This window comes from Pseudooceanicola aestuarii (assembly GCF_010614805.1).
GTDB classification, from domain to species: domain Bacteria; phylum Pseudomonadota; class Alphaproteobacteria; order Rhodobacterales; family Rhodobacteraceae; genus Pseudooceanicola; species Pseudooceanicola aestuarii.
Genome location: NZ_JAAFZC010000001.1, coordinates 397795 through 509057, shown reverse-complemented (window position 1 = coordinate 509057; position 111263 = coordinate 397795). Strand labels below are relative to the sequence as shown.

Here is a 111263-nt window from a genome sequence, read left to right as displayed (position 1 = left end):
CCCGGCCAGCCCGGCCCCGGTGACCGCGCGCCAGGGCGGGCGGGGGCGGGGCAGGAACCGGCGCGCCGCAGCGGCCAGCGCGCGCGCCGCGGAGCGGTCAGCCGCCATCGGCACTCGCGTTCAGGCGCACCCGCAGCCGCTTGATCCGGCGGGGATCGGCCTCCACCACCTCGAACTCGTGGCCGGCGGGATGGGCCACGACCTCCCCCCGCGCGGGGACACGGCCCGACAGCATGAAGACCAGGCCACCCAGCGTGTCGATCTCTTCCTCGTCGACGCTGTCGTCCTCGGTCAGGGAGGCGTGGATCTCCGCTTCGAAATCCTCAAGCGGGGTCTTGGCGGAGGCCAGATAGCTGCCCGCCGGTTCCTTCTGCCACAGGGCGTCCTCTTCGACGTCGTGTTCGTCCTCGATCTCGCCCACGACCTGTTCGATCAGATCCTCGATCGTGACCAGACCGTCGACGCCGCCGTATTCGTCGATCACCAGCGCCATGTGCCGACGTTCGGTCTGCATCTTCTGCAACAACACGCCGATGGGCATCGACGGTGGCACATACAGCAGCGGCCGCAGCAGGGGCTTCATCTCGAACCGCGCGGAGGCGGAGCCGTTGAAGCCGTGGTTCAGCGCGAAATCCTTGAGATGGATCATGCCGACGGGTGTATCCAGCGTCTCCTTGTAGACGGGCACGCGGGTCATGCCGCTGTCGCGGAAGACCTGCACCAGCTCCGGCTTGGTGATGGTTTCGGGGACCGAGACGATATCGGCCTTGGGGATGGCGACGTCCTCCACCCGCATATGCCGCAGGTTGAGCAGGCTGTGCGTGCGCGCCGGTTGGTCGCTGCCGCGTGCCTCCCCTCCCTGGGGTGCGGTGGACGGGTCCGTACCGTCCATTCGGGTGGAAGTGTCGCCGCCGACCAGACGCCGGAAGAACGAGGAAAATCCGCCCTCCGTGCCGTCGCTGTCCACGGTATCCATGTGATCTGCCGTCAGCGCGCGCTGCGCCGCGTTAGAAGACCCGTCAGTGCTGTCGCCCATCATACCTTTCCGAGAAACGCCGGCTCAACGACCGGCATTCGGAGTATATGGGTCAGGGATGCCGAGTTTGCAAAGAATCTCCACCTCCGTCTGCTCCATTATTGTCGCATCGGCGTCCGCGACATGGTCGTAGCCCAGCAGATGCAGGGTGCCATGCACCAGAAGGTGCAGCACATGATGGTCCAGCGGGATGCCGCCGGCCGTGGCCTCGCGGGTGCAGGTCTCCAGCGCGATGGCGATATCGCCCAGCGCCGGGTCGCCGAACATGTCGTCGGGTTCGGGCGGCGCGGGGCGGGTGCCGGGTATTCCGGGGGCCAGATCCTCGGCCGGCCAGGACAGGACGTTGGTCGGCGCCGGCTTGTCGCGGAACTCGGCGTTCAGGGTGGCGATGCGGTCATCGTCGCAGCCCAGCACGGAGATTTCCCAATCCGCTGGATCCAGGCCCAGATGCGTCAGCGTGGCGCGGGCGGCGCGCTCGGCCAGCGCGGGCAGATCGTGGACCTGCCAGTCCGGGGCTTCGATCAGAACGTCGGTGAGGCGTGTCATGGCAGGCTCGCGCGGGTTGGCCGCCCCTGCACCGCCCCGCGCGTATATCGGGAAAGACGAGGGGCGGAGCGGGGTGGGGACAGGGCCGGTCAGGCGGGTTGGTCGGCCTCGTACGCCTCGATGATGGCGGCGACAAGGGGGTGGCGAACGACGTCGCGGGCGGTGAAGTAATTGAACCCGACGCGGGGGATCTGCTTCAGCAGCCGCTCCGCATCGGCCAGGCCGGAAGGCACACCGCGTGGCAGGTCGACCTGGGTGCGGTCGCCGGTGATCACCATGCGGGAATTCTCCCCCAGGCGGGTCAGGAACATCTTCATCTGCATGGCGGTGGCGTTCTGCGCCTCGTCCAGCACGACATAGGCATTGGCCAGGGTCCGCCCGCGCATGAAGGCCAGCGGCGCGATCTCCACCTTCTTTTCCTCCACCAGCTTGCCGAGCTGCTTGGCGGGCAGGAAGTCGTTCAGCGCGTCGTAAAGCGGCTGCATGTAGGGATCGACCTTTTCCTTCATGTCACCGGGGAGATATCCCAGCTTTTCCCCCGCTTCGACGGCGGGGCGGGACAGGATGATGCGATCCACGCGACCCTCGATGAACATCGACACGCCAACGGCCACGGCCAGGTAGGTCTTGCCGGTGCCCGCCGGTCCGATGCCGAAGGCCAGGTCATTGGCGAACAGCGACCGGACATAGGCCTTCTGCGCGTCGGTGCGCGGTTCGATCAGCTTCTTGCGGGTCTTGATCTCGACCGGGCCGCCCGGGAACATGTCGTATTGATCGCCGTCGCGGCTGTCCTTGGCCGGGGCGGGATCGTTGCCCATGCGCAATTCGCGGTCGATCTCGGCGATGCCGACCTCCCGCCCGGCTTCGAGCCGGTCATAAAGGGCGCGCAGGGCCTCTATCGTGCGGGTCGCGGCCTCCGGGTCGCCGATGGCGACCAGGCGATTGCCCCGGCGCAGGATCTGCGTGCCCAGCTTGAGCTCCAGGTGGGCCAGATTGCGGTCATGTTCGCCGCACAGGTCGATCAGCAGGAAGTTGTCGGGAAATTCGACGGCGGCTTCGGTGGTTGCGCCGTCGTTCTGAGGCGGCAGAAGGCTGGTGGCCAAAAACTACTCCTTAACCTTAGACCCGGCGCGGGGTGCGACCGGAGCGTTATACAAGCGTGGCAGGCCGCGCGGGCGGTGGCAAGTCACTGTTGCATGACGCCGCCGACCCGCAGGGGCTGTCCGCCGGTCCGTGGACGAAAAATGCCGCAAGCGAAGGCTTGCGGCATTTCATGTGGCGATATCGCGCGCGCGATCAAGGTCAGCTGGCCGGCGTGCGCGGAGAATTGGGGTCATAGACTGGCGATCCGCGCTTGAAACCGCCGGTGGCGATATTGGGCGCGGCGGTGCCGGAACAGACCGGTTTACCGTATTTGTCCAGACGTTGGGACAGGTAGCCCTCCAGCCCGTCGTCGATGATCCAGTGGTCGCAGCCGTTGGGATCGACCCAGATGCCGGCCTTCATCGTCGACAGATGGTGGCTGTTGATGCCGTAATCCATCGACTTGTCGCCGGGGACACGCCCCGGATGGCCGCCCGCGCAGGCTGCCAGAGAGCCGAGCAGCGCAAGCCCGAGGGCGATTTTCATCGGTTTCATGTCAGGGTCCCCCTCAGCGGATGCAGATGATTTCGACGCGACGGTTCTGCGCCATGCCGGCGGCGGTGCCGTTCGGCGCCGCAGGCATCCGTTCGCCATAGCCGCGCACGTCAGCAATACGCGCCCCGACCGAAGCGGCGACCTGCGCCACCGCATTGGCGCGGTTGTAGCTGAGCTTCATGTTGTAATTGTCGGAGGCCCGGCTGTCGGTATGTCCCACGATGATGTAGGAGGTCGCGCCGGTCGACTGGAAGAATCCGGCCAGGCGGCCCTTGTTCGCCTGGCTGATCCGGTAGCTGTCGGTGGCAAAGAACTGGTCCGTGGGCATCACGCCGCAGACATTGCCCCGGCGGCAGACCGGGATGCCCTGGCGGTTGACATGTGGCGTCATGTAGCCTTCGGCGCCGTCATCCATGGCCCAGTGCTCGCAGCCGTCCGGGTCGACCCAGATTGTCGGCACATAGGGTTCGTTCCACCCCTTGCCCTGAGCCATTGCCGGCGCGGCTGACAGGGTGGTGAGAAAAAGCGCAGACAGAGCGGCGGCAGCAAGGCCGCTCAGCCTGACGCGAAACGCAGTAATCGGGTTCGACAGCACGGCCAAAGTCCTTTCATTCCCCCAGCAAGGTCCGTCTCGAAAATTGCATTTGTGTCGGATGGACCCTTGTTATGGCAATTATCCTGCCGCACTTGGTGCATGTTGTGAAGGAGATTCAGGCACATGCACCGGGTTCTTTGCCGGGCGTGGTTTTGATGCGGCAGTGCGGGCAGGCGCAGGCCGCGCGGCGCGGCCGGGATCTCGCGCCGCGGCAAGCGCGATCAGCCGCGGTGACGATAGGCGGTTGAGCTGTGGTAGATCCGCAGCATTTCGTGTTTCAGCCCCTCGGGATTGAACACCAGCGCCTCGTCGCGGCAGATCCGCTGGGAAATCGCCTGGGCGGTGGGCCAGTCGTAGCCAAGGGCCACAAGGCTGTCGATGAAGACGGCGTTGGGACGGTCCCAGATCACGTCCCGCCAGGGCCCCCGGTAGCAGCTGACATGAATGACGTGGCTTGGCGTGAAGCGGAAGGAATAGCCGCCCTGGCCGGCCTGGACGGACAGGGCCGGAAGCCCGAGCGCGGCGGCAAGGGTGACGCGGGTCAGAAGACGGGAAAGCAGGGATGACATCTGTAGTTGTCCTGACCGGTCCGACTGCGGGAAACGGGCGCTGCGCCCCGGACGGGCCACCGGCCACGGGACCGGACGCGGGGTGGCGGCGTCAGGGGCAGCCTAGCGCCGGCCCGAGCCGCGCCCAAGGATTTCCCGCCACGGGTGGATATGCGGAAACTATCGCACCCAGATGACGGGATTGTTTCCACTCCGAGGGGCAGACACGGGCCGCCTAGATCAGCGTGCCGGACAGGGAATTGGAGCCGGAGGCGATGATTCTCACCTGGCGCAGGTCGCCAGGGGCGATATCCGTCGCCTCGACATGGACGGCGTGCAGGTGATCGGACTTGCCCACCATCTGGCCCGGCTGGCGGCCGGGTTTCTCGAACAGGACGCCGACGGTCTGGCCGACCATGGCATCCTGCAGCGCGCGCTGCTGCGTGGTGATCAGCCCCTGCAATTCGGCCAGGCGCGCGGTCTTTACATCCTCGGCCACCTGGGGACGTTCGGCTGCGGGTGTGCCGGGGCGGGTCGAATACTTGAACGAAAACGCCTGCCCGTACTGCACCTCTTCGATCAGGCGCATCGTGTCGCGGAAATCCTGGTCCGTCTCCTCGGGGAAGCCGACGATGAAATCGCCCGACATCAGGATATCGGGCCGCGCGGTGCGGATCCGGTCGATCAACCGCAGGTAGCTGTCGCGATCATGCGACCGGTTCATCCGTTTCAGAATCCTGTCCGACCCGCTTTGCACCGGCAGGTGCAGATAGGGCATCAGCTTGGCGCAATCGCCATGGGCGGCGATCAGATCGTCATCCATGTCGTTGGGATGGGAGGTGGTAAAGCGCAAACGCGCCAACCCGTCGATCTCGGCCAGCTCGCGGATCAGGCGCGCCAGGGTCCAGTCGCGGCCATCGGGCCCCTCGCCATGATAGGCGTTGACGTTCTGGCCCAGCAGCGTGATTTCCCGCACGCCACGTTCCACCAGATCGCGGGCCTCTGCCCGGATGCGATCGACGGGGCGAGAGACTTCGGCGCCTCGGGTATATGGGACGACGCAGAAGGCGCAGAACTTGTCACAGCCTTCCTGCACGGTCAGAAAGGCGGTCGGCCCGCGCCGGGCCTTGGGGCGGGATTTCAGCGCCTCGAACTTGTCTTCCTCGGGGAAATCGGTGTCCAGAACCTTTTCGCCGCTGCGGGCACGGGCCTCCATCGCGGGCAGGCGATGATAGCTTTGCGGGCCGACGACCAGATCCACCAGCGGCTGGCGGGTCATGATCTCTTCCCCCTCAGCCTGGGCGACGCAACCGGCCACGCCGATCTTCAGGTCCGGCTTCGCGGCCTTCAGCCCCTTGAGGCGACCAAGCTCCGAATAGACCTTCTCCGCCGCTTTTTCCCGGATGTGGCAGGTGTTCAGCAGGATCATGTCCGCCTCTTCGGGCGACGACACCTCCGTATAGCCCGAGGGGCCAAGCGCCTCGGCCATCCGCTCACTGTCGTAGACGTTCATCTGACAGCCGTAGGTCTTGATGAAAAGCTTCTTCGGGGCGGTCATGGCGGCGCTCCTGCGGGCAGGTGGATCAAGGCGTCTCCCTACACCAGGTGCGCGGGGCCTTGCAATGCGGGGCGAAGGCTGGTTCTTTGCACGCCACGACCGGGCAGAGGCGGAACAGGTGCGGTTCAATTCACTGGACGATTTCATCCGGGAGGGCAGCACGGCCCTGGCCAAGGGCCCAGTTGCCCTGATTCTGGCCGAGGACGACACCGAACTGGCCGGCACCATTCGCCACGCCCGCACCGCCGGGTTCGCCACGATCATCCTGTTTGCCCCTGACGTCTTTGACCTGCCCGACGATATCGCCGCGCTGGTGGTGCGCGTCACCTATTCCCTGGTGGAGGACGGCGCCGGGCTGCGCGCGGTCAACGCGGTGAATGATGCCGCACCAGCAGGCACCTGGCTGCATTACTGCTTCAACGCCGAATACCTGTTCTTCCCCTTCTGCGAGACGCGCACCGTGGGGGAAATGCTGGCCTTCCACGCCGAAGAACGGCGGGCCGCGATGCTGACCTACGTGATCGACATCTACGCCCCGGACCTGGATCGCAACCCCGACGCCGTTTCGGTGGCGGAGGCACATCTGGACCGGGCGGGCTATTACGCCCTGGCCCGCCCGGATCCGGAAAACCAGGGCCATCCCCGCGAACGGCAGCTGGATTTCTTCGGTGGGCTGCGATGGCGGTTCGAGGAACACGTGCCTGAGAAACGCCGCAAGATCGACCGGATCTCCCTGTTCCGCAGCCGTCCGGGCCTGCGGCTGCGCGACAATTTCACCTTCTCCGACGAAGAACTGAACACCTATGCCTGCCCCTGGCACAACAACCTGACGGCCTGTGTCTGTTCATTCCGCACCGCCAAGGCGTTAAAGCGCAACCCCGGTTCCCGCTACGACATTCCGACCTTCCGCTGGCACAATTCGGTGCCCTTCGACTGGCATTCCCGGCAATTGCTGGACCTGGGGCTGATGGAGCCGGGCCAATGGTTCTGACCGCGCCCGGCCGAGAACGAGGTTGATGACCCTGATGATCCCGCTCCCCCTTACGTCCCCAGGATCGAAACCTTGACCGGCGCCTACGCGGCCGGGTTCGGGCTGGGCCTGTCGCTGATCCTGGCGATCGGGGCGCAGAATGCCTTTGTGCTGCGGCAGGGGCTGCGGCGCGAACACGTGCTGGCCGTGGTGCTGGCCTGCGCGCTGTCCGATGCGGTGCTGATCGCCGCCGGGGTCGCGGGATTCGGCGCGGTGGCCGAGGCGCGGCCCTGGCTGACCGACATCATGCGCTACGGCGGTGCGGCCTTCCTGCTGGCCTATGGCGGCCTGGCCTTTCGCCGGGCCTGGCGCGGCGGGGAGGCGCTGGAAGCCGCCGACCGCGCCCCCGCCTCCCTGGCGCGGGTGCTGGGGGTCTGCCTGCTGCTGACCTGGGCCAATCCGCATGTCTACCTGGACACGCTGGTGCTGATGGGTGCGGTCTCGGCGAAATTCCCGGACAAGACCGGCTTTGCCCTGGGGGGTGTCACCGCGTCCTTCGTGTTCTTCTTCTCGCTGGGCTTCGGCGCCCGCCTGCTGGAGCCGCTGTTTCGCCGCCCCCTGGCCTGGCGGTTGCTGGACGCGGGCGTCGGGCTGATCATGTGGACAATCGCACTGGCGCTTTTGCGCGGCTAGCGTCGGGTCCGGGCCGCTGCCGCCCTTGTGCGCCCGAAGTGAAGAGCGTAGCGGTTGCGCATGACAACATCATCGACCTCGCGCCCGACGGTGGGCATCCTGTGGATGCTGCTTGCCGGAGCGCTGTTCGTCGGGGTCAACGCCCTGGTCAAGCTGCTGGGGGAAGGGATGCCCGCGACCCAGGCGGCCTTCCTGCGCTATGCTCTGGGGCTGGTCTTTCTTCTGCCCGTTCTGCCCCGGCTGGTGCGCAGCCGCATCACCCCCCGGCACTGGCGGCTGTTCCTGTTGCGCGGCGGATTCCACGGGGCCGGCGTGGCGCTGTGGTTCTACGCGATGACGCGGATCCCCCTGGCTGACGTGACGGCGATGAACTACATGTCACCGATCTACGTCACCCTGGGCGCCGCGCTGTTCATGGGCGAGAAACTCGCCCTGCGTCGCATCCTGGCCATCGTCGTGGCGCTGATCGGGGCGCTGATCATCCTGAGGCCGGGAATGCGCGAAATCACCTCTGGCCATTATGCGATGCTGGGCACGGCGGTGATCTTTGCCGGCAGTTACATGGTGGCCAAGCAATTGGCGGACGAGGTCGGTGCGCTGCTGATCGTGGCGATGCTGTCGGTCGTGGTCACGCTGATGCTGCTGCCGCTGGCGATCCCGGTCTGGGTGCGGCCGGAATGGTGGCAGATCGGGGTGCTGTTCGGGGTCGCCGCCCTTGCCACCACCGGGCATTACGTCATGACCCTGGCCTTTGCCGCCGCGCCGATGACGGTGACGCAGCCGGTGACCTTCCTGCAACTGGTCTGGGCCGTGGCCTTGGGCGCGCTGGCCTTTGGTGAGGCGATAGACCCCTTCGTGATGCTGGGCGGCGGGCTGATCATCGCCTCCGTCTGTTTCATCACCTGGCGGGAGGCGATGGTGAAACGGCGCAGCATCACCCCGGCGCCGAATGCCACACGGGTATAGCCACTGGACCCGGCAGGGTGCCGGGCTAGTGTCCCCGGCATGACCGATCCGCATGATCCCCTGTCCCTTGGGGCCCGCACCGGGCTGCCCGACCACCTGCGTGTCCTGGCGGAGAAATATCCCCGCACGGAATGGACGGGGCATCCCAATTTCAACGAGTTGACGGCGTTCTGGCTGGAGCGCCATCTGATGTTCCGGCAGCTGATCGATACCTTGATTGACGGCGCGCAGCGTCAGCTGGACGGGAACAACGCGCGGTTCGGGCCGGAAATGTCGCGCTATACAGGCTTCTTCCTGAACCAGTTGCAACATCATCACCAGATCGAGGATCAGCATTACTTTCCCCGGTTCATCCCGTTGGACAACCGGCTGGCGCAGGCGTTCGACATCCTGGACCATGACCATCACGCACTGGACCATCATATCCACGCGTTGGCGGAGAATTCGAACCTGGTGCTGACCCGGTTGGGGGAGAAACGCGATGCCAGCGCCGCGACGGGCCGCCTGTTGTCGGCGCAGACGGCGTTTCGCGGCTTCCTGGACCGGCATCTGGCCGACGAGGAAGAGATCATCGTGCCGGTAATCCTGGAATACGGTGCAGAACTGGAGTGATCAGCCCACGTCGTAGGGCAGCACGTCGCGTGAATTGGGATCGATGGACAATTTCCGCTCCAGCGGCGGGACGGAGCGTTGGTGGCAATCCACCCGCTCGCAGATCCGGCAGGAAATGCCGATCGGTTCGAACGCGCGCGGGTTGCCCAGGTCCAGCCCGTCGGCATAGACCAGCGCGTCGGCATGGGCGACCTCGCAGCCCAGGGCGATGGCATAGCGTCGCACCGGGGCACCGAAATGTCCCCCTGCCTTACTGACATCCCGCGCCAGAGAGACATAGCGCACCCCGTCCGGGGTCTCTGCCAGCTGGCGCAGGAACCGGCCCGGCGTCTCGAAGGCGCGGTGGACGTTCCACAGCGGACAGGCGCCGCCGTAGCGGGCGAATTGCAGCCGCGTGGCGGAATGGCGTTTGGTGATCGTGCCGGCCTGATCCACCCGGACAAAGAAGAACGGAATTCCCTTGGCTCCCGGTCGTTGCAGGGTGGAGAGCCGATGCGCCACCTGCTCGATCGAGGCGCCGAACCGGGTGGCCAGCCGCTCCAGGTCGTGGCGGGTTTCGCGGGCGGCGGCCAGAAAGGGGCCATACGGCAGCAACGCCGCCCCGGCGAAGTAATTGGCCAGCCCGATCTTGGCGATGGCCCGCGCCGCGTCGGACTGGAACCGGGCCAGGTCCAGCGTCGCTTCGAGCAGCTTGTCCTGGTCCAGCAGCGCGACCTGCAACAGCAGCTGAAAGGTCTGGGTGGCGGGCGCGGCACGGGCCGACAGGGTCAGGCGCCGGGTCTCGGGATCGAAATGGCGCAGGCGGTCGATATCCTCGGCCGCGACGGTGATGCCGGTGGCGGCCAGGGCCCGCACCGCACGCTGGTGGATCGCCGCGTCGCCTCCGGCCGGTCCCGCCGCCATCGCGGGGGCGGCGAAACGCTCGGCGGCCCGATCCACCGCGTCGATGTAATTGTCACAATAGTGGAAGAAATCGCGCACCTCGTCCCAGGGTGAGGGGGAGGTGCGGCTGTCCTCGCGGCCCAGGGCCTCGTCCAGAGAGGCCAGGCGCTCGTGGGTCTGGCGATAGGCGCGGTGCAGGTGCAGGAAGGCCCGTGCCAGCGCCGGCGCATTGGACGCGGTCAGCCGCAGGTCCGCCAGCGGCGGTGTGACATCCGCCAGCACCGGATCGGCCAGCGCCTCGCGCATGTCCGACACCATCCGTTCGCTGTCCCCGGTGGACAGCTCGGTCACGTCAAAGCCGAATTCCTGCGCCAGCGACAACACCACCGAGGTCGAGACGGGGCGGTTGTTGTTCTCCATCTGGTTGAGATAGGGCAGGGAAACCCCCAGCTTGGCCGCGAAATCCTTCTGGGTCAGCCCCAGCCGCTGCCGCGTTTCCCGCAGCTTGGCCCCGGCATAGAGTTTCTGTGCGGCCATGCGTCGATGCTCCCGATCACATTTGCAAGTTTGCGTTCCGTGAAGGGTAGCTTTGCAAAGTCGGGTTCACAAGGTTGCGGATATCGGGCCGGGCGCGAGCGCGTCCGCCATCCCGTGCGGCTCAGGGCATTCCGCCCCGGCGGATCAGTTGGCGTTCGCGCAGCACCACGGCAAAGATCGCCACCAGACCGGCCACGGCGGTGACGAACATCAGCCAGACCAGCGGTCGTTCCGTGGGGCTGTCCTGCAACAGGATGCCCGCCAACACCGACAGTGCCGCGCCGCCGCCGATCTGGATCGTGCCGCCCAACCCCGAGGCAGTGCCCGCCAGTCGCGGCCGCACCGACAGCATGCCCGCGCTGGCCGAGGGGATCACCATTCCGTTGCCCAGCCCGACAAAGCCCATGCAGCCGAAGAACACCACCGGCGCGCCCATCCCGGCGTAAGACAGGCCGAGGGAAATCGCCATGCCGATCAGGACCAGCGTGCTGCCCGCCATCACCATCCGGTTCACACCCAGCCGCGCGGCCACCAGCCCGGTGACGAAATTGCCGGCAAAATAGCCCACCCCCGGCATTGCCGACCACAGGCCAAAGGCCGCCGGGTCCAGCCCGTAGACCGTGCTGGCCACGTAGGGCCCGCCGCCGAGAAAGGCGAAGAACGCGCCCGAGGACAGCGCCGAGGCCAGGCAATAACCCCAGAACCGCGGCGAGTTCAGCAGCTCGGGATATTCGCGGAACTGCCCCAGCAGCGTGTTGTTCGACGGAGGGGCGGTCTCGCCCAGGTCGAACCAGGCCAGCCCAAAGACGATGGTCCCGCAGACCAGCAGCAGCCAGAAGGTACTTTCCCAGCCGAACAGCGCATCCATCACCCCGCCAAGTGCCGGCGCGATCATCGGCACCAGCGACATGCCCATGGTGACGAACCCCATCATCGAGGCGGCCTTGTCGGCGGTGTTCATGTCGCGCACCACGGCGCGGGACAGGGCAAAGCCGACGGCGACGGTGGCCTGCATCATGCGGAATACGAGGAAGGTATAGATGTCGCGCGCCAGCAGGCAGCCCAGCGTCGCCAGCACGAAGATCCCCAGTCCGACCAGCAGCACACGGCGGCGCCCGAACTTGTCCGACAGCGGTCCCAGGAAGATCTGCAAGACCCCGTTTGTCGCCAGGAATCCCGCCACCGCCAATTGTACCAGCGCGTAGGGCGCATCGAATGTCTCGGCAATGCGGGGCAGCGAGGGCAGGAAGATGTTCATCGCCATCGCGCCAAGGCCGGTCACGAAGATCAGCGTGGTCAGATGCGGCGGCGATGTCCGGTCTAGGTATCTGGGCGGGTTCAGCGTCATCAAACGGGGCTACGCCGCGTCCAGGCGGAAGTCCATGCTGATGACATGTAATTTGCTGTTTTGCAATTTGCATGCTCGGTGCTGCCAATGATTTGCAAATTTGCGATGTTCCGCTTTTTTCCGGCCCTGTATTTGCCTATGGTCCGACCATCCTTGCATTTGCCCGGGCAAATGCGGCCATGGCGCAGGCCAACGCGCGGATCAGGGCGCGAACCAATGCGCAGACAGACAGAGGGAGACGGCCGGATGAAGGACATTCTTCAGGAATTGCAGGATCGCCGCGATGCCGCGAAACTGGGCGGCGGCGAGAAACGCATCGCATCCCAGCACGCCAAGGGCAAGCTGACCGCGCGTGAGCGCATCGACCTGCTGCTGGACGCCGACAGCTTCGAGGAATTCGACATGTTTGTCGCCCATCGCTGCACCGATTTCGGGATGGAGCAGCAGCGCCCTTATGGCGATGGCGTCGTGACCGGCTGGGGCACGATCAATGGCCGCATGGTCTATGTCTTCAGTCAGGATTTCACCGTCTTCGGCGGGTCGCTGTCGGAAACCCATGCGCAGAAGATCTGCAAGATCATGGATATGGCGATGCAGAACGGCGCTCCGGTGATCGGGATCAATGATTCCGGCGGGGCCCGCATCCAGGAGGGTGTCGCCTCCCTTGCCGGCTATGCGGAGGTGTTCCAGCGCAACGTGATGGCCTCGGGCGTGGTGCCTCAGATCTCCTTGGTGATGGGGCCCTGCGCGGGTGGCGCGGTCTACAGCCCGGCGATGACCGACTTCATCTTCATGGTCAAGGAAAGCTCCTACATGTTCGTGACCGGCCCCGACGTGGTCAAGACCGTCACGAACGAGGTCGTGACCGCCGAGGAGCTGGGCGGGGCGTCGACCCATACGAAGAAGTCCTCGGTCGCGGATGGCGCCTTTGACAACGATGTGGAGGCGCTGGCAGAAGTCCGCCGTCTGGTCGATTTCCTGCCGCTGAACAACCGCGACAAGGCCCCCGTGCGCCCGTTCTTCGACGCGCCCGACCGGATCGAGCCCAGCCTGGACACCCTGATCCCGGACAATCCCAACACGCCCTACGACATGAAGGAATTGATCCTCAAGACGGCGGACGAGGGCGATTTCTACGAAATTCAGGAAGACTACGCCAAGAACATCATCACCGGCTTCATCCGGCTGGAAGGGCAGACGGTGGGCGTGGTGGCCAACCAGCCGATGGTGCTGGCTGGTTGTCTGGACATCGACAGCTCCCGCAAGGCGGCGCGGTTCGTGCGGTTCTGCGATGCCTTCGAAATTCCGATCCTGACCTTTGTCGATGTGCCCGGCTTCCTGCCCGGCACCGGTCAGGAATTCGGTGGGGTGATCAAGCATGGCGCCAAGCTGCTGTTCGCCTATGGCGAGGCGACGGTGCCCAAGGTCACGGTGATCACCCGCAAGGCCTATGGCGGCGCCTATGATGTGATGTCCTCCAAACATCTGCGCGGCGATTTCAACTATGCCTGGCCCACGGCGGAAATCGCGGTGATGGGCGCCAAGGGCGCGACAGAGATCATCCATCGTGGCGACCTGGGCGACGCGGAGAAGATCGCAGCCCATACCAAGGATTACGAGGATCGGTTCGCCAATCCCTTTGTCGCCGCCGAACGCGGCTTCATCGACGAGGTGATTCAGCCCCGGTCGACGCGGCGGCGGGTGTCGCGGGCCTTTGCCAGCCTGCGCAACAAGAAGTTGCAGAACCCGTGGAAGAAGCACGACAATATTCCGCTGTAAGAGGAGGCGCGCGCGTGGCACGCAACGGCTGGCATATCCTGCGCGACGGGGCGGGTGTGACATTGGCGCGGCACCTGCCGCCCCGGTTCGACCTGGAGGTCCGCGCCCGCATCGACACCGCGCGCGATGTCTCGCGGTTGGCGGTGGCGCGGCAGTTGCGGCAGGACATGTGGCGCCTGCTGCGCGACTTGCGCGGATTTTCCCCGGTGGTGGAGGTCACGTCCGACGATGCCGGGCTGGCCTTGCGGGCCGGGGGTCGGATCATCCGGCGCGATCCGGCGGCGGCGGCGCGACTGGCGGCGCTGATGTCCAGCCCCGCCCATCACGCGCGCTGGCTGGCCCATGCGGGACGGCAGCGCCATGTCTGATCGCGGCGCCTTGTTCTTCGTCATGATCCCGGTGGCGCTGATGGCGCTGCTCTCTGGCGGGCTGGCCACTCCGCTGGTTGCCGCGGACCCTGCGGGGCCGGTGGTCGATGTCCCTTCGGGGCTGGAACTCTACCTGCACGAGGTGCGGGTGGAGGAACAGCCGGGCGGCGCGGTCTGGTTGCGCTATCGCTATGTCGCGGAGGGGCTGCGCGACGCCGGGTTCGACGCCGTGGCGCTGGACTTTCAGGCGCTGTGCGACACGCAGGTTCTGCCCGACGCCCGGGCGGCCACGGCCGAACAGGCGGTGATCTCGCTGGCGGGGCAGGCACTGGACTTCGGCGTGTCCGACCCTGACGTCACGCAATATTTCGAGGCCTTCCGCCTGGAAGACGGGGCCTGCATCTGGGAGGGGTACTGATGATCCCACAACATCTTGCGAACACCGCCGTGCCGACCGCGCGGTTTGATGCTTTCCCGCCACAAACGGCCCGTGCGATACGGCATGGATATGCCAGCGCCGGCATTTGCGCTATGGTCTGGCAAGGTTGCACCCAAGCGGCCTTTACCTCGCCCGCCCTTGCCGGTGGGCCAATAACGCCGAACCGGCGAGGCAGTTCTTACAGGAGTAGAAGATGTCAACGAGCATCAAGTTTGTCATGGCCCTTGGCGTTGTCGCGTCCCTGGCCGCCTGCGCCAAGCAGCAGCAGGAAGAATATGTCGTGGTCGAGCCCGAGCCCATTTCGGTCGAGCCCGTCTATACCGGCAAGTACAAGTAAGCGCGCCGGCGCAACGGGATCGGCTCGCGGGCCGGTCCCCACCCGCCCCCTCACCTTGGAGGGGAGCACATGCTGAAACATCGCGGCTTTCCCGGCCGGATGCCGGGCACGGATTTCCAGTTCACCATCCGCCGCGCCAATCCGCGCGGCATCACCCCCCTGACCGAGCGGGAGCGCTACCGCGACCGCCGGCCGGCGGACAAGCGCGCGGACGAAGCCTTTCTCGCCGCATTGTGGCAGCATTTCGGCTCAGATCCCTTTGAGCGCGGCAACCTGGATGCCGGGCGGCTGAGCTGGCTGTTCGGCCGCGAGGTCCTGCCCGCCGAAGACCCGTTTGATCCCGCCAGTTACGACGCGCTGCTGCGCATTGACGAGGCGGCGGCGCGGCAGTCCTTTCCTGATGCAATGGCAGGCAAGTTTTGGGCGTGATCTTGCCGAGCTTTCTGACGCTTGGGCGGGTTTCGGCCCAAAGCCGCGTGGTCTCTCGCGGGGGCTATGCGCAGCGCCGTGCCGGTCTCAGGGTCGCTGAAGGGGGGCATTTCCCCGCCGTTTGCGGCGAAACGGCCTCCCTGCACCGTTACCCTTCCCCTTACGGGCGGCCCGGGGTCCCCAATCACCGGCCGCCCGCCTTTTTCCGCCTCTCCGCCGGGGTGGTCGGCGTGCACGCGTCCGGCTTGCGGTCTCGCGGTTTTCACGGCAGGTTTTCCGTGCTTTTTCCGGAACAATGCTGCGTTACCGGGGTTGAGCGGAATAGGCGAATTCAATCACGAGGATCGAACACATGTTCAAGAAAAGCTGGATTCTGGCAGCGGCGCTCTTTACCGGGCTGGCCGCCTGCGGTGACACCCTGGGCGAACAGGCCCTTTATGGCGGCGCGGCCGGTGTGGGCGGCGCGGCTGTCACCGGCGGGAATGTCGGCACGGGCGCCCTTATCGGCGCGGGCGCAAACGTCGCCTATTGCCAGACCAACCCCGGCAAGTGCTGATCCGGCCCAACTGATCCTCGCCCGCGTTTGCGGGCGGGACCAACATGAATGCGACCCTCGCGGTGCCTTTGGCGCGGCGGGGGTTTTTCTTTGTCACAGGCTGGCCTTGCGGGGCCGGTCCACCAACCGGGAAGAGACCTGATGTTCAACAAGATCCTGATCGCCAACCGGGGCGAAATCGCCTGCCGTGTCATCAAGACGGCGCGCAAGATGGGCATCGCCACCGTCGCGATCTATTCCGACGCCGACCGAAACGCCCTGCATGTGGAAATGGCGGACGAGGCGATCCACATCGGCCCGCCCCCGGCCAACCAATCCTACATCGTCATCGACAAGGTGATGGAGGCGATCCGCGCCTCCGGGGCGCAGGCGGTCCATCCCGGCTATGGTTTCCTGTCGGAGAACGCGAAATTCGCCCAGGCGCTGGATGCCGAGGGCGTGGCCTTCGTCGGCCCGCCGGTCAAGGCGATCGAGGCGATGGGCGACAAGATCACCTCCAAGAAGATCGCGCAGGAAGCCGGGGTCTCTACCGTGCCGGGCTACATGGGCCTGATCGAGGACGCGGAGGAGGCGGTGAAGATCTCGGGAGAGATCGGCTATCCGGTGATGATCAAGGCCTCCGCCGGTGGCGGTGGCAAGGGGATGCGCATCGCCTGGAACGACGAGGAGGCCCGCGAAGGGTTCCAGTCCTCCAGGAACGAGGCGGCGAATTCCTTTGGCGATGACCGGATCTTCATCGAGAAATTCGTCACCCAGCCGCGCCATATCGAGATCCAGGTGCTGTGCGACGCCCATGGCAATGGCATCTATCTGGGGGAGCGGGAATGTTCGATCCAGCGCCGCAACCAGAAGGTGGTGGAGGAGGCGCCCAGCCCCTTCCTGGACGAAGAGACGCGCCGCGCCATGGGCGATCAGGCCGTCGCCCTGGCGCAGGCGGTGGGCTACACCAGCGCCGGCACGGTGGAGTTCATCGTCGATGGCGAGAAGAATTTCTATTTCCTGGAAATGAACACCCGCCTCCAGGTGGAGCACCCGGTGACAGAGTTGATCACCGGCGTGGATCTGGTGGAACAGATGATCCGCGTGGCCAATGGCGAGGCGCTGAGCATCACCCAGGACGATGTGCAACTGACGGGCTGGGCGATCGAGAACCGGCTTTATGCCGAAGATCCCTATCGCAACTTCCTGCCCTCCATCGGGCGGCTGACCCGCTATCGCCCGCCGCAGGAAGTCGCGGCCGGGCCGTTGCAGGCCAATGACAAGTGGCAGGGGCAGGCCCCCGTGGACGTGACCGCCGTGCGCAACGATACCGGTGTCTTCGAGGGCGGCGAGATCTCGATGTATTATGACCCGATGATTGCCAAGCTGTGCACCTGGGCCCCCACCCGCGCCGAGGCGATCGAGGCGATGCGCGTGGCGCTGGACAAGTTCGAGGTGGAGGGGATCGGCCACAACCTGCCTTTCCTTGCCGCCGTGATGGATCACCCGAAATTCGTCTCGGGGGAGATGACCACCGCCTTTATCGGCGAGGAATATCCCGACGGGTTCGACGGCGTCTCCCTGCCCGAAGACACGCTGCGCCGTATCGCCGCCGCCTGTGCCGCCATGAACCGGGTCAGCGAAATCCGCCGCACCCGCGTCTCGGGCCGGATGGACAATCACGAACGCAAGGTCGGCAAGGATTGGGTGGTCACCTTGCAGGGCGCGCGGTTCGACCTGAAGGTCGACGCCGACCGCGAGGGGGCCACGATGCGGTTCTCCGACGGGATGACCCGCCGGGTGGAAGGCAGCTGGACCCCCGGCGATCAACTGGCGGAAATGCAGATCGACGGTGCCGCGCTGGTGCTGAAGGTCGGCAAGGTGTCCGGCGGGTTCCGTATCCGTCACCGGGGCGCCGATCTGAAGGTTCATGTGCGCAACCCACGTCAGGCCGAACTGGCCGCGCTGATGCCCGAACGCCTGCCGCCCGATACGTCCAAGATGCTGCTGTGCCCGATGCCGGGGCTGGTGGTGAAGGTCGATGTAGAGGTCGGCCAGGAGGTCCAGGAGGGTCAGGCCCTGTGCACGATCGAGGCGATGAAGATGGAGAACATCCTGCGCGCCGAGAAGAAGGCCGTGGTCACGAAGATCAACGCGGGCGCGGGCGACAGCCTGGCCGTGGACGACGTGATCATGGAATTCGAATAAGGCGCTGATGGGCGCGGTGCCACATATCGGGCTTTGGGCGGTCGCGGCGGTCGCGGCCGCCGTTCTGGTCGTGGCCTTCGTCCTCAGCCGGGAGGCGGCGGTGGTGCGCCGCGTCTTTTTCCGGTTTTTCATCCTGATCGCCGTGCCGATGGCGGTTTTCCTGGGCGGCGCGCTCTGGCTTGCCTCGCAGGTGGTGACGGTGGAGGAACGGATCTGGCAGGCGGTAATCGCGGGGTTGTTCATTGCCTCCGGCTGGCTGACCACCGCGATCTTCGGCGAACTGGCCCGCAGCCGCGACAAGGCAGAGCGTCTGCGCGACACGCACAAGGCGCTCTATGCGGAGATCGGCAACACTCTGGAAACCCTGTGGCAGGGCGATGGCGATGGCGATGCGGTGCTGGCCCGGATGCGCGGCGATGCGGATTTCGTGCCTTTCGTCCCGGCCGAGCGGCACGACCATATCTACGACGCCGTGACCACCCGGCTGGAGGTCCTGCCGCGCCAGACCATCGACCCGATCGTGGGCTATTACAGCCAGATCAAATCGGTGCAGGCCATGGCCGAGGACATGCGCGGAGAGCGCTATCTGGCCCTGCCGCAGGATCGCCGTGTCCCGATGTACGAAGATTACTTGCGGATGCGCCTACAGGCGTTCGAATTCGGCAAACTGGCCCTGACCCTGATCAAGGCCTATTCCGAGGGCGGCGCAAGTGCCGCCGAACGCAAGCTGGTCAATATCCAGGCCGCGGCCCGGTCCGACCGGTCACGGGGATCGGCGTGAACGGGATGTCGTCGTCTTTTTCCATAACATCCTCCGTAAATCTGATCGGTCAGGGCCGGAATATGGCCGCTGCTTTCCCCTATTATATAGGGCTTCGCGCCGTATTCTGCAAGCGAGGGCGCCGCGCGGAGGCGGGATCTGTGGCCGTTTGGCAGGGCGGGCACAAGGATCTTGACGTCTTTCTCACGTGTCGGGGGGATAAAGCAGACGCTGGCATATCCTCTTTCCCCGCTGCCCGCCCGGCGCGAACCGGTGCGGCACAGAAAAGCGCGGCCCGGGATGGACATGATCCCGCATATCGGGCCGCTGCGCCCCTTTACCAACCGCCAGCGCGCCACCCTGCGCGAGGCCTATCAGGACGATCTGTTCTGGCTGACCGCCGGGGCGGACGGGTTGGCCGATCTGGCCCCGAACCCTGGCTCCCGAACCCTGGCCCCCGAACCCTGGGCCGCGACAACGGCCCGCGACTTTGTCACGAAGCCGGCACAGACGGGGACAACCCCGCCGCCGCTTCATCCGAGAAGAGGACACCACCATGGCACCGACGAAAAAAGACTGGGCCGAACGCGCCGAAAAGGAACTGCGCGGACGGTCTCTCGACGACCTGACCTGGACCACGCTTGAGGGAATCGACGTCCAGCCGCTGTATACGGCCGAGGACACCGCCGATCTGCCGCATATGGACAGCCTGCCGGGGTTCGAACCCTTCACGCGCGGGCCGAAGGCGACGATGTACGCGGGCCGTCCCTGGACGATCCGGCAATATGCCGGTTTCTCCACCGCCGAGGAATCGAACGCCTTCTACCGCCGCAACCTGGCCGCCGGGCAACAGGGCGTCTCCGTCGCATTCGACCTTGCGACGCACCGCGGCTATGACAGCGATCACCCGCGCGTGGTGGGCGATGTCGGCAAGGCCGGCGTGGCCATCGACAGCGTGGAGGACATGAAGGTCCTGTTCGACGGCATCCCGCTGGACCAGGTGTCGGTGTCGATGACGATGAACGGCGCGGTGATCCCGATCCTGGCGTCCTTCATCGTCGCGGGGGAGGAGCAGGGCCATGACAAATCGGTCCTGTCCGGCACGATCCAGAACGACATCCTCAAGGAATTCATGGTGCGGAACACCTATATCTATCCGCCCGAACCCTCCATGCGGCTGATTTCGGACATCATCGAATATACCTCGAACGAGATGCCGAAATTCAACTCCATCTCGATCTCCGGCTACCACATGCAGGAGGCGGGCGCGAACCTCGTGCAGGAACTGGCCTTCACCCTGGCGGACGGCCGCGAATACGTGAAAGCCGCGATCGAGGCAGGGATGGACGTGGACAAGTTCGCCGGGCGGTTGTCGTTCTTCTTTGCCATCGGGATGAATTTCTTCATGGAAATCGCCAAGCTGCGCGCCGCGCGCACGCTGTGGCACCGCATCATGACGGAATTCGGTGCGCAGAACGAACGCTCCAAGATGTTGCGCACCCATTGCCAGACCTCCGGTGTCTCCTTGCAGGAGCAGGATCCCTACAACAACGTCATCCGCACGGCTTACGAGGCGATGTCCGCGGTACTGGGCGGCACGCAGTCGCTGCACACCAACGCGCTGGACGAGGCGATCGCCCTGCCCACCGATTTCTCGGCCCGGATCGCGCGCAACACACAGCTGATCCTTCAGGAGGAAACGCAGGTGACGCGCGTCGTCGATCCGCTGGCGGGGTCGTACTACATCGAAAGCCTGACCAACGACCTGATCGAAAAGGCCTGGGCGCTGATGCAGGAAGTGGAGGAGATGGGCGGCATGACCAAGGCCGTGGCCTCGGGGATGCCGAAACTGCGGATCGAGGAAAGCGCCGCCCGCCGCCAGGCCATGATCGACCGGGGGGAGGAAGTGATCGTCGGCGTCAACAAGTACCGCAAGGACAAGGAAGACCCGATCGACATCCTGGATGTGGACAACGTGAAGGTGCGCGACAGCCAGATCCGCGCGCTGGAACGCATCCGCGCCGAACGCGACGAAGCGGCCTGTACCGCCGCCCTGGAGGAAATGACGCGCCGCGCGCGCGACGGGGGAAATCTGCTGGAAGCCGCGGTCGAGGCCGCGCGCGCCCGGGCCAGCGTGGGAGAGATCAGCATGGCGATGGAAAAGGAATTCGGCCGCCACCAGGCCGAGGTGAAGACCCTGGCGGGTGTCTATGGTGCGGCCTACGAAGGGGATGAGGGCTTTGCCGCCATCCAGAAAAGCATCGAGGCCTTCGCCGAGGAAGAGGGCCGGCGCCCGCGCCTGCTGGTGGTGAAGATGGGCCAGGACGGCCATGATCGCGGGGCCAAGGTGATCGCCACCGCCTTTGCCGATATCGGGTTCGACGTGGATGTCGGCCCGCTGTTCCAAACCCCGGAGGAGGCGGCGCAGGACGCCATCGACAACGATGTGCATGTGGTTGGCATCTCCTCCCAGGCGGCGGGGCACAAGACGCTGGCGCCGCAGTTGATCCAGGCGCTGAAGGACAAGGACGCGGGCGACATCATCGTGATCTGCGGCGGGGTGATCCCCCAGCAGGATTACGACTTCCTGAAGAAGGCGGGGGTGAAGGCGATCTTTGGCCCCGGCACCAACATCCCGGAGGCCGCGCAGGACATCCTGAAACTGATCCGCGACGCCCGCGCGGCATAAGGGCGGGGGAGCAGGACAAAGGGAAAGCGCGCAGGACAAGGGCGGGAGCGCGGGGAAAAAATGTGCAAGACCATGGCGCGCGGGGCAAGTCTACCGCGTGATCCCGCCCGCGCCGGCCGCCTGACGCGATGATACGGCTGGCGCGCGGGGCAGGGCTGCCCCGCGCCCCGCTACCTGCCTCCCCTGTCCGCAGGTCGCCCCGGACAAGGGGCCAGAACACGATTGCGAGAGCAATGTTCCATGCGGTCCTTCGCCCTTGCGGCACCGGATGGGGCGCGGAATATGGGGGCATGACCGCCCCGATCACCTTCCGCGCCGCGCAGACCGGCGATGTTCCCGCGCTTCTTGCGATCTGGAACCCGGTGATCCGCGATACGCTGGTCACCTTTGCCAGCGTGGAACGCGATGCGCCTGGTCTGACCGCGCTGATCGCCGCGCGGCGGGCGGCTGGCCGGGCCTTCGTGATCGTGCAGCGCGGTGACGCGGTTCTGGGCTTTGCCAGCTATGACCAGTTTCGCGGTGGCGACGGCTATCGCCATTGCATGGAACACACCGTCATTCTGGGGCCCGAGGCGCGCGGCCAGGGACTGGGCCGGGCCCTGATGGCGAGGGTGGAGGATCACGCCCGCGACGCCGGCCATCGCGTCATGGTGGGCGGCATCAGCGCCGCCAATCCTGCGGCGATCGACTTCCATCTGGCACTGGGCTACGCGGAGGTCGGGCGGATGCCCGGCGTCGGGACGAAATTCAACGAAAGGCAGACCCTTGTTCTTGTGCAGAAGCATCTTTGCTGATCGGGCCATCTGCCGCTCTGTCGCAGAGACAGAGGCGGCCGGGCAGGGTAGACTTGTGCCCATGTCGATCTGGTCGCGCATCCTGGACGCCCTGCAATCCCTCGCCTCGGGCGAGGGGTTGGCGCATCTGTTCGACCGGTTTCGCGCCCCGCCGGAACGGTCGGTCGCCTTCACCATCGCGGTGATCGCCCTGGGGGCGAAGATGGCCAAGGCCGACGGCCAGGTCACCCGCGACGAGGTCACCGCCTTTCGGGAGGTATTCCGCATCGCCCCGGAGGACGAGGCCGGCGCCGCGCGGGTCTTCGACATGGCGCGCAAGGATGTCGCCGGGTTCGAGGATTACGCCCGCCGCATCGCCTCCATGTTCCAGGGCGAGGGGCAGGTGCTGTGCGATCTGATGGAGGGGCTGTTTCACATCGCCCTGGCTGATGGCCGCTACCACGAGGACGAAGACATGTTCCTGGAGCAGGTGGCGCGGATCTTCGGCCTGCCGGAAGCGGAGTTTCGCGGCCTGCGCGCCCGGTTCGTGCCCGACGCGATCCCTGATCCCTATTCCGTGCTGGGCGTCACGCCCGATGCCGACATGACCGAAATTCGCCGCGCCTGGCGCAAGCTGGTGCGCGAAAGCCACCCGGACCAGATGCTGGGTCGTGGCGTTCCGGAAGAGGCGATCCAGATCGCGGAGCGGCGCATGGTGGACATCAACCGCGCCTGGGACGAGATCACGGCCCTGCGCGCGGGCTGATGCGCCTGGCCACCTACAACGTCGAATGGTTCAACGCGCTATTCGACGCGCAGGGCCAGCTGCTGGCCGATGGCGGCTGGTCCGGCCGTCACGACGTCACCCGCGCCATGCAGGTCGAGGCCCTGGGGACCGTCTTTACCGCGCTGGACGCCGATGCCGTGCTGGTGGTGGAGGCCCCCGACCACAAACCTGAACGCCCCACGACCGCGATGCTGGAGGGCTTTGCCACAGCCTTTGGCCTGCGGGCGCGGCGGGCGGTGACGGGGTTTCCCAATGACACGCAGCAGGAAATCGCGCTGCTTTACGATCCCGATGTGATCACCGCGCGGCATGATCCTCGGACCGGGCCGGGGGCCCCCCGGTTCGACGACACGCTGCGGATCGACCTGGATATCGACGCGCGGCATGATCGGGTGCAATTTTCCAAGCCACCGCTGGAACTGGCGCTGCGCACCGCCGCCGGCCGGGATCTGCGGCTGATCGGGGCGCATCTGAAATCCAAGGCACCGCATGGCGCGCGCAGTCCGGCCGATGTCATGCGCATCGCCATTGCCAACCGCCGCAAGCAATTGGCGCAGGCGATCTGGCTGCGCCGACGGATCGCGGCGCATCTGGAGGCCGGTGACAGCCTGCTGATGATGGGTGATCTGAACGATGGCCCGGGGCTGGACGAATACGAAAGCCTGTTCGGCCGCTCCTCCGTCGAGATCGTGATGGGGGAGGGGGAGGAAGACACAATGTTGCATGACCCCCACGCCCGCCGCGCGTTGAGCGCCCGGCTGGCCGCGCCACCGACCACGGCCCGGTTCTACATCGCGCCGGAGGGGCGCTATCTACAGGCCCTGCTGGATTATATCATGCTGTCGCAAGATCTGGCCGCGCTGCCCGCCAATTGGCGGATCTGGCACCCGTTCGACGATCCAGAATGCTGGTCCCGGCCAGAGTTGCGCCGAGCGCTGATCACCGCGTCGGATCATTTCCCGGTCACGCTGGATATTCCGATCTGACCCTACCCGAAACGCCCGGACGCCCTATATCATAAAGCATGACACGCCTCAGCCTGACCCTCGCCCTGGCCATGTTGCCGCTGACCCTTGCCCCGGGGGAACCCGTGCAGGCGGAAATCGTGACCCCCGACGCGACAGAGCGGGAGGAGGACAGCGAAGATGGGCTGGGCCTGATGGGGCGCGGCGCGCGGATGCTGATGGAAGGTCTCATGCAAGAGATGGAGCCGGCGTTGGACGATCTGGAAGGCATGGCCGACACGATCGGCCCGGCCCTGCGCAGTTTCGCCAGTGAAATGGGCCCGGCCTTTTCCCGCCTGATGGGGGAAATCAAGGATTTCAGCGACTACGAAGCCCCGGTGATTCTGCCCAACGGCGATATCGTCATCCGGCGCAAGCCGGAGGCCGACCCCTACACCCCATCCCCCCGGGTGGAGCCGAACCCGGACGGCACCATCGACCTGTGACCTTGCGGCGCTGATCCGACCTGACCGGAAGCCGCGACGGGGCGGTGGATCTCAGCTCAGCTTGAGTTCGACCGTAGCGTCCAGGGAATTGGCCAGCGAGTTCAGCCGCGATTGGCAGACCTCACCGAACAGGGGAGAGGCGTCATGCGACAGGTGCAGTTCCAGCAGCTTCTTCTTTGGGAACCATTTCAGCCGGCCGATCGGCGCGTCGGTATCCAGCCACAGCATTGCGCCAAAGCGCATCGCTTTGCCCAGGATTTCCGCCGCCAGCTGGTCCTGCTTGGGGATCAGGTCATAGAGATCGGCGAATTGCGTCCCCTCGCGCTTGTTCCGATAGCGGTGCAGCAGCGCCAGCCCCAGGAAGATCCGTTCCGAATGTTTCAGCCCGCCCAGATTGGCGCGGGTGACGTTGTCGAAACAGACCTCGGCGCGGTAATCCGGGTGCGCGCGCCAGGTGACATCATGCAGCAGACAGGCGGCCTGGATCAGGCGCTTGCGCTCGGGCTTGTCATTGCGGAACAGCGGTTCGATGAATTCATGCAGGGCGGCACCGAAACCGGGCAGGCGGGCGTCCTTGCGCTCGGCAAAGCGGGCGGCCTCGATCAGGGGGTCGCGGTCGCGCAGATCCTGGGGCATCTGCTCGTACAGCAGCCCCTCCCGGATACCGTAGCTGGAAATGGCGATGTCGCGCGGCTTGAACTTGCGAACCACTTCCAGCAGCACTTCGGAGGCCATCGGTACCAGCGCCATCCGGCTGGAGGAAATGCCGCAACGGGCGCGCAGCGTGTCGGGGTTCTGGCTGGCGATATAGGAGGCGGTTTCGCGTACCGCCTTGGCGTCCATGCGGTATTCGTGCAGCACATGCAGAGGATAGCCGCGCCGGTCCATGTCGATCCGCGCGATGGCGCGCCACGACCCGCCAACCAGGAACAGGCGGTTGCGCTGGTTTCCCAGCACCTCTGCCAACTGGCTGACATGCTCGCGGATATAGGCGCGCCGCCCCTTGGCGCCGCCTTTCACATCCGCCAGTTTCAGCGGCCCCAGCGGCGAGGTCTCGCGCGGGCCGACCTGCCCGTCGGAGATTTCCGCCAGTTCCATCGAGGATCCGCCGATATCGCAGATCAACCCATAGGAGCCGGGCCAGCCCAGCAACACGCCCTGCGCGGACAGGCGGGCCTCCTCGCGGCCGTCGATGACATAGACTTCGAGGCCGGTCGCGGCCTCCACCTCGGCGACGAATTCGGGTCCGTCCTCGGCGTCGCGCACGGCGGCGGTGGCTACGGCAGTCAGCGGGGTGGCGTCGCAGCCTTCAGCCAGAAGTTGAAACCTGCGCAGCGCCGCCAGCGCCCGAACCCGGCCCTGCGGATTCAGTTTCCCGGTCTCGCCCAGGCCCGCGCCCAGGGCGCACATGATCTTTTCGTTGTAGAAATAGGCGGGGCTGCGGGCGGCGCCGTCAAAGATCACCAGCCGGACGGAGTTCGACCCGATATCGACCACGCCGACGCGCGACAGGCCCTGTGCGGCCACATCGGCAAAGGGGTTGCGCCCGTAAAGCAGGCGACCGGGCGCCTCGGCGGAAGTGTTGCCATCCATGCGCGACATTCCTGTCTGAACCGTCTTTCCGGTTAATGTGGTGTCGACGCCGCGCGGTCAACCCTTTGTCTTGCGACAGATGACCGGGCGGCGGCGTCGGGGCGGCGCTAATCGCGACCGTCGTCGGCCTCATGGGTGAGTTGCGGCACGTCATCCGCGCCGGCCGTCCCCCGCCCCGAAAGGCTGGGATTTTCCATGAAGAAGCGATGGCAGTTGAAATTCCGCCCCTTCCTGGGCGCTGCGCCGCGCAAGAAGGAACCGTCGGGCTGCTGCACCCAGCTTTGGGCCTGATCATGCAGGTTGGCGGCCATGATCTGTTCGACGATCTGGGCTTTCACCGTCAGGTTGCGACATTCCACCAGCGTTTCCACCCGGCGATTCAGGTTCCGGCCCATCCAGTCGGCCGAGGAGAAGAAGACCCGTGCCTCTGGCGAAGGCAGGCCGTAGCCATTGCCGAAACACACGATGCGGCTGTGTTCCAGGAAACGCCCGATGATGGATTTCACCCGGATGTTGTCCGACAACCCCTTCACTCCAGGCCGCAACCCCGAGATGCCGCGCACCACCAGGTCGATTTTGACCCCCGCGCGCCCGGCAGCATAGAGCGCGTCGATCACGTCCGGTTCGATGATCGAGTTCATCTTGGCCCAGATCTGCGCCGGCCGTCCGGCGCGGGCGTGGTCGGCTTCTGCGCCGATCATCGCGATCAGGTCGGATTTCATCGTGTGGGGTGAGATGGAGAGATTCTCCAACCCTTCCGGCAGGGCATAGCCGGACAGGTAGTTGAACACCTTGGTCGCATCGCGGCCCAGTTCCGGCGCGCAGGTAAAGAAGCTGAGGTCGGTGTAGATCCGCGCGGTGATCGGATGATAATTGCCGGTTCCGTAGTGTGTATAGGTGACCAGGTTGTCCCCTTCCCGCCGGACCACGGTGGAGATCTTGGCGTGGGTCTTCCAGTCGACAAAGCCGTAGACGACATGCGCCCCGGCCCGTTCCAGGCGGCGGGATTGGTGGATGTTGGCGGCCTCGTCGAACCGTGCTTTCAGCTCCACCAGCGCGGTGACGGATTTGCCGTCCTCCGCCGCTTCGCACAGGGCGGCCACGATGGGGCTGTCGCGGTTGGTGCGGTAGAGCGTCTGCTTGATCGCCACCACGTCGGGATCGCGCGCCGCCTGTTGCAGGAAGCGGACGACCATGTCGAACGTCTCGTAAGGGTGGTGCAGCAACATGTCCTTTTGCCGGATCGCGGCGAACATGTCGCCGTCGTGGTCCTGTACGCGTTCCGGCACCCGCGGGGTGAACCGTGGCCACAGCAGGTCGCGCCGCGCGTCCAGCACCAGTTCCGACAGGGAGGAAATGCCGATCAGGCCGTCGACCTCGATCACCTCGTCGGGAATGACGTGCAATTCGCGCATGATCACCCGTTTCAGCGGCTCCGGCGCATCGGCGGAGATCTTCATGCGTACGACCTCGCCCCGGCGGCGGCGTTTCAGCGCGGTTTCGAATTCGCGCACCAGGTCTTCGGCCTCTTCCTCCACCTCCAGATCGCTGTCGCGCAGCACCCGGAAGGCACAGGCGCCGGTGGCGCGATAGCCGGGGAACAGCCGTTCCAGATGGACCATCAGCAATTCCTCCAGCGGGAGGAAACGGTGCGCCCCGTCCGGGGCGGGCAGGGGGACGAACCTGTCGATCTGCTGCGGGATGGGCAGCAGCGCCTGCAGCGGGCGCCGGTCCTTCTTGCGTTCCAGCATCAGGGCGAGGGAAAACCCGAGGTTGGGGATAAAGGGAAAAGGATGCGCCGGATCGATGGCCAGTGGCGACAGCACCGGAAAGACCTTGTGCAGGAAGACATTGCCCAGATGGCCCAGATCCTCGGCGGTCAGCGCGTCGCGGGCGACGATCTCGATCCGCTCGTCCTTCATCAGGGCGCGCAGTTCGTCCAGCACGTCCAGCTGGTATTGCATCAGTTTGCGCGCGTCGGCGTCGATCAGAACCAGCTGTTCTGCCGGGGTCAGCCCGTCGGCGGCGGGCGTGGTGTTGCCGGCATTCGCCAATTCACGCAGGCCGGCGACGCGGACGGTATAGAACTCGTCCAGGTTGTTGGCTGAAATCGACAGGAAGCGCAGCCGTTCCAGCAACGGCACATTGGGGTTCTGTGCCTCCTCCAGCACCCGCCAGTTGAAGCCCAGCCAGCTGAGCTCCCGGTTGAAGAACCGACCCGGGCCGGTCTTGTCCACCTCCGGCATCGCCACGGAAGGGCGGGTGTCGTCGTAAAGAAAATCGGCAGTTCGTTTTTGTGTCCGGGGCATGGCGCTTTGCTGTCAGGTCATGAAAATGGGTCAGCCGCCGGGGGGCGGGTCGTCGGAATGATGCATCAGGTCCATGGCCATGGGGCGGGTGATCCGCCGCTGCGCGCTGAGCGATCTTGCGTCCAGCTCGGCCACGATGCGGCGCGCGGCGTCAAAGGACCGGTCCATGCGCAGCACCAGATAGGGAATGACGTCGGGGGTCGGCAGCAGCTGGCGATCCGCGAACAGCTTGGCCAGAACGGCGCTGAGCAGGGTATCGTCCGGGGCTTTCAGAACGGCGGCCTGCGTCCCCTGCATCCGGCTGTCCAGATCGGGCAGGGTCAGTCCCCAATCCGAGACCGGGCGGTCGCCCGTGACCAGAAGGCCGTGACCTTCGGACAGGACGAGGTTGTGCAGGTGGAACAGGGCTTCCTCGGCCGGGCGGTTGCCGGCGATGCTTGGCACGTCCTCCACCGCGACGGGGGCCTTGGCCAGGGTGTCGATATCGGCACTGGCCAGCTGCGTGGCGGTCAGGTGGGAGGCGCCGCTGGCGGCGGTCCAGATGCAGGCCAGGTGCGTCTTGCCCGATCCCGGCGGGCCGACCAGCGCAAGCTTGCGCCGGTGCCAGGCGTCGGGCCAGCCCGCGACCAGCGACAGCGCGACGGCATTGCCGGGGGCCGGCACGAAATTGTCGTGCGTCATCTCCACCGCGGCGGGGGGGAGATCCAGGGGCGCCTGCTGATAGCTCATCTCAGGCCTCGTCGGTCTCCGCCGTGCCGCCGGTGGCAGGCGCGGGCGCTGGCGCTCCGGTGGCGGGGGTGGCGCGCGGGGTCGCGGCGGCGATATCCGTGGCCTCGGACGCCGGTCCGCGATAAAGCTGGCTGGACTTGTATCGCCCGATGACGAACCGCGCGATCACCCCCAGGGCCGCGGCGACCGGCACCGCCACCAGCATCCCCACGAACCCGAAGAGAGAGCCGAACACCGACAGCGCGAAGATCAGCCAAACCGGGTGCAGCCCGACGGAATCGCCCACCAGCTTGGGCGTCAGCACGTTGCCCTCGATCACCTGGCCCAGGACGAAGATCCCGGCCACCAGCCCGATCGACACCCAGTCGCCCCAGAACTGGAACAGCGCCAGCCCGATGGCCAGCGCGCCGCCGACCAGCGCCCCCACGTATGGGATGAAGGTGATCAGCCCGGCGACGGCGCCCACCACCAGCCCGAATTGCAGCCCGACCAGCATCAGCGCGATGGCGTAATAGGTGCCCAGGATCAGGCAGACGGTTCCCATGCCGCGAATGAAACTGGCCAGCGTCGCGTCGATGTCTCCCGCCAGCCGGCGGATGGTGGGGGCATGTTCGCGCGGCAGCAGCTCGTCGATGCGGGCGACCATGTTGTCCCAGTCATAAAGCAGGTAAAACGCCACCACCGGGACGATCACGAACAGCATCACCACGTTGATCAGCGACCCGACAGAGGTCAGCGCGGTGTTCAGCAGCTCCCCGCCCTTGGACTGGATGGTTTCGCCCACCGCGATCAGGGTCTGGCGCAGGGTGCTGCCTTCGTCCGAGATCTGCGGGAAATTCGTCGTCAGAAAGGCCTGAAGATCGCGGAACAGCTGCGGCGCGGTGTCGAACAGCGCCACGGTCTGGTTGACCAGCGTCGGCACCACCAGCAGCGCCCCCAGCACGAAGACCAGCACCGCCACCAGCGTGATGATCGCCGTCGCCGCCGCGCGGGACGCGCCCATCGCCTCCAACCGGTCGGCGACCGGGTCCAGGAAATAGGCCACCGCCGCGCCCAGCACGAAGGGCAGGATGACATCGCCCAGCCACCACAGCATCAGGGCGAATACGCCTGCCGCGATGCTCCAGTACTTGAGCTGCGTTCTGACCGGAAGTGCCATGGTCCCGCCCGTCCTGTTCCCGTTGCGAAAGCCCGTGCAAAGCCGCTTGCAAAGCCCCGGGCGAAGCCTGTTTCCCGACGTTCTGCGCAGGCCCTGTTCTCCGGGCCTTACATGACCGATGCCCCCCTGATTGGCAAGGCTTCCGGCGCCCGCGAGAGGGGGCCGGACCACGCAGCGCCACGGCAATTGCGGTTGTCGGCGGGCCTCGGGTCGCCTAAACCCGGACCCAGTGTCAGCCAGAGGTTCCAACATGCGCCTGTCCCGCTATTTTCTGCCGGTTCTCAAGGAAACGCCCTCGGAGGCGCAGATCGCCAGCCACCGCCTGATGCTGCGGGCGGGCATGATCAAGCAATCCTCGGCCGGGATCTATTCCTGGCTGCCGCTCGGCTTCAAGGTGCTGCGCAAGATCGAGACCATCGTGCACGAGGAACAGGCCCGCGCCGGCCATGTCGCCATGCTGATGCCAACGCTGCAATCCGCAGACCTGTGGCGTGAAAGCGGCCGCTACGACGCCTACGGCCCCGAGATGCTGCGGATCCGCGACCGGCAGGACCGCGATATGCTGTATGGGCCGACGAACGAGGAGATGATCACCGACATCTTCCGGTCCCATGTGAACAGCTACAAGGATCTGCCGCTGACGCTGTACCACGTCCAGTGGAAATTCCGCGACGAGATCCGCCCCCGGTTCGGCGTGATGCGCGGCCGCGAATTCCTGATGAAGGACGGCTACAATTTCGACCTGACCAAGGAAGACGCGCTGCACGCCTACAACCGTCACCTGGTCAGCTACCTGCGCACCTACGAACGCATGGGCCTGCAAGCGATCCCGATGCGCGCCGATTCGGGGCCGATCGGGGGGGATGACACCCATGAGTTCCTGGTGCTGGCCGACACGGGCGAATCAGAGGTCTTCTACGACAGCGAGATCACGGACCTGAAATTCGGCGACCGGGAGATCGACTACGACAGCCATGACGCCTGCCGCGCGGTGCTGCAGGAATTCACCTCCCGCTATGCCCGTACGGACGAAACGCATGATGCCGAGCTGTTCGCACAGGTCCCCGAAGACCGCCGCCGGACCGCACGCGGGATCGAGGTGGGGCAGATCTTCTACTTCGGGACCAAGTATTCCGAACCGATGGGCGCCACGGTGCAGGGTCCGGACGGCAAGCCCGTGCCGGTGCACATGGGCAGCCACGGCATCGGCGTCAGCCGCCTGGTCGGCGCCATCATCGAGGCGAACCACGACGACAACGGCATCATCTGGCCGGAGGGGGTGACCCCCTTCCACGTCGGTATCGTCAACCTGAAACAGGGCGACGCCGCGACGGACCAGGCCTGCGAGGCGCTGTACAAGGGGCTGGAGGCGATGGGTCTTGAGCCGCTTTACGATGATCGCAAGGAACGCGCGGGCGGCAAGTTCGCCACCATGGACCTGGTGGGCCTGCCCTGGCGCCTGACCGTCGGTCCGCGCGGGCTGAAGTCCGGGGTGGTGGAACTGACCTGCCGCCGCAGTGGCGAGAGCGAGGAGATGGCGCCGGAGGCCGCGCTGGCCCGCATCGCGGAGATCTACACCCCGCACCATCCCGTCCGCCCGCTGCCCGAACCGATGGCCGGGCGCGACTTCTCCACCTGGATCTGAAGGGCGGCGCAGGGCCGCCCAGTGATGGGACGGCCTGCCGCGCGGCTGCGTTCGAGACAAGTTGAAGGGCCCCGCGTCACATGACGCGGGGTCTTTTGCCGCGCTCAGTAGCCCTGTTCGCGGTCGACGCGATGCAGCAGCGGCTGCCCGGCCTCGGCACGGACGATGTTTTCGGCGATCACTTGCGAGGCGGTATCGGGCCGCGTCTCCGACGCGATATGCGGCGTCACCGTGACGCGCGGGTTGGCCCAATAGGGATGATCGGCGGGCAGGGGCTCCTGCCGGAAGACATCCAGCGTGGCATGGGTGATCCGGCCCGCGTCCAGCGCCGCCAGCAGCGCCGCGTCGTCGATCAGCCCGCCGCGCCCCGGGTTCACGATCACCGCCCCGGCGGGCAGGGCGGCCAGGGTCGTGGCGTTCAGCAGGTTCTCCGTCGACGGGGTCAGCGGCAGCAGCAGCACGACCGTCGCGGCCTGCGACAGGCATTCGGTCAGGCCCCGTGGGCCGTGAAACGTCTCGATACCCGGCAGGGACTTGGGATTGCGGCTCCACCCTCTGAGCGGAAAGCCAATCGCCCCCAACGCGCCCGCGCAGGCCTGCCCCAGTTCACCCAGCCCCAGGAGGGCGACGGGACGGTCCTGGGCCAGCGGCGGCACCTTGGGGGCCCAGTCGCCGGATTGCCGGGCCAGGAAATAATCGATGTCCAGGTGGTGGCGCAGCACCTGGCCGGTCACCCATTCCGTCATGCCCTGCCGCAGCCCGTGATCGACCATCCGGGCCAGCGGCTGGGTCAGGGTATCGTTGCCGACGATGCCTTCCACTCCGGCCCAGAGGTTCAGAACCGCCTTTGTCCGGGTATAAGGGCGGAAATCCTGCAAGGTCGAGGACGGCGCGTAAACGATGTAGTCCACCTGGTCGGGCGCGAAATCGGTGCGCAGGTCATGGGCGATGCCGGCGGCGTCCAGCGCGGTTTTCAGCGGGCTGCGATAGGTCTCCCACATGCGGGGACCGGCGGCGAACAGGATATTGGGCATCGTTACCTCGGTTTGTGGACATGCGCGCTTTGGACCAGGCCAAAGGCCAGCATCAGCACCAGCATGGCAGAGCCGCCGTAGCTGACCAGAGGCAATGGCACGCCGACCACCGGCGCCAGACCCATGACCATCGACATGTTGACCGCGAAGAACAGGAACAATGTCGTCGCGATCCCCAGCGTCAGCAGAGAGGCATAGCGGTTCGAATTCGACAGGGCGGAGGCGATGCAGAAGAAGATGATCAGCGCATAAAGCCCCAGCAGGGAGATCCCGCCAAGAAAGCCGAATTCCTCAGCCAGGGTGGTAAAGATGAAATCGGTCTGCTTTTCCGGCAGGAAATTCAGGCGCGATTGCGTGCCCTGCATGAACCCCCGCCCGGTCCATCCGCCAGAACCAAGCGCGATCTTGGATTGCGTGATGTGATAGCCCGCCCCCAGCGGATCGGTTGAGGGGTCCAGGAAGGTGTCGATGCGGCGGAACTGGTAATCCTTCAGCAATTGCCAATCCGTGCCACGCGATTCGAAGACCGCCGCCACCAACCCGGTGGCCGCCGCGATCACGGCGGCGAAATAGGCCCAATGCACTCCGGCCAGGAACATCAGCGCCCCGCCCCCCGTCAGCAGCAGGATGGAGGTGCCCAGGTCGGGCTGTTTCAGCACCAGGAAAGTCGGCAGGACGATGAAGATCACCGGGATCGCCACCCAGAGCGGATGGGAGACCTTCTGGACCGGCAACCAGTCGTAATAGGCGGCCAGGAACATCACCAGGGTGATCTTCATCAGCTCGGACGGTTGCAACCGGATGAAGCCGAGGTCGATCCAGCGCTGCGCCCCCATCCCGACAGAGCCGAAGAACTCCACGAAGACCAGCAGCATCAGCGCGGCCAGGTAGGCCAGCGCCGACATGTTGCGCCAGAACCAGATCGGTACCAGCCCAATGACGATCATCAGGATGAACCCGGCGGCGAACCGGCGCATCTGCGGATCGGCCCAGGGCGAGAACGATCCCCCCGCCACGGAGTAGAGCATCAGGAACCCGACAGAGGCGACCGCCGCCAGCAACAGGGCCAGCGCCCAGTTGAGGTACAGAACCTTGCGGATGCCCGAGGGGACATATTTGACGTTGTATTCAAGATAGCTCATGCGCGGCTCTTGGCCTCGGCCTGAAGGGTCGGGCGCAGCGCGCGCAGGCGCTCCTGCTGGGTCTTGATCCGGCCCCGGTCCTTGCTGGGATAGGCGTCCAGCGGCGGATCGCCCTGATAGAGCGCCTGCAAGGTGATGTCGCGCGCGATCGGCGCCGCCGCGGTAGAGCCGCCGCCGCCATGTTCCACCACCACCGACACCGCGATGCGCGGATTGTCATAGGGCGCGAAATCCACGAACAGCGCATGGTCGCGGCGTTCCCAGGGTAGGTCGGCGTTGCTGGTCACCCCGGCGCGGCGTTCGGCGGCGGTGATGTTGCGGACCTGGCTGGTGCCGGTCTTGCCGGCCATCTCGTAGCCTTCGGCGATGATCCGGTTCGAATAGGCCGTGCCGCGCCGCGAATTGGAGACGGAGAACATCGCCGCGCGGACCTGGCGCAGATGCGCCTCGTTCAGGCCCAGGGAGGTGCCGCCGCCGGAGGGCTGTTCGATGCCGTCGATCTTCTTGACCAGGCGGGGGGTAATGGCGCGGCCGGTGGCGATCCGCGCCGACATGACCGCCAATTGCAGCGGCGAGGCCAGGACATAGCCCTGCCCGATGGCGGAGTTCACACTGTCGCCGATCACCCATTCCTCTCCGCGCGCGCGGCGCTTCCAATCCTTGGTCGGGGTCAACCCCTCGGCCACGGCGGACATCGGGATGTCGTGTTTCTGGCCCAGGCCCAGGCGCTGCGCCATCTCGGTGATGCGTTCGATCCCGACTTCCAGCGCCAGTTCGTAGTAATAGACGTCGCAGGATTGCTGTAGCGATTTTTCCAGGTTCACATGGCCATGGCCGACCCGTTTCCAGCAGTGGAACCGGCGGCCGGACACTTCCAGGTGGCCCGGGCAGTAGAACGTGTCTTCGGCGGTGATGATACCTGCCTCCAGCCCGGCCAGCGCCGCGACCATCTTGAAGGTGGAGCCGGGGGGGTAGATGCCCTGCACCGTCTTGGAGGCCAGCGGACGGTACTTGTTCTCCGTCAAGGCGCGGTAGTCGGTGACAGAGATCCCGCGCACGAACAGGTTGGGATCGAAGGTCGGTGCCGAAGCGATGGCCAGCAGGTCGCCGTCCACCAGGTCGATCACCACGGCGGCCGCGCTTTCGCCGCCCAGCCGGGCCTGGACGTAGCTTTGCAGCTCGTAATCGGTGGTCAATTGCAGATCGGCGCCGGCCTTGCCTTCCTTGCGGTCCAGTTCACGCATGACGCGGCCCAGGGCATTGACCTCCACCCGGCGGGCGCCGGCTTCACCGCGCAGGCGGCTTTCCAGCTTGGCCTCCGTGCCGACCTTGCCGATCTGGAACCGGGGGATGCGCAGCACCGGGTCCGGGTCTTCGATGCGCGACAGGTCGTAATCCGACACCGGCCCCACATAGCCCACCACATGGGCAAAGGCCGGGCCCAGCGGGTAATGCCGTGACAGGCCGACCTCCGGCGTGATGCCCGGCAGGGCGGGCGCGTTCACGGCGATGCGGCTGACGTCTTCCCAGGCGACGCGATCGGCCAGCGTCACCGGCAGAAAGGAGGGGGAGCGGCGCATCTCCGTCATTGCGCGCTCCAGCTCCTCGGGGTCGATCTTCACCAGGTTGGTCAACCGGGCGACGGTGCGCTCCACATCGGCGGCATCCTCGCGCACGATGGTGATGCGGTACGCCGGCTCGTTCTTGGCGATGGCGAAACCGTTGCGGTCGAAGATCTCTCCGCGCGACGGCGGGATCAGACGGATGTTGATCCGGTTTTCTTCGGCCAACATGCGGAATTCATCGGCGTGATCCACCTGAAGATAGCGCATCCGAAAAGCCAGCGCGCCGACAAAGGCGCCCTGAAGCCCCCCCAGCAGCAGCCCGCGCCGGGTGATCTTTCGAGAGGACAGCTGCGTGTCGCGGGGGGAACGTTTCATAGCCTGTGTCCCAATGCGTCGACCTCGCCACGGGCGGCCTTGCGCAGACCGAACAGACGCAGCGCGCCGGTGGTCAGCGGATAGGCCAGGATCGTGGCGATGGCCTGTATCAGTGCGAGTTTCAGTTGCAGCGGCCCGATGAAGAAGACCGCCAACGCCAGTTGATAGCCGATCAGCACCATGGCCACGGCCACCGATGCCATGGCCCATTCTGCCGGAAAGGGCAGTTCGCGCAACCCGCGCGACCGGCGTTTGAGCATCTCGCAGGCCAATACCCCGATCGCGGCATATAGCCCCGGCGGCCGTAGCAGGATCAGGTCCGCCAACAGCAGCGCGGCCCCGACCAGCGGGGCGGGCACCAGTTCCGGCCTGCGGATGGTCCAGGCCAGCGTCAGCGCCAGGACCAGGTCCGGTCCGGCCCATTTCGGCGGTACCGTATCCAGCGGCAGGATTCCCGCCAGCAGTACGCCGCAGATCAGCAGGGCAAAGACCGCCCGCAGGGTCCAGATCCGCGTGGCCGAGGCGTTGCGCCCGATCTCAGCCATCCGGCCCGCCCGCCGCCACGGCGGCCCCGGTCTCGATATCGGTGGCCAGCCTGGGCGTGTCGGTGCCACTCTGCGTCGCCTCGCCCGCCGCGCCGACCGTGGCGTCGCCGGACAGGATCAGGCTGCCGGGATTGCTGATCGGCTCGGTCCCCAGGTGGCGCAGCACCCGCAGGAATTCCAGTCGTTCGTAATCCGCCGCCAGCCGCACCCGAAGCCGACCGCCAGGATCCTCGGCCACCTGGCCGACCAGCAACCCGGCAGGAAACACCCCGCCATCGCCGGAACTGACGACCCGGTCACCGGGTCGGATCAGGGCCTCGTTCTCGACAAAGCCCAGGGGCGGGGCGGCGGTGTTGTCGCCCATCACGATGGCTTTCTGCCCGGAGGGCTGGATCGTTACCGGCAGGCGGGAGGATGTGTCGGTCAGCAGGATCACGCGCGACACCTCCTGCCCGGTGCCCGAGATCCGGCCCACCAGCCCGATGCCATCCATCGCCGCCCAGCCATCCACGATCCCGTCGCGCGAGCCGATGTTCAGCAATACGGATTGGCGAAAGGGGGAGCCGCTGTCGGCCATCACGACACCGGTGACATAGGTCAGGCGCGGGTCCAGGCGGACGTTGTTCAGGTCCAGCAGGCGGGCGTTTTCCTGCTCCAGCTGAAGGGCGGCCTCTTTCCACGCCTTCATCTGCTGCAATTCGCGGCGCAATTCCTGGTTCTGGGCGTAGATCCGGCGGTAGGACTGGAAATCGCGCAGGATGTTCACAGCTCCTGTCACCGGCGCCATCACCCAGTCGAAGGAGGGCACGACCTGGTCGATCACCTGGGCGCGGAACCGTTCGACGCGGGGGCTGTCAATACGCCAGACTAGGAAGATCGCGACCAGCAGCAGCACGGTCACGCTGGCCAGAATGCGGCGCAGCGGCCTGAGATAGTCGTCGTCTTGCGATCTGTCCCTTGCCAATGGCGTCTCCCTCGGGCGCGTCGTCGGGGCGGTGGCCCTTCCCCGTCGGGACGGGCGCCGCCTGAATATGGTGACCCGCGATGGACGCGGCTGCAAGCGGCACGGCCGCGACAGGCGCCCCCCGAAGGCGGCCCGGCATGGCGTCGGTGGGCCATAGCCGGGATCAGCCGTTGGGGTCGGGGCCGTCAGCTGTCGTAATCAATCGCGTGCCGCAGCTGTTTCTCGTATTCCAGCGCCTTGCCGGTGCCAAGGGCCACGCAGTTCAGGCTCTCGTCCGCAATCGACACGGCCAGCCCGGTCTGCTCGCGCAATGCAAGATCCAGATCGCCCAGCAGCGCACCGCCGCCGGTCAGCATGACGCCCCGGTCGACGATATCGGCGGCCAGATCGGGGGGGGTCGCCTCCAGCGCGGTCATCACGGCCTCGCAGATCTGTTGCACCGGTTCGGCCAGCGCCTCCGCTACCTGGGCCTGGTTGATCTCCGTTTCCTTGGGAACCCCGTTCAGCAGGTCGCGCCCACGCACATGCATCGACGCACCGCGCCCGTCGTCAGGCATCCTTGCCGTTCCGATGGAAGTCTTGATCCGCTCCGCAGTGCTGTCGCCGACCAGCAGGTTCTGCTGACGCCGCAGGTAAGAGATGATCGCCTCGTCCATGCGGTCGCCGCCCACCCGGACGGACCGGGCGTAGACGATATCACCCAATGACAGCACCGCGACCTCGGTCGTGCCGCCGCCGATATCCACCACCATGTTGCCGGTGGGATCGGTGATCGGCATCCCCGCGCCGATGGCCGCCGCGATGGGTTCCGCGATCAGCCCGGCGCGCCGCGCGCCCGCCGACAGCACCGATTGCCGGATCGCGCGTTTTTCCACCGGCGTGGCGCCATGGGGTACACAGACGATGATCTTGGGCTTGGAAAAGGTGGAGCGTTTGTGAACCTTGCGGATGAAATGCTTGATCATTTCCTCCGCCACGTCGAAATCCGCGATCACCCCTTCGCGCATCGGGCGGATCGCCTCGATGGAGCCGGGGGTGCGGCCCAGCATCAGCTTGGCGTCTTCACCTACGGCAAGAACCTTCTTCACGCCATCCTTGACGTGATAGGCCACGACCGAAGGTTCCGACAGGATCACGCCGCGTCCCTTCACGTAGACCAGCGTGTTCGCGGTGCCCAGGTCGATCGCCATGTCCGAGGAAAAAAGCCCCGGCATCTTGTCGAAAATGCCCATTCTATGTCGTCGTCCCGTATCCAATGCCGAAGGGGTCCGCGACTCCTCGGTGGAGCGAACCCTGACGGCACTTATAGGCATGGGGGCGCCGCAGGAAAAGGGGCGCGTCTGCATGGGTAAGCATCATTCCGCGCGCGGGCTTTCCGATTGCGGGGGGGCGGGAATGCGGCCTAGAAGGACGGGATGTTGTCGTACCAGCATATCTACCACGCCGGTAATCCGGCCGATGTGCACAAGCATGCGCTGCTGTGTTGGATGCTCGCGCGTATGGGGGCCAAGCCCAAGCCGCTGACCTACCTGGAATCCCATGCCGGGCGGGGGCTTTACGATCTCGACGCGCCGGAGGCCCGCCGCACCGGAGAGGCCGATGCCGGGATCGGTGCGCTGCTGGGCGGGCTGGCGGCGGACCACCCCTACCTGCGCGCTTTGGCCGCGGTGCGGGCCGCCCATGGTGCCCGGTTTTACGCCGGATCGCCGCGGCTGGCAGTGGAGTTGGCCCGACCGGGCGATGCGATGCACCTGGCCGAATTGCATCCCGGCGAGTTCGACGCGCTGCATGACACGATGCGGGGGTACGGGGCGCGGCTGCACCGGCAGGACGGGCTGGAGATGGCGATGTCGCTCTGCCCGCCGCAGGTGCGGCGCGGGCTGATGCTGATCGACCCGTCCTGGGAAGTGAAGACCGAATACCGGAGCATCCCGGATGCTCTGCAAAAGCTGCACCGCAAATGGAACGTCGGCGTGCTGGTCCTGTGGTATCCGCTGCTGCGCGACGCCCGGCATCGCACCATGCTTGCCGGGTTGGAGGCGGCGGGACTGCCCGGCGCGGTCCGGCACGAGGTCACGTTTCCCCCGGTGCGCGCGGGCCACGGGATGATCGGCTCGGGCCTGTTCATCGTCAACGCTCCCTTCGGGCTGGAGGAAGAAGCCGCGCGCATCGCAACGCTGTTCGCCTGACCCGAGCGAAGGTGGCAGGCCGCGCCCGTTCCGGCGGCGCGAAGCCTTGGTGCGGCAGTGGGGCGGGGATGTTTGGCGGCGCGGGGCCGATCAAATGCCGGCCGGGGTGAGCATCCTTTGCCCGCCCGCCGAGGGTGCCGCCGGCTGGGTCGGATGTGGACGGGCGTAGTGGTGGCAAATCCACGACGCGTTGCGCGACTGCGGGAAATCCATCGTCCCACCCGTCGGCCAAGGCCATCTGTCCACGGCGCCGCTATCCGGCGTAGTTCGCGCAGGGCAATTCGCCATGGTGGATCGGCATCCAGCCGGCGCCGCGCACCGGTCCCCAGCCGGGGGGATGCAGGGTGACATAGGTCCACTCCCCCACCGGGATATGCCCGAATCCGACATGGTCACCTGGCTGGATCGTTGCCAGGGCGGGCGATGAGGCGTCATGCCCCGCGCGCAGCACCACCGGGCCGCCCTGCCAGCCCAGGCACCCGCCCTCGATCGGGTCGGCCACGGGCAGATCGGAAAGCGCGCGCCGCCACGACAGGTCGTGCAGGTCCAGCTGGATGGCGCGGGTGTTGATCTTGCAGGAAAACCGCCGCTCCTCGGCTTGGATATGCTGCACCATCGCGGTGTCGCCGGGCGACAGCGCCGGCTGCTTGGTCCGGCAATCGCCATTGTCGAACACCGCTTGCCCCAATGCGGAGCCAAAACAATATCCGGCCCGGTCCATCACCGCATTGCGCGTGTACCAGAAATCTTCACAGATACCGCCCGCCCGCAGGGGGCCGGCCAGCATCGACACGGCCAGCGCCGCAAGGAGAAGGATGCGTTCCATGCTCCGCAGCCTTGCCGTCAGGCGACGTCAGGTCAAGCCTGGCGTCGCTTCAGCTTTACAGAAATTCGCAGGATCCGCCCGGAGCTACCGGACACCTAGCCGCGCGTGAGATGCGCGCCCAGCCCGCCCATCAGCCCTTCGAAAATAGGGAAGGAGGTGGCGATCGGGCCGCCGTCATCCACGCCCACCGGCGCCTGCGCGGCCAGTCCCAGGCACAGGAACGACATGGCGATGCGGTGATCCAGCCGGCTTTGCACCACCGCGCCGCCGGGAACGTTGCCCGCGCCCAGCCCGGTGACGTGCCACCAGTCGGGGCCGTCCTCCACCGTCACGCCACAGGCGCGCAGACCCTGGGCCATGGCGTCGATTCGGTCGCTTTCCTTGACCCGCAGCTCCTTGACCCCGTGCATCTTTGTGATGCCCTGCGCGCAGGCGGCAACGACGGACAGCACGGGATATTCGTCGATCATGCTGGCGGCGCGCTCGGGCGGAACCTCGATCCCGTGCATGTCGGGCGAATAGCGCGCGCGCAGGTCCGCGACCGGCTCTCCGCCTTCTTCGCGCGGGTTTTCATAGCTCAGATCGGCGCCCATCTCGCGCAGGGTCTCGAACAGACCGGCGCGGGTGGGGTTCAGGCCGATATTGGGCACCAAGACATCCGATCCCGGCGTGATCAGCGCGGCACAGACCGGAAACGCGGCAGAGGACGGATCGCGCGGCACGGCGATGGTCTGCGGGCGCAGGTCCGGCTGTCCGGTCAGGGTGATGACGCGACCTTCGTCCGAGTGCTCCACCGTGATCTGGGCCCCGAACCCGGCCAACATCCGTTCGGTGTGATCACGGGTCGCTTCCTTCTCGATCACCACGGTCTGGCCGGGCGCGCCCAACCCCGCCAACAGGACCGCCGATTTCACCTGCGCCGATGGGACCGGCACGGTATACCGCACCGGAACCGGCGTCCGCGCGCCTTCGATCATCATCGGCAGCCGGCCACCCGCACGGCCCGTGGCCCGCGCGCCGAACAGCGTCAGCGGATCGGTGACCCGCGCCATCGGCCGGCCGTTCAACGAGGCATCGCCGGTAAAGCACACGGTGATCGGGCAGGTGGCCATCGCGCCCATGATCAGCCGCACGCCGGTGCCGGAATTGCCGCAATCAATCACCTGGTCCGGTTCGGCAAAGCCGCCGACGCCGACGCCGTAGATATGCCAGGTGCCGTCGTCGTCGCGCGCCACCTCCGCCCCGAAGGCGCGCATGGCGCGCGCCGTGTCCAGCACGTCCTGGCCCTCCAACAGGCCGGTGACGGTGGTTTCCCCGACGCTCAGCGCGCCCAGAATCAGGGCGCGGTGGCTGATGGATTTGTCGCCGGGAACATGGGCGGTGCCGGTCAGGGGGCCGCCGGCGCGGGATGTCATCGGGATCGGATCGCCATGGGCGGACATGCGGGCCTCCTGTGCAAGCCCCGCGCTGATAGCGCAGCCGCGCCGTTGAGACCAGAGGGCGCGCGCCCTTTCGCGCCGCCCGGATCATTGCCGGGACCGCTGTCAATGCGCCCCCTGCCGTTGCCTGCGCGCAAGATCCTTTCGCGGACGCAGCGGAATTTCGGGGTTTTCAAGACGCCGCCCCTGCGCTAGCTATTCGCGCATGACGACCATGGCCCATATCGCACCGACCCGCCCGCGCAATCAGCGCGCCGCTCGTCGTGCCGCCCTGGCTCTTCTCCTAACACGCCTCTGAGCGTGCCATTCGGCGCGACCGCTCAGAGGAGTGTCCCCCTCGCGCCATGGCCTTAGGAGAAATTGGAAAGTACGACCATGACACATGCATCTGACCAGGACCGCGTCCTGATTTTCGACACGACCCTCCGCGACGGGGAGCAAAGCCCCGGTGCCACCATGTCCCACGAGGAAAAGCTGGAGATCGCCTCCCTGCTCGACGACATGGGCGTCGATGTCATCGAGGCGGGGTTCCCCATTGCCTCCGAAGGGGATTTCCGCGCCGTGTCGGAGATCGCGAAGAATTCCCGAAATTCCGTGATTTGCGGCCTGTCGCGCGCGAATTTCAAGGATATCGACCGCTGTTGGGAGGCCATAAAGGGCGCTGGACGCAGCCGGATCCACACCTTCATCGGCACCTCCCCGCTGCACCGCGCCATCCCGAACCTGACCATGGACGAGATGGCCGACCGCATCCACGAGACGGTGACCCACGCCCGCAACCTCTGCGACGACGTGCAATGGTCCCCCATGGATGCCACCCGGACGGAGCATGATTACCTGTGCCGCGTGGTCGAGATCGCGATCAAGGCCGGTGCCACCACGATCAACATCCCCGATACCGTCGGCTACACCGCGCCGCGCGAATCGGCGGATCTGATCCGGATGCTGATCGAGAAGGTGCCGGGCGCGGACGACATCGTCTTTGCCACGCATTGCCACAACGATCTGGGCATGGCGACGGCGAATTCCCTGGCCGCGGTAGAGGCCGGTGCCCGCCAGATCGAATGCACGATCAACGGGTTGGGCGAACGTGCGGGCAACACCGCGTTGGAAGAGGTCGTGATGGCCCTGAAGGTGCGCAACGATATCATGCCCTATGCGACCGGCATCGACACGACCAAGATCATGAACCTGTCGCGGCGCGTGGCCTCCGTTTCGGGGTTCGCGGTGCAGTTCAACAAGGCCATCGTGGGCAAGAACGCGTTCCAGCACGAAAGCGGCATCCACCAGGATGGTGTGTTGAAGAACGTCGAGACCTTCGAAATCATGAAGCCGGCCGACATCGGCATCACGGGCGACAATATCGTGATGGGCAAGCATTCGGGCCGCGCCGCGCTGCGCTCCAAGCTCAAGAACCTCGGAGTTGAGCTGGGGGAGAACCAGTTGAACGACATCTTCGTACGGTTCAAGGATCTCGCCGACCGCAAGAAGGAGGTCTATGACGACGACATCCTGGCGCTGGTCTCCATCTCGGATGACGCCACGCCCGATCACCTGGCGCTGAAATCCTTGCGGGTGGTCTGCGGCACCGACGGGCCGCAGCAGGCCGACATGGTGATGGTCGTCAACGGTGCCGAGAAGACCGCCACCACCACCGGCGACGGCCCGGTGGATGCGGCCTTCAACGCGGTCAAGGAGATCTTCCCACACGCGGCCAAGCTGGAGCTCTACCAGGTCCACGCCGTGACCCAGGGGACCGATGCGCAGGCGACCGTGTCGGTTCGCCTGAACGAGGACGGGCGCATCGTCACCGGCTCCAGCGCGGATACGGATACGGTCGTGGCCTCGGTCCGGGCCTATGTCCACGCGCTGAACCGGCTGGTTGTGCGCCGGGACAAGACCGGCGGCGACACCAAGGAGATTTCCTACAAGGACGCCGGCTGATCGGCGATACACGCCCAGTTGACGAAGGCCCGCCATCCCCGGCGGGCCTTCTTGCGTCTCGGGGTGGCGGGTCTGCTCGGGCGTCTGTCCGGGGGGCTGGCCAAGGCGTTCGCAAGGTGCCAGACTGCCCTCCCCTGAGAAGGAGAGGCGCGATGAGTTTCACGGTGGCGATCGACGGCCCGGCGGCCGCCGGCAAGGGCACGATATCCAAGGCGGTGGCGGCGCATTTCGGGCTGGCGCATCTGGATACCGGGCTGCTGTACCGTGCCACGGGGCGCAAGATGCTGGACGGCATGGCCCCGCTGGAGGCCGCCCGCGCGCTGCTGCGCGAAGATCTGGACCGCAACGACCTGCGCACTCCGGATGTGGCCCGCGCCGCCTCCCGCGTGGCGGCGATGCATGACGTGCGCGCCGCGCTGGTCGATTTCCAGCGCGCCTTTGCCCGCCGTCAGGGTGGCGCGGTCCTGGACGGGCGCGACATCGGCACCGTCATCTGCCCCGATGCGGAGGTGAAGCTGTTCGTGACTGCCAGCGATGCGGTGCGCGCCGACCGGCGCTGGCGCGAGTTGTCGGGCACCGGCCACGACGTCACGCTGGAGCAGGTGCTGGCCGATCTGCGGGAACGCGATGCCCGCGACGCCGCCCGTGCCGCGGCGCCCATGGTCCCGGCCGATGATGCCGTGCGGCTGGATACCTCGGACATGGATATCGCCACGGCGGTCGAACAGGCCAAGCAGATCATCACCCGCGCGCTGGAGGCCGCCGGGGGGCGGTAGCGGCCGGGGTGGCCGCCGGCTTCGGTCAGCCACCCGCCCCCGCTGGCCGCCTGATCCGTCCGTGGCATCCGCGCCGCCTTGCCGCGCCGCATGGGCCTGCCCGCGACATTTCCCTTTTTTCCGCCTGCCAGACGCAATATCCCCCTTGTAACCCCGCCCAGCGGGCCGGGCCTGCGTATCGGGCCGACGGGAGGCGGGCACCGGAACAGGGACAGGCAGGATGGACCACCCCAAGGACAGCACGACCGGCCCCGCATCGGCCACCCAGCCGGGCGCAGCGCAGGCGGCGCAGCTGTCGGCGGCGGCGGGGGACATGCTGGTCTGCGACCTGGACGGCACATTGATCCGCACCGACATGCTGTTCGAAACCTTCTGGGCCGCGTTCGGCACTTCGTGGCGCGCGCCGTTCCAGGCGCTACGCGGGCTGCTGGCCGGGCGCGCGGCGCTGAAGGCGCGGCTGTCGGATATCGCCTCCGTCGATGCCGCCACGCTGCCCTATGAACCCGCCGTGCTGGACCGGCTGCGCGACTGGCGCGCGGCGGGCGGGCGCACCGCGCTGGTCACCGCGTCGGACCAGCGCATCGCCGATGGCGTCGCGGCCCACCTGGGCCTCTTTGACGAGGCCCACGGCAGCGACGGCCGGCGCAACCTGAAGGGCGCGGAGAAGGCCAGGTTCCTGAACGAGCGTTATGGGCGCGGGCGCTACGCCTATGCCGGCGACAGCAGTGCCGATCTGCATGTCTGGGCCGACGCCGGAGAGGCGATCACCGTCGCCGCCCCCGTCGCCCTGCGCCGCAAGGCCGAGGCCCTGGCCCCCGACATCAGTCATATCGATCGCCCAGGCGGCGGCTGGGGCCCGATGATCCGCGCCCTGCGGCCGCATCAATGGCTGAAGAACGTGCTGATCTTCCTGCCTTTCGTCACCGCGCATCATTGGGGCGGGGGCGCGGTGCTGACCGCGTTGCTGGCCTTTGCGGCCTTCAGCCTGGTGGCGTCTTCGGTCTATGTGCTGAACGATCTTCTGGACCTGGCGAATGACCGGGTGCATCCGCGCAAATGCCGCCGGCCCTTCGCCAGCGGCGACCTGCCGTTGAAACACGGCACCTGGCTGGCGCCCGCGCTGCTGGGCGGCGGCGTGGCGTTGGCGATCTGTATCGGTCCGCAATTCCTGAGCATCCTTGCGGTCTATTACGTGGCCACGACGGCCTATTCCTTCTGGCTCAAGAAACGCGCCATCGTGGATATCTGCACCCTTGCGGGACTTTACACGCTGCGCATCGTGGCCGGTGGTGCGGCTGGGGGGATCCCGATCTCGGAATGGCTGGTGACGTTTTCCGGCTTCTTCTTCTTTGCGCTGGCGGCGGTGAAACGCCAGGCCGAACTGGTGGATAACGCCGCCACCGGCACGGAACAGCCTGCCGGGCGCGGCTACCATGTCGATGACCGGCCGCTGATCGCGATGATGGCGGTGGCGTCGGGCTATGTTTCGGTACTGGTGATGGCGCTTTACGTGGATAGCGACGCGGTGCGCCGGCTTTATTCCGAACCGACGTTGCTGTGGGGAATCTGCGGCATCCTGCTGTTCTGGATCAGCCGCATCGTGCTGACCACGCACCGGGGCCAGATGCACGACGACCCGGTGGTTTTTGCCGCGCGTGACCGGGTCAGCCTGGTCAGCTTTGCCGGGATCCTGGGGTTCTTTGCTCTGGCGAATTACCTGTGACCCGGCTGGTGGTTCTGTATTCCCTGTTCGCGGTTCTGGCGACGCTGGCCAATCTGGCGGTGCAGCGTGCGGTGCTGGCGCTGGCGGGCGATGCGGCCGTGGGGTTTGCGCTGGCGGTGATTTGCGGAACCGGCGCGGGGCTGGTGCTGAAATACATCCTCGACAAACGCTGGATCTTTGACGACCGAAGCGCCGGGCTGGCGGCGCATGGCCGGAAATTCGGGCTTTATACCCTCATGGGCGTGGCGACGACGGCGATTTTCTGGGGGGCGGAAACGGCGTTCTGGCTGATCTGGGGCACCGATTTGATGCGCGAACTGGGCGCGGTGCTGGGGCTGGCCGTGGGCTATGTGGTGAAATACCGGCTGGACCGGCGTTTTGTCTTCGCACAAGGGGGGCAGGCGGCATGAGCGGGACGCTCTCCGGTTGGGGCCGCTTTCCGGTGACGCAGGTCGCCCGGCTGGCCCGCCCGCGCAGTGAAACGGCACTGCGCGACCTGCTGGCCCAAGGCCCGGTGATCGCGCGCGGCAACGGGCGCGCCTATGGCGACAGCGCGGTGAATGCCGACACGACGGTGGACATGCGCGGGTTCAACCGCATCCTGGACTTCGACGCCGCCACCGGCCGCGTGACCTGTGAAGCGGGCGTGATTCTGGGCGATATCATCACCGCCTTCCTGCCGCGCGGCTGGTTTCCCGCCGTCACGCCGGGGACCAAGCTGATCACCATCGGCGGCGCCATCGCGGCGGATGTGCACGGCAAGAACCACCGCCGCGACGGGTCGTTCGGGCAATACCTCGACTGGATCGACGTGATGGGCGCCGACGGCACCATCACCCGGTGCAGCGCGACCCAGGAGGTCGACCTGTTCCGTCGCACCCAGGGCGGCATGGGGCTGACCGGGATGATCCTGCGCGCCGCGTTCCGCCTGCGCCCCGTCGCCACCGGCTGGATTGCGCAGGACATGCGTCCGGCCCGCGATCTGACCGAGGCGATGCAGATATTCGAGGCCGCGACCGATTCCACCTATGCTGTCGCCTGGTTCGATTGCCTGAGCGGTGGTGACAGGCTGGGTCGGTCTCTGGTCATGCTGGCCGATCATGCGGAGGTGGCGCAGATCCCGTCCTGGCGCCGTGCGCGGCCCTTTGACGTGCCGATGCGCGCGAAACGCAACGTGCCGCTGGATGCCCCGACGAGGGCGCTGAACCGCTATACCCTGCGGGCGTTCAATGCGCTGTATCACTGGAACGGGGCGCGCAAGGCGGGGCCGTCCATCGTCGATTGGGACAGCTATTTCTACCCGCTGGACGCCATTGGGCACTGGAACCGGATCTATGGCAAGCCAGGCTTTGCGCAGTTCCAATGCGTGCTGCCGCTGGATGCCTCCCGCGCCGGGCTGGAGGCGCTGTTGAACCGTATCGCGGCGGCCGGGCAGGGCTCTTTCCTGGCGGTACTGAAACGGCTGGGACCGCAACCGACCGGGGCGCATTCCTTCCCGATGGAGGGCTACACCCTGGCGCTGGATTTCCCGGTGACCGAGGCCGCGCTGTCCCTGCTGGCCGAGCTGGACAGGATCGTGCTGGACCACGGCGGGCGCTTCTACCTGGCCAAAGATTCCCGCCTGGATGCGGCCTTGCTGCACCGCGCCGACCCAAGGCTGGAGGCCTTTGCCCAGGCGCGGGCAGTGGCGGGGCTGGACCACCATTTCAATTCCGGACAATCGCGGAGACTGAACCTGTGACCGAACCCGTCCTGATCATCGGAGGCCGGTCCGACATCGGCCTGGCCATCGCCCATGCCTTTGCCGCCGAAGGGCACCCGATCCAGCTGGCGGCCCGCCGGGCCGAGACGCTGGCCGCCGAACAGCGCGACATCGAATTGCGCCACGGCGTGCAGGTCAGCCTGCATGAATGCGATGCCGTCGCGATCGAGACGCATCAGGCACTGGCCGACAGCCTGCCTGCCGCGCCGGGCATCGTGATCTGCGCCGTTGGCGCCATGGGCGACCAGGAGGCGGATGAACTGGACATGACCGCCGCCGCCGCCGTGATGCGCGCCAATTTCGAGGGGCCGGCCGCGCTGCTGGGCCTTTTTGCCAACCGCATGGCCGAACGGGGGCGGGGGGTGATCGTCGGAATATCCTCGGTCGCGGGGGACCGGGGGCGGGCCACGAATTACATCTACGGATCGGCCAAGGCCGGGTTCACTGCTTATCTTGCCGGTCTGCGCAACCGCATGGCGCGGCAAGGTGTGCATGTGCTGACGGTCAAGCCGGGCTTCGTCAACACCGCGATGACCGAGGGGATGGACCTGCCCGGAAAACTGACCGCCGAGCCGGCCGAGTTGGGCGCCGCCGTGCTGCGCGCGGTCCGGCGGCGGCGCAATGTGATCTATGTGCGGCCCATCTGGTGGCTGGTCATGGCGATCATCCGCAACATCCCCGAGGCCTTGTTCAAGAAGATGCGGATCTGAACCGGGCAAGATGTGGGGGGCGGGCAGGGGGGCGCTGCCCCCCCTTGAGCGCGCCGCGCTCAATTCACCCCCGCGGTATTTCGGCCCGAAGGGGCCGGGCTGCGCAGCCGCGGTTCGGGGCAATGCGGAGGCCAATGAAAAAGGCCCGCCGGATTTGGCGGGCCCAGGTTGTTTTCATGGGTGCACAGGTTCAGGCGGCCTGAGCGTCCTTGCCGAAGCGGGCGTAGAAGGACTGGTTCTTCTCCGCCATCTCCCGCAGAAGGGCGGGGCAGGCAAAGCGGTCGCCGAAGGCTTCGGTCAGCTGGTCGCAGCGTTCGGCGGCATAGGGCGTGCCGATGATGTCCAGCCAGGCGAAGGGGCCACCGGACCAGGGCGCGAAGCCCCAGCCGAGGATGGCGCCCACGTCGCCTTCCCGAATGTCTTCCAGAACGCCCTCTTCCAGCGCGCGGACAGCTTCCAGAACCTGGGCGAACATCAGGCGATGCTGCACCTCGACCAGCTCTGGCTGGTCATCGCGTACCGGAGCGAGGTCGGCCAACCCCTCCCAGAAGCCTTGCCGCTTGCCCTTCTCATCATAGGCGTAGAAGCCGGCGTTGGCCTTCCGGCCCAGCCGCCCCTGGTCGTAGAGCGCCTGCATCAGGTCATCCACGGGCTGCATGTCGGCGGGATAGGCATTGCCCATCGCGGCCTTGGTCGCCGTTGCGATCTTGACCGCCAGGTCGATGGAGGTTTCGTCCACCAGTTGCAGAGGCCCGACCGGCATGCCCAGCATCCGCGCGGCGTGATCGACCAGCGCGGGGGATACGCCCTCGGCCACCATCCGGGCGCCTTCGTTCAGATAGGGGATGATGCAGCGGTTGGCGTAGAAGAACCGCGCGTCATTGACCACGATGGGCGTCTTGCGGATCTGGCGCACGTAATCCAGCGCCTTGGCCACCGCGCGATCGCCGGTTTCCCTGCCCTTGATGATCTCCACCAGGGCCATCTTCTCCACCGGAGAAAAGAAGTGGATGCCGATGAACTGCTCGGCCCGCGACGAGGCCTGCGCCAGGTCCGAGATCGGCAGGGTGGAGGTGTTGGTGGCAAAGATGCAATCGGCGGGGATCACCGCCTCCACGTTCTTCGTCACCTCGGCCTTGATGGCGGGATCCTCGAACACCGCCTCGATGATCAGATCGGCATCCTTCAGCGTATCGTAGTCGGTGGTCGCGGTGATGAGGGACAGCATCTTCTGCTTCTTCTCCTCGGTCACCTTGCCGCGCTTGATCCCCTTGTCCAGGTAGCTTTCGGTATAGGACTTGCCCTTGTCGGCGGCCTCCTGCTTCTGGTCGATCAGCACCACCTCGATCCCCGCCTGGGCAGAGACCAGCGCGATGCCCGCGCCCATCATGCCGGCGCCCATGACGCCCAGCTTCTTCACCCGCTGATCGGGCGCTTCGGGGCGGTTGGCGCCTTTCTCCAGCGCCTCCTTGTTCAGGAACAGCGACCGGATCATCGCCCCGGACGAGGGGTTCATGATCACGTTGGTGAACCACCGCGCCTCGATCTTCAGGGCGGTGTCAAAGGGCACCATGGCGCCTTCGTAAATGGCCGACAGCATGGCGCGCGGCGCCGGAAAGGCCCCCCAGGTCTGGCCGTTGATCATCGCGTTGGCCCCGACAAAGGTCTGGAACCCTGCCGGATGATAGGGCGCGCCGCCGGGCATCTTGTAGCCCTTGGCGTCCCAGGGCTTCACCAGATCCGCATCGGTGGCGTTCAGCACCCACTCCCGCGCGGCGGCGAGGGGATCGGCCGCGACCTCGTCGATCAGCCCGGCCTTGGCCGCGGCCGCGGGGGCCAGCGACTTGCCCTGCAACAGGAACGGAGAGGCGCCCATCACCCCCAGCTTGCGCACCAGCCGCGTGGTGCCGCCACCGCCGGGGAAGATGCCGACCATGATTTCCGGCAGGCCGATCTTGGCCTTGGGATTGTCGGCGGCGAAGATGCGATGGCAGGCCAGCGGCAATTCCAGCCCGATGCCCATGGCGGTGCCGGGCAGGGCGGCGGCGATGGGCTTGCCGCCCTTCTTCGTCTTGGGGTCCATGCCCGCCAGTTCGATCCGGCGCAGGCGCTTGTGCAGGTCCATGATGCCGTCGAACACGGCTTCGACGCCGTTGTCCTTCATCGCGCCCAGCACGTTCAGGTCCATCCCGCCGGCAAAACTGTCCTTGCCCGAGGTGATGACGAGGCCGCGCACGGCATCATCGGCCAGCGCGTCCTCGACATGGGCGGCGAGTTCCTCGCCGCCCTTCAGGGTCAGGACGTTCATGCTTTTGCCCGGCAGATCCCAGGTGATCACAGCGACGCCGTCGGCGCCTTTTTCCATCGTGAATTCGGTCATGTGTCTCTCCGTTTCGAGAGGTGAAAATCGTGGTGGGGCCGCGCGCCCCGCACGTCTGTCGGACAGGGCGGGGCGGGGCCGTGGCGCCTGTTACAGCCGCTCGATGATCGTCGCGGCGCCCATGCCGGAGGCAACGCAGAGCGTGGCCAGGCCGGTGCCCTTGCCGGTGCGTTCCAGCTCGTCCAGCAGGGTGCCGATGATGATCGCGCCGGAGGCGCCCAGCGGGTGGCCCATGGCGATGGCGCCGCCGTTCACGTTCAGCCGGTCGTGATCCACGTCGAAGGCCTGCATGAAGCGCAGCACGACGGAGGAGAAGGCCTCGTTGACCTCGAACAGGTCGATGTCGGAGATCGCCATGCCGCTGTCGCGCAGGATCTTCTCGGTCGCCGGGACGGGGCCCGTCAGCATGATCGTCGGATCGGTGCCGATCTTGGCCGTGGCACGGATGCGGGCGCGGGGCGTCAGGCCGTGGGCCTCGCCGAATTCCTTGTTGCCGATCAGCACGGCGGCGGACCCGTCCACGATGCCGGAGGAATTGCCGGCGTGGTGGATGTGGTTGATCGCCTCCAGATGCGGATATTTCAGCAGCGCGACCTTGTCGAAGCCGGGCATCGTCTCGCCCATGTCCTTGAACGAGGCCTTGAGCGCGCCAAGCGCCTGCATGTCGGTGCCGGGACGCATGTATTCGTCATGGCTGAGGATCGGCAGGCCGTTCACGTCGCGCACCGTCACGATGGAGCGGTCAAAGCGGCGATCTTCCCAGGCGGCAGCGGCGCGACGCTGGGATTCCACGGCAAAGGCATCGGCGTCATCGCGGGAGATGCCGTATTGCGTGGCGATGATGTCGGCGGAAATGCCCTGGGGCACGAAATAGCTGTCCATCGCCACGGTGGGATCGACGGCCACGGCGGCGCCGTCGCTGCCCATGGCGACGCGGGACATGCATTCCACACCGCCGGCAATATAGCCCTGTCCGGCGCCGCCCTTGACCTGGTTGGCGGCCAGGTTCACCGCCTCCATGCCCGAGGCGCAGAACCGGTTGATGGACAGGCCGGGCACGGCCTCGCCCAGGTCGGAGGCCAGCACGGTGGTCCGGGCCAGGCAGCCGCCCTGTTCCATGGCCTGGGTGGCGTTGCCCCAGATCACGTCTTCCACCGCGTCGGCGGGCAGGTCGCTGCGCTCCTTGATCGCGTTCAGCATCTGCTTGCCCAGCGATACGGAAGTGACTTCGTGCAGGGCGCCGTCGGCGCGGCCCTTGCCGCGCGGGGAGCGCACGGCGTCAAAGATATAGGCGTCGGTCATGTCTGCCTCCTTGGGTTACAGGCCCCGGTCCGCGGGGCGGCCGGGCATCAGGTCATAGGGGTGTTTCCAGCCGTCCAGCGATCGGATGTTGGACAGCCAGCGGTCGATATTGGGCCAGTCCGCGCGGTCGAAGCCGAAAGGCTCCGGGTAGAACAGGTAGCCGCAATTGGAGAAATCGGCATGGGTCGGGCCGTCGCCGACCAGCCAGTCGCGCCCTTCCAGCCCGGAATCCAGCACCTTGAACGCAGCGCGAAGTCGGGTGGAGAGAAAGCCGATGACCTCGGCCGGGCGCTTGTCCTCGGGCAGGAAGTTCATCAGGAAACGCAGTGTCCCGCATTGCGAGGACATCTTGTGATTGTCGAAGAAGACCCAGGTCATCACGTCGCGCGCCTCCTGCGCGGTGGCGCCGCCGTAAAGGCCCGTCTTCTCGGTGATGTACATCTGGATCACGCCGGACTGGCTGATCGTGACATCGCCGTCCACCATCACCGGCACCTCGCCCAGCGGATTCATCGCCGCATATTCCGGGCTGCGGTGCTGGCCGTTGAAAAAGTCCACCTTTTCCGCCCGCCAGTCGAGACCGGACAGCGCCAGCGGCAGCGCCGCCTTGTAGGCATTGCCGCTTTCGCCAAAACAATGAAGCGTGATCGTCATGTCGGTCCTCCCTCGACCTTTTGCACCGGCGGGATTTTCATCCCGCTCCTAGGTTAATCGCGCCTCTTCAGGCCAGGGCGCGCCTGCGGGCCGGGTGGCGCGCGTCGGGCCGTCGTTCGTCCCGACATGCGCCCGGCGGCGGCGCGGGCTTGTGGCGCCGTTGGCGGTCGCGTCACGGGGCGCGGCGGGATGAGCGCGAGGCGGATCATCGTTTCCGGGCCTCCAGTTCCAAATTGAACAGGCGCAGCCGGTGCACCAGGGCTTCCTCGTCGGTGACACTGTCGAAATTCTCCAGCAGGAATGACAGGGCCTCCCCCTCATCCAGCCCGGCCTCGGTGGCAAAGCGCTTCAGGCGGCGCCAGGCGTCTTCGGTCAGGGCGATGGGCATCCGGCGGGTCAGGCGAAAGCGTTTTGGCATGGGCCCTCACCTGCCTGGCAAACCGTGATCGCTGTTGTGCCGTCGTGTTCCATCCGATGGCCTCCCCCGTCCAGATGGGGCCTTTCCGCGTGCCTGTTCAACCCCCGCCCGGCGCGGTGGGGGTTGAACGCTGCGTCGCCTGGCTCAGAACGCCTCGGCGTCCAGGGCCATGATGGTGTCGGCGCCGGACAGAATGCGTTGCAGATGCATCGCCGTGGCGGGCAGGCGGCGCGCCATGTAGTAGCGGCCGGTGGCGATCTTCGTCTCGCAAAAGCCCGTGTCGGCGTCGCCGGCATCCAGCCGCGCCTGCGCGGCCAGCGCCATCTGCGCCCACATGTAGCCCAGGCAGACATGGCCGAAGAGGTGCATGAAATCATTCGACCCGGCCAGCGCGTGGTTGGGGTTTTTCGCGCCGTTCTGCATGAAGTAGGTCGCCGCTTCCTGCAATTGCCGGGAGGCTGCTTTCAGCGGATCGATGAAATCGGATGCAAAGGGGCCATCGCCGTGGGCTTTGCAGAAATCCTTGATCATGGTGAAGAATTCCATGACGGGCTTGCCCCCGCCGGCGGCCAGCTTGCGGCCCACCAGGTCCAGGGCCTGCACGCCGTTGGCGCCTTCGTAGATCATGGCGATGCGGGCGTCGCGGGTGAATTGCGACATGCCCCATTCCTCGATGTAGCCGTGGCCGCCGTAGACCTGCTGGGCCTGCACGGTCATGTCGTAGCCCTCGTCGGTGAGGAAACCCTTGATCACCGGGGTCAGCAGGGAAATCATCGCCTCGGCCTGGGCATCATCGTTGCGGCGGGCGCGGTCGATCATCTGGGCGCCCCACATGACCAGGGCGCGCGCGCCCTCGCAGAAGCTCTTCTGATCCATCAGGGAACGGCGGATATCGGGGTGCACGATGATCGGATCGGCGGGGCCTTCGGGGTTCTCGGCGCCGGTCACGGCGCGGCCCTGCAGGCGGTCCTTGGCGTAGATCACCGCGTTCTGGTAGGCGGCCTCTGCCTGGGACAGACCTTGCATACCGACACCCAGACGGGCCTCGTTCATCATGGTGAACATGGCGCGCATCCCCTTGTGCGCTTCGCCCAGGAGAAAGCCGGTGGCGCCGTCGTAGTTCATCACGCAGGTGGCATTGCCGTGAATGCCCATCTTCTCTTCGATCTTGCCGACAGAGACGGCGTTGCGATCGCCCAGGCTGCCGTCCTCGTTCACCATGAACTTGGGCACGATGAACAACGACACACCCTTGATCCCCTCGGGACCGCCGGGGATCTTGGCCAGCACCAGGTGGATGACGTTGTCGGCCATGTCGTGGTCACCGGCAGAGATGAAGATCTTCTGACCGGTGATGGCATAGCTGCCGTCGTCCTGGGGTTCGGCCTTGGTCCGCATCAGGCCCAGGTCGGTGCCGCATTGCGGTTCGGTCAGGTTCATGGTGCCGGTCCAGTCGCAGGACACCATCCTGGGCAGGTAGGTCTGTTTCTGTGCTTCGGTGCCGTGGGCATGGATGGCCGAGTATGCACCGTGAGTCAGGCCCGGATACATCATGAAGGCCTGGTTGGCGGACTGGAACATTTCCCCCGCCGCCGTGCCGATCAGGTAGGGCATGCCCTGGCCCCCATATTCGGGATCGCAATCCAGCCCGGTCCAGCCGCCGGCGCGCAGCTGGTCAAAGGCGGCCTTGAACCCGGTGGGCGTATGGACGACGCCGTTTTCCAGCCGCACGCCCTCGCGGTCGCCGGAGGCATTCAGCGGCGCCATCACTTCAGAGGCGATCTTGCCGGCCTCTTCGAGGATCGCAGCGGTGAAGTCGCGATCCAGTTCGTCGTAGCCGGCGATATCGGCATCGCCGGCCTTCAGCACATCGTGCAGGACGAACTGGAAATCTTTGACAGGGGCGGTGTAGCTTGGCATCCTCGGGTCTCCGTATCCGTTCTGTCCGACCGGAAAGAGACCCCGGCCGGTGCTACTTCAATTTGGCGAGCTTCTGCTCACCCCATTCGATTTGCTGGCGAAGCTCCGACACGGCCTCATCGAGTTCCGCGCGCTGACGCTCCATGTCTGCCAGCCGCTCCCGCGCAAGGTCGTATGTGCGCGAAAGCTGGGTTTTCTGCTGGTCGCCCATGTAGTAGAGTTCCAGCAACTGGCGGATTTCCTCCAGGCTGAAGCCGAAGCGTTTGCCACGCAGGATCAGTTTCAGCCGGGCGCGATCACGCCGGGTGAACAGCCGTTTCTGGCCCTCGCGGACCGGGAACAGCAGTTCCTTTGCTTCGTAGAACCGGAGCGTGCGCGGGGTTACATCGAACTCGTCACACATCTCTCGGATCGTCTTAAACGTGTCAGACTCCGTCATTCCTTGATCCAATCGATATTTTATCGGTTGGTCAAAATTGCAGATCGTCCCCAGTGGGTTCAACCGGAATATAGGTGAAGTTGACGTTAACGTAATCGATACGTGGCGTCACAACCGGATTGACGTAAGATCAGGACCGATTTGACCCGTGGGAAGAAATTTCCTGTCTTGCCACTCGGCGTATTCCTGCCTGTCGACAAGGGCTTGGGGGTGATTTTTCGCTTTAGAAATCAAGGGTCATCCCTTGTTGAGCGAATCAATCGTCGTGTCGCGCAGCTGACGCAGCTCGCTCATGGATTCCTCCAGCTGCTGGCGTTGCACTTCCAGTTCGGCCAGTTGGCGGTCCGCTTCATCCACCCAGATCCGCATCTGCGCCTCCGAACCTTCCTGCTCCCGCATCTCCAGCCACTGACGGATCGATTCCAGGGGAAAGCCGAACCGCCGACCGCGCAGGATCAGGGTCATCCGCGCGATCTCTCTCTGGTTGTAGTGCCGGGCGCGCCCGGCGCGTTCCGGGCTAAGCAGTTCGATATATTCGTAATATCGCAGCGTGCGCGGGGTCACGTCGAACTTCTCGCACATCTCCTTGAAACTCAGTCGGGTGTCGGTCATCGGCGGGCAACTTTGTCTGAAAAAAGATCCTGGCGCAGTGCCGCAACGTTAGAGAGGCGGCGCGCAGAGGGCAACCGGCGACCGCTTGCCCTCTTGTAGCATTCCCGATCATATGGTGGCGCAAGGGGGGGATATGCAACCGACCGACAAGACGAAAACCGATCCGCTGGACATCGCCCGCAACTTCATGAAGGCACTGCCTCATGCCCGCGCCCTGGGGCTGGTGGCGGTGCAATATGGCGGCGGGCGGGCGGCGTTTTCGCTGCCTTACGACGAAAAGCTGATCGGCGATCCCGAGACCGGCGTCCTGCATGGTGGCGCCGTGTCCGCCCTGCTGGATACCACCTGCGGCGCCGCCGTGGTCGGCCATCCCGAGAGTGCGGGCGGCACCGCGACGCTGGACCTGCGGATCGACTACATGCGGGCCGCCACGCCGGGCCAGACCCTGCGGGCGGAGGCGGAATGCTACCATGTCACCCGTTCCGTGGCCTTTGTCCGGGCGGTGGCGCTGGACGAGGACGAGACGCGCCCCGTCGCCGCCGCCACCGGGGCCTTCACCTTCAAGATGAAGACGCGGGAGGGCAGCGGACGCGACAGCCAGTCCGAACCGCAGGCCGGACCCGACATCGCCACCACCCACCCGATTGCAAAGGACAAGGGATGAGCAGACCCCGCCCCGAACCCGTACAGGTGATCAAGCAACGGCGCGACGCGGCGCTGGACGGTCTGGTGCGTGGCTTGCCCTACCTGCAATTCCTGGGCATCCATTTCGACCGGCGCGGCGACGAGCTGACCGCCGTGATGCCTTATGACGAGATGCTGCTGGGCAATCCCATCCTGCCCGCCCTTCATGGCGGGGCCACCGCCGGGTTTCTGGAGACGACGGCGATCATCGGCCTGGCCTGGTCCCGCCTCTGGGAAGAGATGGAGGACGGTCGCGCCGAACATGCCCCCCTGGGCGAGACGCCGCTGCCCCGGATGCCCAAGACGATCGACCTGACGGTGGATTACCTGCGCTCGGGCCTGCCGCGCGACGCCTATGCGCGGGCAGAGGTCACGCGCTCCGGCCGGCGCTATGCCTCGGTCCGGGTGGAGGCCTGGCAGGACAACCGGGCCCGCCCCATCGCCCAGGCCACGGGGCATTTCCTGATCCCGCATCACGCATGAGCGCCCCGGTAGACCTGCTGCCGGACGGCCCGACCTCGCTGACCCACGCGCGGGTGTTGCGGATCGCGCTGCCCATCGTGCTGTCCAATGCAACGGTGCCGATCCTGGGCGCTGTCGACACCGCCGTCGTCGGCCAACTGGGCGCGGCGGCGCCGATCGGGGCGGTCGGGTTGGGCGCGATCACCATGACCGCGATCTTCTGGATGTTCGGATTCCTGCGCATGGGCACCACCGGGCTGACCGCCCAGGCCGCCGGCGCCGGCAACCGGGCCGAGGTCGCCGCCCTGCTGACCCGCGCGTTGTTGATCGGAGGGGCCGGAGGGCTGGCGCTGATCGTGCTGCAATTGCCGATCTTCTGGGCGACCTTCACCCTGGCCCCCGCGTCCGAGGAGGTGGAGACGCTGGCCCGTGGCTACATGGGGATCCGCATTTTCTCGGCCCCGGCGGCGATTGCGATCTACGGCCTCACCGGTTGGCTGATCGCGCAGGAACGCACCGGGGCGGTGTTGGCGATCCAACTGGTGATGAACCTGATGAACATGGCGCTGGACGCCTGGTTCGTTCTGGGGCTGGGGTGGGGGGTGAACGGCGTCGCCTTCGCGACCTTCCTGTCTGAATGGACCGGCTGCCTGCTGGGCCTGTGGTTGTGCCGCGCGGCGTTCCGGGTGCCGGATTGGCGCGATTGGGACCGGGTCTTCGACCGGGTGCGGCTGATCCGCATGACAGTGGTGAACCGCGATATCCTGCTGCGGTCGCTGATGCTGGAGGCGATGTTCCTGTCGTTCATGTTCCTGGGCGCGGGCTATGGCGATACCAAGCTGGCGGCGAATCAGGTGAACCTGCAATTCATCTTCATCACCGCCTATGCGCTGGACGGTTTCGCCTTCGCGGCGGAGGCCTTCGTGGGTCAGGCTTTGGGCCGCCGCGACCGGGCCGGGCTGCGACGGGGTGCCATCCTGTCCTCGGTCTGGGCGGGGGTGGTCTGCCTGCTGTTGTCGCTGGCGTTCGGGCTGTGTGGCGGGCGGATCATCGACGTGATGACCACCGCCGCCGAGGTCCGCGAGGCCGCCCGCGCCTACCTGCCGTGGATGGTGGTGACGCCGGTGCTGGGCATGGCGTCCTGGATGCTGGACGGGATCTTCATCGGCGCGTCACGGTCGCAGGACATGCGCAACATGATGGCCGTCAGCTTTGTGATCTACCTGCTGTCTTTGGCGGTCTTCCTGCCAATGTTCGGCAATCACGGGCTATGGGCGGCCTTCGTGCTGTCCTTCCTGGTGCGCGGGATCAGCCTGTTCCTGCGCTATCCCGCGCTGGAAGCCAGCGCCGACGCCCCTGCAGAGAGGGCCTGAGCCGCCGCCGCTCCGACAGGGGGGTACAGCGGCCGCGCCTCCCTGGCCCGCGCTGAAGGTTGTCCGCGGTGGTCAGGTTGTGCAGGCCGCCCGGTACGGTGCCGGGCCCTACAGCCAGTCCTGCCGCCCGGTGCCGACCGCCTGCGCGACAGTGTCGAAACCGTCCTGCGCCAGCAGCCTGTCCAGACCGCGCGCGATCTGCGCGCCCAGTGTCAGCCCCTGGTATACCAGCGCGGTATAAAGCTGCACGGCCGAAGCGCCCGCCCGGATCTTGGCATAGGCGTCCTCTGCCGTGGCGATGCCGCCTACGCCGATCAGCGGCACCCGGCCCTGTGTCAGATCCGACAGCCGCGCCAGAACGCGGGTGGAGCGCACGAACAGCGGCGCCCCCGACAGCCCGCCCGCCTGATCGCGGTGCGGGCTGGTCAGCCCGTCACGGGACAGCGTGGTGTTGGTGGCGACGATGGCGTCGATCCCGGTGGCCAGCGCGACTTCGGCCACGTCCTCCAGCCCCTGTGGGTCGAGATCGGGGGCGATCTTCAGGAACACCGGGATCGGGCGAGCCAGCGCGTCACGGGTGGCCAGCACATCCGCCAGCAGCGCGTTCAATGCCGCGCGGCCCTGAAGGTCGCGCAATTTCTCCGTATTGGGGGAGGAGACGTTGACTGTGGCGAAATCCAGATGCGCGCCGCAATGGCGCAGCACGGCCGAGAAATCGGCGGCGCGGTCGGCGCTGTCCTTGTTGGCGCCCAGGTTCAGTCCGATCACCGCCTCCACCGGACGCCGGGCCAGCCGGGGCAGCGTGTCGTCCATGCCGCGATTGTTGAAGCCGAAGCGGTTGATCGCCGCCCGGTCGGCGCGCAGCCGGTATAGACGTGGGCGCGGGTTCCCTTCCTGCGGGCGCGGGGTGATGGCCCCCACCTCGACAAAGCCGAAGCCCGCGCGCGACAACGGATGCAGCGCCTGCGCGTTCTTGTCGAACCCGGCGGCAAGTCCGACGGGATTGTCCAACCTCAGCCCGGCCAGTTTCGTCTCCAGCCGGGGGGTGGTGATCCGCCCGGGCAGCGGCACCAACCCGGCCCGCAGGCCGCTCAGCGCCAGGCCATGGGCCGTTTCCGGGTCCAGGTTGTGCAGCGCTGCCAGCCCGATGCGCTCCCGCAGGGTCGTCATGTCATTGCTGCCGGAAACAGATGCGCGCCGTCCTGAAGGGGCAGGGGGTGATGGGCGATCACCTGCGCCAGCGCCAGCGGCGCGTAGAGATGCGGAAACAGCGCCCCGCCGCGGGAGGGTTCCCATTTGAGAGCCTCACCGAAATCGTCGGCGTCGCAGACGGCCAGCACCAGCCCCTGCGCCCCGGCGAAATGCTTCGCCGCTGTTTCCGCCGCCTGGGAGGCGGTGGAGAAATGGATGAAGCCGTCGGCCAGGTCCACAGGGGCGCCATCCGTGGTGCCATCGCGCAGCAGGGCCTGCCATTCATCGGGGCGAAAAATCTTGTAGATATGCATGGGGGCTTTTTGGGCGACGTCGGGGAACGGGTCAAGCGTGCGCGCGGTGAATCGGCACCGGAACTGCCCGGACCGCAGGCGTTTTCCGCCCGCGACGCAACGGCAGGCGGCGCGCCTGCGCAGGGGCGCCGCGCATTGGTCTTTGACTCGTCGCGCCGGTCGGGGCAGCATTCGGACAGCGACCATCCAACAATGGGGTTTTCCATGACGTCCCGACTGCTTACCACCGCCGCAGCCTTGGCTCTGACCGCCGGCGCGGCCAGCGCGGACTACAAGCTTACCGTGCTGCACACGAATGATTTTCACGACCGGTTCGAACCGATCAGCAAGTACGATTCGGGCTGCTCTGCCGAGGACAACGCCGAGGGAAAATGCTTTGGCGGCATCGCGCGGATGATAACCGCCGTCAACGCGGCCCGTGACCGGGCCGGCGACAATGTCCTGCTTCTGGATGCGGGCGACATGTTCCAGGGTTCGCTGTATTTCACCCAATATGGCGGCGATCTGGCGGCTGAATTCATGAACGGGCTGGGCTATGACGCCATGGCCGTCGGCAACCACGAGTTCGACAAGGGGCCCGCCGGGCTGTCCGATTTCCTGGACCAGGTCCAGTTCCCGGTGCTGTCGGCCAATATCGACGTCAGCCGGGACAACATGCTGGCTGACCGGGTGAAGAAATCCGTGGTGCTTGAGGTCGGCGGCGAACAGATCGGCGTGGTGTCGGTCCTGGCGGAGGACACGCCGGAAACATCCTCGCCGGGGGATACGGTGATCTTTTCCTCCACCGTGGATGCGGCCCAGGGCGAGATCGACCGCCTGACCGACGAGGGCGTGAACAAGATCATCCTGCTGACCCATGTCGGCATCAACGAAGACCTGCGCCTGGCCGAGGCACTGACGAATGTCGACCTGATCATCGGCGGCCACAGCCATACCCTGATGACCAACGAGGAAGGCGCCCCCTATGCCTATCCGACCGAGGTGAACGGCGTGCCGGTCCTGACCGCCTATGCCTATGGCAAGTATCTGGGCGAGGTTCAGGCCACGTTCGACGACGCGGGAGAACTGACCGAGCTGACCGGCGACCCGATCCTGCTGGACGCCTCGGTCGCCGAGGACGAAACCGCTGTCGCGCGCATGGCTGAGCTGGCCAAGCCGCTGGAGGATCTCCGCGCCAAGGTCGTGGCCGAAAGCGGCGACGTGATCGACGGGTCACGCGAAAGCTGCCGGTCGGGCGAATGCCCGATGGGCAACCTGGTGACCGACGCCATGCTGGCGCGGGTCAAGGACCAGGGCATCGACCTGGCGATCACCAACGGCGGCGGGCTGCGGGCTTCCATCGACGCGGGGGAGGTCACGATGGGCGAGGTGCTGTCCGTGCTGCCGTTCCAGAACACGCTGTCGACGTTTCAGACCACCGGTGCGGATATCGTCGCGGCGCTGGAGAACGGCGTCAGCCAACTGGAAGACGGCGCCGGGCGTTTCCCGCAGGTGTCGGGGATGAGCTATGCCTTCGATCCGGCGGCCGAAGCGGGCGCGCGGATTTCCGACGTGATGGTCGGCGGCGCGCCGATCGACCCGGAAAAGACCTATGGCGTGGTGACGAACAACTATGTCCGCAATGGCGGTGACGGCTACAAGATGTTCCGCGACGGGCAGAATGCCTATGATTTCGGTCCCGATCTGGCCGATGTGACGGCGGAATACCTGGCGGAGCAGGGGCCTTATGCCCCCTATACCGACGGCCGTATCACGCAGAAGTAAGTCCCCCCAAGGACCGAACAGAAGGGCGCGTCCTGCGGGGCGCGCCCTTCGCATATGCGGGGCGGGGCTGCTGCGGACTTTGCGCCGGGGCGGGCGGGGCCTATATGTGAGGGGCATCCCGTTTGACCGTAGAAGGCCCCCGAACATGGATCACCCCCTGATCGACCTCATCAGCGCCAAGGTCGCCGAGGCCCAGCGGCGCGGCGATTTCGACGATCTGCCCGGCGCGGGCAAACCCTTGCCGCCCTGCGATGACCCCGAAAACGCCTTGTTGAACCGGGTGATGCGTGAAAATGGCGCGACGCCGGAGTTCGTCACCCTGTCGCGGCAACTGGCCCGGCTGCGCGCGGAGCTGGCAGAGACCGGGGACCGCACCCGCCGCCATGAGATCCTGAAGGAGATGTCGATGATGGACGCCCGCATCGACATCGCCCGCAAGGCCTATTCCCGCTGAGCCCGCGCGATGTGCGGACGCTTTGCCTTTACCCTGCCGGATCAGGCGATGGCGCAGCTGTTTGCCGCGACCCCGGGCAATGATCTGCCGTCCGCCCCGGATTTCAACGTCTGTCCCACCGCGCAGATCGTCACCGTGGTGGGGGGCGGTACAGGGGCAGGGGAGGCGGCCGAAGAAGGTCAGAGCGTGGGAGAAGCGCCGCGCCGGCTGGTGGCCATGCGCTGGGGCTTTGTTCCGCATTGGTACAAGACGCCGGGCGACGGGCCGCTGCTGATCAACGCGCGGGCAGAGACGATCGCCGAGAAACCCGCCTTTCGCGCCGCCTGCCGGGCGCGGCGCTGCCTGATCCCCGTCACCGGGTTCTACGAATGGGAACGCCATGACCGCCTGCGCCTTCCATGGTTCGCGCAGCGCAGCGATGACACGCCGTTGGTGATGGCCGGGATCTGGCAGGATTGGGAGGGGCCGGAGGGCCCGATGACCACCTGCGCCATCGTCACCACCCAGGCAGAGGGGGAGATCGCCGCCATACACCACCGGATGCCGGTGATTCTGGACCCGCGGGATTGGCCGTTGTGGTTGGGGGAGGCAGGTCATGGCGCGGCGCGTCTGATGCGACCGGCGCCCGGCGGAACGCTGCGCCTGTACCGCGTGGACCGGGCCGTGAATTCCAACCGGGCCGCCGGCCCCGAACTGATCGAGCCGCTGGAGCCTGAAGCGCCCTGATCTCCGGCCTGTCCTGGTCCCCGCTTCGGCGGTTCTGCCCAGCCGTCAGCCCGCGCGCGGGGTTAGTCGCCGCCGGGGATATAGCGGTCGATGGACAGGTTCAGCCGGTTGATGAAACTGGCATCGATATAGCCGAAATCGACCTCGCTGGGCAGCGCCTGTAGCCGGAATTCCCCGTCGTAGCGTGACGAATTGCTGTCGTCCTTGCGGAACTTGGAATAGGTGGTCGGCAGCACCAGCATGGCGTATTCGTCACCCTTGCTCAGCCGGGAGGTGCGCCAGGTGGAATTGCGGGCCTCCATCCGCAGGCGATCGGCATCGACATTGATGAACCGGATCTTGTCCCCCAACGCGACAAAGGTGGTCTCGGGGAAGACGCCGGTGTCTTCGATGTAGATGTCGTGGTAGACCCCGGTGAAGTCGAGCAGGCCGCCGTCGTCTTCCTCCTCCTCCTCCTCCTCTTCCTCGCACAGGCCATATTGCAGCCAGCTGGAATCGCAGAGATCGGAGGCGGTGGGGTAGCACCAGCCGTAGTAATAATAGATCGGGTAGCAGACGGCCTGCGCCGCACCGGCGAGGCCGACCAGCATCACGCTTGCCGTGACAAGGGTTCGAAAAGTCTGAACGGCGCTGCGCATGGAAACCTCGGAACAGAAACTATCGAGGATTCGCTATCGCAGGAATCCGGCGGATTTCGGGCAAACTCCGGGCCACTACATGTTCGTCCAAGCCTCGGAACGCGAAACCGGCCCCGGATCGATGCCTGGTCCATCCCCGGAACGGCGCGCGATGGAACTTGTCGGCCCAGCCTTCGTTGACAGGGCAACAGTTCATTCAAGTTCACAGCTGGAGGCCCCTATGGCACAGGCACAAAAGACCGCATCGAACGCATCCGCCGCCAAGGCGCATGACCCGTCCCAGGACGACATCCAGGCGCAGCTGAAGGTGCTGCAAGCCGAGGTCGCGAACCTGACGCAGGTTCTGGGCGATTACGGTCGCGCCCAGACCGGGGAGCTGAAAAGCTTTGCCACCGAGCGCGCGCGTAAGCTGCGCGCCGATGCCGAGGCCGGGGTGAAGCTGACCGAGGCGCAGGTGCGTGATGCCTATTCCGACGCGGAGACCGCCGTGCGCAACAACCCCGGCACCGCCGTGGCCATTGCCTCGGGCGTGGGGTTCCTGATCGGCCTGATCGCGTCGCGCCGGTAACACGATGTTCGGGGCGTTTTTCTACAGCATCCGGCAGGCGGTGCGGCGGGCCACGTTTTCTGTGGGCGCCGCGCTGCTGATGTCCGTCGGGCTGGGGTTCCTGACGGCCGCAGCCTGGATCTTTCTTGCGCAGACCCAAGGGGCGATGCTGGCCGCGCTGATCATCGGCTGCGCCTATTTCGGGCTGGGCATGGTGGCGCTGGCGGTGGCCTCGATCCGGCGGCCGGTACCGGCGGCGGGTGCAACCCGCCCGCAAGCGCCCAACGCCGGATCGCCCGGCGGCATCGTCGGGGCGTTGATGCAGGGTATCGGCGCGGGTATCGCCGCCGGTGCTGCGGGCAAGGCCAGCCAGGCCGCGCCTTCCGCACCGCCCGATCCCCATGCCGCGCCGCCCGCCGCCCATCGTCCGCCGCATCCGATGGCGGCGGAATAGGCCCGCTTGTCCGAGGCGGTGCCCGCCCGGAGGAGCGCCGGTGCGCGACAAGCACGAAAGGCCGGGTCATCGCCCGGCCTTTTGCATGATTTCCCCATGGGGTGGCGCGCCTAGCTCGCTGCGGACAGGAATCGCCGCACCATGGCGATGTCATCGGGCCGCGACAGCGTCGGCGCATGGCCGCAATCGTCGAAGACCTGCACCTGCGGGCGCGGGCCGGTGCCGCGCATCCGATCCAGCACCTCATCAGGCAGGATGTCCGAGGTGGCGCCCTGTGTCACCAGCACCGGCAGCGCGATGCGGTCCCACCTGTCCCAAGTCACCAGCTCCTGCGGGGAGGCGGTGAATTGCACCGTGATCCGGGGATCGAAATGCAGCGTCAGGCGCCCGTTCGCGCGCCTGCGGACCGAAGTACGGGCCATGCGCGACCAGAAGGCCTCCCGCGCCGGGCCAAAGGGGGCGTAGACCTGCCGCAACCAATGCTCGGCCTCTGCCAATGTGGCGAAATCGGGCAGGTCGCTGGTGTAGGTCAGGATGCGCTGCACCGCGTCCGCGGGAAGTTCTGGCCCGATATCGTTGATGACCATCCGCCCCAGGCGCGCTGCATCGGGACCAGCGGCCAGCCACATGCCGATCAAACCGCCCATCGACGTGCCGATCCAATCCGCCTGTGCGATGCCATAGGCGTCCAGCAGCGCCAGCGCGGTGCGGGCGTAATGGGTGACGGAATATTCGACATCCGGCGCGTCGGACCATTGCGACAGGCCGCGCCCGATCGTGTCGGGGCACAGGACGAAATAGCGATCCGACAGCGCCTGCGCGATTTCGTCGAAATCGCGTCCGGTGCGGGCCAGCCCGTGCCACATGACCAGCGGCCGCGCGGCGGGATCGCCCCATTCGGTCACGTGCATCTCGTGCCCGGCGGCGGTGACAAACGCGTGGCGTGGCGCGCTCATGTGCTGGTCCCCCGCCCGGTGTCGGGTTGCGGATCGCCCGGCGTGCCGTTCGGATTGCGGCGTTGCATGATCGTGCCGGCAATTCCCTTGGGGAAGAAATAGACCAGCAGGATGAACAGGATGCCCAGCCACAACAGCCAGCGGTCCGGGTCCAGCAAGTCCGGCAGGAGGGGCAGGGCCTCTGTCGCGGAGGAGGCCGCCTCCATCACGTCGCGCAGGTAATATTGCGCCAGGACCATCAGGGTGGCGCCGATCACCGCGCCCCAGATCGTGCCCATGCCGCCGATCACCACCATCAGCAGGATGTCGATCATGATGGCAAAGCTCAGCGCCGTGTCGGGGCCGACGTATTTCAGCCAGACGGCATAGACCGACCCGGCCAGCGAGGCGATGACCGCCGCAAGGCAGAAGACGAAGGTGCGGTAATGCACCACGCGGTAGCCGATCGCCTCCGCCCGCAATTCGTTCTCGCGGATCGCTTTCAATACCGTGCCGATGGGCGCGGTGGTCAGCCGCAGCATCAGAACGAACAGCACCAGACAGCTTGCGAAAACGAAGTAATAGGCGGCCAGTTTGCCGTTCAGGCGCACGCCAGCGATGCGCAGGACCTTGCCGTCCTCGTCCACCGCCAGTTTGGTCGCGGTCTTGAACAGGTCGGGGGTGCGGTAGGTGATCCCGTCCTCCCCCCCGGTGAATTGCGACAGCTGCGAGGCCAGCACCAGCGCGACAGAGGCGACGGCCAGGGTGACCATGGCGAAGAAGATCGCCTTGACCCGCAGGGACAGCAGGCCGATGGCCGCCGCCACCACCAGCGAAACGGCCAGCCCGCCCAAAGTGCCCAGGGCCAGCGGACCCCAGCCCGGCCCCATTTCCTTCAACGCGATGGCGGCCCCATAGGCGCCGAAGCCGAAGAACATCGTATGGGCAAAGCTGACGATCCCGGTATAGCCGATCAGCAGGTCATAGCTGGCCACCAGCACCACAAAGATGCAGATCCGCGCCGCGACCTCCAGGCTGCGCACGTCCTGAAACAGGAAGGGCGCGAACAGCAGGCAGGCGGCGATGGCCAGAACACAGGTTTTCACGATTGCATTGCCGGTCATCACGTCACCGCCGGTTTCAGGCCGTTGGGCCGCCACAGAAGAATGGCCATCATCAACAGCATGTTGGAGGCCAGCGCCATCTTGGGCGCCAGAAAGCCGACGTAATTCGCCACCAGCCCGACCAGCAGCGCGCCCAGCAGCGTCCCCTGGACAGAGCCGAGGCCGCCGATGATCACCACGATGAAGACCACGATCATCATCTCCGCCCCCAGCGAGGGGGTGATCAGCGTTTCGTAGCCGGCCCACATGGCACCGCCCAACGCCGCCAGCGCAGAGCCGAGCATGAAGACCCCGATGAACAGCCGGTCGATGCGAAAGCCCAGGGTTTCCACCATCTCCCGGTTCTCGACGCCGGCGCGGATCAGCAGCCCGATCCGGGTGCGGTTCAGCACCAGGTACAGCGCCAGGTAGACCAACGCGCCCAGCCCGAAGGCAAAGCCGCGATAGATCTCGATCGAGACATCGCCGATGATCCAGGAACCTTCGAGGAACTGCGGGCGCGGCACGTTGATGGGCGATCCGCCCCAGATCGCCAGGATGATCTGTTCGGCCACGATCAACGCGCCCATGGTGATCAGGATCTGCCGCAGGTGGTCCGAATAAACCGGGCGGATGATCACCGTCTCAAAGAACCAGCCCGCCGCCAGACCAAAGACCAGCGCCGCCGCGATCGCCGCGACCAGCGCGGCGGCGTTCAGAAATACGCTGTCCGATCCCAGCCATCCGCCAAGCGCCGCCAACACCGTCGCCGCGATGAACGCGCCAAAGGAGACAAAGGCGGAATGGCCGAAATTCAGCACATCCATCAGCCCGAAGACCAATGACAGCCCCGACGCCATGAGAAAGATCATCATCCCCATCGCCAGCCCTGCCACCGTCAGCGTCGCCCAGCTGGACGGGCTGCCGATCAGCACAAAACCAAGCGCCGCCAGCGCCAGGGGCAGCAGCATCACGCCGCCCATCTTGTCGATTATCCGTGTCATGCCGATATCCCGATCAATCTGCCCTGTAGATCCGCATCCGCCGCGAATTCCGCCATGGTGCCGCGATGCACCACGCGGCCATCGTCGATCACCGCCATGTCGCGGCCCAGCGATTTCGCGAATTCGAAATTCTGCTCCACCAACAAGATGGTGGTCGTCTGCGCGATCTCTGCAAAGGCGTCGGCCATGGCATCCACGATCGACGGGGCCAGCCCCTTGGTCGGTTCGTCGATCAGGATCAGCGCGCGCGGTTCGATGATGGCACGGGCGACGGCCAGCATCTGTTTCTGCCCGCCCGACAGGGACCAGGCCTGTTTGGTCCAGAACGTCTTCAGCGCCGGAAACAGGGTCTGGACCCGGTCCAGCCGGTCGGCATCGAACCGTCCCGTGGTGGTGGCCAGGACCAGATTTTCCTGTACGGTCAGCCCGCCGAAAATTCCCATGTTCTCGGGCACCAGCGCGATGCCCAGACGCGCGATGTCGGCGGTATGCATCCCGGTGATGTCCTGCCCGCGGAATTTGACCGATCCGGGAGAGGGTTTCCACAGCCCCATGATCGACCGCAGGGTCGTCGTCTTGCCTGCGCCGTTGCGGCCCAGCAGGACGAAGACGCCGCCCTCGGGCACGTCCAGCGTCACGTCGTGCAGCACGGCATATTGGTCGATGCGGGTCTGCATGTTGGAAAGGGAAAGAAGCGTCATGCGGCCCCCTTGGAACGGCCCAGGTAGACGTCGCGCACCAGCTGGGAATTCATCACCTCGTCGGGGGCGCCATCGGCCAGCAATTCACCGTTGTGCAGCACGATGATCCGGTCGGCGAGGGCGCGGACCACATCCATCTTGTGCTCCACCAGCAGAACCGTCTTGGTCCGGTCGGCCTTGATCCCGGCGATCAGGTCCAGAACGGCAGGGGCGTGATCCACGCTCATCCCCGCCGTGGGTTCGTCGAACATGTAGATATCGGGCTCCATCGCCATCAGCAGGGCGACCTCCAGCTTGCGCTGATCGCCATGGGGCAGGGTGGCCACCGGCTGGTCGGCAACGGCGGTCAGCCGCGCGGCCTCCAGGTAATGGCGGGCGCGGTCGGACAGGCCGGTCATGCGCCGCACCGGGGTCAACAGCCGCCAGCCATCGCCGGATCGGGCCTGACAGGCCAGGCGGATATTTTCCAGCACGCTGAGTTGCGGAAACAGGTTGGTCAGTTGAAAGGCGCGGCCCAACCCGGCCTTGGCTCGGCCCGAAGGGGATTGCCCGGTGATATCCCGACCATCCTTCAGGACACGGCCCTCGGAGGCGGTCAACTGGCCGGAGATCAGGTTGAAATAGGTGGTCTTGCCCGCCCCGTTCGGCCCGACGATGACCGTCAGCTCTCCGGGGTGGAAGGCGCAGGACACGGCGTTTACCGCCGTATGTCCGCCGAAACGGATCGTCAGCCCCTTGGTTTCAAGAGAAGGCGTCATGAGTATTCCGTAGCTGTCAGGAAAAGGATGGGGGGACACGGCGGCGCGAAGGCCGGCCGCCGTGCCCGATGCATGGGACGATCGCGGCGCGATCAGTTCTCGCGGCCCAGCGGGATGTTCATCTCTTCGGGCTTGATCTCGCGCACCAGCTCGGGGATGGCCCATTCGACGGCATCATCCACCTTGATCTTGAAGTGGTACATGGATTGCAGCGCCTGATGATCTTCGGGGCGGAAGGTCATGGTGCCCTTGGGCGTTTCCCAGGACATGCCTTCCATCGTCTCGATCAGGGTCTCCGTGTCGTAATCCGGTGCGGTCTTCAGGGCCTTGGCCACGGCCATCGCGGCGGCCATGCCACCTGCGGTGAAGAAATCGGGCGGGCTGTCGAACCGCTCCTGATGGGTTTTCACCAACCAGTCGTTCACCTCGTTCTGCGGGCTTTCGTAATAGTAGTAGATCGCGCCTTCCATGCCCGGCACCCGCTTGTAGGTCGGCAGGACGGGCAGGATATGACCGCCGGTGGAGATCTCGATGCCGAAGCGATCCGGTTCCATCGAGGAGATCTTGCCCATCGGGTCACCGGACCCGGCGACGTAGATCATGATGACCTTGCGGCCGTCCTTGTCCTTGAGCGCGTTGAACATGCGTTCGGCCACGGCGGTGTAATCGGCGGTGCCCTGGGGCACGTATTCCTCGGTCACCAGGGTGGCGCCCGATCCGTCCAGCGCGGATTTGAACGCCGCGATCCCGTCGCGGCCAAAGGCGTAATCCTCTGCCAGGGTGGCGACGTAAAGGTTCTCGTCCGGTTGCAGGGCAAGCGCCTGCGCCTGCATGTCCATCGAGGAATTGCGCGAGGTTTTGAAGACATAGCGGTTGCTGTCAGGCCCGGTCAGGCTGTCGGCCACGGCCGGCTCGACGATCAGCAGCTTCTCGTATTCCTCGGCGATGGGCAGCATCCCCTTTGTCACGCCCGAAGAGGTCGCGCCTACGGCCAGCAGAACCTCGTCATCGCCATAGGCCTCGGCCAGCGCGGCCCGTGCCACGTCAGGTTTGAACTGGGTGTCCTTCTTGATGATCTCGATGGGGCGGCCGTTGATTTCCATCGTGCCGTCGGTGGCATATTCCAGCCCCAGTTCGAACCCGGTCTGGGATTGCTTGGAAAAGGCTTCGAACGCGCTGCCGGACATGCCGTGGATCAGCGCGATCTTGATCGGATCCTGTGCCCAGGCAGCACCGGACATGGCCAGCACGGCCACGGCCGTGCCGAAGGCCTTGAAGAGCGGTTTCATTGGTTGTCCTCCCGTTTCCGCCATGCACCCGCCGGGCCCGGCGCCGGTTGCGCGGGTCTGTCTGCGGGGATAGCTTGTGACGCGGAGATCGTCACAGACACCGGGCAGACGGGCAAGATTGTGGAACTACGTATCGCGGCATGTTTCGATACCGGCCAGTTCGAGGAGCTGGCTTTTCTGCACGCGCCGGTGGGTCTGGTGGTGACGGAGAACCGCGTGATCCGGGATTGCAACCTGGCTTTCGCGCAGATGTTCGGCTACCGCCGGGAGGAGCTGCGCGACCAGCTGTTCAACCTTCTTTACGCCAGCAACGAGGAATTCGTGAACATCCGCGATCGCGGTGTGCGCCAGTTGCAGGAGGACAACCGCTACTGGGACGAACGCGTGATGGCGCGGCGCGACGGCACGCTGTTCTGGTGCCGGGTGCGGGGCCATTCCTTTACCCCCGACACGCCGCTGGCCCGCGCGGTCTGGAGCTTTGCCGACCTGTCGGAGTTGCGCCCCTACACCCCCATGACCCGGCGGGAGCGGGAGATCGTGTCGTTCCTGGCCGATGGCCTGACCTCCAAGGAGATCGCCTTGCAGCTGGATCTGTCCTATCGCACGATCGAGGTCTACCGCACCAAGCTGCTGAAGAAATTCGGCGTCTCCAACACCTCGGCCCTGTTGCAGGCGCTGTCGGGGCTGGACACCGACAACGTGGTGCCCGCGCGTTAGGCGCCGTCATTGCCGTCATTGCCGTCGCGGGCCAGCGCCCGGCGCACGGCCCCGGCGTCCCAGTCCAGCCCGGTGGCGGCGCAGACGGCGGCCAGCGGGTCCAGATCGCCGGCCATCACCGCGTCCGCCTCCACCTCCACCACGCGCAGCCCGCTGTCGCGCAGCCGGTGCAGCCGGTGGGCATAGGCGTTGCAGAAGGGCACCCAGAACTCTTCCGAGGTGGAATGCCGTTTCATGAAGCTGGCGCGGGTGAGGGACCGTAGAACCGCCGCCCGGTCGCGGTGCACGATCACCCATGTGGCCTGGGGGAAGGCCTCGGCGAACAGGGGCCAAAGCAGCGTGATCTTGGGATCCTTGAACCCCCAGACCGCCCGCCCGTCATAGCCCTGCGCACGGATCGCACGAAGCAGCGTGGCGGCCAGGGCAGGCGCCGGGGGCAGGGTTTCCCAGCGGGGCAGGGGGCTGACGCCCAGCGGATCGGCGCCCATGGATTTCAGCAGCGGCTTTACGATACGGTCGCGTATGGCGCGGTTTTCGTAATAGCCCTGCGGGTTGTCGGCATTGCCGGCCACCGTCTCCCCCACCCACAGGCCACAGCGGTTCAGCGCCCGCGTCACCATGGAAGTGCCAGAGCGCGGCAACCCGGCGATGAAAACCGGCCGCAGCGGCGCCGCGACCCGCGGCACTCCGCGCGACACCGGCGGGCAAGGCAGGGGTGTGACAGGCCGCGCGCGCCATTGTGCCTGCGCCTCGGGCAGCCACCGGGCCAGGACATCGGCATCCAGCCCGTCCTTGGACACCGTGCGGGCCGAGGCAAACACGCTTTCGGCGCGGGCCCCGGCGCCCCAGAACCAATGCGCCGTGCGGTTCATCACCGCCAGAAGCGGCACACCGGAGAACCCGGCCATGTGCCAATTCGCGCTGTCCACCGAGATCACCCCCGCCAGGCGGCGCAGCATGTCCAGCGTGGCCAGGGAATTGGCGGTCAGGTCCGCCACCGGCACCATGCAGCGTGGATCGGCGTGCAGGATCGCGCGCTCTTCCTCCGTCAGGTCGAATTGCAGCGCCAGGTAGCGCCCCTCCATCGGCAGCATATCCAGCAGCCAGCGCAACGGGATATGCCGTTCCTCCCGCCGGTTCTGCCCTGATCCGCCGCGCCAGCAGATGCCGATCACGGGGCTGTCCAGCGCCAGCCGCAGCGGTTGGGCCAGCGTGATGCCGGGCGACAGGCTGCCCAGACGGCGATAGCCCCGCGCGACGAAATCCGCCGACAGATGCGCAGACCGGCGCGGCCCTTCGGAGAGCTTCTCCAGCGGCAGGAATGTCGCCTCCGGGAAGAACCGCCCGACCAGCGGCGCGTATTTCGCCAGCCCGGTAAAGGTGCTGCGCGCATGGTGCCCCTCGGCCTTGATATGGGCCATGTGGAACAGCACGTCCCCCAGCCCCTGTTCCAGTACGATCAGATCCACGTCGCGGGTCGGATCGTCGGTCAGGGGGGCGTGGTCCAGCGATCCCGGCAGAACCTTGGGGAAGTTGATCGCGGCAAACCTGCGCGCATAGAGGGGGAAGCCGAGACCGTAGCGATTTGCCCAGATCTCGTGCAGCCCGGCGGAGGTGCGGAAGTCCTCGGCCTCCTGCGGGGTGACGGCGGGATGGCTGCGCAGCCGCTTTGCCGTGGCCGGATCGCGCAGCCGCAGGCTGAGCCGATAGCGCATCGGGCGCCACTGATCCGCGCTGAGCCGGGCGTTCAGAACACGCGCGGCATTCAGGTCGCCGGTGTGGTAGACGGCGCAGCCCAGGACCAGGTAATCCAGCTCCCGCGCCTGAGCAGGGGGCAGGCCATCGCGCCCGGACCGCAGCGGGGCGATCGCCTCCCACGCGGCCGATATCCGCCCCTCGCCAAAGGCCGCGCGGGCGCGGTTCAGACGCTCTTCCGGCGTGGCGTCTTCCGTCATTTTTCTCGTACTTTCAGAAGCTTATCCGGTCTTACCCGCGCTGCGGCGTCGAACAGGGAGAAGGTCTGGCTGACATAGTTCACCGCCCCGCTGATATGATCCAGATAGGTTTCCAGCTCGGGCGTCTTCTCGGCCTCCACCAGCTGGACGGCGCGGTCGGGGCCGTCGGCCTCGAACTGGCAATAGAACAGCGGCTCCCCCCGGCGGATCACCAGCGGCGTGTCGATATCGTGCCATTCGAACGCCCACATCAGCGGACGCGGCCACAGGTCGATCGGGTAGCGCCCGCCAAAGATCGTGCCGGGGCGCGGCGTGCGGCTGTAATGCATGTAGGCGTCCAGCTGCGACAGATAGACGGGCTCGTCCGCGATGAAGACATAGGGCAGGCCCATCTGGATCGTCGGCCGGTCGGGATAGCGCCATTCGGCCTCGCGCACCACGTGGATCTTCTGCCCCAGCTTGGAGCCGCGCACGCTGCTTTGACCGCCCGAGAGGTTGCGCAACATCGGCTTGCCCGCGGCGTCGCGGGCAAAGCCAAGGTTCAGGTCATAGGGGCAGGGCACCTCGAAGTAGCGGGTTTCCAGGTTCAGGACGGCGGGGCAGCGGGCGGCGGATTTCGCGTGATCGCGCCGGGCGTCGCGGGAATTCACCCGGCGCGGCGGATCGTAGATCACCGGGGCCTCAGTCTTGTTCAGAAACCAGCCCACGCGCACCGGCCCCCGGCCCGGATCCGTCGGCCCCCGCTGATGGCTGATCCCGATCTGCATTGCCCTGGCCCTCCGCCTGATCACACCCCTGTTCTCCGGTACGCGCTGGCGCTGCATGGCGCAAGGATTTCGGCAGGCACCGATGCCGGTTGCGCGCCGGGCGTGTCATGAAAAATTCACGCGCTGCACAGGGTTTGGCCCCCGGCGGCCGGCGCCTGCCCCTTGCCATCCCGATCCGCAGGGGGGAGGTTGCGCCAACCCACCGGAGGACCAGACCCATGCCCGAGATCACCCGCCTGCCCTATGCCGGGGCCCACAACATGCGCTGCCTGGGCGGCCATCCCCTGTCCGTCGGCGGGGTCACCCGGGCCGATGCGATCTGGCGCGGCGATGCCTTGCAGGATCTGTCGGCGGAGGATCTGGACGCCGCGCGCGCGCGCGGGCTGCGCCGTATCATCGACCTGCGCCGCGACACGGAAATCGACGCCGCGCCCAATCCGCTGGCCGATGTGGCGGGTGTGACCTACCTGAACATCCCGCTGTTCGACGGGCTGGCCCCGATCGACCACCTGCCGCGCGCTCATGCGGACGAATTCGACATCGGCGCACGCTATCGCATGGCGCTGGACGATTGCGGGGCCAATATCGCCCGTACCCTGCGCGCCATCGCCGAGGTGGAGGACGACGGTATCGCCTATTTTCACTGTACAGCGGGCAAGGATCGCACCGGGTTGACCGCCGCGCTTCTGCTGGAGAACGCGGGGGTAGCGCGTCAGGACGTGATCGCCGAATACGCCCTGACCTCGACACTCGGCGCCTCGTTGATGGAGGTGCTGCGCACCCATATCGAAGGGCGGGGGAATTCGCCTGAGCGCACGGCCCGCATCCTGTCCTCCGACCCCGCGACGATGGAGCGGACGCTGGATCACCTGGACACACAGCACGGCGGGGCGGCGACCTACCTGGAGACGATCGGCCTGGACCGTGCCGAACGCGTCCGCCTGCGGGAGATGCTGGGCGGCTGACCTGTCCGGCGCGGGCCGGCAACGGTCGCCCCGCGCCGGAGGTCGGCCCGCCTGCCTAGCTGCCGGTGAAGTTCGGGCGCCGTTTCTCGACAAAGGCGGCGGCGGCTTCCTTGTGATCTGCGGTGCCGGTGGATGCGGTGTGGTTCGCGGCCTCCAGATCCATCACCTCCGCCAGGGTTGCGCCATTGGCGGCGGCGTTCAGGTTCGACTTCATCCGGCCATAGGCCAGCGTCGGCCCGCGCGACAGCTGTTCGGCCATCTCCAGCGCATGTTCCAGCGCGGTGCCGTCATCCACCGACTGGGTCATCAGGCCGATGGCATCGGCCTCCTTCCCCGACAGGATCGGGGAGAACAGGTACAGCTCCCGGGCCAGGGCGGCGCCGATCAGTTGGGTCATGAACCAGGTGCCGCCGAAATCGCCCGACAGCCCGACCTTGGCAAAGGCGGTGGTGATCTTGGCCGTAGCGGCGCAGACGCGGAAATCGCAGGCCAGCGCGATGGACAGCCCGGCACCGGCGGCGGCGCCCTCGATCGCGGCAACGACCGGCTTTTCCATCTCGTGGATGACGCGGGACAGCTCCATCCGGCCGCGCAGCTGGGCCTGCCGGTCCTCTGCGGGGACGTTGCGCCAGTCACCGGCGTTGAACGCCTTGACGTCGCCACCGACGCAGAAGGTGCCGTCGGCGCCGGTCAGCACCACGGCCCGCACGGCTGGATCGGCGGCGGCGTCGTTCAGCGCGTCCAGCAGCTGAGCGCAGAGGTCGGCGTTCAGCGCGTTCTTCGCTTCCGGCCGGGAAAGGGTGATGAGGCGCAGCGCGCCACGGGTTTCGGTCTCGACAAATTTCATGAGGGCCTCCCTGTCTGTCGCGCGCAAGGTAGGTGCGGCAGCGGCGGGGGGCCAGCGATGCGCCGGCCCTCTGCGTCAGGAGTCGCGGTTACGTCGCGTCACGCGTGGCTTGCCACCCGGTCCGCGTGGCCTGGCCCCCGATCCGCCGGGGCGGCGAATGCCCGTCCCCTCCTTGCCCGGCCCGTCGGGCCGGTCGGCGCGTTCACCGCGATCCGGGCGGCCACCGGGGCCCTTGGCGGCGCTATCGATGCCCTTCGTCCCGCTGGAGAACCGGCGTGCGCCGAAGACCTTGCCGCCGGGCCGGCCTGTGTCCTCCGTTTCCGCGCGCTGACCCTGCCCCTTGCCAGGCCCCTTGCCGGGGGCGGGCTTGTTGCGGGCGCCGCCCTTGCCGCTGGCCATGGGAACGGCGCCGGGTTTCCCGGCACGGCTGGCCTTGCGCGGCAGGCGTTTGCGCGGGGGCGGGCTATCTTCGGGTGGGGTCTCTTCTCCCAGTTGATCGCGTAGCACGCGGGGGCGGACCTCCTCTACCGCGCCGGGCTTCAGCTGGCCCAGCTGGAACGGGCCGTAGGAAATGCGGATCAACCGGTTCACGCTGAGGCCGACATGTTCCATCGCGCGGCGGATCTCCCGGTTGCGCCCCTCGCGCAGGCCGACGGTCAGCCAGGCGTTGGCCCCTTGCTGGCGGTCGAGGGTCACAAGCATCGGTTGAAACGATTCGCGGTCGATCACCACGCCCTGGCGCAAGGGTTCCAGCATCGTGTCGGTCGGGCTGCCCTTGACCCGGACGCGGTACTTGCGCATCCAGCCCGTTGACGGCAGCTCCATCTTGCGTTTCACGCCGCCATCGTTGGTCAGCAGCAGCAGTCCTTCGGAATTCAGATCCAGCCGGCCCACGGACATGACGCGGGGCAGGTCCTCCGGCAGGTCGTCGTAGATCGTCGGGCGGCCCTGTTCGTCCTTCGTGGTGGTCACCAGCCCGGTGGGTTTGTGATAGAGCCACAGCCGCGCCGGTTCGGGCGCGTCGATCGGGCGGCCATCCACGGCGACGCGATCGCGATCGGTGACGTTCAGGGCGGCGCGGTCGATGATGGTGCCGTTGACGCTGATCCGCCCCGCCTCGATCATCTTTTCCGCCTCGCGACGAGAGGCGACGCCGGCACGGGCCAGCACCTTGGCGATCCGCTCCCCGGGGCGGGTGGCGGCTGCGGGTGTGACATCGGCGGCGGGTTTCGGCGGGCGGGAAGGGGTGCGGCTCATCCCTCTCGCATACAACGTCCGCGCCCCTTGCGGAAGCGGCGATCGCGGGGCAGGGAAGGGGAATGACCTTTGTCTCGCATATGTCCCTGGCGCTGGAGGAAGCCCGCGCGGCCGCCGCCCGTGGCGAGGTCCCGGTGGGTGCCGTGCTGGTCGATCCGGGGGGGCGGGTGGTGGCGCGGGCGGGGAACCGGACGCGGGAATTGTCCGACCCCTCGGCCCATGCCGAGATGCTGGTGATCCGCACCGCCTGCGCCGCGACCGGGGCGGAACGGCTGCCGGATCATGTGCTATACGTGACGCTGGAACCTTGTGCCATGTGCGCGGCGGTGATCGCAGCGGCCCGGATCGCGCGGGTCTGTTACGGGGCGTCGGACCCGAAATCGGGCGGCGTGGCACATGGGGCGCGGGTGTTCAGCCATCCGCAATCGCATCACGTCCCCGAAGTCGTGGATGGCATCGCGGAGGCCGAATGCGCCGCCCTGCTGCGCGACTTCTTCGCCGCCCGCCGGTAGCGCGCCCCGCTGATCGCGGACGAAGCGGGGCAGGCAGGGCATCGGCAGCGCAGGCGTTGTCCGGGCAAGGGCGCGCGCCCGGCCAATGTCAGCTGCGGAAGTAGCCTTCGTAAACGGGTTCCAGCGTCTCCGTCTCGAAAAGGGAGGAGACGGAGGTGCCGTTCCAGATGTTCAGGATGGCCTGTGCGAAGATCGGTGCGGTGGGCAGCACGCGGATCTTCTCGCAATCCTGCACCGGCTGGCTGGGCGAGATCGAATCGGTGATCACCAGTGAACCCATCACCGAATTGGTGATCCGTTCCACGGCCGGGCCGGACAGCACGCCGTGGGAAATGTAGGAATGCACCTCCTGAGCGCCGTAATCCATCAGCAGTTCCGCGGCCTTGCACAGCGTGCCGGCGGTGTCGCACATGTCGTCCACGATGATGCAGATCTTGTCCTTCACATCGCCGATCACGGTCATCTCGGCGATTTCGCCGGGCTTTTCCCGACGCTTGTCGACGATGGACAAGGGCGCGTTGATCCGTTTCGCCAGTTCGCGGGCACGGGCCACGCCGCCGACATCGGGGGAGACGACCATGATGTCCTTCAGCCGGTCCTTGAACCCCTCCTTGATGTCGAGCGCAAAGATCGGCGAGGCATAGAGGTTGTCGACCGGAATATCGAAGAACCCCTGGATTTGCGCGGCATGCAGATCCATGGTCAGCACCCGTTCGATTCCGGCTTCGACCATCATGTTGGCCACCAGCTTGGCGCTGATCGGGGTCCGCGCCTTGGTCCGGCGGTCCTGGCGGGCATAGCCGAAATAGGGCACCACCGCCGTGATCCGCTGGGCGGAGGACCGGCGCAGCGCGTCGGTCATGATCAGCAGTTCCATCAGGTTGTCATTGGCGGGGTTCGACGTGCTCTGGATGATGAACATGTCCTCACCGCGGACATTCTCGAACACTTCGACGAAGATTTCGCCGTCGTTGAAACGTTCGACCCTGGCGTCTACCAGGCCGACATTGACGCCACGATGCATGGACATACGCCGTGCAATGGACTTTGCGAGGGGAAGGTTTGAATTCCCCGCGATGAGCTTGGGCTCGATGATGTTCATGGGAGGGCGCTCCGGTCCGCGGATGACAGATTCGTGACGTTGATCCCCGCTTAGCACCCGGCTACGGTCTTGCCAAACCGACGACAGCAGGAAATTCGCCGACCATGCCCCATATCGATTATTATTTTGTGACAATCTCTCCCTGGGCCTACCTTGCCGGTACCCGGCTGGAGGAGATCGCGGCGCGGCATTCAGCCACGGTCACTTACAAGCCCGTCGATCTGGGCCGCGTCTTTTCCGCCACCGGGGGGCTGCCGCTGGGCGAGCGTCCCGCGGCCCGCCAGGATTACCGCCTCCAGGAGCTGCGGCGCGCGCAGGTCAAGACCGGGCTGCCACTGACCACCCATCCGGCGCATTTCCCGACCAACCCGGCGCCGTCCTCCTATGCCATCATCGCCGCGCAGGCAGCGGGCGGCGGCGATGTCGGCACGCTCGTGCAGAGTATCCTGGGGGCCTGCTGGGCGCAGGAACGCGACGTGGCGCAGGACGACGTGATCCGCGATTGCCTGCGCGCGGCCGGGTTCGATGCCGGGTTGGCCGACAGCGGGTTGCTGACGGGTGCCCAGATCTACGAGCGCAATACCGAGGCGGCGATCACGAACGGTGTCTTCGGGTCGCCCTTCTATATCGTCGACGGGGCGGAACGGTTCTGGGGGCAGGACCGGCTGGACGATCTGGACGCGTTCCTGGCAGGCGACCTGTAATGCCCGACGACATGCGCGGGGGCGTCCCGATCCATTGGCGCGAGATGGGGCGGGGTGCCGATCCCGCATTGCTGATCCATTGCTCGCTGGCTCATTCCGGCGCCTGGAAGGGCGTCGCGGCGGCGCTGGATGACCGGCTGGCGATGCAGGCGTTCGATCTGCCGGGCCATGGAAAAAGCGGCGATTGGGACGGCGCGACGATGTACCAGGATGTCGTCTGCGACGTGGGTGACGATTTCCTGGACGCGATGTCGGCGCGCGGTCCGGTGCACCTGATCGGCCATTCCTTTGGCGCCACCGCCGCGCTGCGGCTGGCAGCGCGGGAAACGCGGGGGCGGATTGCGTCTCTCACTCTGATCGAGGCGGTTTTCTTTGGTGTTGCGCTGGCCGATGGCACGGCCTCTGTCGATCCTGACGGGGAGTTCAACCGATTGTTGGCCGATGGCCGGATGGAGGAAGCCGCCCGCGCCTTTCACGCCGATTGGGGCGATGGTCGCGACTGGGCCGCGATGGAGCCGCATCAGCGCGATGCCCTGATCAGCCGGATGCCGCTGATCGCAGCGGTGCAGGTCTCCAACAACGGCGATCCGGAGGGGATCCTGGCGCGGGGCCTGATCGCCGCGATGCCGGTGCCGACCCTGCTGATCGAAGGCGCCGAAAGCCCGCCCCATATCACCAGGATTCACGAGGGTCTGGATCGCCGTATCCCCGACAGCCGCCGGGTGGTGATCGCGGGTGCGGCGCATATGGCGCCGATCACCCATCCCGTCCCGGTGGCGGCGTCGATACGCGGGTTTCTGGACCAACCATAGGGCCGAAGGGTGGGCCGATGCCGGGCGACCCTGCCCTGGGCGGGGCTACGCGGACCTCACCCTCGGGCCAGCGACAGGAAGCGGTCGATCTCCGCTTCGGGCAGGGACCAGTCGGTCACCAGCCGCAGGGTCAGGCGATCCTCCGGCGCGCCGGTCTCCGCCCCGTCCCACAGGTAATAGACCGCGCCGGCCGCTTGCAGGCGATCATGCATATGGCGAGGGATTTCGGGGAACAGCATGTTGGCCTGCGGTTCGGCGGTAAAGCGCACCCCCTCGATGCCGCGCAGCCCGTCGGCGAGCCGCGCCATGGAGGCGTTGGCGCGCCGCGCCAGGTCCAGCCAAAGCCCGTCGGTCAGGTAGGCCTGCATCTGCGCCGCCAGGAATCGATGCTTGGAGAAAAGATGCGCCCCGCGTTTGCGCCGCAGTTCGAATTCCCAGGCGCGGGCGGGGTCGAAGAAGATCACCGCCTCCACCCCCAGGCAGCCGTTCTTGGTCCCGCCAAAGCTGACGGCATCGACGCCGGCGCGCCAGGTCATGTCGGCGGGGGTGCAGTTCAGAGCCACCAGCGCATTGGCGAACCGCGCCCCGTCCAGATGGGCGGGGATGCCGAATTCGCGCGCCACGGCGGTCAGTTCGGTGATCTCGGCCACGCTGTAGATGCGGCCACGTTCCGTCGCCTGCGTGATCGCAACCGGGCCGCGTTGCGGGCCGTGCACGCCCCGGCTCTGCTCGGCCGCGACGGCGGTGCGCAGGGTGTCGGGGGTCAGTTTGTCGCCGGTGCCGACCAGCGTCAGCTTGGCTCCGCCGGCGAAGAATTCCGGCGCGTTGCATTCGTCCTGCTGGATATGCGCATCGGGGGTGCAGAAAATCGTGTCCCACGGATTGGCCAGCGTGGCCAGCGCCAGCGCATTCGCCGCCGTGCCCGTCGCCACCAGATGGACCGATGCTTCGGGCGCTTCGAAAATCTCGCGCAGCTGCTGGGTGACGGCGATGGTCAGCGGATCGGCCCCGTAGCCGGAGGCAAAGCCGGTGTTGGCCGCGCCCAGCGCGGACAGGATGGCGGGATGTGCCGGGCCGGCGTTATCCGAGGCAAAGAACATCTACAGCGGCTCCTCTATGATATGGTCTTCCCAATCGTCCTCGTGGATCTCGAATTCCGGGACGGTGCGGTTCTGCATGGAAACGCCCGCCCGGTGCACGCTGTCGGGATCGCCGGTGATCAGCGGATGCCAGGGGTACAGCGGCCGCCCCTCCCACAGCAGACGATAGGCGCAGGTCTGCGGCATCCAGTACATGTGCTGGTCCAGCGTCGCAGGCGTCAGCGAGATGCATTCCGGCACGAATTGGTGGCGGATGGGGTATTTCGCGCAACGGCAGGTGCTGTCGTCCAGCAGACGGCAGGCGACGCGGGTCAGGGCGACCTCCCCGGTGTCCTCGTCCTCCAGCTTGTTCAGGCAGCATTTGCCGCAGCCGTCGCACAGCGCCTCCCATTCCGGCGTCGTCATGCGGTTCAGCGGCACGGTTTCCCAGAAGCGCGGGCGCAACCCGCTGCGGTCGATGGGGTCGTCGGTCATACGTCGGACAGGATCTGCCGGGCGCGGGTGCAATCCGCGTCCATACGGGCGATCAGCGCGTCGAGGCTGTCGAATTTCTCTTCCGGGCGCAGGTAGTCGATCAGCGCCACGGACATCTCGCTGCCATAGAGATCACCCTTGAAATCAAACAGATAGGTTTCAAGGTTCGGTACGGTCCCGCCAAAGGTCGGGCGCAGGCCCAGCGAAGCGGCACCCTGGTAGCTGCCCCGATGCGGCCCGTCCAGCACGTCGGCCAGAACGGCATAAACGCCGAATTTCGGTTGGTGCAGCCCGTCGATGGACATGTTCGCGGTGGGATAGCCCAGGTCGCGGCCACGCTGGTCGCCGCGCACCACGCGCCCCTCCATCCGGTGCCAATGGCCCAGCATCGCGGCGGCGTCGCGGGGGCGTCCCTCGGCCAGCGCCTTGCGGATCGCGGTGGAGGAAATCTCCCCCGTATCGCCGGCCAGCAGCTCCGCCACCGACACACCAAAACCGCGTTCGGCGCCATGGGCGCGCAGCGTCTCGACGTTGCCGGCCCGGCCCTTTCCGAAGTGGAAATCCGCGCCGACGACGACATGGCGCAGGCCCAGCCCCTCGCAGATCACCCGGTCGATGAAATCCTCGGGCGAGAGCGAGGCGAGCGCCTTGTTGAAATTCAGCTCGTAAAGGACATCGACGCCCAGTTTTTCCAGCCGGTGCGCCCGCGCGGCGGGGCCGGTCAGGCGAAAGGGCGGGGCGTCGGGGGCAAAGACCTCGCGCGGATGGGGTTCGAACGTCAGCACGCCAAGGGGCGCGTCCAGGCGTGTGGCCTCGCTTCGAGCGATGTCGATCACGGTCTGGTGGCCCAGGTGGACGCCATCGAAATTGCCAATCGCGGCAGAGGCGCCGCGATCGCTGTCGGTGGTGTATTGATAATCCCGCACGATCCGCATGGAAAAACCGGTATACGCGCGCGCGATCGGGTGCAAGAGGCGCCCGGCGCGGCCACCCCGGTTCCGCAGCTGTCGCGCCCTGCGGGGCGCCGTCCAGTCAGCCGTCGCGTGGACCCTGCGCGGGCCGCAAACGCAGAATGCCGCCCCCGATCCGGGGACGGCATCCAGGCATCCGGCAGGCAGCGCCGCCTTACATCTCGGGGTAAAGGGGGAAGCGTGCGCAGAGGGTTGCAACCTCCTCGCGGACTTTGGCCTCGACCTCGGTGTTCCCATCCTCGCCGTTGGCGGCCAGGCCATCGACGACCTGGACGATCCAATCGGCGATCTGGCGGAATTCCGCCTCGGCGAAGCCACGGGTGGTACCGGCGGGCGCGCCCAGCCGCACGCCGGAGGTGACAAAGGGTTTCTCGGGATCGAAGGGGACACCGTTCTTGTTGCAGGTGATATGCGCCCGGCCCAGGGCCGCCTCCGCGGCCTTGCCGGTCACGCCCTTGGGCCGCAGGTCTGCCAGGCACAGGTGGTTGTCGGTGCCGCCGGAGACGATGTTGATACCGCCTTTCATCAACTGATCGGCCATGGCCTGGGCGTTCTTTACGACCTGGGCGGCGTAATCCTTGAACTCCGGTTGCAGCGCCTCGCGGAAGGCGACGGCCTTGGCCGCGATCACATGCATCAGCGGGCCACCCTGAAGACCGGGGAAGACGGCGGAATTCACCTTCTTGGCGATCGCCTCGTCATTGGTCAGGATGATGCCGCCACGCGGACCGCGCAGGGATTTGTGGGTGGTGGAGGTCACCACATCCGCGATCCCCACCGGCGAGGGGTGCACCCCGCCCGCGACCAGGCCCGCGATATGGGCCATGTCCACCATCAGGATGGCGCCGACCTCGTCCGCGATCTCGCGGAAGGCCTGCCAGTCCCAGACGCGGGAATAGGCGGTGCCGCCCGCCAGGATCAGCTTGGGCTTGTGCTCCAGCGCCTTGGCGCGGACTTCCTCCATGTCCAGCAGTTCATCTTGCTGGCGCACGCCGTAGGAGACGACGTTGAACCATTTGCCCGACATGTTCACCGGAGAGCCGTGGGTCAGGTGGCCGCCGGAATTCAGGTCCAGCCCCATGAAGGTGTCGCCCGGTTGCAGCAGCGCCAGGAACACCGCCTGGTTCATCTGGCTGCCGGAATTGGGCTGCACGTTGGCAAAGTTGGCGCCGAACAATTCCTTGGCCCGTTCGATGGCCAGGGTTTCGGCCACATCGACGAACTGGCAGCCGCCGTAATACCGCTTGCCCGGATACCCTTCGGCATATTTGTTCGTCATGATGGAGCCCTGAGCCTCCAGCACGGCGGCGCTGACGATGTTCTCCGAGGCGATCAGCTCGATCTCGTCGCGCTGGCGGCCCAGTTCGTCACGGATGGATCCAAAGATTTCGGGATCCCGCTCCGAAAGCGGGGCACTGAAGAAACCGGCGGTTTTCATGGCTAATCTCCTGACTGAGCTGTTGCCAGCGTCCTATCCGTTTGCCACGGCGGGCGGAAGGGGCGAAAGCGTCACGTCGCAGGGCGAAAGCGGTGCGGATCGGCGCGGGGCTGGCCCTTGCCGGACAGGTGTGCTTGTTTCGGAACGCAATGTCGGGCTTTGGAAACCGGGGCCCCTGGCCGGACCGGAACCGCAAGAGGGGGTGCCATGACCATAAAGCTTGCCTTCGTGGCCAGCCGGGGCCAATTGGCCAACGGTGCCAGGGAAGAACTGACCCGCCGCTATGGCGCGGTCCCCGAGGCGGAGGCCGACGTGATCGTGGCCTTGGGCGGCGACGGGTTCATGCTGGCCACGCTGCACCGCACCCAGCACCTGCCGGCACCCGTCTACGGCATGAACCGGGGCACCGTGGGGTTCCTGATGAACGCCTATGATGCTGACGGCCTGGTCGAACGGCTGGGCCTCGCCCAGGAAGAGGTGATCAACCCGCTGGCCATGCGCGCCACCCGCGCCGATGGCCGCGTCATCGCGGGGCTGGCCATCAACGAGGTCTCGTTGCTGCGTGCCGGCCCGCAGGCGGCCAAGTTGAAGATCACTGTGGATGGCAAGTTGCGGATGGAAGAGCTGGTCTGCGACGGGGCGCTGATCGCCACCCCGGCCGGGTCCACCGCCTATAATTACTCCGCTCACGGGCCCATACTGCCGATCGGCTCTGACGTGCTGGCCCTGACCGCCATCGCGCCGTTCCGTCCCCGCCGTTGGCGCGGGGCGCTGCTGCCCAAGACGGCATCGGTGCGGTTCGATGTGCTGGAGCCGGAGAAACGCCCGGTCATGGCCGATGCCGACAACCGGTCGGTGCGCAACGTCACCTCGGTGGAGGTGCGGTCGGAACCGGAGGTCTCTCACCGCATCCTGTTCGATCCCGGCCACGGGCTTGAGGAACGCTTGATCCGGGAGCAATTCGTCTGAGGCCGGGTGTCGCTTTCGCCGGGGGGGAGGGGCGGCTGGCCTGTGCTGCGGGACATGCGTTGTGTCTGTATCGGCTGGGTCCGGCCGACGGGCCGTGAAAGACCTGTAGATCGGGGCCGCGTCGGGGAACTCTGCCCGCCCCAAACACGTTGTGGGGATGAAGCGCAGGACGCGCACCATCATCACAGGAGGCTCACATGAATTGGGACCGCATCGAAGGCAATTGGAAGCAGTTCAAAGGCAACGTCCAGGAAGAATGGGGCAAGCTGACCAATGACGATCTGGATCAGGCCCAAGGCAACCGCCAGCAACTGGTCGGCAAGATCCAGGAACGCTACGGCGTTGCCAAGGACGAGGCGGAGCGTCAGGTTGACGCCTTCGTGACCCGTCAGCCCGCTGAATGAACGGATAGGCGGCGGCAGGATGATCCTGCCCCCCGGCCCGTCCAATTCGGCCTGTCCAATTTCCGGCCGCCGGAGGGATATCTTCCGGCGGCCGTTTCGTGTCCGGCGTTCTGAGCCTGAGCCTGAGCCTGAGCCTGAGCCTGAGCCGGGGCGGGGCGGGGCGGATTTGAGCCGATGTCAGGGCAGGGCGATGCCCCACCCGGTCGCCACTCAGCCCCCGGCGTAGCCGATGCCGCGCAGCGCCACGGTGATCTCGTCCAGCACTTCAGGGTCGTCGATAGTGGCAGGCATCTTGAACGTTTCGCCATCGGCGATCTTGACCATGGTCGCGCGCAGGATCTTGCCCGACCGTGTCTTGGGCAGTCGGTCCACCACCACCGTCAGCTTGAACGCGGCGACCGGACCGATGCGGTCGCGCACCATCTGCACGCATTCGGCCGAAATCTCGGCCTCGGGGCGGTTCACCCCCTTGGTCAGGCAGACAAAGCCCACGGGCATCTGTCCCTTCAGCGGATCGCTGACGCCGATCACGGCGGTTTCGGCGACGTCGGGGTGGGCGGCAAGGACCTCCTCCATCGCGCCGGTGGACAGGCGGTGACCGGCGACGTTGATCACGTCATCGGTGCGCGCCATGATCCACAGGTAGCCGTCGGCGTCCTTCATCCCGGCGTCGCCCGTCTCGTAATAGCCGGGAAAATGATCGAGGTAGGATTTGCGGAACCGGGCTTCGGCATTCCACAGCGTCGGCAAGGTGCCGGGAGGCAGGGGCAACTTCACCGCGATCGCGCCCAGCTCGCCGGCTGGCATCTCGTTGCCGGCCTCGTCGAGGATCTGCACGTCGTAGCCGGGCATCGGCACGGAGGGGGAGCCGACCTTGACCGGCAATTTCTCGATCCCGGCGGGCATCCCGGCGATGGTCCAGCCGGTTTCCGTCTGCCACCAATGGTCGTAGACCGGTTTGCCCAACGTCTTCTGCGCCCATTCGATCGTGTCTGGATCGGCGCGTTCCCCGGCCAGAAAGACCGCCTTCAGGCAAGACAGGTCGTATTTCGCGATGAACTCTCCCTTGGGATCCTCGCGTTTCACGGCGCGAAACGCGGTGGGCGCGGTGAAGAAGCTCTTGACCTTGTGCTCCGAGATCACCCGCCAGAAGGTGCCGGCATCCGGGGTGCCCACGGGCTTGCCCTCGAACAGGACGGTGGTGTTGCCGTGGATGAGAGGGCCATAGCAAATGTAGCTGTGCCCGACGACCCAACCCACGTCGGAGGCGGCCCAGAACACCTCCCCCGGATCGACGTCATAGATGTTCTTCATCGACCAGTTCAGCGCCACCAGGTGCCCGGCGGTGGCGCGCACGACGCCCTTGGGTTGGCCCGTCGTGCCGGAGGTATACAGGATATAGGCCGGGTGGTCGCCCTCTACCGGCAGGCAATCGGCGGGTTCCACACCATATTGGAAGCCGTGCCAATTGACGTCGCGCCCCTCTACCAGCTTGGCGACCTCCTGTTCGCGCTGGAAGATGACGCAGAAATCGGGCTTGTGCGTGGCCTGTTCTATAGCCCCGTCGAGCAGCGGTTTGTAATGCACCACGCGCCCCGGTTCGACCCCACAGGAGGCGGCGATGATCGCCTTGGGTTTGGCGTCGTCGATGCGCACGGCCAGTTCGTGGCTGGCAAAGCCGCCAAAGACCACCGAATGCACTGCGCCGATGCGCGCGCAGGCCAGCATCGCCTCCATGGTTTCGGGAATCATCGGCATGTAGATGATGACGCGGTCGCCCTTCTCCACGCCCTTGGCGCGCAGGGCGCCGGCCAGGCTGGCGACGCGGTTGCGCAGCTCGGCAAAGCTGATCGTGCGCTTGGTGCTGGTGATCGGGCTGTCGTAGATGATCGCGGCCTGTTCGCCGCGCCCGGCCTCGACGTGGCGGTCGACGGCGTTCCAGCAGGTGTTGACCATGCTGTCGGTATACCATTCGTACAGCGGGGCATTGTCGTCATTCAGCGCGCGGCTGGGCTTGCGATCCCAGTCGATGGCCTCCGCCGCCTTCATCCAGAAGGCTTCGGGGTCCGATTGCCAGGCCGCGTAGACGTCCTTGTATCCCATGGCTTTCTCCTCCCTGAGCATTTCGGGGAAGGGTGCGACAGGGCGCGGGCAGGGGCAAGAGGCCAGCCCGCGCGGGGAAGGTTTTGGTGCAAGAAGTTTGCAATCCATAACCTTTCGGACCTGCAAATTTTTGCAAACCCGACGGGAATATTCAGGGATTGGCAAAGAAGTGGCGACTTTGCAAAAATCTGCTAAGTCGCCGTGACCCGGCCTCCCGATCCGATCAGCCGTAATGCGAAACCGGCGTGCCCGCGATGGCGGCCATGTTCAGCAACCCCCGCGAGGTGATGGAGGAGCTGACGATATGCGCGCAATTGCCCATGCCCATCAGGATCGGCCCGACTTCCAGCCCGCCGCCCTTCATCTTCAGGATGTTGCGCACACCGGATGCGGCATCGGAATGGGCAAAGATCAGCACATTTGCATTCATTTCCAACCGCGCGCCGGGAAAGACGCGCTGGCGCAGATCGGCGTCCAGGGCGGTATCGATGTTCATTTCGCCCTCGTAGATGAAATCGCGCGGCGCGCTGTCCAGGATCTCCATCGCGGCGCGCAGGCGCTGGGCCGTGCCGGTGTCCTGGTTGCCGAATTGCGACCGCCCGCACAGGGCGATCGAGGGTTTCAATCCAAAGCGGCGGACGTGCCGCGCGGCGCCGATCGCCGCTTCCGCGATCTGGGCGGGGCTGGGCTCGGCGTGACAATGGGTGTCCGCCAGAAACAGCGGCCCGTCTTCCATTATCATCATCGACAGCGCACCATGCGGGCGCTGCGTCGGGCTGCCCAGCACCTGCTGGATGTAGTTCAGATGCCAGCCGTATTCCCCGAAGGTGCCGCAGATCAGGCTGTCGGCCTCTTCCCGCCGGACCATGACGGCGCCGATGGCGGTGGTGTTGGTACGCATGATGGCGCGGGCGAGGTCGGGGGTGACGCCGCGCCGCTCCATGATCTGGTGATATGTGCCCCAGTAATCGCGGTAGCGGGGGTCGTTTTCGGGGTTAACCACGTGGAAATCCTGTCCCGGACGGATCTTCAGCCCGTGGCGGGTGCAGCGGTGGGCGATCACGTCGGGGCGGCCGATCAGGATCGGGTGTTCGGTGGTTTCCTCCAGGATCGCCTGGGCGGCGCGCAGCACGCGCTCGTCCTCACCCTCGGCAAAGACGATCCGGCGCGAGGCGGTGCGCGCGGCGTCGAAAACCGGGCGCATCAACAGCGCGGATTTGTAGACCGAGGAATTCAGCCTCTGGCGATAGGCGTCCAGATCCTCGATCGGGCGGGTGGCTACGCCGCTGTCCATCGCCGCCTTGGCCACGGCGACGGAAACGACCCCCGACAGACGCGGGTCAAAGGGTTTCGGGATCAGGTAATCGGCGCCAAAGGTCAGCGTCTCGCCACGATAGGCGGCGGCGGCCTCGGCGCTGGTGGTGGCCCGGGCCAGGGCGGCGATGCCCTCGATGCAGGCGATCTGCATCTCGTCGTTGATCTCCGTCGCGCCCACGTCAAGCGCCCCCCGGAAGATGAAGGGGAAGCACAGGACATTGTTGACCTGGTTCGGAAAATCGCTGCGCCCCGTGGCGATGATCGCATCGGGGGCGACCGCGCGCGCGGCCTCGGGCATGATCTCGGGCGTGGGGTTCGCCAGGGCGAAGATGATCGGCCGGCTGGCCATGCGGCCGACCATTTCGGGGCTCAGAACCTCGGGCCCGGACAGGCCCAGGAACAGATCGGCGCCCTCGATGGCCTCGTCCAGGGTGCGCAGGTCGGTGGACTGGGCATAGGCGGCCTTTTGCGGGGTCATGTCCTCCTCGCGGCCCGTGTGGATCAGCCCGTGAATGTCGCACAGCCATACGTTTTCGCGTCGTACGCCCAGTTTCAGCAGCATGTTCAGGCAGGCGATTCCCGCCGCCCCGCCACCGGTGGACACGATCTTGATGTCTTCGAACCGCTTGCCGGCGACGTGCAGGGCATTGGTGGCGGCGGCGCCGACCACGATGGCGGTGCCGTGCTGGTCGTCGTGAAACACGGGGATGTTCATCCGCTCGCGGCAGATCTTTTCCACGATGAAGCAATCGGGCGCCTTGATGTCCTCCAGGTTCACGGCGCCAAAGGTCGGGGCGAGGGCACAGACGATATCGGCCAGCTTTTCGGGGTCGGTCTCGTCGACCTCGATGTCGAAACAATCTATGCCGGCGAATTTCTTGAACAGGACGGCCTTGCCCTCCATCACCGGTTTCGATGCCAGCGCGCCGATATTGCCCAGCCCCAGCACGGCGGAGCCGTTGGAGATCACTGCCACCAGGTTGCCGCGCGCGGTGTAGTCGCGGGCGGTCTGGGCGTCGTCGCGGATATCCAGGCAGGCCTCCGCCACGCCGGGCGAATAGGCCAGGCTGAGGTCGCGGCCATTGGCCAGCGGCTTGGTGGCGCGGACCTCAAGCTTGCCGGGCTTGGGCAGCCGGTGATAGGCCAGCGCGGCGGCGCGCAGTGCGTCCTTGGAAGATGGCGTGCTCATCGGGTGTCCTTCCCTCCGGTGGGTAGTTTAGCATTAAACCACTTTCGCGACGGTGAGAAGTGGGGTCCGGCGTCCCGGCACCGGATCGGCTCGCGCCCCCTTGTCGGGCATCCCCTGCCACCCCCTCTTGACCGTCGCGCCCTTGACCCGCACACGCCTTCTGCGCAGGTTGCGCCCATCCCATGCCCCAACCCGAAAGGAAGCGGCACATGCAGCGCCTTCACCTTGTCTTCGGCGGTGAGCTGGTCGATCCGACCAAATCCACCTTCAAGGATGTCGAGGATATCCACATCGTCGGCATCTTCCCAGATTACGCTACCGCCTATGACGCCTGGAAGGCCGAGGCGCAGCGCACCGTGGACAATGCTCATATGCGCTATTTCATCGCCCATCTGCACCGCCTGCGCGACGAGGAAGCCGCCGCCTCGCCGACCGAAGAACTCGGCTAGGCGCGGGTGCCCCGCTCGGTCAGCCTGGCGGCCTACATGGCGCTCGCCGGGCGGGCGCGCCGTCCCCGTAGGGGGGAGGCGCAGGCCCGCCCGCGCGGCCCGCTGATCTGGCTGCATTGCCCGCCCGCCGCGCGCCAGGTCGCGCTGATGCAGCTGGTTCACCGCCTGCACCAGTCCTGGGCCGATGCGACGGTGCTGATGACCCATGACCCGGCAGGCGGCGGCGAGGGGCCGCGCGACGATCCGGCCGATGGTCCTGCCGCCGGGGATATTGTGCCGCCCCGGCCCGATCGTGACGGGCTGGAGAACATGGAGATCCTTCACCGGTCCGCCCCGCCCGAGGAAACGCGCGCGGTCCGCGCCTTTCTGGATCATTGGCAGCCGGATCTGTGCCTTTGGGCGCATGGCAACCTGCGCCCCGCGCTGCTGACCCTCACCGGCAAGCGGGGCATCCCCGCACTTCTGGTGGAGGCGGAGGCGGCCGGGTTCGATGACGCCCGCCTGCGCTGGCTGCCGGACATGAGCCGCAGCGTGCTGGATAACTTCGCCGCCATTTTCGCGGTGTCGGGCAATGCCCGGCGGCGGCTGGAACGGCTGGGCGCGCAGCCGGGGCGGATCACCGTCACCGGCCCGTTGCAGGACGCGGGTCCGGCCCTGTCCGGCGATGCGGAACTGCGCGACCAGCTGGCCGCCGACCTGGAGGGGCGGCCGCTTTGGCTGGCCGCGCAGGTGGCGCAAGAAGAGCTGTCGGTGGTGCTGGAGGCGCACCGTCGCGCCTCCCGGCTGGCGCATCGGCTGTTGCTGGTGCTGGTCCCCGACGACCCGGCCCAGGGCACCGCGATCGCGGCGATGCTGCGCGATGGTGGTTGGCGGGCGGAGCAATGGTCCGACGGTGCGATGCCCACGGACGAGACCCAGATCCTGCTGGCGGACACGGCGGGCGAGATGGGGCTGTGGTATCGTCTGTGCCCCGTTACCTTCATGGCCGGGTCGCTGCATCGCGGCATGTCAGGGCTGGATCCCTTTGCCCCCGCGGCGCTGGGGTCGGCAGTGATCTACGGGCCGCATATCCCCGCCCATATGGAAGCCTATTCCCGCCTGGTCCGCGCCGGTGCCGCCGCGCTGATCCGTGATGCGGAAGGTCTGGCCAATGCAGTGATCCGCCTGTCGGCCCCCGATGCGGCGGCGGAGATGGCCAGTGCCGGCTGGGAGGTTGTTACCCAGGGGGCGGAGGTCACGGACGCGGTGATGGACTGGATCGCGGCAACGATCGACGAAAGGCAGGCAGGCTGATGCGCGCGCCCGATTTCTGGAACCGCCCGGTCACGGCGCCCGGCCTGGCCGCCCGGCTGCTGTCGCCGCTGGGCGCGGCTTTTGGCCGCGCCACGGCCCGGCGGTTGGCGCGCGGCCGGCCGATCCGCCCCGGCGCGCCAGTGATCTGTGTCGGCAACCTGAATGCCGGCGGTACCGGCAAGACCCCCACCGTGATTGCGCTGCTGGAGGCGCTGTCGCGGCGCGGCGTGGCGGCGCATGTCGTTTCGCGCGGATACGGGGGGCGGATCACGGCGCCGACCCGCGTCGATCCGGCCCGCCATACCGCCGCCGACACCGGGGACGAACCGCTGCTGCTGGCCGCTTTTGCGCCCTGCTGGGTGGGAGGGGACCGGGCCGCTACGGCCCGTGCGGCGGTGGCCGCCGGCGCGCAGGTGCTGATCCTGGACGACGGGTTCCAGGATCCCGCACTGGCCAAGGATCTGTCGATCATCGTGGCCGATGCCGAGCGCGGTTTCGGCAATCAGCGCTGTATCCCCGCCGGCCCCCTGCGGGAGCCGGTGGCCAGCGGGCTGGCGCGGGCCGACCTGCTGCTGACCATCGGCGCCGCCGTGGCGCAGGAGCGGTTCGCCACCCGCTGGCCTGATGCCCGCGACATGACCCGACTGCGTGGCGCTCTGACCCCGTTGCAGACCGGGATGGACTGGCATGGGCTGCCGGTGCTGGCCTTTGCGGGGATCGGCCATCCGGCGAAGTTCTTTGCCACGTTGCGTGGCCTCGGTGCCGATCTGCTTCAGACGGAGGCACTGGCCGATCACCAACCGCTGAGCCCGGCCCTGATGCAGCGCCTGCTGCATGATGCGGCCCGCCAGGGCGCGCAGCTGGTCACGACGGAGAAGGACGCGGTGCGCCTGCCGCGCGCCTTGCAGCAGCAGGTGTTGACCCTGCCGGTGCGGCTGCGCCTTGACGACCCCGCGCCATTGGATGCGGCACTGGAACGCCTCCTGCCGGAATAGACAGGCCTGGCCGAGGGGATTGCCCGGCCAGGCCCCGCGTCACGGTGCGATAGGCGCGCTGAATGGGTGCGGGCGCTGCCCCGGCGCGGCTGACCCGTGCTTTGGCCCCTGGGGGCAAGGGGCTGCGGACGGGATCGCAGCACCCCCGCCGTGGGATCAGTTGGCGCACACCGGCCCCCACCGCGCCTTTTCGCACATAGTCCCGTAGAAGGGGGGGCGTTACAGCAGCCCCTCCGCCTGGAACAGCGCGGTCAGGTCGCCCTCCGGCCGGGCGCCGTAATGGGAGATCACCTCCGCCGCCGCGACACAGCCCATCCGGCCCGCAGTGGCCAGATCCGTCCCGGTGGCCAGGCCATAGAGGAACCCGGCCGCGAACAGGTCGCCCGCGCCGGTGGCATCCACCGGCACCACTTCGGTCACCGGCACCACGACCCGCTCCGCCCCGCGCAGCAGGACCACGTCCTGGCCGGAACGGGTGCAGACGACCAGCCCGCAATCGGCGGCGGCGGCGGTCAGCGCGTCTTCCAGATCCGCCACCTCGTACAGCGATTTCCACTCGTGTTCATTGCCGATCACGTAGTCCAGCTCGGTTACCAGCTGGCGGAAATCGGCGCGGTGGCGATCCACGCAGAACGGATCGGACAGGGCGATCCCGGCCTTGCCACCGGCGGCGCGGGTCAGGCGGGCCGCCGTTTCGAACGCGGCTTTCCCCTTGTCCTTGTCGTAGAGATACCCCTCAAGGAACAGCAGGGCGGCATTGGCTGCCACCTCTTCCGCCACGTCCTCCGGCCCCAGCTCCGCCGAGATGCCCAGATAGGTGTTCATCGACCGCTCCCCGTCGGGGGAGACGAAAATCATCGAGCGGGAGGTCGGCAACTCCCCGCCCGCCACCGGCGCGTTGACGAAATCGGTGCCGTCCTCGGCCATTTCGCGCGCGTAGAACTGGCCCAGTGCATCATCGCGCACCCGGCCGATGAACCCGGTTTTCAGGCCCAGATTTCCCAGCCCCGCCAGCGTGTTCGCGACCGAACCGCCCGGCGCCTGACGGCGGTTCTCCATGGCGCCATACAGCATCTCGCCCCGGTCGCGTTCGACCAGCTGCATGATGCCCTTCTGAATGCCCATCAAGTCCAGGAATTGATCGTCGCTTTGGCTGATCACGTCGACAATGGCATTGCCGATGCCGATCACGTCATATCGGGTCACAGGGTCTTCTCCTCGTACAGGCAGAGATCGCGGATCAGGCAGGCCGCGCATTTGGGTTTTCGCGCCACGCAGGTATAGCGTCCGTGCAGAATCATCCAGTGATGCGCGTGTAATTGGTAATCGGCGGGCACGTTGTCCTCGATCGCGCGTTCCACGGCCACGACATCCTTGCCGGGTGCGATGCCGCTGCGATTGCCCAGGCGGAAGATATGGGTATCCACCGCCTGCGCCGGGTAGTGCCACCACATGTTCAACACCACGTTCGCGGTCTTGCGCCCGACGCCGGGCAGGGATTGCAGGGCGGCGCGGGAATTGGGCACCTCGCCGCCATACTCCTCCACCAGAATGCGCGACAGTTTGATCACGTTCTTCGCCTTCTGACGGAACAGGCCGATGGTCTTGATATGTTCGGTCACGCCTTCCTCGCCCAGCGCCAGCATCTTCTCGGGCGTGTCGGCGATGCGGAACAGCTCTGCCGTGGCGCGGTTGACACCGGCGTCGGTGGCCTGGGCAGACAGGGCGACGGCCACCACCAGGGTATAGGCGTTGACGTGGTTCAGCTCCCCCTTGGGTTCGGGTTCGGCTGCGTGGAACCGCGCGAAGATCTCGCGCATGACGGGGTAGGAGAGTTGACGGGCCATGGTCCTGCTATGCCGTGTCCCGACCCGTCTGACAAGCGGTCCGGCCAGCACTGCTCCGAACCCGCAAGAAGCGGGTCGCGCGGTGGCGCCGCAGGGCGTAACCTGCCCGAAAGGAGATCGCCATGCCCGCCGCACCCGCACCAGCCGCCCCCCTGCACAACGCGCCCGCCCTGGCGTCGGCCACGTCGGAGGACGGCTACCACTACCACGTCATCCGCCGCGCCATCGAAGAGATCGACGCGGCCGACACGCCGCTGTCGCTTGAAGACCTCGCCGCCCGCATGGGGATGAGCCCGGCGCATTTTCAGCGCATCTTTTCCGCCTGGGCCGGGATTTCGCCGAAACGCTATCAACAATACCTGGCGTTGGGACAGGCGCGGCGGCTGTTGTCGGCGCGGTTCTCCACGGTGGAAGCGGCGCTGGGCGCCGGGCTGTCCGGGTCCGGGCGCCTGCATGATCTGTTTCTGCGCTGGGAGGCGATGAGCCCCGGCGAATACGCCCGAGGCGGGGCGGGGCTGACGCTGCGCTGGGGCTGGTTTGACAGCCCCTTCGGGGAGGTGCTGGCCATGGCGTCCGTTCGCGGCCTTTGCGGTCTGGCCTTCACCGCCGAAATGGGGCGCGATGCGGCGATGGCCGACATGGCCGCGCGCTGGCCCCGCGCCACGCTGACCGAAGATCCTGACGCCATCGCCCCATGGGTCGCCGCCGCGATGGCCCAGCGGGGGGAGACGCGGTTGCACCTGTTGGGCGCGCCCTTCCAGATCAAGGTCTGGGAGGCCTTGCTGACCGTGCCCAGCGGCCATGTCACCACCTATTCCGAGATCGCCCGCGCCATCGGCCATCCCCGCGCCCAGCGGGCGGTCGGCACGGCGGTGGGGCGAAACCCGGTCAGCTGGCTGATTCCCTGCCACCGGGCCCTGCGCAAGGGCGGCGCGCTGGGGGGCTATCACTGGGGCCTGCCGGTGAAACGCGCCATGCTGGCCTGGGAAAGCGCGCGGGCCGAGGCGGGGTAGCGCCACCCGCCCCTGCCCGTCGTCCTGCGAGCGGGGGAGGGGGGGCAACTTCCCCCCATGGGCTTGGCCTTGTGCCCCGAGATGCGGAAAATTCGTGGCGTGGGCGGGAACCAGCCGAAAGCTCGCGCGTTGTTCATTCCGGACGGGGGGCTGCGCGCCGCCTGGGATATGGATATGGACATGGAGAGGCCCGACCGCAGGGCCGAACATGAAAGGGCAGAGATGATTACCAATCGCAAACCGATCCTGGCGCTGTCGGGCGCCGCGCTGCTGGCGCTGGGCGCCTGCGCCGAAACCACCGCCAATGACGGCTACCGCAACACCCGTGGCGGCGCTGGTCTTGGCGCGTTGCTGGGCGCGGCCACCGGCGCCATCGTCAGCGATGACAAGGGCAAGGGCGCGGCCATCGGCGCCGTCGCGGGCGGCATCGCCGGCGCGGCCTACGGCTCCTTCCTGGACAAGCAGGAAGCGGAACTGCGCCGCGATCTGGGCGGCAACGTGCAGATCGTCAACACCGGCGATCGCCTGGTCGTGACCATGCCGCAGGACATCCTGTTCGCCACCGACAGTGCCGAGCTGACGGGCACGCTGCGCACCGATCTGCGCACCGTTGCCGCCTCGCTCAACCAGTATCCGCAGACCACCGTTCAGGTGATCGGCCATACCGACAACACTGGCGAGGCCTCCTATAACCAACAGCTGTCCGCCCGCCGCGCCAATTCGGTCGCGAGTGTCCTGCTGTCCAACGGCGTCTCGTCCTCTCGCGTTCAGGCCTTTGGCCGGGGCGAGGACCAGCCCCGCGCGTCGAACCTGACGCCCGATGGCCGCGCCCAGAACCGCCGGGTGGAGATCGTGATCCTGCCCACGACCTGATCCGGGCCGTCCCGGACCGGATGCAAACGCCCCGCCCCCTCGGTCGGGGCGTTTCGCGTTTTGGGACCCTTTATCTTTTCCTGCCCCGTACGCAGGGGGGGCGCCTTGATCGGGCATCAGGGCGGGAACGCGACGGCAGGGACACGAAACCTCACGCGGGCCTTGCCAACCGCGCCCGGCCTGTTGAGATTGGCCCAAACGGAGGATCCCATGACAGACCTGCGCAATGCGGCTCGGGACGTGCGGCTGAATGCCCATGCGCCCTATTCCAACTTCAAGGTCGGCGCCGCCCTGCGCAGCACCGACGGCAACACCCATGTCGGCTGCAATGTCGAGAATGTCGCCTATCCCGAGGGGACCTGCGCCGAGGCCGGAGCCATCGCGGCGATGATCGCGGCGGGTGACACCGCAATCGCCGAGATCTGCGTGATCGCCGACAGCCCCAGCCCCGTGCCGCCCTGCGGTGGCTGCCGGCAGAAGATCGCGGAATTCGCGGCGCCGGACGTGGCGGTGCGCCTGTTCACCACCGATGGCGCCGAAACGGTGATGAGCGTGGCAGAGTTGCTGCCCGGCCGGTTCGAGGCAGGCCATATGGATCGCGCCTGATGGCCGTCCCCGGTGATGCGCCCGGTGGCGTGCCTGCCACGGGCACGCCAAGCGCCCGCGCCATCCTGGCCCGGCTGCGCGATGGTCAGCGGCCCGACCGTGCCGCGCTGGACTGGTTTGCGCGCGGCCTGGCGGATGGCACGGTCAGCGATGCGCAGGCCGGTGCCTTTGCCATGGCCGCGCTGCTGAACGGGCTGGGGGATGACGGGCGCGTCGCCCTCACGCTGGCGATGCGCGACAGTGGCGATGTCCTGGGCTGGGATCTGCCTGGCCCGGTACTGGACAAGCATTCGACCGGCGGGGTGGGCGATTGCACTTCGCTGGTGCTGGCACCCGCGCTGGCGGCTTGCGGCGCCTATGTGCCGATGATTTCCGGCCGGGGGCTGGGCCATACCGGCGGCACGCTGGACAAGATGGAGGCGATACCGGGCCTGTCGACCCAGCTGACCGAACAGCGTTTTCGCCGGGTGGTGGGGGATGTGGGCTGTGCCATCGTCTCGGCCACCGGGGACATCGCGCCTGCGGACCGGCGGCTATATGCCGTGCGCGACGTCACCGCGACGGTGGAAAGCCTGGATCTGATCACCGCCTCCATCCTGTCCAAGAAGCTGGCGGCGGGGCTGGAGGGGCTGGTGCTGGACGTCAAGATCGGCACCGGCGCCTTCATGAAGACGCTGGCGGACGCGCGCGCCCTGGCCGGGGCGCTCGTCTCCACCGCCAATGCGGCCGATTGCCCGACGGTCGCCCTGATCACCGACATGAACCAGCCGCTGGCCCCCGCGCTGGGAAACGCGCTGGAGGTGGCCGAGGTCATGCGCGTGCTGACCGGGCAATCCCGGGGGCCGCTGCTGGACCTGTCCGCCCGGCTGGGGGGCGAAGTGTTGGCCGGCGCCGGTCTGGCCGAGGACGCGCAGGACGGCGCCGACCGAATGCGCATCGCCATTGATGACGGGCGCGCCGCCGAGAATTTCGCACGTATGGTTGCCGCGATGGGCGGGCCGCAGGATTTCGCCGGCAGCTGGACGCAATCCTTGCCCGAGGCGCCGGTGATCCGCGAAGTCCCGGCCCCGCGCGCCGGCTACGTCGCCGCCATGCAGGGGGAGGCTCTGGGCCTCGCCGTCGTCGCCCTGGGCGGCGGACGCCAGGTCGAGGGCGATGTGATCAACCCCGCCGTCGGCCTGGCCGGGCTTCCCCGGCTGGGCACATGGGTGGAGGCCGGACAGCCCCTTGCGCAGGTTCACGCGGCGCGGGAAGATGCGGCGGATCGGGCGGTGGCCGCCGTCCATGCCGCGATCACGCTGGGCCCGGTGGCCGAAGACACGCCGCCGCTGGTGCACGAAAGGGTGGGATGATGGCACGGGCCTTTCTGGTGGTGATGGACAGCGTCGGTATCGGCGGCGCGCCGGATGCCGATCAATTCTTCAACGGGCACCTGCCCGACACGGGTGCCAACACGCTGGCCCATATCGCCCAGGCCTGTGCCGAGGGTCGGGCCGAGGACGGCCGCAGCGGCCCGCTGCGGCTGCCGCATCTCGACAGTCTGGGCCTGGGCGCCGCCAGCGCGCTGGCCACCGGAGAGACGCCGCCGGGCCTGGGCGCGCCCCGGCGCGGCATCCATGCCGCCGCCAGCGAGATCAGCCGCGGCAAGGACACGCCCTCGGGCCATTGGGAACTGGCCGGCGTTCCGGTGCCCTGGGATTGGCACTACTTTCCCGACACCGGCCCTGCCTTCCCCGACGATCTGGTGGCAGACGTTTGCCGCCTGGCCGGGACCGACGGCCTTCACGGCAATTGCCACGCCTCCGGCACCGCGATCATCGCCGAACATGGCGCGGCGCATATGCGTGACGGCTGGCCAATCTGCTATACCTCTGCCGACAGCGTGTTCCAGATCGCCGCGCATGAAGAGAGTTTCGGCCTCGATCGGCTGCAACGCCTCTGTGCCGATCTGGCGCCGACGCTGCATGCGATGAAGGTCGGGCGCGTGATCTCCCGCCCCTTTGTCGGCGTGCCAGGGGCGTTCACCCGCACTGCCAACCGCCGCGATTTCGCCATCGCCCCGCCCGCGCCCACGCTGTGCGACTGGGTCACCAGCGCAGGGCGGACGGTTCACGCGGTGGGCAAGATCGGCGATATCTTCTCCATGCGGGGGATCAGCGATGTGGCCAAGGGGCCGGATGCGCTGTTGATGGAACACCTCCTCCGCTTGACGGAGGAGGCCGGGGACGGCAGCCTGACCTTTGCCAATTTCGTAGAATTCGACAGTCTTTATGGCCATCGGCGCGATGTCTCGGGCTATGCCCGCGCGCTGGAATGGTTCGACGCTGGTGTCGGGCAACTGCTGGACCGGCTGCGCCCCGGTGACATGCTGCTGATCACCGCCGACCATGGCAACGACCCGACCTGGCCCGGCACCGACCACACCCGCGAACGGGTTCCGGTGCTGATCGCCGGGCTGGGGCAAGGGGCCGGGGGGCAATGCGCCTTTGCCGATGTCGCCGCTACCGTCGCCGCCCATCTGGACGTGCCCGCCCAAGGGCCGGGAAGGAGTCTGATTTGACCGAACCCATGGATTTCGCCGCCCTGCCCAAGCTGGAGCTGCACCTGCATCACGAGGGCGCCGCCCCGCCCGATTTCATCCGCCGTCTGGGTCAGGAGAAATCGGTGAACCTGGAAGGAGTGTTTGACGAGGCGGGGAATTATGCCTTTCGCGACTTCGTGCATTTCCTCCAGGTTTACGAGGCCGCCACCGCCGTTCTGAAGACGCCGGAGGATTATGCCCGCCTGACCACCGCGATCCTGGAAGAAAGCGCCGCCAACGGCGTGATCTACACCGAAAGCTTCATCTCGCCGGATTTCTGCGGCGGTGGCGACGTTGGCGCCTGGCGCGAATACCTTGCCGCCATTCGGGAGGCAGCGGATGCCGCCGAACGCGCCCACGGCATCGTGTTGCGCGGCATCGTCACCTGCGTGCGCCATTTCGGCCCGGAGCAGGCGAAACGCGCCGCGCTGTGTGCGGCGGAGACGGCGGGCGACTGGATCGTCGGCTACGGCATGGGCGGCGATGAGGGGAAGGGCCGCCCGCGCGACTTCGCCTGGTCCTATGACCTGGCACGGGAGGCCGGGCTGCGCCTGACCGTCCATGCGGGCGAATGGGGCGGTCCACGCTCGGTGGTCGAGGCGCTGGATGATCTGCGCGTCGAACGCATCGGCCACGGTGTCCGCGCGATCGAGGATCCCGCCCTGGTGAAACGGCTGGCCCGCGACGGCATCGTGCTGGAGGTCTGCCCTGGCTCCAACGTGTCGCTGGGCCTCTACCCGGATGTGGCGCGCCACCCGATCCGCATGTTGCAGGAGGCGGGAGTGAGGATCACCGTCTCTACCGACGATCCGCCGTTCTTTCACACCACCATGGCGCAGGAATACGATGCCCTGCACCGCGCTTTTGGCTGGGAGGCCGAGGCGTTCGCGCAAATCGCCCGCACCGCCCTTGACGCGGCCTTCTGCAACGAGGACACGAAAGTCCAGATCGCCAAGAAGCTGGAGACCGCCTGATGTCCGAAGAATTCAACAACCTCACCGTGGTGAAACATCCGCTGGTGCAGCACAAACTCTCGTTCATGCGCAAGGCCGATACCTCGACCGGGGGGTTCCGGCGCCTGCTGCGGGAGATCAGCCAGTTGCTGGCCTACGAGGCGACGCGCAACCTGGACATGACCACCATGCGCATCGATACCCCGATGGAGCCGATGGACGCCCCGGTTCTGGACGGGAAGAAACTGGCTCTGATCTCCATCCTGCGGGCGGGCAACGGGCTGCTGGACGGCGTACTGGAGCTGATCCCGGCGGCGCGGGTCGGCTTTGTCGGGCTGTACCGGGACGAAGAAACCCTGCAACCGGTGCAATATTACTTCAAGGTGCCCGACGAGATGCAGAATCGACTGGTCATCGCGCTGGACCCGATGCTGGCCACCGGCAACAGTTCCGCGGCCGCCGTGCAATTGTTGAAAGACGCCGGCGCGACCAATATCCGGTTCATGTGCCTGCTGGCCGCCCCCGAAGGGGTGAAGCGGATGCAGGAGGCCCATCCAGACGTGCCCATCATCACCGCGTCGCTGGACAGCCACTTGAATGAAAAGGGTTATATCGTTCCCGGACTTGGCGATGCAGGGGACCGGATGTTCGGCACGAAATAGGCGGGGGCGCTTTACTCACAGGCGGAATTTTGTCACACTCCAAGCTGCATCTGCGGGGGATGATGATGAAGTTTCTGAAATTCGCGACGCTGTGCCTGGTGGCGGCCTCGCTGGGTGGTACGGCGCTCAACGCGCAAAGCCTGCGCAGCGATGACGGCCCGGCGGAATTCCCGCCCGCCAGTTTCGCGGGCAAGCAATACGTGGACAGCAAGGGCTGTGTCTATGTCCGGGCGGGCGTCGATGGCGCGACCACCTGGGTGCCGCGCGTGGCGCGCAATCGCAAGGTGATCTGCGGGTTCAAACCCACGGAGATCGCCAATGCCGGGGCCCCGGCGCAGAAACCTTCGGGCCCGGCGCCGGTAACAATCACGGCGGCCGCCCCCGAAATCGGCGGGAAATCCGCGCCTGCCGCCACCACCGGCACTGCGGCGCAGCCGCGCGCGCAGGCCCGCGCCACCACCCGGCAGATGCCGTCCTCCAAGCCGCTGCCGGTGGTGCGGACGCCGCAGCGTATCGCCAGCGTCCGCGCGATGAAGCCCGAGGGCCGGATCGTGCAGCTGCGCACCACGCCGCAGGTCAATCGCCCCGCCCCGTCCGCCAGCGTACCGCGCCCCAGCTATCGCGGCGCGGCCGTGAGCGCCCAGCCCGGCTATCGCCGCGTGTCCATCGCCCCGTCCCCCGCGCCGCGCGTTGTCCATGCGCCCGCCCCGATGGCCCCGGTCCGTGACCGTGCGCCCATCGCCCAGGGGGGCGTGGCCTGTCCGAACCTGTCACCGGTGGGCCGGCGCTACGTGTCGACCCATGGCGGGCGGTACACGGTGAATTGCGGCCCATCGGATTACCCGGTGCGGGTCGCCGCCGGGTCGCGGACGCCCGGCGCGCTGCCCGTGCCGCAGGCGGACTATGCTCCCGCGCCGCGCATTGCCCTGACGACGGTGCCCCGGACAGAGGTGCGGCGCGTCGTGCCCGCGCGCGTGGTGCAGCCGCATCAGGTCAGCCCGCGCGCCACGATCATGCCGCGCCATGTCTACGAGAACCGGGTGTTGTCGACCACGGGCGTCCGCGTTCCCAAGGGCTACAAACCCGCGTTCGAGGATGATCGCCTGAACCCCTATCGCGCGATGCAGACCTTTGCCGGCAAGGCGCAGATGGACGCGATCTGGACCCAGGAGGTGCCCCGCCGTCTGGTCCGCGTGGAAGCCGTGCCGCAGGGCGATCCGCGCCGGGCGCAGGCTGGGGCCAATCCGCATAGCGTGGGCTTCTACATCCCGCCGCCGGGTCAGGCGATGCGTGCGCCGATCGTCTCCAGCCAGGGCGTGGGGCGAAGCGCGGGCGTGCGCGTGGTCAACCGGGCCGTGCGCAGCCATGCCGGAGCGGGCCGCGCCCCGAACCTGCCGGGCTACCAGGCGCCGGCGGCGCGCACTCCCTATCCGCAGATCGCGCCGGGCAGCCTGCGCTAGGATCGCGCGCTGGGGGGGGCGTCCGGTCGAAGCCATCACGACGGCGGGCCATCGCGGCCCGCCGTTTGCTTGTCCGGGTTGGGGCACATCGCGGCGTCGAGTAGCGGACTCGATCGTCGCGACGCCGCCGCTGCACGTGGCATCAGGATCTCGTGCCGCAACCTCCCACGCCTTTGGTTTGTGCTGCGGTCGTGCCGTGCAGCAGGCGCCTATTGCGCGGCGACGTCGGGGTTTGGCGTCGCCTGATCTTCTGTACCGCTGCTGATCGTGCTGTCGGTTTCGACACCGCCCCCGGCCCCGGACTGGCGTTCCAGCGCGATCAGCCGTTCCTTGCGCCACAGCCCGCCGCCATAGCCGGTCAGCGATCCGTCGGAGCCGATCACCCGGTGGCAGGGCACGATCAACGCCAGCTGGTTGGTTCCGTTGGCACGGGCGACGGCGCGCACCGCCTCGGGCCGGCCGATCTGTCGGGCGATGCGGGAATAGCTGCGCGTCTCCCCGGCGGGGATCTCACGCAAGGCCTGCCAGACCTGCCGGGCAAAGGGCGTGCCGTGCAAGGTCACCGGCGTCTCGAACCGGCCAAGGTGTCCGGCGAAATAGCGCTCCAGCTCCGTGGCGATCCAGTCGGTGGGCGGCAGGCGGCCCAGGCCCAGGGAACCACGCGCCGCCGCGCGCAGCTTCTTCAGCTCGGCCGGCAGGGCTTTGCGGTCAAGGAACTCCAGCAGGTGCAGGCTGCGCTGATCGGCCACGGCGATCATCGGCCCCAGCGGGGTGGCGATCCAGTCGGCGCGCAGCAATTCCTGTCCGGTCAAATGCCCCGGCGCTACGCCCAATAGCCGCGCAAAGGCTGTCCGAAATCCGCTGGCGCTGTCAAACCCGGCCTCCAGCTGGGCGTCGATGACACGCTCCCCGGCCTTCAGCGCCTCGAAGCCGCGACGCAGGCGGGTCTGGCGCGCCATGTCCAGAAAGGTCATCCCGTAGTGGCGTTTGAACACCCGCCGCACGGTCGAAGGGTCATGCCCCATCGCCGCCACGCAGCGCTCGGTCCAGCGTCGGTCCGGCGTGGCTTCCAACGCCGTGACCAGCTTGGCGATCAACGGATCGGCGGTCCCGGCCGGACGCAGCGGGTGGCAGCGTTTGCAGGGGCGGTACCCCTCCTCCATGCAGCGCGCGACCGAAGGAAGGAACCGACAATTCGCCGCCTTGGGTTTGCGCGCCGGGCAGGTCAGGCGGCAGAATATCCCGGTGGAGGTCACGCCGACCCAGGCCCGCCCCTCGAAGGCGGCATCGCGGGCGCAGAGCGCGGCATAAAGCGTGTCAAAGGGGGGCATCGTCATCATGATTGCCGGAATAGCTGATTCTCCGCTGGCGGGGGGCCGCAAATCGGGCAGGGATATGGGCGGCGTCTGAACGCGGCGGACGGGCCATGCGGCGCCGGGGCCAAAGGGCTGTCAGGCGAGGCTCAGCCGCTGCAAATGGATTGCAGGCGCAGCCAGTCGCCGTCGCGCAGGATCGGCGCGTCGCTGCCACCGGGGAAGGGGTCGGCCTCGATCAGGCCCAGCACCTGCTCCCCGGAGGGATCGCGGGCCAGCGCATAGGGGGTGGAGCGGATTCCGGCGCGGGCAAAAGCCTTGAGCAGGGCGGCATCGGTCAGCGCGGTGGCGGGCGTGGCCAGGAGCCATTCGGCGTGACGGCGTAGCTGCGGGCCGCTGAGCGCGCCGGTGGTCAGCAGCCGGACAGCGCCGCGCAGGCCGGTCTGGTCCAGCAGCCGGGCCATCGGATCGACCTGCTGGCTGCGCAGCCGCTCTGCCACGATGAAACCGGCGGTGATTTCGGGGTCTTCGTGGTTTTCCACGGTGCCGCGATCCAGCAGGATCACCCGGCCAGGCAGATGCAACGAGGTGCGAACGCCCCGTGGCATCACCCGCAGCGCGGGCGTGGGGCGGTTGCCGGCGATGCGCTGCGCCAGCCGGTCAAGCGCCTGTTGCCCGCCGCCCTGCGTGCAGGCCGGACCGGTGAGGCGCTGCACCTCGCCCAGCAGCTGGCGGCCGATCTCCTCCCGCTTGACCTGGGGCAGGACGGACAGGGCATGCGATTGCAGCGCGCCGGGCAACCACAATGTGGCCGCCAGCGCCAGAACCAGCACGGTCAGGGTGACGATCACCAGCCGCAGGCGCCCGCGCCGGGGTCTTCGCCGCTCGACCGAGGCCAGCACACGGTCCAGAGAACGGATCATCTCCGCCTCGTCGCCGGCCAGTTCCAGCGTTTCGTTCGGGTCGCCGTCGGGGTGGTATATCGCCGGATCCTCGCCGGGATTGGCACGGGTCAGCGCAGCCAGCGACCAATGTGCCAGCGGCCGGTCAGCCATGTCGGTGAGGATCAGCGTCGCATCGCCCAGAGAGACGATCACGTCGCGCCGCTGTGCCCCGGCGTCTGCGCGCCACAGGCCCGCGGCCTCCAGCCGCTGATACTCCGTCAAAGCCGTCATCGCCGGGCCTGCTCCGCCTCTTGGTCGGGGGCAGGGTATCATGGGGCGGTACGGGGCCGCAATCGCGTGCGGCACCGCGTGGTCCCTCGTCTGTTGCCCCCGACACCGGGGGCCATGCCTCAGCCCGCCTGCAACCGGCGGCGCAGTTCGAATTTCTGTATCTTGCCGGTCGATGTCTTGGGCAATTCGCCGAAGATCACCGCCTTGGGCGTCTTGAACCCGGCCAGCCTGCTGCGGGCAAAGGCGATGATTTCGGTGGCATCGCCGGTCTGTCCCTCCTTCAGCTCGACAAAGGCGCAGGGGACTTCGCCCCACGTGTCATCGGCCTGCGCCACCACGGCGCACAGCGACACGGCGGGATGCGCCATCAGCACCCCCTCCACCTCCACCGAGGAGATGTTTTCCCCGCCGGAGATGATGATGTCCTTGGCCCGATCGGCGATCTGGACATATCCGTCGGCATGGCACACGGCGATGTCGCCGGAATGGAAATACCCGCCGGCAAAGGCCTGCTCCGTCGCTTCGGGGTTCTTCAGATAGCCCTTCATCACACCGTTGCCGCGAAACATGATCTCTCCCTGCGTCGTGCCGTCAGCGGCCACCGGGGTCATGCGGTCGTCCATCACGGTGATCTGATCAAAGGCCGGCATCGGCACGCCCTGCCGGGCCTTGACGGCGGCACGGTCGTCGCCTTCCAGGTGACCCCACAGATCGTCGTCCCAGGTGCATTCGGTGGCGGGGCCGTAGGTTTCGGTCAGCCCGTAGACCTGCGTCACGTTGAACCCCATCTGTTCGATCCGCGCGAGGGTCGCGGGGGCAGGCGGCGCCCCGGCGGTAAAGACCTCCACCATCTGGGGGAAGCTGCGGCGCTCCTCCTCCCGCGCGTTGATCAGCATGTTCAGCACGATCGGAGCGCCGCCGAAATGGGTCACCCCCTCGTCCGCGAATGCGTCGAAGAGAGCGCTGGCGGTGATGTCGCGGCAGCAGATCAGCGTGCCGCCCAGCAGCGGGATCATCCACGTGTGGCACCAGCCGTTGCAATGGAATAGCGGCACGATGGTCAGGTAGCGCGGATATAGCTGCATCCGCCAGGACAGGATCTGGCCCATGGCGTTCTGATGCGCGCCGCGATGGTGATAGACGACGCCCTTGGGCCGGCCGGTGGTGCCGGAGGTGTAGTTCAGGGCGATGCTCTCCCACTCGTCTTCGGGCATGATCCAGTCGAAATCGGGATCGCCCTCTGCCAGAAGGGCCTCGTATTCGGTGTATTTGCTTCCGGCGGGATAGCCCGACTGGTCATCTGCCACCTCGATCACCAGTGGAGCGGGGCCTTCCATCAGGGTGAACGCCTCCTCTGCCACGGAGAGGAATTGCGGATCGATCAACAGCACCCTGGCCCCGCCATGGTCCAGGATATAGGCCACGGTCCCCGCCTCCAGCCGGGTGTTTATCGTGTTCAGCACCGCACCGCAGGCGGGCACGCCGAAATGCGCCTCTGCCTGGGCGGGCAGGTTGGGCAGCATCGTGGCCACCACTTCCCCTGATGCCACGCCCCGCGCCATCAGCGCCGAGGCAAGGCGGCTGACCCGCCGGGCGTAATCGCGATAGGTGATGCGGAAGGTGCCATGCACCAGCGCTTCGCGCTCCGGCCAGATCATCGCCGCGCGGCGCAGGTTGGTCAGCGGGGTGAGGGGTACGTAATTGGCGCGGGTCTTGCCCAGGCCCGTCTCGTCAGCCATCCAGCCCATCGGTCTCGTCTCCTCCTGTTAATGTCTACCGGGATAGCGCAGGAACGGGGGGCTGGGAACGGTTTCGCGTGGCGGGGGGTGCCTATGGTGGACACGATGACTTAACGTGGCGCCATGATCCTGTCGCGCGGCCGCAATTTTCTGTTCATCCACATCCCCAAGACCGGCGGAACCTCCATGGCGCTGGCTCTGGAAAGTCGCGCAATGCGCGATGACCTGATGCTGGGAGACACGCCAAAGGCGAAAAGGCGCCGCCGGAAGTTGCAAGATGCCCAAACGCGCGGCCGTTTGTGGAAGCATTCCACCCTGGCAGACCTGGAGGGCCTCGTTGACGCACAGGAAACGGACAGCCTGTTCATTTTTACCCTGGTGCGCAATCCTTGGGATCGGCTTTCCAGCTATTACCATTGGCTCCGTCTGCAATCGTTCGATCATCCCGCCGTTCACCTGTCGAAGGCGCTCGATTTTTCTGCGTTCATTCGGTATCCGGCAATTGCGAAATCCATACGCGCAAACCCGGCGCGCACATATTTGTCGACCAGCGCAGGCGAGGAGAAATCCAGCCTTTACATCCGGTTGGAGCGATTCGAAGAGGATGCCGTGCCGCTCTGGCGTCATCTTGGTTTCACCCTGACGCTGCCGCGCATCAACCTGTCCGGTTCTGTGTCAAGTGGGGGCGCCAATCTGTCCAGATCCGACCGTATTTTCATATCGGAACTGTGTTGTGAAGATATCGCGAGATTTGAATACAGCGCCCCGGAATAGCGATTAGTTCTGTCCATTCTTCCGAGCTGTGCAAAACGCCGGATTGGCGCCGGTTCAGGAAACAATGCCACGATTGGGTCAGATTCGGATCAAAGCTGTGTCGCAATGAACACCCCTAATGGTTGCATAGACAGTCGAAAACGGCGCTATTAATCGGGAACGAGAACATGTTTGCAGAAATCATGAACAAGCAAAGACCTACAAAGAGGATGGCAGAAACGACCGGCGCATATGACACGGGCTTCCTGGCGGATCTTCTGAAATCACCGGACACCTCCTCGGAGGGTGGCACCGTGTCGGGCATTCTGGCCGGCACCCGCGTCGCCACCTCGGTCGGCTGGCAGCTGATCGAAAACATCCGCGAAGGCGATGCGGTCCTGACCTTTGACAACGGCCTGCGCAAGGTCCGCGCGATCAAGCGGACCCGCCTGTGGGAAGGCGACGGGCTGTGCCCGCGCCAGTTCCAGCCCTTTTGCGTGCCCGCCGGCGCCTTGGGCAACCGCGAGGAAATGCTGGTCCTGCCGCGCCAGGGCGTGCTGGTGGAAAGCGACGCGGCAGAGAACGCCTTGGGCGATCCCTTCGTCCTGGTTCAGGTCAGCGCACTGGCCGGAACCTGCGACATCGCGCGCCGCGCCCCCGACGCCCCGATCGAGGTGCTGACCCTGCATTTCGACGAGGACGAGATCGTGTTCTCCAGCAACGGCGCCCTGTGCATCTGCCCCGCCGTGGGGGACATGCTGCAACGGGTGTTCCGCATCACGCGCGAAGAAACGGCCGAATACCGTATGCTGACCACCGACACCTCTGCCGCCCTGATCGAAGACATCGCCTGGGAGCTTGAGGAAAAGTGGGCGATGACCCTGAACGGACGTCGCACACGCCGCTGAGGATCAGGCAAGCGCCTGAAGGACAAGTTGGCCGGAGGCGATGGCAATCAGCGCCCCGGCCAACAATTCCAACAGGGCGAGTGTTCGACGGGGCCGGAGGGCTCCGGGCAGGGCGGCCGAAAGGCGCTCTGCCGTTCCCGCGCGCAGGAACACCGACAACAGCGCGATCGTGACGGTAAACATCGCAACGCCCAGCCCGATGGCAAAGGTGCCCGCGATTCCCGCTCCCAGGATGTCCATCCGCCAAGTCAGCACCATCAGGAACAACGCACCGGTACAGGGGCGCATGGCAATCGCCCCGATCAGCAGCACAGCCTCGCGAAAGGATCGCAGGTTCTCGGCCTCTTCGACCGTGGGGCCATGCCGGTGACCGCATTCGCAGGTCCCGTTCTCTCCGTGGTCGTGCGTGTGGCCGTGAGCGGGATCGGTGCCAAGGTCATGCGCATGGACTTGATCCCGGGCGCCGGCCCCAGGGGAGGTACCGCCAGGGGACATGCCCTGCGGACGCAGGCTGCGCCACAGGCGCCGCAGGCCCCGAAACGCCAGCCAAAGCCCGATCAGCGCGATCGCACCATAGGACGCCGGGGCCAGCCAATCCTCGGTCACGCCCACCAGCGCCTCCCGCGACAGATTCAGCGCCGAGACCCCGGCCAGCACCAGGATCACCGCGCTGGCCGATTGCGCCAGGCTGGAGACCAGCGCCAGCGCCGCCAGCCGCAACGCGCTGACCCGGCGCGCCAGCCCGTAGCCGCCGATCAGGATCTTGCCATGGCCCGGCCCCGCCGCGTGAAAGAACCCATAGGTAAAGCACAGGCCCAACAGCGCACTCAGCGCCGCCGGATCGCCCGCGCGCAACGCCCGCAACGTGCCGGCCATGGCGTTCTGCGCATCGCGCTGGCCCTCCGCCGCCCAGACGGAGATCCGCGCCATGCCGCCCTGGCCCCACAGCAGCCAGGCGATCCACAGCGCCCCCAACAGCGGGATCACCGGCAAAAGGCGGAACCACAGCGGACGGGGTGCCGTGCGATCCTCGGTCTGGCGAAGCAGGGTCATGTGCGGCCTCCGCAGGTCAGGGTGATCGTTTCGGCGAAGGTTTCGCCGACTTGCGGCACGTCATCGGCGTCGCGCGGCAGCTCTGCCATCTTCTCGGCCAGCGCGACGTAGCTATCGGTCCGGACCGGCTTGGTGATCGCGGCGCGGCAAGGGCCGGTGACGGTGACGCCACCGCCCAGGTCATAGGCGGTGTAGAAGGACGGGTCATAGGCCTTGACCGTCAGGCCCGCCGCTGGAACCGGTGTGGTCAAGGCGCGGAAATGGCGCGACACGACGCGCCCGTCCTCGAATTGCGCCCCCCGGTTCTGCGGCGCTTCCAGCGCCACGGGGGCACCGTCCCGGGCGAGGTACAGATCGCCCTCGAACCCTTCGATCCAGTTCAGGTCGAAGCCGGACAAGCGGGCCTCCTCCGCGCCGGTCAGCACGCCATCATATTCGGGATCCAGCGCCATGTCGTCCAGCACCAGCATCGAATACATCTGGTCGTAGGCCCAGGACACCTCGACCCCGGTCAGTTGCCCATCGGTATCCACCTGGAGGGTCAGCGCCGTCTCGATGAAGATATGAGGATGGGCCTGCGCGGGCGGGGATGCCTGAAACAATGCGGCCGCGGCCAGGCCGGCCAGCAGGCGGCAGCAGGCGGTGCGGAGAGCCAAGGGGGTACGTCGGGTCAATGCCATGGTGCCCCTGATAGCCTCCGCGCGGGGTTCGGCAAAGGGGCTGATGGTCGCGCCACCCCAGGGCGGGCGATGCCCGGCAAGGTTCCGCCGTCGCCGCTATTTCAGCTGGCTGTCCTTGGACCCGCGCCGGTTGAAGCCGCCGCGCGCGATGCGGCGGGGGTCACGTTCGGATTGGCAGTCGATGCACAGCTTTACCCCCGGCACCGCTTGGCGGCGGGTCTCAGGGATCGGCTCATCGCATTCCGCGCAATGGGTCAGGCTGGCGCCCTGCGG

The 111263-nt window shown here is 66.8% G+C and carries 109 protein-coding genes and 1 pseudogene (2 of these 110 only partly in view); 53 read left to right on the top strand and 57 right to left on the bottom strand.

From position 1 onward, the window contains the following. The 8 genes from lnt to miaB all read right to left on the bottom strand — a co-directional run. A protein-coding gene (gene lnt / locus G5A46_RS02300) for an apolipoprotein N-acyltransferase (protein WP_163846920.1) crosses the window boundary here: on the bottom strand, nucleotides 1-108 show its start. Its footprint begins 1509 nt before the window's first position; 108 of the gene's 1617 nt are visible here — the first part of the coding sequence; it begins with the start codon at nucleotides 106-108; the stop codon falls past the left edge of the window. After that, complete coding sequence (locus tag G5A46_RS02295; protein ID WP_163846918.1) at nucleotides 98-1036, bottom strand: hemolysin family protein; 939 nt, start codon at nucleotides 1034-1036, stop codon at nucleotides 98-100. Before G5A46_RS02295 ends, lnt begins: the two co-directional genes overlap by 11 nt. 24 nt (nucleotides 1037-1060) lie before the next feature. Further along, entirely contained in the window at nucleotides 1061-1582 is a 522-nt protein-coding gene (ybeY, locus tag G5A46_RS02290; RefSeq protein ID WP_163846916.1) for an rRNA maturation RNase YbeY, read from the bottom strand. 89 nt (nucleotides 1583-1671) lie between these two features. Continuing rightward, nucleotides 1672-2685 (bottom strand): PhoH family protein, encoded by a 1014-nt coding sequence (locus tag G5A46_RS02285; RefSeq protein WP_163846914.1) that lies wholly within the window; start codon nucleotides 2683-2685, stop codon nucleotides 1672-1674. A 199-nt stretch (nucleotides 2686-2884) separates the two neighbouring features. Then, a complete protein-coding gene (locus tag G5A46_RS02280) occupies nucleotides 2885-3220 on the bottom strand; it encodes a hypothetical protein (RefSeq protein ID WP_163846912.1) in 336 nt (111 codons plus the stop codon). Between the two features lie 13 nt (nucleotides 3221-3233). Continuing rightward, on the bottom strand, nucleotides 3234-3713 hold the full coding sequence (locus tag G5A46_RS02275) for an OmpA family protein (protein ID WP_163849846.1): 480 nt from the start codon (nucleotides 3711-3713) through the stop codon (nucleotides 3234-3236). Nucleotides 3714-4036: 323 nt separating this feature from the next. Continuing rightward, nucleotides 4037-4384, bottom strand: a complete 348-nt coding sequence (locus G5A46_RS02270) for a hypothetical protein (RefSeq protein ID WP_163846910.1) — start codon at nucleotides 4382-4384, stop codon at nucleotides 4037-4039. A 214-nt stretch (nucleotides 4385-4598) separates the two neighbouring features. Continuing rightward, nucleotides 4599-5921 carry a tRNA (N6-isopentenyl adenosine(37)-C2)-methylthiotransferase MiaB gene (gene miaB, locus G5A46_RS02265; RefSeq protein WP_163846908.1) on the bottom strand — a complete coding sequence of 441 codons (1323 nt, stop codon included), beginning with the start codon at nucleotides 5919-5921 and terminating at the stop codon, nucleotides 4599-4601. 118 nt (nucleotides 5922-6039) lie between these two features. Here miaB and G5A46_RS02260 point away from each other — a divergent pair, with 118 nt between their 5' ends. The 4 genes from G5A46_RS02260 to G5A46_RS02245 all read left to right on the top strand — a co-directional run bounded on the left by G5A46_RS02260 (nucleotide 6040) and on the right by G5A46_RS02245 (nucleotide 9162). After that, complete coding sequence (locus G5A46_RS02260) at nucleotides 6040-6912, top strand: hypothetical protein (protein WP_163849845.1); 873 nt, start codon at nucleotides 6040-6042, stop codon at nucleotides 6910-6912. A gap of 72 nt (nucleotides 6913-6984) precedes the next feature. Further along, nucleotides 6985-7584 carry a LysE/ArgO family amino acid transporter gene (locus tag G5A46_RS02255; RefSeq protein WP_163846906.1) on the top strand — a complete coding sequence of 200 codons (600 nt, stop codon included), beginning with the start codon at nucleotides 6985-6987 and terminating at the stop codon, nucleotides 7582-7584. Nucleotides 7585-7644: 60 nt separating this feature from the next. Further along, the gene (locus tag G5A46_RS02250) at nucleotides 7645-8550 is read left to right on the top strand and encodes a DMT family transporter (RefSeq protein ID WP_163846904.1); all 906 of its coding nucleotides are present in this window, start codon (nucleotides 7645-7647) and stop codon (nucleotides 8548-8550) included. A 39-nt stretch (nucleotides 8551-8589) separates the two neighbouring features. Beyond that, nucleotides 8590-9162: a hemerythrin domain-containing protein gene (locus G5A46_RS02245; protein WP_163846902.1), complete on the top strand. Its 573-nt coding sequence runs from the start codon at nucleotides 8590-8592 to the stop codon at nucleotides 9160-9162. Here G5A46_RS02245 and G5A46_RS02240 read toward each other — a convergent pair whose 3' ends face one another. Both G5A46_RS02240 and G5A46_RS02235 read right to left on the bottom strand, forming a co-directional pair. Further along, a complete protein-coding gene (locus G5A46_RS02240; RefSeq protein ID WP_163846900.1) occupies nucleotides 9163-10581 on the bottom strand; it encodes a helix-turn-helix domain-containing protein in 1419 nt (472 codons plus the stop codon). A 121-nt stretch (nucleotides 10582-10702) separates the two neighbouring features. Then, nucleotides 10703-11929 (bottom strand): multidrug effflux MFS transporter, encoded by a 1227-nt coding sequence (locus tag G5A46_RS02235; RefSeq protein ID WP_204318679.1) that lies wholly within the window; start codon nucleotides 11927-11929, stop codon nucleotides 10703-10705. A 246-nt stretch (nucleotides 11930-12175) separates the two neighbouring features. Between G5A46_RS02235 and G5A46_RS02230 the strand changes: the two genes are divergently transcribed. From G5A46_RS02230 to G5A46_RS02175, 13 genes are all read left to right on the top strand, one after another. Next, the gene (locus tag G5A46_RS02230) at nucleotides 12176-13708 is read left to right on the top strand and encodes an acyl-CoA carboxylase subunit beta (protein ID WP_163846896.1); all 1533 of its coding nucleotides are present in this window, start codon (nucleotides 12176-12178) and stop codon (nucleotides 13706-13708) included. Between the two features lie 14 nt (nucleotides 13709-13722). Continuing rightward, a complete protein-coding gene (locus G5A46_RS02225) occupies nucleotides 13723-14076 on the top strand; it encodes a hypothetical protein (protein ID WP_163846894.1) in 354 nt (117 codons plus the stop codon). Then, nucleotides 14069-14494, top strand: a complete 426-nt coding sequence (locus G5A46_RS02220) for a DUF6497 family protein (RefSeq protein WP_239520581.1) — start codon at nucleotides 14069-14071, stop codon at nucleotides 14492-14494. The genes G5A46_RS02225 and G5A46_RS02220 overlap by 8 nt, the downstream gene beginning before the upstream one ends. Nucleotides 14495-14708: 214 nt before the next feature. Next, nucleotides 14709-14852 carry a hypothetical protein gene (locus tag G5A46_RS19620; RefSeq protein ID WP_204318678.1) on the top strand — a complete coding sequence of 48 codons (144 nt, stop codon included), beginning with the start codon at nucleotides 14709-14711 and terminating at the stop codon, nucleotides 14850-14852. A gap of 69 nt (nucleotides 14853-14921) precedes the next feature. Further along, the gene (locus tag G5A46_RS02215; protein WP_163846891.1) at nucleotides 14922-15281 is read left to right on the top strand and encodes a hypothetical protein; all 360 of its coding nucleotides are present in this window, start codon (nucleotides 14922-14924) and stop codon (nucleotides 15279-15281) included. Nucleotides 15282-15633: 352 nt separating this feature from the next. Next, nucleotides 15634-15837 (top strand): hypothetical protein, encoded by a 204-nt coding sequence (locus G5A46_RS02210; RefSeq protein ID WP_163846889.1) that lies wholly within the window; start codon nucleotides 15634-15636, stop codon nucleotides 15835-15837. Between the two features lie 141 nt (nucleotides 15838-15978). Next, entirely contained in the window at nucleotides 15979-18024 is a 2046-nt protein-coding gene (locus tag G5A46_RS02205; RefSeq protein WP_163846887.1) for an acetyl-CoA carboxylase biotin carboxylase subunit, read from the top strand. Nucleotides 18025-18031: 7 nt separating this feature from the next. Continuing rightward, entirely contained in the window at nucleotides 18032-18805 is a 774-nt protein-coding gene (locus G5A46_RS02200; protein ID WP_163846884.1) for a hypothetical protein, read from the top strand. A gap of 535 nt (nucleotides 18806-19340) precedes the next feature. Further along, nucleotides 19341-21473: a methylmalonyl-CoA mutase gene (gene scpA, locus G5A46_RS02195; protein WP_163846882.1), complete on the top strand. Its 2133-nt coding sequence runs from the start codon at nucleotides 19341-19343 to the stop codon at nucleotides 21471-21473. 290 nt (nucleotides 21474-21763) lie between these two features. Further along, nucleotides 21764-22267, top strand: coding sequence for a GNAT family N-acetyltransferase (locus G5A46_RS02190; RefSeq protein ID WP_163846880.1), 504 nt, complete (start codon nucleotides 21764-21766; stop codon nucleotides 22265-22267). 61 nt (nucleotides 22268-22328) lie between these two features. Beyond that, complete coding sequence (locus G5A46_RS02185; protein ID WP_163846878.1) at nucleotides 22329-23012, top strand: molecular chaperone DjiA; 684 nt, start codon at nucleotides 22329-22331, stop codon at nucleotides 23010-23012. After that, complete coding sequence (locus tag G5A46_RS02180; RefSeq protein WP_163846876.1) at nucleotides 23012-24019, top strand: endonuclease/exonuclease/phosphatase family protein; 1008 nt, start codon at nucleotides 23012-23014, stop codon at nucleotides 24017-24019. The genes G5A46_RS02185 and G5A46_RS02180 overlap by 1 nt, the downstream gene beginning before the upstream one ends. Before the next feature lie 38 nt (nucleotides 24020-24057). Then, nucleotides 24058-24483, top strand: a complete 426-nt coding sequence (locus G5A46_RS02175; protein WP_163846874.1) for a hypothetical protein — start codon at nucleotides 24058-24060, stop codon at nucleotides 24481-24483. 51 nt (nucleotides 24484-24534) lie between these two features. On the opposite strand, the gene G5A46_RS02170 is transcribed toward G5A46_RS02175, so the two are convergent. The 4 genes from G5A46_RS02170 to G5A46_RS02155 form a co-directional block, all read right to left on the bottom strand. Beyond that, on the bottom strand, nucleotides 24535-26076 hold the full coding sequence (locus G5A46_RS02170) for a Ppx/GppA family phosphatase (protein WP_163846872.1): 1542 nt from the start codon (nucleotides 26074-26076) through the stop codon (nucleotides 24535-24537). A gap of 107 nt (nucleotides 26077-26183) precedes the next feature. Next, nucleotides 26184-28385: an RNA degradosome polyphosphate kinase gene (locus G5A46_RS02165; protein ID WP_163846870.1), complete on the bottom strand. Its 2202-nt coding sequence runs from the start codon at nucleotides 28383-28385 to the stop codon at nucleotides 26184-26186. 30 nt (nucleotides 28386-28415) lie between these two features. After that, nucleotides 28416-29114, bottom strand: coding sequence for an HdaA/DnaA family protein (locus G5A46_RS02160; protein ID WP_163846868.1), 699 nt, complete (start codon nucleotides 29112-29114; stop codon nucleotides 28416-28418). A gap of 1 nt (nucleotide 29115) precedes the next feature. Next, on the bottom strand, nucleotides 29116-30273 hold the full coding sequence (locus tag G5A46_RS02155) for an AI-2E family transporter (protein WP_163846866.1): 1158 nt from the start codon (nucleotides 30271-30273) through the stop codon (nucleotides 29116-29118). A 250-nt stretch (nucleotides 30274-30523) separates the two neighbouring features. On the opposite strand from G5A46_RS02155, the gene proS reads away from it, so the two are divergent. Further along, the gene (gene proS / locus G5A46_RS02150; RefSeq protein WP_163846865.1) at nucleotides 30524-31918 is read left to right on the top strand and encodes a proline--tRNA ligase; all 1395 of its coding nucleotides are present in this window, start codon (nucleotides 30524-30526) and stop codon (nucleotides 31916-31918) included. A 104-nt stretch (nucleotides 31919-32022) separates the two neighbouring features. On the opposite strand, the gene G5A46_RS02145 is transcribed toward proS, so the two are convergent. The 6 genes from G5A46_RS02145 to G5A46_RS02120 all read right to left on the bottom strand — a co-directional run bounded on the left by G5A46_RS02145 (nucleotide 32023) and on the right by G5A46_RS02120 (nucleotide 38775). Continuing rightward, on the bottom strand, nucleotides 32023-32952 hold the full coding sequence (locus tag G5A46_RS02145; RefSeq protein ID WP_163846863.1) for a 2-hydroxyacid dehydrogenase: 930 nt from the start codon (nucleotides 32950-32952) through the stop codon (nucleotides 32023-32025). A gap of 2 nt (nucleotides 32953-32954) precedes the next feature. Then, nucleotides 32955-34094 carry a rod shape-determining protein RodA gene (gene rodA / locus G5A46_RS02140; protein ID WP_163846861.1) on the bottom strand — a complete coding sequence of 380 codons (1140 nt, stop codon included), beginning with the start codon at nucleotides 34092-34094 and terminating at the stop codon, nucleotides 32955-32957. Then, nucleotides 34091-36034: a penicillin-binding protein 2 gene (gene mrdA, locus G5A46_RS02135; RefSeq protein ID WP_163846859.1), complete on the bottom strand. Its 1944-nt coding sequence runs from the start codon at nucleotides 36032-36034 to the stop codon at nucleotides 34091-34093. The genes rodA and mrdA overlap by 4 nt, the downstream gene beginning before the upstream one ends. Continuing rightward, nucleotides 36031-36579 carry a rod shape-determining protein MreD gene (locus G5A46_RS02130; protein WP_163846857.1) on the bottom strand — a complete coding sequence of 183 codons (549 nt, stop codon included), beginning with the start codon at nucleotides 36577-36579 and terminating at the stop codon, nucleotides 36031-36033. The genes mrdA and G5A46_RS02130 overlap by 4 nt, the downstream gene beginning before the upstream one ends. Beyond that, the gene (mreC, locus tag G5A46_RS02125) at nucleotides 36572-37543 is read right to left on the bottom strand and encodes a rod shape-determining protein MreC (protein ID WP_163846855.1); all 972 of its coding nucleotides are present in this window, start codon (nucleotides 37541-37543) and stop codon (nucleotides 36572-36574) included. The genes G5A46_RS02130 and mreC overlap by 8 nt, the downstream gene beginning before the upstream one ends. 185 nt (nucleotides 37544-37728) lie before the next feature. Beyond that, a complete protein-coding gene (locus G5A46_RS02120) occupies nucleotides 37729-38775 on the bottom strand; it encodes a rod shape-determining protein (protein WP_163846853.1) in 1047 nt (348 codons plus the stop codon). A gap of 183 nt (nucleotides 38776-38958) precedes the next feature. Here G5A46_RS02120 and rlmJ point away from each other — a divergent pair, with 183 nt between their 5' ends. Continuing rightward, a complete protein-coding gene (gene rlmJ, locus G5A46_RS02115; RefSeq protein WP_163846850.1) occupies nucleotides 38959-39732 on the top strand; it encodes a 23S rRNA (adenine(2030)-N(6))-methyltransferase RlmJ in 774 nt (257 codons plus the stop codon). A gap of 253 nt (nucleotides 39733-39985) precedes the next feature. On the opposite strand, the gene G5A46_RS02110 is transcribed toward rlmJ, so the two are convergent. Next, a complete protein-coding gene (locus G5A46_RS02110) occupies nucleotides 39986-40558 on the bottom strand; it encodes a DUF4453 domain-containing protein (RefSeq protein WP_163846848.1) in 573 nt (190 codons plus the stop codon). A 95-nt stretch (nucleotides 40559-40653) separates the two neighbouring features. Continuing rightward, nucleotides 40654-42000 carry a 3-phosphoshikimate 1-carboxyvinyltransferase gene (aroA, locus tag G5A46_RS02105; RefSeq protein WP_163846845.1) on the bottom strand — a complete coding sequence of 449 codons (1347 nt, stop codon included), beginning with the start codon at nucleotides 41998-42000 and terminating at the stop codon, nucleotides 40654-40656. Nucleotides 42001-42372: 372 nt separating this feature from the next. Here aroA and G5A46_RS02100 point away from each other — a divergent pair, with 372 nt between their 5' ends. The 6 genes from G5A46_RS02100 (at nucleotide 42373) to G5A46_RS02075 (ending at nucleotide 48912) form a co-directional block, all read left to right on the top strand. Further along, nucleotides 42373-43941, top strand: coding sequence for a 2-isopropylmalate synthase (locus tag G5A46_RS02100; protein ID WP_163846843.1), 1569 nt, complete (start codon nucleotides 42373-42375; stop codon nucleotides 43939-43941). Nucleotides 43942-44093: 152 nt separating this feature from the next. Beyond that, nucleotides 44094-44717 carry a (d)CMP kinase gene (locus G5A46_RS02095; protein WP_163846841.1) on the top strand — a complete coding sequence of 208 codons (624 nt, stop codon included), beginning with the start codon at nucleotides 44094-44096 and terminating at the stop codon, nucleotides 44715-44717. 220 nt (nucleotides 44718-44937) lie between these two features. Beyond that, on the top strand, nucleotides 44938-46440 hold the full coding sequence (locus tag G5A46_RS02090) for a UbiA family prenyltransferase (protein ID WP_239520580.1): 1503 nt from the start codon (nucleotides 44938-44940) through the stop codon (nucleotides 46438-46440). Continuing rightward, nucleotides 46437-46850, top strand: coding sequence for a GtrA family protein (locus G5A46_RS02085; RefSeq protein WP_204318677.1), 414 nt, complete (start codon nucleotides 46437-46439; stop codon nucleotides 46848-46850). Before G5A46_RS02090 ends, G5A46_RS02085 begins: the two co-directional genes overlap by 4 nt. Beyond that, the gene (locus tag G5A46_RS02080) at nucleotides 46847-48181 is read left to right on the top strand and encodes an FAD-binding oxidoreductase (RefSeq protein ID WP_163846839.1); all 1335 of its coding nucleotides are present in this window, start codon (nucleotides 46847-46849) and stop codon (nucleotides 48179-48181) included. The genes G5A46_RS02085 and G5A46_RS02080 overlap by 4 nt, the downstream gene beginning before the upstream one ends. Beyond that, nucleotides 48178-48912: an SDR family oxidoreductase gene (locus G5A46_RS02075; protein ID WP_163846837.1), complete on the top strand. Its 735-nt coding sequence runs from the start codon at nucleotides 48178-48180 to the stop codon at nucleotides 48910-48912. Before G5A46_RS02080 ends, G5A46_RS02075 begins: the two co-directional genes overlap by 4 nt. A 190-nt stretch (nucleotides 48913-49102) precedes the next feature. Here the strand turns inward: G5A46_RS02075 and G5A46_RS02070 are convergent, their stop codons facing one another. The 7 genes from G5A46_RS02070 to G5A46_RS02040 form a co-directional block, all read right to left on the bottom strand. Then, nucleotides 49103-51292 carry a 3-hydroxyacyl-CoA dehydrogenase NAD-binding domain-containing protein gene (locus G5A46_RS02070; protein WP_163846836.1) on the bottom strand — a complete coding sequence of 730 codons (2190 nt, stop codon included), beginning with the start codon at nucleotides 51290-51292 and terminating at the stop codon, nucleotides 49103-49105. Nucleotides 51293-51382: 90 nt separating this feature from the next. Then, entirely contained in the window at nucleotides 51383-52594 is a 1212-nt protein-coding gene (locus G5A46_RS02065) for an acetyl-CoA C-acetyltransferase (protein WP_163846834.1), read from the bottom strand. A gap of 15 nt (nucleotides 52595-52609) precedes the next feature. Then, nucleotides 52610-53248 (bottom strand): glutathione S-transferase family protein, encoded by a 639-nt coding sequence (locus G5A46_RS02060; protein ID WP_163846832.1) that lies wholly within the window; start codon nucleotides 53246-53248, stop codon nucleotides 52610-52612. Nucleotides 53249-53453: 205 nt separating this feature from the next. Further along, complete coding sequence (locus tag G5A46_RS02055) at nucleotides 53454-53666, bottom strand: hypothetical protein (protein ID WP_163846830.1); 213 nt, start codon at nucleotides 53664-53666, stop codon at nucleotides 53454-53456. Between the two features lie 144 nt (nucleotides 53667-53810). Beyond that, entirely contained in the window at nucleotides 53811-55586 is a 1776-nt protein-coding gene (locus G5A46_RS02050) for an acyl-CoA dehydrogenase C-terminal domain-containing protein (protein WP_163846828.1), read from the bottom strand. A gap of 52 nt (nucleotides 55587-55638) precedes the next feature. Further along, nucleotides 55639-56025 (bottom strand): MerR family transcriptional regulator, encoded by a 387-nt coding sequence (locus G5A46_RS02045; RefSeq protein WP_163846826.1) that lies wholly within the window; start codon nucleotides 56023-56025, stop codon nucleotides 55639-55641. Nucleotides 56026-56262: 237 nt separating this feature from the next. Beyond that, a complete protein-coding gene (locus tag G5A46_RS02040) occupies nucleotides 56263-56637 on the bottom strand; it encodes a MerR family transcriptional regulator (protein WP_163846825.1) in 375 nt (124 codons plus the stop codon). Nucleotides 56638-56770: 133 nt separating this feature from the next. Here G5A46_RS02040 and G5A46_RS02035 point away from each other — a divergent pair. From G5A46_RS02035 to G5A46_RS02025, 3 genes and pseudogenes are all read left to right on the top strand, one after another. After that, nucleotides 56771-57208: pseudogene (locus G5A46_RS02035) on the top strand (PaaI family thioesterase); the annotation flags it as partial. Nucleotides 57209-57297: 89 nt separating this feature from the next. After that, nucleotides 57298-57804: a PaaI family thioesterase gene (locus G5A46_RS02030; protein ID WP_163846820.1), complete on the top strand. Its 507-nt coding sequence runs from the start codon at nucleotides 57298-57300 to the stop codon at nucleotides 57802-57804. Further along, nucleotides 57801-59156, top strand: a complete 1356-nt coding sequence (locus G5A46_RS02025; RefSeq protein ID WP_163846818.1) for an MATE family efflux transporter — start codon at nucleotides 57801-57803, stop codon at nucleotides 59154-59156. The genes G5A46_RS02030 and G5A46_RS02025 overlap by 4 nt, the downstream gene beginning before the upstream one ends. 108 nt (nucleotides 59157-59264) lie before the next feature. Here G5A46_RS02025 and G5A46_RS02020 read toward each other — a convergent pair whose 3' ends face one another. Beyond that, complete coding sequence (locus G5A46_RS02020; protein WP_163846816.1) at nucleotides 59265-60326, bottom strand: quinone-dependent dihydroorotate dehydrogenase; 1062 nt, start codon at nucleotides 60324-60326, stop codon at nucleotides 59265-59267. Beyond that, nucleotides 60323-60661, bottom strand: a complete 339-nt coding sequence (locus G5A46_RS02015) for a DUF952 domain-containing protein (RefSeq protein WP_163846814.1) — start codon at nucleotides 60659-60661, stop codon at nucleotides 60323-60325. The genes G5A46_RS02020 and G5A46_RS02015 overlap by 4 nt, the downstream gene beginning before the upstream one ends. 204 nt (nucleotides 60662-60865) lie before the next feature. On the opposite strand from G5A46_RS02015, the gene G5A46_RS02010 reads away from it, so the two are divergent. The 3 genes from G5A46_RS02010 (at nucleotide 60866) to G5A46_RS02000 (ending at nucleotide 63605) form a co-directional block, all read left to right on the top strand. Next, nucleotides 60866-62425 carry a bifunctional metallophosphatase/5'-nucleotidase gene (locus tag G5A46_RS02010; RefSeq protein WP_163846812.1) on the top strand — a complete coding sequence of 520 codons (1560 nt, stop codon included), beginning with the start codon at nucleotides 60866-60868 and terminating at the stop codon, nucleotides 62423-62425. A gap of 145 nt (nucleotides 62426-62570) precedes the next feature. Further along, nucleotides 62571-62879 (top strand): DnaJ family domain-containing protein, encoded by a 309-nt coding sequence (locus G5A46_RS02005; protein ID WP_163846810.1) that lies wholly within the window; start codon nucleotides 62571-62573, stop codon nucleotides 62877-62879. A 9-nt stretch (nucleotides 62880-62888) separates the two neighbouring features. Continuing rightward, a complete protein-coding gene (locus G5A46_RS02000; protein WP_163846808.1) occupies nucleotides 62889-63605 on the top strand; it encodes an SOS response-associated peptidase in 717 nt (238 codons plus the stop codon). A 62-nt stretch (nucleotides 63606-63667) separates the two neighbouring features. On the opposite strand, the gene G5A46_RS01995 is transcribed toward G5A46_RS02000, so the two are convergent. Continuing rightward, nucleotides 63668-64243 (bottom strand): hypothetical protein, encoded by a 576-nt coding sequence (locus G5A46_RS01995; protein WP_163846806.1) that lies wholly within the window; start codon nucleotides 64241-64243, stop codon nucleotides 63668-63670. A 220-nt stretch (nucleotides 64244-64463) separates the two neighbouring features. Here G5A46_RS01995 and G5A46_RS01990 point away from each other — a divergent pair, with 220 nt between their 5' ends. Continuing rightward, a complete protein-coding gene (locus G5A46_RS01990) occupies nucleotides 64464-64811 on the top strand; it encodes an ElaB/YgaM/YqjD family protein (protein ID WP_163846804.1) in 348 nt (115 codons plus the stop codon). 4 nt (nucleotides 64812-64815) lie between these two features. Next, nucleotides 64816-65244, top strand: coding sequence for a hypothetical protein (locus G5A46_RS01985; RefSeq protein ID WP_163846802.1), 429 nt, complete (start codon nucleotides 64816-64818; stop codon nucleotides 65242-65244). 110 nt (nucleotides 65245-65354) lie between these two features. Here the strand turns inward: G5A46_RS01985 and G5A46_RS01980 are convergent, their stop codons facing one another. The 6 genes from G5A46_RS01980 to G5A46_RS01955 form a co-directional block, all read right to left on the bottom strand. Beyond that, on the bottom strand, nucleotides 65355-66200 hold the full coding sequence (locus G5A46_RS01980; RefSeq protein WP_163846800.1) for an alpha/beta fold hydrolase: 846 nt from the start codon (nucleotides 66198-66200) through the stop codon (nucleotides 65355-65357). Then, nucleotides 66197-67303 carry a branched-chain amino acid ABC transporter permease gene (locus tag G5A46_RS01975; RefSeq protein WP_163846798.1) on the bottom strand — a complete coding sequence of 369 codons (1107 nt, stop codon included), beginning with the start codon at nucleotides 67301-67303 and terminating at the stop codon, nucleotides 66197-66199. The genes G5A46_RS01980 and G5A46_RS01975 overlap by 4 nt, the downstream gene beginning before the upstream one ends. After that, on the bottom strand, nucleotides 67303-68286 hold the full coding sequence (locus G5A46_RS01970; protein ID WP_163846796.1) for a branched-chain amino acid ABC transporter permease: 984 nt from the start codon (nucleotides 68284-68286) through the stop codon (nucleotides 67303-67305). The genes G5A46_RS01975 and G5A46_RS01970 overlap by 1 nt, the downstream gene beginning before the upstream one ends. Continuing rightward, entirely contained in the window at nucleotides 68283-68987 is a 705-nt protein-coding gene (locus G5A46_RS01965) for an ABC transporter ATP-binding protein (protein ID WP_163846794.1), read from the bottom strand. Before G5A46_RS01965 ends, G5A46_RS01970 begins: the two co-directional genes overlap by 4 nt. Next, nucleotides 68984-69745 (bottom strand): ABC transporter ATP-binding protein, encoded by a 762-nt coding sequence (locus G5A46_RS01960; RefSeq protein WP_163846792.1) that lies wholly within the window; start codon nucleotides 69743-69745, stop codon nucleotides 68984-68986. The genes G5A46_RS01965 and G5A46_RS01960 overlap by 4 nt, the downstream gene beginning before the upstream one ends. A 92-nt stretch (nucleotides 69746-69837) precedes the next feature. Beyond that, nucleotides 69838-71034, bottom strand: coding sequence for a substrate-binding domain-containing protein (locus G5A46_RS01955; protein WP_163846790.1), 1197 nt, complete (start codon nucleotides 71032-71034; stop codon nucleotides 69838-69840). Nucleotides 71035-71154: 120 nt separating this feature from the next. Between G5A46_RS01955 and G5A46_RS01950 the strand changes: the two genes are divergently transcribed. Further along, nucleotides 71155-71751 carry a helix-turn-helix transcriptional regulator gene (locus G5A46_RS01950; RefSeq protein ID WP_163846788.1) on the top strand — a complete coding sequence of 199 codons (597 nt, stop codon included), beginning with the start codon at nucleotides 71155-71157 and terminating at the stop codon, nucleotides 71749-71751. Here G5A46_RS01950 and G5A46_RS01945 read toward each other — a convergent pair. Both G5A46_RS01945 and G5A46_RS01940 read right to left on the bottom strand, forming a co-directional pair. Next, nucleotides 71748-73706: a sulfotransferase gene (locus tag G5A46_RS01945; protein ID WP_163846786.1), complete on the bottom strand. Its 1959-nt coding sequence runs from the start codon at nucleotides 73704-73706 to the stop codon at nucleotides 71748-71750. The genes G5A46_RS01950 and G5A46_RS01945 overlap by 4 nt on opposite strands. Further along, entirely contained in the window at nucleotides 73703-74473 is a 771-nt protein-coding gene (locus G5A46_RS01940; protein WP_163846784.1) for a hypothetical protein, read from the bottom strand. Before G5A46_RS01940 ends, G5A46_RS01945 begins: the two co-directional genes overlap by 4 nt. Before the next feature lie 218 nt (nucleotides 74474-74691). Here G5A46_RS01940 and G5A46_RS01935 point away from each other — a divergent pair, with 218 nt between their 5' ends. Beyond that, nucleotides 74692-75438 carry a tyrosine-protein phosphatase gene (locus G5A46_RS01935; protein WP_163846781.1) on the top strand — a complete coding sequence of 249 codons (747 nt, stop codon included), beginning with the start codon at nucleotides 74692-74694 and terminating at the stop codon, nucleotides 75436-75438. Nucleotides 75439-75493: 55 nt separating this feature from the next. Here the strand turns inward: G5A46_RS01935 and G5A46_RS01930 are convergent, their stop codons facing one another. Next, complete coding sequence (locus G5A46_RS01930; RefSeq protein WP_163846779.1) at nucleotides 75494-76285, bottom strand: enoyl-CoA hydratase-related protein; 792 nt, start codon at nucleotides 76283-76285, stop codon at nucleotides 75494-75496. 75 nt (nucleotides 76286-76360) lie between these two features. Further along, a complete protein-coding gene (locus tag G5A46_RS01925) occupies nucleotides 76361-77542 on the bottom strand; it encodes a pseudouridine synthase (protein ID WP_163846777.1) in 1182 nt (393 codons plus the stop codon). A 62-nt stretch (nucleotides 77543-77604) separates the two neighbouring features. Between G5A46_RS01925 and G5A46_RS01920 the strand changes: the two genes are divergently transcribed. Further along, nucleotides 77605-78054, top strand: a complete 450-nt coding sequence (locus G5A46_RS01920; protein ID WP_163846776.1) for a nucleoside deaminase — start codon at nucleotides 77605-77607, stop codon at nucleotides 78052-78054. Between the two features lie 88 nt (nucleotides 78055-78142). On the opposite strand, the gene G5A46_RS01915 is transcribed toward G5A46_RS01920, so the two are convergent. Next, the gene (locus G5A46_RS01915) at nucleotides 78143-79156 is read right to left on the bottom strand and encodes a ribose-phosphate pyrophosphokinase (protein ID WP_163846774.1); all 1014 of its coding nucleotides are present in this window, start codon (nucleotides 79154-79156) and stop codon (nucleotides 78143-78145) included. A 104-nt stretch (nucleotides 79157-79260) separates the two neighbouring features. Here G5A46_RS01915 and G5A46_RS01910 point away from each other — a divergent pair, with 104 nt between their 5' ends. Both G5A46_RS01910 and G5A46_RS01905 read left to right on the top strand, forming a co-directional pair. Continuing rightward, a complete protein-coding gene (locus G5A46_RS01910) occupies nucleotides 79261-79860 on the top strand; it encodes a 2-hydroxychromene-2-carboxylate isomerase (RefSeq protein ID WP_163846772.1) in 600 nt (199 codons plus the stop codon). Beyond that, nucleotides 79860-80672 carry an alpha/beta fold hydrolase gene (locus tag G5A46_RS01905; RefSeq protein WP_163846770.1) on the top strand — a complete coding sequence of 271 codons (813 nt, stop codon included), beginning with the start codon at nucleotides 79860-79862 and terminating at the stop codon, nucleotides 80670-80672. Before G5A46_RS01910 ends, G5A46_RS01905 begins: the two co-directional genes overlap by 1 nt. Before the next feature lie 56 nt (nucleotides 80673-80728). Here the strand turns inward: G5A46_RS01905 and G5A46_RS01900 are convergent, their stop codons facing one another. The 4 genes from G5A46_RS01900 to glyA all read right to left on the bottom strand — a co-directional run bounded on the left by G5A46_RS01900 (nucleotide 80729) and on the right by glyA (nucleotide 84655). Continuing rightward, nucleotides 80729-81772, bottom strand: a complete 1044-nt coding sequence (locus G5A46_RS01900) for a threonine aldolase family protein (RefSeq protein WP_163846767.1) — start codon at nucleotides 81770-81772, stop codon at nucleotides 80729-80731. Continuing rightward, complete coding sequence (locus G5A46_RS01895; protein ID WP_163846765.1) at nucleotides 81773-82246, bottom strand: YcgN family cysteine cluster protein; 474 nt, start codon at nucleotides 82244-82246, stop codon at nucleotides 81773-81775. After that, on the bottom strand, nucleotides 82243-83181 hold the full coding sequence (locus tag G5A46_RS01890) for a bifunctional riboflavin kinase/FAD synthetase (protein WP_163846763.1): 939 nt from the start codon (nucleotides 83179-83181) through the stop codon (nucleotides 82243-82245). Before G5A46_RS01890 ends, G5A46_RS01895 begins: the two co-directional genes overlap by 4 nt. A gap of 190 nt (nucleotides 83182-83371) precedes the next feature. Then, complete coding sequence (gene glyA / locus G5A46_RS01885; protein WP_163846762.1) at nucleotides 83372-84655, bottom strand: serine hydroxymethyltransferase; 1284 nt, start codon at nucleotides 84653-84655, stop codon at nucleotides 83372-83374. Nucleotides 84656-84862: 207 nt separating this feature from the next. Between glyA and G5A46_RS01880 the strand changes: the two genes are divergently transcribed. After that, a complete protein-coding gene (locus G5A46_RS01880; protein ID WP_163846759.1) occupies nucleotides 84863-85624 on the top strand; it encodes an NAD kinase in 762 nt (253 codons plus the stop codon). 197 nt (nucleotides 85625-85821) lie between these two features. Continuing rightward, nucleotides 85822-86028, top strand: a complete 207-nt coding sequence (locus tag G5A46_RS01875) for a CsbD family protein (protein WP_163846757.1) — start codon at nucleotides 85822-85824, stop codon at nucleotides 86026-86028. Between the two features lie 210 nt (nucleotides 86029-86238). On the opposite strand, the gene prpE is transcribed toward G5A46_RS01875, so the two are convergent. Further along, nucleotides 86239-88131, bottom strand: coding sequence for a propionate-CoA ligase PrpE (prpE, locus tag G5A46_RS01870; protein WP_163846754.1), 1893 nt, complete (start codon nucleotides 88129-88131; stop codon nucleotides 86239-86241). Nucleotides 88132-88354: 223 nt separating this feature from the next. Continuing rightward, complete coding sequence (locus G5A46_RS01865; RefSeq protein ID WP_163846753.1) at nucleotides 88355-90637, bottom strand: NADP-dependent malic enzyme; 2283 nt, start codon at nucleotides 90635-90637, stop codon at nucleotides 88355-88357. Nucleotides 90638-90846: 209 nt separating this feature from the next. On the opposite strand from G5A46_RS01865, the gene G5A46_RS01860 reads away from it, so the two are divergent. From G5A46_RS01860 to lpxK, 3 genes are read left to right on the top strand one after another with little or no spacing between them, the layout of a single operon-like run. After that, complete coding sequence (locus G5A46_RS01860) at nucleotides 90847-91086, top strand: DUF4170 domain-containing protein (protein WP_163846751.1); 240 nt, start codon at nucleotides 90847-90849, stop codon at nucleotides 91084-91086. A 6-nt stretch (nucleotides 91087-91092) separates the two neighbouring features. Then, nucleotides 91093-92379, top strand: coding sequence for a 3-deoxy-D-manno-octulosonic acid transferase (locus G5A46_RS01855; RefSeq protein ID WP_204318676.1), 1287 nt, complete (start codon nucleotides 91093-91095; stop codon nucleotides 92377-92379). Then, nucleotides 92379-93374, top strand: a complete 996-nt coding sequence (gene lpxK, locus G5A46_RS01850; protein ID WP_163846748.1) for a tetraacyldisaccharide 4'-kinase — start codon at nucleotides 92379-92381, stop codon at nucleotides 93372-93374. Before G5A46_RS01855 ends, lpxK begins: the two co-directional genes overlap by 1 nt. Nucleotides 93375-93593: 219 nt before the next feature. On the opposite strand, the gene G5A46_RS01845 is transcribed toward lpxK, so the two are convergent. Then, complete coding sequence (locus G5A46_RS01845; RefSeq protein WP_420821342.1) at nucleotides 93594-94631, bottom strand: adenosine kinase; 1038 nt, start codon at nucleotides 94629-94631, stop codon at nucleotides 93594-93596. Continuing rightward, complete coding sequence (nth, locus tag G5A46_RS01840) at nucleotides 94577-95221, bottom strand: endonuclease III (RefSeq protein WP_163846743.1); 645 nt, start codon at nucleotides 95219-95221, stop codon at nucleotides 94577-94579. The genes G5A46_RS01845 and nth overlap by 55 nt, the downstream gene beginning before the upstream one ends. Nucleotides 95222-95343: 122 nt before the next feature. Here nth and G5A46_RS01835 point away from each other — a divergent pair, with 122 nt between their 5' ends. The 8 genes from G5A46_RS01835 (at nucleotide 95344) to G5A46_RS19715 (ending at nucleotide 103369) form a co-directional block, all read left to right on the top strand. Then, nucleotides 95344-96234 carry a methylated-DNA--[protein]-cysteine S-methyltransferase gene (locus tag G5A46_RS01835; RefSeq protein ID WP_163846741.1) on the top strand — a complete coding sequence of 297 codons (891 nt, stop codon included), beginning with the start codon at nucleotides 95344-95346 and terminating at the stop codon, nucleotides 96232-96234. 222 nt (nucleotides 96235-96456) lie between these two features. After that, nucleotides 96457-97107, top strand: a complete 651-nt coding sequence (locus G5A46_RS01830; RefSeq protein ID WP_163849841.1) for a YiaD family glycine zipper/OmpA-like lipoprotein — start codon at nucleotides 96457-96459, stop codon at nucleotides 97105-97107. A 210-nt stretch (nucleotides 97108-97317) separates the two neighbouring features. Beyond that, nucleotides 97318-97713, top strand: coding sequence for a cytidine deaminase (locus G5A46_RS01825; RefSeq protein WP_163846739.1), 396 nt, complete (start codon nucleotides 97318-97320; stop codon nucleotides 97711-97713). Next, nucleotides 97713-99065, top strand: a complete 1353-nt coding sequence (locus G5A46_RS01820; RefSeq protein WP_163846737.1) for a thymidine phosphorylase — start codon at nucleotides 97713-97715, stop codon at nucleotides 99063-99065. The genes G5A46_RS01825 and G5A46_RS01820 overlap by 1 nt, the downstream gene beginning before the upstream one ends. Further along, nucleotides 99065-100273 carry a phosphopentomutase gene (locus tag G5A46_RS01815; RefSeq protein ID WP_163846734.1) on the top strand — a complete coding sequence of 403 codons (1209 nt, stop codon included), beginning with the start codon at nucleotides 99065-99067 and terminating at the stop codon, nucleotides 100271-100273. The genes G5A46_RS01820 and G5A46_RS01815 overlap by 1 nt, the downstream gene beginning before the upstream one ends. 8 nt (nucleotides 100274-100281) lie before the next feature. Further along, nucleotides 100282-101268 (top strand): adenosine deaminase, encoded by a 987-nt coding sequence (locus G5A46_RS01810; RefSeq protein ID WP_163849840.1) that lies wholly within the window; start codon nucleotides 100282-100284, stop codon nucleotides 101266-101268. After that, the gene (upp, locus tag G5A46_RS01805; RefSeq protein WP_163846732.1) at nucleotides 101268-101909 is read left to right on the top strand and encodes a uracil phosphoribosyltransferase; all 642 of its coding nucleotides are present in this window, start codon (nucleotides 101268-101270) and stop codon (nucleotides 101907-101909) included. The genes G5A46_RS01810 and upp overlap by 1 nt, the downstream gene beginning before the upstream one ends. Before the next feature lie 65 nt (nucleotides 101910-101974). Beyond that, complete coding sequence (locus G5A46_RS19715; RefSeq protein WP_239520578.1) at nucleotides 101975-103369, top strand: hypothetical protein; 1395 nt, start codon at nucleotides 101975-101977, stop codon at nucleotides 103367-103369. Nucleotides 103370-103578: 209 nt separating this feature from the next. Here the strand turns inward: G5A46_RS19715 and G5A46_RS01795 are convergent, their stop codons facing one another. From G5A46_RS01795 to G5A46_RS01785, 3 genes are all read right to left on the bottom strand, one after another. After that, nucleotides 103579-104712: a bifunctional transcriptional activator/DNA repair enzyme AdaA gene (locus tag G5A46_RS01795; protein WP_163849839.1), complete on the bottom strand. Its 1134-nt coding sequence runs from the start codon at nucleotides 104710-104712 to the stop codon at nucleotides 103579-103581. A gap of 119 nt (nucleotides 104713-104831) precedes the next feature. Then, the gene (locus G5A46_RS01790) at nucleotides 104832-105857 is read right to left on the bottom strand and encodes a hypothetical protein (RefSeq protein ID WP_163846730.1); all 1026 of its coding nucleotides are present in this window, start codon (nucleotides 105855-105857) and stop codon (nucleotides 104832-104834) included. 119 nt (nucleotides 105858-105976) lie between these two features. Then, nucleotides 105977-107605 carry an AMP-binding protein gene (locus tag G5A46_RS01785; protein ID WP_163846728.1) on the bottom strand — a complete coding sequence of 543 codons (1629 nt, stop codon included), beginning with the start codon at nucleotides 107603-107605 and terminating at the stop codon, nucleotides 105977-105979. Nucleotides 107606-107719: 114 nt separating this feature from the next. Here G5A46_RS01785 and G5A46_RS01780 point away from each other — a divergent pair, with 114 nt between their 5' ends. Beyond that, nucleotides 107720-108370, top strand: a complete 651-nt coding sequence (locus G5A46_RS01780; protein ID WP_163846726.1) for a sulfotransferase family 2 domain-containing protein — start codon at nucleotides 107720-107722, stop codon at nucleotides 108368-108370. 209 nt (nucleotides 108371-108579) lie between these two features. Then, nucleotides 108580-109257 (top strand): Hint domain-containing protein, encoded by a 678-nt coding sequence (locus G5A46_RS01775; RefSeq protein WP_163846724.1) that lies wholly within the window; start codon nucleotides 108580-108582, stop codon nucleotides 109255-109257. A 3-nt stretch (nucleotides 109258-109260) separates the two neighbouring features. On the opposite strand, the gene G5A46_RS01770 is transcribed toward G5A46_RS01775, so the two are convergent. The 3 genes from G5A46_RS01770 to G5A46_RS01760 all read right to left on the bottom strand — a co-directional run. Further along, nucleotides 109261-110310: a nickel/cobalt transporter gene (locus G5A46_RS01770; RefSeq protein WP_163846722.1), complete on the bottom strand. Its 1050-nt coding sequence runs from the start codon at nucleotides 110308-110310 to the stop codon at nucleotides 109261-109263. After that, nucleotides 110307-110990, bottom strand: coding sequence for a DUF1007 family protein (locus G5A46_RS01765; protein WP_163846720.1), 684 nt, complete (start codon nucleotides 110988-110990; stop codon nucleotides 110307-110309). The genes G5A46_RS01770 and G5A46_RS01765 overlap by 4 nt, the downstream gene beginning before the upstream one ends. A gap of 96 nt (nucleotides 110991-111086) precedes the next feature. Continuing rightward, nucleotides 111087-111263, bottom strand: partial view of a DksA/TraR family C4-type zinc finger protein gene (locus G5A46_RS01760; RefSeq protein WP_163846718.1) — the 3' portion only. 93 nt of this gene lie beyond the right edge of the window; only the last 177 of its 270 coding nucleotides appear in the window; its start codon lies off the right edge, out of view; it ends in the stop codon at nucleotides 111087-111089.

Bases quoted from the DNA above. Each gene is read 5' to 3' on its own strand.
- G5A46_RS02080 (WP_163846839.1), top strand. From the start codon at position 46,847: ATGAGCGGGACGCTCTCCGGTTGGGGCCGCTTTCCGGTGACGCAGGTC.
- G5A46_RS02205 (WP_163846887.1), top strand. From the start codon at position 15,979: ATGTTCAACAAGATCCTGATCGCCAACCGGGGCGAAATCGCCTGCCGT.
- G5A46_RS02000 (WP_163846808.1), top strand. From the start codon at position 62,889: ATGTGCGGACGCTTTGCCTTTACCCTGCCGGATCAGGCGATGGCGCAG.
- rlmJ (WP_163846850.1), top strand. From the start codon at position 38,959: ATGTTGTCGTACCAGCATATCTACCACGCCGGTAATCCGGCCGATGTG.
- G5A46_RS01955 (WP_163846790.1), bottom strand. From the start codon at position 71,034: ATGAAACCGCTCTTCAAGGCCTTCGGCACGGCCGTGGCCGTGCTGGCC.
- G5A46_RS01845 (WP_420821342.1), bottom strand. From the start codon at position 94,631: ATGCGCGGCCTGCCTGATCCGCGATCTCTGCCTGTACGAGGAGAAGAC.
- G5A46_RS01920 (WP_163846776.1), top strand. From the start codon at position 77,605: ATGACCTTTGTCTCGCATATGTCCCTGGCGCTGGAGGAAGCCCGCGCG.
- glyA (WP_163846762.1), bottom strand. From the start codon at position 84,655: ATGAAAACCGCCGGTTTCTTCAGTGCCCCGCTTTCGGAGCGGGATCCC.
- G5A46_RS02025 (WP_163846818.1), top strand. From the start codon at position 57,801: ATGAGCGCCCCGGTAGACCTGCTGCCGGACGGCCCGACCTCGCTGACC.
- G5A46_RS02100 (WP_163846843.1), top strand. From the start codon at position 42,373: ATGACACATGCATCTGACCAGGACCGCGTCCTGATTTTCGACACGACC.
- G5A46_RS01875 (WP_163846757.1), top strand. From the start codon at position 85,822: ATGAATTGGGACCGCATCGAAGGCAATTGGAAGCAGTTCAAAGGCAAC.
- G5A46_RS01810 (WP_163849840.1), top strand. From the start codon at position 100,282: ATGGATTTCGCCGCCCTGCCCAAGCTGGAGCTGCACCTGCATCACGAG.
- G5A46_RS02090 (WP_239520580.1), top strand. From the start codon at position 44,938: ATGGACCACCCCAAGGACAGCACGACCGGCCCCGCATCGGCCACCCAG.
- G5A46_RS02210 (WP_163846889.1), top strand. From the start codon at position 15,634: ATGTTCAAGAAAAGCTGGATTCTGGCAGCGGCGCTCTTTACCGGGCTG.
- G5A46_RS01830 (WP_163849841.1), top strand. From the start codon at position 96,457: ATGATTACCAATCGCAAACCGATCCTGGCGCTGTCGGGCGCCGCGCTG.
- scpA (WP_163846882.1), top strand. From the start codon at position 19,341: ATGGCACCGACGAAAAAAGACTGGGCCGAACGCGCCGAAAAGGAACTG.
- lpxK (WP_163846748.1), top strand. From the start codon at position 92,379: ATGCGCGCGCCCGATTTCTGGAACCGCCCGGTCACGGCGCCCGGCCTG.
- G5A46_RS01910 (WP_163846772.1), top strand. From the start codon at position 79,261: ATGCCCCATATCGATTATTATTTTGTGACAATCTCTCCCTGGGCCTAC.
- G5A46_RS01945 (WP_163846786.1), bottom strand. From the start codon at position 73,706: ATGACGGAAGACGCCACGCCGGAAGAGCGTCTGAACCGCGCCCGCGCG.
- G5A46_RS02235 (WP_204318679.1), bottom strand. From the start codon at position 11,929: ATGACGCTGAACCCGCCCAGATACCTAGACCGGACATCGCCGCCGCAT.
- G5A46_RS02020 (WP_163846816.1), bottom strand. From the start codon at position 60,326: ATGACGACCCTGCGGGAGCGCATCGGGCTGGCAGCGCTGCACAACCTG.
- G5A46_RS01990 (WP_163846804.1), top strand. From the start codon at position 64,464: ATGGCACAGGCACAAAAGACCGCATCGAACGCATCCGCCGCCAAGGCG.
- G5A46_RS02030 (WP_163846820.1), top strand. From the start codon at position 57,298: ATGAGCAGACCCCGCCCCGAACCCGTACAGGTGATCAAGCAACGGCGC.
- G5A46_RS02275 (WP_163849846.1), bottom strand. From the start codon at position 3,713: ATGGCTCAGGGCAAGGGGTGGAACGAACCCTATGTGCCGACAATCTGG.
- G5A46_RS01980 (WP_163846800.1), bottom strand. From the start codon at position 66,200: ATGAGCGCGCCACGCCACGCGTTTGTCACCGCCGCCGGGCACGAGATG.
- G5A46_RS02045 (WP_163846826.1), bottom strand. From the start codon at position 56,025: ATGACGGAGTCTGACACGTTTAAGACGATCCGAGAGATGTGTGACGAG.
- G5A46_RS01785 (WP_163846728.1), bottom strand. From the start codon at position 107,605: ATGGGCTGGATGGCTGACGAGACGGGCCTGGGCAAGACCCGCGCCAAT.
- mrdA (WP_163846859.1), bottom strand. From the start codon at position 36,034: ATGAAACGTTCCCCCCGCGACACGCAGCTGTCCTCTCGAAAGATCACC.
- G5A46_RS01860 (WP_163846751.1), top strand. From the start codon at position 90,847: ATGCAGCGCCTTCACCTTGTCTTCGGCGGTGAGCTGGTCGATCCGACC.
- G5A46_RS02065 (WP_163846834.1), bottom strand. From the start codon at position 52,594: ATGACCGACGCCTATATCTTTGACGCCGTGCGCTCCCCGCGCGGCAAG.
- G5A46_RS02165 (WP_163846870.1), bottom strand. From the start codon at position 28,385: ATGCCCCGGACACAAAAACGAACTGCCGATTTTCTTTACGACGACACC.
- G5A46_RS02170 (WP_163846872.1), bottom strand. From the start codon at position 26,076: ATGGATGGCAACACTTCCGCCGAGGCGCCCGGTCGCCTGCTTTACGGG.
- G5A46_RS01975 (WP_163846798.1), bottom strand. From the start codon at position 67,303: ATGACCGGCAATGCAATCGTGAAAACCTGTGTTCTGGCCATCGCCGCC.
- G5A46_RS19620 (WP_204318678.1), top strand. From the start codon at position 14,709: ATGTCAACGAGCATCAAGTTTGTCATGGCCCTTGGCGTTGTCGCGTCC.
- G5A46_RS02175 (WP_163846874.1), top strand. From the start codon at position 24,058: ATGACACGCCTCAGCCTGACCCTCGCCCTGGCCATGTTGCCGCTGACC.
- G5A46_RS01790 (WP_163846730.1), bottom strand. From the start codon at position 105,857: ATGACGGCTTTGACGGAGTATCAGCGGCTGGAGGCCGCGGGCCTGTGG.
- prpE (WP_163846754.1), bottom strand. From the start codon at position 88,131: ATGGGATACAAGGACGTCTACGCGGCCTGGCAATCGGACCCCGAAGCC.
- ybeY (WP_163846916.1), bottom strand. From the start codon at position 1,582: ATGACACGCCTCACCGACGTTCTGATCGAAGCCCCGGACTGGCAGGTC.
- G5A46_RS01770 (WP_163846722.1), bottom strand. From the start codon at position 110,310: ATGACCCTGCTTCGCCAGACCGAGGATCGCACGGCACCCCGTCCGCTG.
- G5A46_RS01965 (WP_163846794.1), bottom strand. From the start codon at position 68,987: ATGACGCTTCTTTCCCTTTCCAACATGCAGACCCGCATCGACCAATAT.
- miaB (WP_163846908.1), bottom strand. From the start codon at position 5,921: ATGACCGCCCCGAAGAAGCTTTTCATCAAGACCTACGGCTGTCAGATG.
- G5A46_RS02010 (WP_163846812.1), top strand. From the start codon at position 60,866: ATGACGTCCCGACTGCTTACCACCGCCGCAGCCTTGGCTCTGACCGCC.
- G5A46_RS02215 (WP_163846891.1), top strand. From the start codon at position 14,922: ATGCTGAAACATCGCGGCTTTCCCGGCCGGATGCCGGGCACGGATTTC.
- G5A46_RS01880 (WP_163846759.1), top strand. From the start codon at position 84,863: ATGACCATAAAGCTTGCCTTCGTGGCCAGCCGGGGCCAATTGGCCAAC.
- proS (WP_163846865.1), top strand. From the start codon at position 30,524: ATGCGCCTGTCCCGCTATTTTCTGCCGGTTCTCAAGGAAACGCCCTCG.
- G5A46_RS01895 (WP_163846765.1), bottom strand. From the start codon at position 82,246: ATGACCGACGACCCCATCGACCGCAGCGGGTTGCGCCCGCGCTTCTGG.
- G5A46_RS02160 (WP_163846868.1), bottom strand. From the start codon at position 29,114: ATGAGCTATCAGCAGGCGCCCCTGGATCTCCCCCCCGCCGCGGTGGAG.
- G5A46_RS02250 (WP_163846904.1), top strand. From the start codon at position 7,645: ATGACAACATCATCGACCTCGCGCCCGACGGTGGGCATCCTGTGGATG.
- G5A46_RS02040 (WP_163846825.1), bottom strand. From the start codon at position 56,637: ATGACCGACACCCGACTGAGTTTCAAGGAGATGTGCGAGAAGTTCGAC.
- G5A46_RS02060 (WP_163846832.1), bottom strand. From the start codon at position 53,248: ATGACGATCACGCTTCATTGTTTTGGCGAAAGCGGCAATGCCTACAAG.
- G5A46_RS01905 (WP_163846770.1), top strand. From the start codon at position 79,860: ATGCCCGACGACATGCGCGGGGGCGTCCCGATCCATTGGCGCGAGATG.
- G5A46_RS01970 (WP_163846796.1), bottom strand. From the start codon at position 68,286: ATGACACGGATAATCGACAAGATGGGCGGCGTGATGCTGCTGCCCCTG.
- upp (WP_163846732.1), top strand. From the start codon at position 101,268: ATGTCCGAAGAATTCAACAACCTCACCGTGGTGAAACATCCGCTGGTG.
- G5A46_RS02155 (WP_163846866.1), bottom strand. From the start codon at position 30,273: ATGGCACTTCCGGTCAGAACGCAGCTCAAGTACTGGAGCATCGCGGCA.
- G5A46_RS01985 (WP_163846802.1), top strand. From the start codon at position 64,816: ATGTTCGGGGCGTTTTTCTACAGCATCCGGCAGGCGGTGCGGCGGGCC.
- nth (WP_163846743.1), bottom strand. From the start codon at position 95,221: ATGGCCCGTCAACTCTCCTACCCCGTCATGCGCGAGATCTTCGCGCGG.
- G5A46_RS02130 (WP_163846857.1), bottom strand. From the start codon at position 36,579: ATGGCTGAGATCGGGCGCAACGCCTCGGCCACGCGGATCTGGACCCTG.
- G5A46_RS01890 (WP_163846763.1), bottom strand. From the start codon at position 83,181: ATGCGGATCGTGCGGGATTATCAATACACCACCGACAGCGATCGCGGC.
- G5A46_RS02095 (WP_163846841.1), top strand. From the start codon at position 44,094: ATGAGTTTCACGGTGGCGATCGACGGCCCGGCGGCCGCCGGCAAGGGC.
- G5A46_RS01915 (WP_163846774.1), bottom strand. From the start codon at position 79,156: ATGAACATCATCGAGCCCAAGCTCATCGCGGGGAATTCAAACCTTCCC.
- rodA (WP_163846861.1), bottom strand. From the start codon at position 34,094: ATGAGCTATCTTGAATACAACGTCAAATATGTCCCCTCGGGCATCCGC.
- G5A46_RS01900 (WP_163846767.1), bottom strand. From the start codon at position 81,772: ATGTTCTTTGCCTCGGATAACGCCGGCCCGGCACATCCCGCCATCCTG.
- G5A46_RS01995 (WP_163846806.1), bottom strand. From the start codon at position 64,243: ATGCGCAGCGCCGTTCAGACTTTTCGAACCCTTGTCACGGCAAGCGTG.
- G5A46_RS01925 (WP_163846777.1), bottom strand. From the start codon at position 77,542: ATGAGCCGCACCCCTTCCCGCCCGCCGAAACCCGCCGCCGATGTCACA.
- G5A46_RS02230 (WP_163846896.1), top strand. From the start codon at position 12,176: ATGAAGGACATTCTTCAGGAATTGCAGGATCGCCGCGATGCCGCGAAA.
- G5A46_RS02055 (WP_163846830.1), bottom strand. From the start codon at position 53,666: ATGCCAAAACGCTTTCGCCTGACCCGCCGGATGCCCATCGCCCTGACC.
- G5A46_RS02050 (WP_163846828.1), bottom strand. From the start codon at position 55,586: ATGCCAAGCTACACCGCCCCTGTCAAAGATTTCCAGTTCGTCCTGCAC.
- G5A46_RS02185 (WP_163846878.1), top strand. From the start codon at position 22,329: ATGTCGATCTGGTCGCGCATCCTGGACGCCCTGCAATCCCTCGCCTCG.
- G5A46_RS01815 (WP_163846734.1), top strand. From the start codon at position 99,065: ATGGCACGGGCCTTTCTGGTGGTGATGGACAGCGTCGGTATCGGCGGC.
- G5A46_RS02005 (WP_163846810.1), top strand. From the start codon at position 62,571: ATGGATCACCCCCTGATCGACCTCATCAGCGCCAAGGTCGCCGAGGCC.
- G5A46_RS02200 (WP_163846884.1), top strand. From the start codon at position 18,032: ATGGGCGCGGTGCCACATATCGGGCTTTGGGCGGTCGCGGCGGTCGCG.
- G5A46_RS02295 (WP_163846918.1), bottom strand. From the start codon at position 1,036: ATGGGCGACAGCACTGACGGGTCTTCTAACGCGGCGCAGCGCGCGCTG.
- G5A46_RS02190 (WP_163846880.1), top strand. From the start codon at position 21,764: ATGACCGCCCCGATCACCTTCCGCGCCGCGCAGACCGGCGATGTTCCC.
- G5A46_RS02070 (WP_163846836.1), bottom strand. From the start codon at position 51,292: ATGACCGAATTCACGATGGAAAAAGGCGCCGACGGCGTCGCTGTGATC.
- G5A46_RS01820 (WP_163846737.1), top strand. From the start codon at position 97,713: ATGGCCGTCCCCGGTGATGCGCCCGGTGGCGTGCCTGCCACGGGCACG.
- G5A46_RS01825 (WP_163846739.1), top strand. From the start codon at position 97,318: ATGACAGACCTGCGCAATGCGGCTCGGGACGTGCGGCTGAATGCCCAT.
- G5A46_RS01775 (WP_163846724.1), top strand. From the start codon at position 108,580: ATGGCAGAAACGACCGGCGCATATGACACGGGCTTCCTGGCGGATCTT.
- G5A46_RS01935 (WP_163846781.1), top strand. From the start codon at position 74,692: ATGCCCGAGATCACCCGCCTGCCCTATGCCGGGGCCCACAACATGCGC.
- G5A46_RS01780 (WP_163846726.1), top strand. From the start codon at position 107,720: ATGATCCTGTCGCGCGGCCGCAATTTTCTGTTCATCCACATCCCCAAG.
- G5A46_RS02245 (WP_163846902.1), top strand. From the start codon at position 8,590: ATGACCGATCCGCATGATCCCCTGTCCCTTGGGGCCCGCACCGGGCTG.
- G5A46_RS02145 (WP_163846863.1), bottom strand. From the start codon at position 32,952: ATGCCCAATATCCTGTTCGCCGCCGGTCCCCGCATGTGGGAGACCTAT.
- G5A46_RS02280 (WP_163846912.1), bottom strand. From the start codon at position 3,220: ATGAAACCGATGAAAATCGCCCTCGGGCTTGCGCTGCTCGGCTCTCTG.
- G5A46_RS02110 (WP_163846848.1), bottom strand. From the start codon at position 40,558: ATGGAACGCATCCTTCTCCTTGCGGCGCTGGCCGTGTCGATGCTGGCC.
- G5A46_RS01765 (WP_163846720.1), bottom strand. From the start codon at position 110,990: ATGGCATTGACCCGACGTACCCCCTTGGCTCTCCGCACCGCCTGCTGC.
- G5A46_RS02220 (WP_239520581.1), top strand. From the start codon at position 14,069: ATGTCTGATCGCGGCGCCTTGTTCTTCGTCATGATCCCGGTGGCGCTG.
- G5A46_RS02270 (WP_163846910.1), bottom strand. From the start codon at position 4,384: ATGTCATCCCTGCTTTCCCGTCTTCTGACCCGCGTCACCCTTGCCGCC.
- G5A46_RS01835 (WP_163846741.1), top strand. From the start codon at position 95,344: ATGCCCGCCGCACCCGCACCAGCCGCCCCCCTGCACAACGCGCCCGCC.
- G5A46_RS02120 (WP_163846853.1), bottom strand. From the start codon at position 38,775: ATGGGCATTTTCGACAAGATGCCGGGGCTTTTTTCCTCGGACATGGCG.
- G5A46_RS01960 (WP_163846792.1), bottom strand. From the start codon at position 69,745: ATGACGCCTTCTCTTGAAACCAAGGGGCTGACGATCCGTTTCGGCGGA.
- G5A46_RS02015 (WP_163846814.1), bottom strand. From the start codon at position 60,661: ATGCATATCTACAAGATTTTTCGCCCCGATGAATGGCAGGCCCTGCTG.
- G5A46_RS02240 (WP_163846900.1), bottom strand. From the start codon at position 10,581: ATGGCCGCACAGAAACTCTATGCCGGGGCCAAGCTGCGGGAAACGCGG.
- G5A46_RS01865 (WP_163846753.1), bottom strand. From the start codon at position 90,637: ATGAGCACGCCATCTTCCAAGGACGCACTGCGCGCCGCCGCGCTGGCC.
- G5A46_RS02180 (WP_163846876.1), top strand. From the start codon at position 23,012: ATGCGCCTGGCCACCTACAACGTCGAATGGTTCAACGCGCTATTCGAC.
- aroA (WP_163846845.1), bottom strand. From the start codon at position 42,000: ATGTCCGCCCATGGCGATCCGATCCCGATGACATCCCGCGCCGGCGGC.
- G5A46_RS19715 (WP_239520578.1), top strand. From the start codon at position 101,975: ATGAAGTTTCTGAAATTCGCGACGCTGTGCCTGGTGGCGGCCTCGCTG.
- G5A46_RS01930 (WP_163846779.1), bottom strand. From the start codon at position 76,285: ATGAAATTTGTCGAGACCGAAACCCGTGGCGCGCTGCGCCTCATCACC.
- G5A46_RS01940 (WP_163846784.1), bottom strand. From the start codon at position 74,473: ATGCAGATCGGGATCAGCCATCAGCGGGGGCCGACGGATCCGGGCCGG.